This window comes from Cryptosporangium aurantiacum (genome assembly GCF_900143005.1).
Lineage (GTDB): Bacteria > Actinomycetota > Actinomycetes > Mycobacteriales > Cryptosporangiaceae > Cryptosporangium > Cryptosporangium aurantiacum.
In genome coordinates this window covers 1-112000 of sequence record NZ_FRCS01000019.1, presented here as the reverse complement: position 1 = coordinate 112000, position 112000 = coordinate 1, and the positions used below count along the sequence as shown (strand labels likewise).

Sequence of the window (112000 nt, the reverse complement as noted above, 5' to 3'; positions counted from 1 at the left end):
AGCCTGGACCAACCGCTCCGGCGTCGAATACGTCTGGTTCAACAACGTCGAGACCCGGCCCGGCCAGGGCTACCCGCGGACGTACGAGGACCAGGACAAGTGGAAGGGCGGCTGGGAAATCGGCCGGAACGGCCGCCTGCGGCTGCGGACCGGCAGCAGGCTCAAGCGTTTGCTGACGATCTTCTCCAATCCGGTGCAGCCCTCGATCAACGACTACTACGAGCCGTGGACGTACGACTACGACACGCTGCTCGACGCGCCGCTGCAGGAGCACACGCCGGTCGCGCAGCCCCGATCGCTGCTCACCGACCAGCCGATGAAGATCGAGTGGAGCGCGAACTGGGACGACAACCTCGGCGGTGCGCCGGAGCTCACCCAGGACGACCCGGTGCTGCGGCGGCTCTCCGACGAGGTCAAGAAGCAGTTCGAGCAGACGTCGATGTTCTACCTGCCGCGCATCTGCGAGCACTGCATCAACCCGTCCTGCGCGGCGTCCTGCCCGTCCGGGGCGATCTACAAGCGGGCCGAGGACGGGATCGTCCTGGTCGACCAGGACCGCTGCCGCGGCTGGCGCGCGTGCGTGACCGGCTGCCCGTACAAGAAGGTGTACTTCAACCACCGCACCGGCAAGGCCGAGAAGTGCACGTTCTGCTTCCCGCGTGTTGAGGTCGGTATCCCGACGGTCTGCTCGGAGACCTGCGTCGGGCGGCTCCGTTACATCGGCATCGTGCTCTACGACGCCGACCGCGTGCTGGAGGCAGCGTCCACACCCGACCCGAAGGACCTGTACGAGGCCCAGCGCTCGCTGCTCCTCGACCCGCACGACCCGCGGGTGGTCGACGCGGCCGCGAAGGCGGGCATTCCGAGGGACTGGATCGACGCCGCGCAGCGGTCGCCGATCTACGCGCTGATCAACGGCTACGAGGTCGCGCTGCCGCTGCACCCGGAGTACCGGACGATGCCGATGGTCTGGTACATCCCGCCGCTCTCGCCGGTCGTCGACGCGCTGACCCAGACCGGTCACGACGGGGAGAACGCCGGCAACCTCTTCGGTGCGATCGAGGCACTGCGTATCCCGGTGGAGTACCTCGCGGAGCTGTTCACCGCCGGTGACGCCGATCGGGTGACCGGCGTCCTGCGCAAGCTCGGGGCGATGCGCTCCTACATGCGGGACCTCAACCTCGGGCGGCCGCCGCAGGAGTCGATCGCGGCCGCGGTCGGGATGACCGGGGACCAGGTACGGGACATGCATCGGCTGCTGGCCGTCGCCAAGTACGACGAGCGCTACGTGATCCCGACCGCTCACGCCGAACAGGGACCTTCGCAGGAGGAGCTGGACACCGGGTGCTCGCTGGACTACGACGGCGGGCCCGGCATGGGTGGCTGGGGACCGTTCGGTGAGACGTCCGGCGGCGTCACGCCGATCGCGGTGGAGAACTTCCACATGCTCGCGCGGCGCCAGGGAAGCGACACGGCCCGGGTGAACTTGCTGAATTGGGACGGCAAGGGACAGCCCGAAGGGTTGTTCCCGCCGAAGCCGGAGTCCGAGTCGTGAAGCGCCGGACCGCGTTCTCGCCGGTGCAGGTCGCCACCGTCCGGCAGGTCGCCTCGCTGCTGCTGGACTACCCGGACGAGCAACTGGTCGCCCGCGTTCCGCTGCTGCGCGCGGCCCTCGACTCGCTGCCCGCGCGGCTGGCCGACCCGCTGCGGCGGGTCGTCGACCATGTGGAGGCCGGCCCGCTGGTGGTGCTGCAGACCGCCTACGTCGAGACGTTCGACCTGCGCCGCCGCTGCTGCCTGTACCTCACGTACTACCGGTACGGCGACACCCGCAAGCGCGGGATGGCCCTGCTGCGGTTCAAGCACCTCTACTCGCGCGCCGGGCTGGTCCTCGACCACGGCGAGCTGCCCGATCACCTCTGCGTCGTGCTGGAGTTCGCCGCCACCGGTGACGCCCACCGCGCCGAGATTCTGCTGCAGGAGCACCGCGCCGGGCTGGAGCTGATCCGGCTGTCGCTGGAGGAACGCGGTTCGCCCTACGCCGACGTGCTGCGCGCGGTCTGCGCCACGCTGCCGCCGGTGCGGGCCGACGACCGGGAGGCCGCCCTCGCGCTGGCCCGGTCCGGCCCCCCGACCGAAGAGGTCGGCCTGGATCCCTACGGCACGACGCCGTTCGCGCCGCCCGAGTACATCCCGGGAGTCCCCGTATGAACATCCTGCTGTGGGTGATCGTCCCGTACATCGCGTTCGCGGTTTTTGTCGTGGGCCACTACTGGCGTTACCGCTACGACAAGTTCGGCTGGACCACCCGCTCCACCCAGCTGTACGAGCGTCGGTTGCTGCGCTGGGGGAGCCCGCTGTTCCACTTCGGAATCCTCGCGGCGCTCGGTGGCCACGTCATCGGGCTCGGCATCCCGTCGTCCTGGACCGACGCGGTCGGGATCAGCGAGCACGCGTACCACATCATCGCGGTCGCCACCGGCGCGGTCGCGGGGTTCTGCACGCTGGCCGGGCTGGCGATCCTGATCTACCGCAGGCGCACGGTCGGGCCGGTCTTCTCCGCCACCACCCGCAACGACAAGCTGATGTACGTCGTGCTCACGGCCACGATCCTGTTCGGCCTGAGCAACACCGTGCTGGGCAACGTGATCGGGCAGTCCTCGGACTACCGGGAGAGCGTCTCGCCCTGGTTCCGCAGCCTCTTCTACTTCCGGCCGGACGCCGACCTGATGGCCGACGCCGGGATCGGCTACCAGCTGCACGCGCTGTCGGCGTGCCTGCTGTTCGCGATCTGGCCGTTCACCCGGCTCGTCCACGTCTTCAGCGCCCCGATCGGGTACTTCACGCGGCCCTACATCGTCTACCGGAGCCGGACGCCGCAGCTCGGCACCCGCGCCAGCGCACGTGGCTGGGAGCGGGTCGGCCAGACCCGCCGCTGAACTCGCGGTAAGGAGAACCCTGATGTCTTCGCACACCGAGTCGACGGTGCCCCGGCAAGCCTGGGTGATGCTGGCCGTCGCCACCGTCGGCTTCCTGGTCAACTTCTGGGCGTGGGCCCTGATCAGCCCGCTCGGCACCTACTTCGCCGGTCACCTCGAGCTGACCGCGATGCAGAAGTCGCTGCTCGTCGCCGTGCCGGTCGTCGTCGGCTCGCTGGGGCGCATCCCGGTCGGCGCGCTCACCGACCGGTTCGGTGCCCGGACGATGTTCCCGCTGATCTCCGCGCTGACGATCATCCCGGTGCTGTTCGTCGGCTACGTGGCCACCGACTCGCTGACGCTGATGCTCATCGGCGGCACCGCCCTCGGGCTCGGCGGCACCACGTTCGCGGTCGGCGTCCCGCTGGTGAACGCCTGGTTCCCGCCGGCCAAGCGCGGCACCGCGCTCGGCATCTTCGGGATCGGCATGGGCGGCACCGCGATCTCGGCGTTCACCACCGTGGCGCTCAAGGACAACGTCGGCCTGACGTTCCCGTTCACGCTCGTCGCGATCGCGCTGGCGATCTACGCGGTCGTCGGCTACCTCGTGCTCCGCGACGCCCCCGGCAGACAGGTCCCGCAGGGCAGCGCGGTCAAGCGCGCCTGGAACACGTTCAAGCTCCCGGTGACCCTGCAGCTGTCGTTCCTCTACGCGGTGGGCTTCGGTGGTTTCGTCGCGTTCAGCGTCTACCTGCCGACCTACCTCAAGGACGCCTACGGCCTGACGCCCGGCGACGCGGCCGTCCGTACCGCGGGGTTCGTCGTGCTCGCGGTCGCGATGCGCCCGGTCGGCGGCTGGCTCTCCGACCGGCTGCACCCGGTCCGCGTGCTGGTCGCCTGTTTCCTCGTCGTCGCGGTGTTCGCCGGCATCTCGGCCCTCGAACGGCCGCTCGCCGCGGTCGGCACGATCGCGTTCCTCGCGATGGCCGCGGCGCTGGGTGCCTCCTCCGGGGCGGTGTTCGCGCTCGTGGCCCTGGTCGCGCCGCCCGGCACGGTCGGATCGGTCACCGGCATCGTCGGCGCGGCCGGCGGCCTCGGTGGGTTCGCGCCGCCGCTGGTCATGGGTGCCATCTACGGCTGGGTCGGCAACTACAAGCCGGGCCTGGCTCTGCTGGCGATCACCGCGCTGGTGGCCGCCGTCTACACACAATTCGCGATGCGCACGGTCGCCACCCCCGCGCGCAGCCACTAGGAAGAGGTAGAGCGCGTGCAGAAGTTATCGCTGGTCGCCGCTGCGCGTCAGCAATTGGAAGCCGCTGCCCGCGAGCCCCATGGCCGCAGCGCACACACCGTGTACGGCGGGCACGAACACGTCCTTCGGCAGACGGTCATCGCGCTGCGCGCCGGTGAGTCTCTCTCCGAGCACGAGAACCCGGGCGAGGCCACGGTTCACGTCCTGCACGGCCGGGTGCGGCTCGTCGCGGGCGACGACTCCTGGGACGGCAGCACGGGCGACCTGCTGATCGTGCCGCCGACGCGGCATGCGCTGCACGCCGTCGAGGACGCCGCCGTGCTGCTCACCGTGGCGAAAATTCCGGGATAGCTAGCGTGTGGCGTCCAAAACCGGTTTGAGGTCGACGATCGGCGTGCCGTCGACGGCCTCGAGGTCAGCCACCCGCACCCGGAGCCCGTCGATCGTGAGCACCCGAACCCGATGCAGACCGATCGGGTTGGGCCGGTCGGAAGACCGGGTGCTGAACACGCCGGTCAGCGGGGTCCGCGGGTCGTCGCGGGGATGGACGGCCACCACGGATCGGTCGCCGAGGTGCAGCCAGGTCAGGACGAAAACGTCGTCGCCGACCGCGAGGTCCCGAAGGCCGTCGGCCACGGCGGGGTCGAACACCAGCCACGCCTCGGGACTGCCTTGCACGCCCTGCTTGGGTGCCTTCTCACGATCGACCAGGGGTGACTCGACGACACCGATCGGACGAAGCTGGTAGGTCATGCGTCCTCCCTCGTGCGGGGCGCTACCGCCCAGGACGGCCGCCACGTCGTCTCGGGGAGCGGCGGCAGGCTTCCGAAGTGGTCGATGATCGCCCGGAGTCCGGGGTGTGGATTCTCCCTGGGGAGGATCAGCGAGAGCGGGTAAGCGAGCGTCGGGTTCACGATCGGGATGCGGCGCAGGTCGTAGCTCGCCGGCCAGAGATACCGGTCGCGCGAGCCGACGAGCGTCGCCACGTCGGTGGAGTCCGCGAGGACGTCGAGAAGGACCTCGTTGCCGAAGTTCGGGCCCGTGGCGTCGACGCGAAGGTCGAACGCCGCGGCGAGCTGCTCGTAGAAGTCCGCCCATTCGCTTCCCGGCGCGATCCCCGGCACCCAGATCCGGTGCCCGCGCAGCTGGGACGGTGTCAGCGTGCGCGCGGCGGCGAGTGGGTGCGCCGGACCGACGAGGAGTTCCGTCGGCGAGTCGAACGCGTGGATCATCCGCACGTCGCGCGGCAGCGTGGCCGGGTCGGTGACCGAGCGGAACGAGGCGTCGATCTCGCCTGACCGGACGGCGGCAACCGCGACGCCCGGATCGTTGACCTTGAGCGTCACCACGTCGAGGTCGGTCTGTGGGTGTGACCGCCAGTAGTCGTGCAGGACGACGGCCTGCGCCGATCGCAGGCCGAGGACGTCGATCCGGAGGGCCCGCGAGCCCGGCTTGATCGCGGTGATCGCCCGATCGACACCGGTGACGATGTTCCGCGCGTGCGGGAGGAACGCTTGGCCGTCGAGGGTCAGCTCGACCCCGCGAGGGGTGCGGGTGAACAGCCGGACGTCGAGCTCACGCTCGAGGGCGGCGATCCGCTTCGACACGGCCTGCTGTGTGACGCCGAGCTCGTCGGCCGCGTGGCGTAGCTGGCCGAGCTCGGCCGCGCGGACGAACGACCGCACCGCCTCGGTGTCCATCGATCTCTACCGCCCATGATCGGCGAGCCGGCTGACGTGGCGATTCTGCACGTCGGTGAGCGTGCGGAGGAACCGAATGGCGAGCTGGAGTTCGTCGACGGTGAACTGCTCGGCCATCACGCGACTGCCCTCGTCGACCAGCGGTGCGAAGAGCGCATAACACCGTTCGGCGCCCTGGCTGGTGATCGTGACGACGAGCTTGCGGCCGTCGTCCGGATGTGGGTTGCGGGTCAGGAACCCGAGGCGTTCGAGCCGGTCGAGCATCGCGGTCACGCTCCCGGTGGTGAGGCCGAGCCGGTCTCCGAGCGACCGGGGGGTGACGCCGCCGGAGTCCAGAAGCAACTCCAGGCAGCGCAGGTCGGTCCGGTTCACCCGGAGGATCCGGGCGGTTTCCCGATCGGTGTCGTCGTTGGCCGCTTGATAGCTCTGCACGATGCGCCCGAGTTCGCTCAACGTGTCCTGCATCGTGCTCGCCATCTGGCTCCCTTCCGGTTGCCCGGAGACTACTTGATTTTCAAGGGAGTCTGTGCCTACGCTCAGATAGCTTGATTTTCAAGCTATCCCGGAGGAGAGGGGATCACTGTGCGAGTCATGGTCATCGGCGGTGGCACCGGCGGGATGTGCCTGGCACACGGGCTGAAGAAGGCCGGCGTGCACGTGACGGTGTACGAGCGGTACGGATCGCGCCGCGACGGCCTCTACGGCTACCGCGTCGGCATCGACGCGATCGGCAGCCAGGCGCTGCACGACTGCCTGCCACCGACGCTGTTCGACACGTTCGTGGCGACCTGCGCGCGGGCGCCGTCGTACTTCAACGTGCTGACCGAAGGGATGAAACACACCGCGTCCATCCCGTTACCCACCGACCGGTTCGCCGTCCAGGCCGAACGCTCGGTCTCCCGGTCGACGCTCCGCCAGGTGCTGTTCACCGACATGGACGACGTGGTGCGGTACGGCAGCGAGTTCACCCGGTACGAGACAAACCCCGACGGCACCGTGACCGCGTTCTTCTCCGACGGCAGCCAGGCGACCGGCGACGTCCTCGTGGCCGCCGACGGCACCCGATCCGCGGTCCGGCGGCAGTACCTCCCGCACGCGACCGTGACCGACACCGGGATCACCGCGATCGCCACCAAGACGCCGTTGACCGCGGAAACGCGGGCATTGTTGAGCCCCGAGGTGCTCAATGGACTGTCGCTGATCTTCGGACGGCGCGGGATGGTCGGGATGCTGCACGTGATGGAGTTCCCCTGGGACGCCGAGGGACGGCCGAAGGACCCCGCCGACGCCGCGCTCCTGGACGCCTGGTCCGGGCTGCAGTTCGACAGCTCCCGCGACTACGTCAACCTCTCCGTGTGGAGCGTCCACGACCGATTCCCCGAGCGGATCGCCGACCGGCGTGGCCACGACCTGATCGGCGCTGCGCTCGACGCGACGACCGACTGGCATCCGAGCCTTCGCCGCCTTTTCACGCTCTCTGACCCCGACGCGGCGTTCGCGCTCCGGATCGCCACGTCGGCGCCGGTCCCCGCGTGGACGCCGACGACCGTCACGCTGCTCGGTGACGCCATCCACACGATGACCCCCGGCCAGGGCGTCGGCGCGAACACCGCACTGTGGGACGCCGCGGTCCTCTGCCGCGAACTCACGGCGGCCTCCGAGGGCCGCAAGGACGTCGTGGCGGCGATCGGGGACTACGAGCTGGCGATGCTGCCCAACGGCACCGCCCGGGTCGCGGCCTCCCTCGACAACAACGGCACCTCCGCCGGCGATCCGCTCTACAAGTCCGGGGTCGTCGGACGGCTGGCTCTCGCCGGCGCCCGAACTTACTTCGCGCTCACCGGCAAGGTCCCGGCGCTCCGGCGGAAGTTCCTCGCCGGCCTCCGGACCGTTCGGGCACCCGACGCCGCCTGAGCGCAGGCGGTCAGAGCAGGTCGGTCGGACGAGGCCGCATGCCGAGCTCGATCCGTCCGACGAGTTCGGCGGTGCGGTCCAAGTCCGCGATCGCGCCGTCGAACCGACCGGCGAGGGCCGCCGCCACGGCACCGACGGCGCCGGCGCTCAGCAGAACTACCGGGAACGGATCCGCGCGCACCGAGGGGTCAGTTCAGCGGGAGCGGGTAGGCGTGGATCGCCTGCACGGTCGTCGCGATCAACACGTTGTCCTCCACCAGCAGGTGGACGCTGACCGCGAGCCCTTCCTGGGTGCGCAACGGTTTGCCGTCGCGCAGCTGCCAGGCGCGGACGACCGAGTTCTCATTGCTGCTCTCGGTCACGAACACCGCGTCGTCCGACGCGACCGGTTCCCGCCCGAAGTACCCGCGCGCTTCGGGGGCGGACCAGAGCTCCTTACCGGAGTCGCGATCGAGAACCACAAAACCGAAGCCGCCGCCCGCGCAGACCGCGTCCCGCCCGACGGCGATCATGGTCTGGTCGGAGCGCTCCAGCATCGCGACGACGCTCCCCGCCGACGTGTACGACCACCGCACCTCTCCGGTCCGGGCATCGATCGCGCGGACCTCTGCCGGGTCTGATGCCCGCCGCTTGGCCTTCAGATAAATGACGCCGTCGACGAGCCTCGGGGGCGCGTCGATGCGGTGGGCCTCGAGCCGCCAGACCACCTCGCCGGTATCCGCTCGGCAGGTGATCAGCTCTTCGCTGGTGGACGGGTCGTCGACGCCGTAGCCGTCCGTGCTGGTGGGGGAGCGAAGGACGTGCAGGAGGCCGTCACTCCCGGGCTTCAGCCACGTGACGAGTTGCGGCTCTCCGCCCGGATCGGCCCGGCGAGCCTTCCTGGGCCTCCACTGTCGATCGACGCTCCAGAGGACCGCCCCGCCCTCGTCGATCGCGGTCAGCATGTGCGTCCTGGAATCCAGCGCGCTGTGCTCGTACACCGCGTAGAGGCGTTCGTCGGATGCCTCGAGCCGGACGATCCCGTTGAAGTTGTCCGTCCCGCTGACCCGAGCCGGAATTCGCCAGGCTTCGCGTGCGTCGTCGATGTTACGGCCGGAAATGAGGCCGGACTGGTCGCCGACCCCGAGCAGGTCGGTACCGGGAATGGGTTTTGCCACCGGAAGAACCGCGAGTGAGTGCTGCCACGCCACGCGGCCGGTCTCGCGGTCGAGGGCGAGGAGCTTGCCGGTCGTGGTGTCGGCGACCGGGCCGGTGGCGCCCCCGACGATCAGCCGATTGCCGGCCGGAACCGGGCCGGCGAGAGCCGGGTGCAGGTTCGTCGCGTATTTCCACCGCAGGGCGCCGGTGCGGAGATCGAGCGCGTACGCGACGCCCTGCGGGTCGTAGCAGTACAGCGTGCCGTCCTTGTGGACCGGCGGCGTGAACTGGTCGTGGCCGATGCTGGCGCGCCAGGCACGCGCGCGGATCGATTCCAGAGTTCCCGACTCGGAGGCGTCGTCCCGGAGCGCGGCCCAGGCAACGCCCCCGGCGGCGGTCACCGCTCCGACACCGGCGAGGGCCAGCAGCGCCGATCGGCGAGAGATCTCGGTCACGGTCGCGAGTATGGGCCACGGGCGCCAGCCGGGGAGCCGGACTCAGTCGATGTCCACCGGCGGCAGCGGGGGCATCCGGCGCAGCAGGATGTGGGGCCGGTAGAAGCCGCGGTTGTCGACGCAGGCTACCGTCCGCGGACCACCCCGAGCGGGGCGTCTAACGTGTGGAGACGTGAACCCGACCTGTCCCACGTGCGACGCGCCGAGTGTGCCGTTGCTGTTCGGTATGCCTGACCTGGAGACCTTCGAGGCTGCTGAGGCCGGGCAGGTGGCGCTCGGCGGCTGCGTTCTGCCCGAAGGGCCCGAGCCGACGCCCAACCGCGCGTGCGCCCAGGGGCACCGCTGGAGTGAATCACAGTTCTAGCCGGCGGCTTCCTCGCGGAGAGGCGGTCCCACTCGACGGTGCCGTTCGTCTCCGGAATCGCTGGTCAGGGGAGTGGACCCGCTTGGGGTAGCTGGGGCTGCCCTGGATGGGTCCGCTATCCCGGGACCGCGGGTGTCGTAGGGGGCGGGGTGGCTTCGTAGTGGTGATGAGAGACCGGCGCAGGGCCGGCTCACCGTCGCTTCGGAGGCCGCAATGACCACCACGCACGCCACCCTCCCGGCCGTCTCCCCGACCCGCTCCATGGTCGTCGCCGGGATCGCGGCCACGGCCGCGGCGAGCATCGCCACCACCGCCGTCGCGGCGGCCGGCCGCGCCGCCGGAATCAGCCTCGACATCGCCGGTGCGCCGATCCCGCTGCTCGGGTTCACCCAGCTGACGGCGATCTTCTCGCTGGTCGGGGTGGTGCTGGCCGTCGCGCTCGGCCGCTTCGCCCGGCACCCGCGCCGCACGTTCGTCCGCGCCACCGTGGCGCTGACCGTGCTCTCGCTGGTCCCGGACGTCCTCGTGGACGCCGCTCCCAGCACCAAGATTCTGCTGATGGTCACCCACGTGGTTGCCGCCGCGATCGTCATCCCCGCCATCGCGCGACGGATGTCCGCCTGAACCCCAAGATGGCGACGGGCCCGGAGCAAACGCTCCGGGCCCGCTGTGTGCTTCAAGCGCTCCGCCGAGATACCGACCCCTAGCATGGAGCCTCTTCGCCAGCGCCCACGCCCGAGGGAGAGAGCTTCGTGTCTGTGCGGTCTTCGGCGTCGATGGAGTTGGTGACGCTGGCCGGTGGCCTGCTGGTCGCGACCGGCGTGGCCGCGTCCGTCCGCGACACCAACGCGGTGATGCCGGCCGCGGCCGTTGTCGCGCTCGCAGTCGCGGCGGCGGTGTCGTTCCTCGGCGCGCGACAGAACCGGCCCTTCCGACACGTCGGCGACGTGCTGGCCGGGCCCGCCGCGGCTGTGCTGGTCGTCGGGAGCGGAGTCGGGCTGGGCGTCAGCGGCTGGATCTGTCTCAGCGTCTGGGTGATCGCCGCCGCCGCTGCCGTCCTGCGTGGCCGGCTCACGGCGTACGGAGCCACTGAGCGCCCGCTTCGCTCGACGGCGTGGCACTACGCGCTGGTGGTGGGCTGGCCGGCGACCGCGATCGTGTTCTTCGCCGCTTCCTCCGCGTTCGGTTGGGGAGCCTGGACGGTGGCCGGTGGCTGGGAACTGATCAGCGGCATCGCTCCCTACTGGATCGGCACTCGTCGCTGGATGACGGGGGTGCGCCGGGTCGGACAGGCGCTGGTCGGGGTGGGCGCCGCGGTGGTGGTGCTCGGCGTGATCGGCCTGTGGGTCAACCCCTGGACCGCCGCGGGTTGGCTCGCGATCAGCGTCGCCGCGATGACCGCCCAGACCGTCCGGACCGCGCGGCCGCTGTCGCTGCCACCGGGCCCGCAGCTCGTCGAGTCGACGGCGCTGCAGCCGGCCGGCGGGCCCCCGCCGGGGCCCTGGCCACCGGTGGATGCGCCGCCGGTGACCGGCCCGCCGGTGAGTCCACCCCGCGCGAAACGCGAGACCGAAGCGTGGCAGGTCGGTGACCGGATCGCCGATCTCTACGAGGTTCGGGACGTGCACGGTCAGGGCGCGATGGGTCTGGTGTACCGCGTGCGGCACCTGGCGTGGGACGTCGACCTGGCCGTGAAGAGCCCTCGGCCGGAGTTGTTCGCCACCGAGGTGGACCGGGAGCGCTTCGTCCGGGAGGCACAGACGTGGGTGTCCCTCGGCCTGCACCCGAACGTGTGCGCCTGCCACTACGTCCGTTCCTTCGACGGTGTACCGCGCGTGTTCGCCGAGTACGTCGGCGGTGGCAGCCTGCGGGACCGGATCGACGACCGCCGCCTGTATCAGGGTGAGCCCGACGTCGTGCTCGCGCGCGTTCTGGACCTGGCCATCCAGATCGCCTGGGGCTTGGCGCACGCGCACGGCCACGCGGTGGTGCACCAGGACGTCAAGCCGGCGAACATCCTCCTCACCGACGGCGGCACGGCCAAGGTGACCGACTTCGGGCTGGCACGGGCGGCCGGGACGGGTGGCGCGACCGCGCCGGCGCTCCGGGACGGCAGCATCCTCGTCACGGTCGGAGGGCTCACGCCCGCCTACGCGTCGCCGGAACAGGCGGCGCGCGCCCCGGTGGGCCGACGCAGCGACATCTGGAGTTTCGCGGTCACGGTGCTGGAGATGTTCACCGGCGAGCTCACCTGGATGGCGGGACCGGCGGCCGGGGCGGCACTGGCCGCGTACCGCGAACCGGAGTCGGCCGCTGACTTGGCCGTACCGATGCCGTCGTCGGTGGCGGACGTGCTCGCCTCCTGCCTGACCGACGACCCCGCCGGGCGACCGGCGACGCTGGACGACGTCGCGGCCCGGCTCGTTGATGCCTACGAAAGCGAGACCGGTTCCCGCTACGGACGACCCCGGCCCGCCGCTGCCCAGCTCCGGGCCGACGAGTTGACCAACCACGCGCTCTCGTTGCTCGACCTGGGACGAGAAGACGACGCACAGCGCGTGTTCGCCGAGGCACTACGGACCGATCCCCGGCACCTGGAGGCGGTGTTCAACGTCGGGCTGCTGCGATGGAGGACCGGGCTCATCCGGGACGACGAGCTGATCGCCGAGCTCGAGGCGGTCGGCGCGGGCAACACCGACAACTGGCGGGGAGTGCACCTGCTCGGACAGATCCACCTCGAACGCGGCGACCCGGACGCGGCCCGACCGCTGCTGGAACGGGCCGCAGAGCTGGCGCCCGACGAATCACAAGTGCGCGCCGACGTCGAACGCGCGCGGGACGATCGCCACGCGATCAGCCGCGTGCTCTGCACCCTCCCCGGCCACGACGGCCGGCCGGTGCGACCGACACACGTCAGCGGCGACCGGCGGGTGGTGCTCTCCAGCGCGCTCCGTAGCCGTGGCATCAACGGCGGCCGCGCGAGTGACGTCGTGGGGGTCTGGGACGGAGAGACCGGCCAACGCCTGCGTGACCTCGATCATCGCGGTTATCCGCAGTCCGTCGGTTTGACCTCTGTGTGCTCGAGCCCAGACGGACGCCTCGCGCTGACCGGTTCCGGCGTCGGCGTCGTCCACGTCTGGGACACCGCTACCGGCGAACGTCGTGACCTGACCGCCGCTAGGGCAGGACATGGGACACCGGGACGGGGCGGCCTCGTAGACGTCTGCCTGGCCGACAACGGCCGGTTCGCGTTGTCCCGCGACGAGTCGAACCAGCTGAAGCTCTGGGACCTACCGGGCGACCGCTGTGTGGAGGTCCGGGAAGCGACCTGTCTGGTCGGCAACGGGCGGGTGGCGGTCGCCGCTGAACCCGGCGGCGCGGTGCTGGTGTGGGACCTGAACACCGGCCGCCTGGTCTACCTCCTCACCGACGCGGCGCGGTCCTCCACGACGGGCGGTGTGGTCGGACTGAGTCAGGACGGGCGCTTCGCGCTCTCGACAGACCGCAGCTACCGCAGCTACCGCGGTGGGCCGGACGATCAGAACGTCCGCGTGTGGGATCTGGCCACCGGCCGTTGCGTCGCCGTCATAGCCGTGGGTCCTACCCCGATCACCGCGCTCGCCCTCGACCGCGACGCCCGGATCGCGCTGACCGGGAACGACCGCGGCGCGGTGGACGTGTGGGAGGTCAGCACCGGTCGGCAGCTGCGGACCCTGCAGGGTCACAGCGGGAAGGTGACGTCGATCCGCTTCAGCGCCGACGGGGCGCTGGTCGTGACCAACGACTACACGCCTCTGGTCACGAACCGTTCCGACGTGCGGGTCTGGGAGGTGGCGACCGGGCGCTGCCGGTACACGTTCGAGGACGCCATCTGCACGCCGTCGGGCCGGAGCGACGCGCTCACCGGTGATCGGCGCGGGCAGCTGCGCGAGTGGACCGCCCCGCGCGAGCCGTACGTCTGTCCGTTGCAGCTCTGCCGCCCGGCCGAGCACACCGAGTTGGCCCGCCGTTCCGTCCAGTTGGAGAGCCTGATCCAGGACGCGGAGCGAGCCATGACCGAGCAGCGGTTGGTCACCGCGAAGACGCTGCTCGACCAGGCGCGCCGGATTCCGAGCGTGGAGCGTTCGTCCGCGGTGCTCGCCTCGTGGCGACGACTGGCGGAACGGTCTCGACACGTCGGCATTCGCGCGATGTGGCCGGAGCGGACGATGACCGGGATTCGGCCCGCGGGCCGCGCGCTGTGCCTGAGCGCCGACGGCACGAAGGTCCTCGTGGACGATGGTGCCCAGACGCTGTCGCTGTGGGACGTGTCGGCCGACCGCGCCGTGGCGACACTCGACGGACGTGTCTTCGTCCTCCAGGCCGTCTCGATGAGCCCGGACGCACGGATCGCGCTTTCGAGCGGCAGCCTCCAGGTGGACAACACTTACGGTGGGCGGTCCGCGTTCCCGGACGACGACTACGCCCTGCGAGTGTGGGACCTCACGACGGGCCGGTGCCGGCACGTCCTGCGCGGCCACACGTCAGTGGTGGGCTCGACAGCCGTCAGCGCGGACGGCCGGCTGGGTCTGTCGGCGGAGCAGTACCGGGCGACGCTGTCGGGGGAGCAGTACCGGCATCCCACGATCCGGGTCTGGGACCTCCACTCCGGCCACTGCCTCCGGGTGATCGAGACGCAGAGCGCTCAGATCCTCGCCGTCGCGTTCAGCCCGGACGGCCGGTTCGCTGTGTCGGCGGAGGAGGAAGCGGAGGGTTCGCCGTGGGAACGGCCCGGATTTCTGCGGGTGTGGGACCTCGCCACCGGCCGGTGCCTCCACGTTCTGCGCGGCCATGAGCGCTACGTATCCTGTCTCCAGTTCAGCGCCGACGCTCGAACGATCGTCTCGGGGGGAGCGTTCGACGGGACGCTGCGAGTCTGGGACACCGCCACCGGCGTGTGCCTGCGCTCGATCTCCGTCGGCGAGGACAGTCGCGGAACAGCCGGTGCCCCACCGGACAGGGACGTGCGCTCGCTGGCCCTCACCCCCGACGGGCGGTACGCGTTGATCGCGGGACCGACGGCGGCGTTCCAGGTGTGGGACCTGACGAACGGCCAGTGCCTGCACACCGTCGACTTACCCGGGACCCATGTCCGTGGGGTCGGTTGGAGCGGCGACGGCCGATATGCCCTCGCCGGGACCTCCGCGGGCCTACGGAGGTGGGAAGTCGACTGGGAACTGGCGGTGCGGGAGCCGGCCGATTGGGACGAGGGCGCCCGGCCTTTCCTGAGCGTCTTCGTGACCCGGCAGACGCCGCTCGTCGACGGAGAGTTGCGCCGGCACGGACGCCCCTCCTGGACCGAGGACGACTTCCAGCGCCTGCTGCGGGATCTGCGATACGCCGGCTACGGCTGGTTGAGTCCGGACGGGGTGCGGGCCGAACTCGAGCGAATGACGGGTGTCTCGTCGTCCGAGGCGACCTCGGGGACCGGATCGTCGCACACTGTTTAGATGCGGGTCCTCCAGGCGTTCGCGTGGGTAGTCGTCTACCTCGTCGTCGCGCCGATCACCCCGCTCTTACTGGCAGCGTGCGTCGTATCGGGTCGCCCACCCAAATCCAGAGTCGGCGTTCAGTTCTCTCGGCGGCAGGGCTTATTGCTCCTGGCGGGTTTCTACTGCTGGTTCATCGCTCCGTTTCTTCTCGGCGTCGCTGCGGTCACCGTTGTGGCTACTGCCGTCGTCCCTTGGTTCCGGTCGCTCTCGCCGCCCGGCTTGGCCGGAGTGGCCTGCGTCGTCGCCGTGATCGTGGTTTTTATCGGTTGGGCGATCCACTATCCCGATCAGCGTCGGAGAATGTTCCGATGAGCCGGGGTGCGGTCACCACTCGAACGTGTTCCACTCCTCGGCCGGGATAGGGCACTCGCTGGTGTCCCAGCAGCGATCAGCCCAGGCCTCCGACACCAACACCGGCCGGCTCAAGACGACGTCTCCGGCGCGCTGCACCCGCAACACCACCCCGAGCCGCGGCGCACACGGATGGGCGAGTTGTGAGTAGCGCAGCTCGTGTCCGCGCGCCTCGGCGGACGCTAGCAGTGTGGCGCTGGTTACGCCGCTTACGGAGTGCACTCATAACGGAGTACGCTCAGTTTTATGGAGATCGGGCGGCGTGAGCGCAACAAGCAGGAGAAACTCGCGCGCATCCGACGAGCGGCCGGCGAGCTGTTCGCCGAGCGGGGCCACGAGGCGGTCACCACCCAGGAGATCGCCGACCGGGCGGACGTCGGAGCCGGGACGCTCTTCCGGTACGCGTCCACCAAAGCCGAGCTGCTGCTGATGGTTTACAACGACCGGTTCCGCGCCGCGCTGGCGGAGGGAAAGCGGGCGGCCACCGGTTCGACGCCGCGCGACCGGGTACTCGCCCTACTCGCGCCGATCGTCCGGTCGAACCACGAACAGCTCGCCAACGGGCGCGTCTACCAGCGCGAGCTGATGTTCGGTGACGCGACCGAGCGGTACCGCGCCGAGGGCCTGGCCCTCGTCGCCGACCTCCAGAACGCGATCGCCGCGGCGATCGACCGGCCCGGAGAGAGCGAAGAACGTGCTCGGGTCGTGTTCGCGATCTTCCATCTCGCGGTCGCCACGGCCGCCCTCGACGACCTTCCGGTCGACGAGACCCTCGACGACATCGCGGCGCAGCTCGCGGTCGTCACCTCGTGAACAGGAACACTGCCATGACCACCATCAACCGCGTCACCGTGCTCGGAACCGGCGTCCTCGGTTCGCAGATCGCCTTCCAGACCGCGTACTTCGGCCTCGAGGTGACCGCCTACGACATCTCCGACGAGGTGCTCGAGAGCGCGAAGGCCCGCTTCACCGGGCTGGCGGGCCGGTACGCGCGCGAGATGACCGGCGGTGACGCCGACGCGGCGCTGGCCCGAATCACGTACACGTCCGACCTGGCCGCCGCGGTCGCCGACGCCGACCTGGTGATCGAGGCAGCCCCCGAGCGGCTCGAACTGAAGCGGGACCTCTACACGCAGCTGGGTGCGGTGGCGCCGGAACGGACGATCTTCGCCACGAACTCGTCCACGCTGTTGCCGAGCGCTCTGGCCGGCTTCACCGGGCGCCCGGACAAGTTTCTCGCGCTGCACTTCGCGAACGAGATCTGGCTGCACAACACCGCCGAGGTGATGGGGACGCCGCAGACCGACCCCGCGGTGTTCCGCACGGTCGCCGACTTCGCCACGAAGATCGGGATGGAGCCGATCGAGATCAAGAAGGAGAAGGCCGGGTACGTGCTCAACTCGCTGCTCGTCCCGCTGCTGGACGCCGCCGGTGACCTGTTGGTCGACGGCATCGCGGAGCCGGAGATGATCGACAAGACCTGGCGGATCGGTACCGGTGCGCCGGCCGGCCCGTTCCAGATCTTCGACGTCGTGGGGCTGACCACCGCCTACAACATCGCGGCGGCGTCCGACGACCCGAAGCGTCAGGCGTTCGCGGCGCACCTCAAGGAGAACTTCCTCGACAAGGGCAAGCTCGGCGTCGCCACCGGCGAGGGCTTCTACAAGTACTCCTGAGCCGAGTACCCCGGAGCCTCAGGCGTCGCCGTAGACCGGGACGCGCGCACCGCTGATCGGCGTGGCGTCGTCGCTGAGCAGGAACGCGATCACCTTCGCGACCGCCTCGGTGCGCACCGCCTTCGCGGCCAGCTCCGGCGACATCCAGCTACGGTTGGCGGGCGTGTCCAGCACCGACGGCAGCACCGCGTTGACCCGAATGCCCGCCGGCCGCAGCTCGTCCGCCAGCAGCTCGGTGATCCGCACGACCGCCGCCTTGCTCGCCGCGTGCCCGACCGGTGCCTTGCCGGTGACCGCGGTCTTCGACCCGACGGTCACGATCGACGAGCCGCGCGGCATCCGGGCCGCGGCCTGCTGTGCGCTCCAGAGCAGCGTCGAGACGTTGCCCTCCCAGAGCCCGGTGAACGTGTGCTCGTCCAGGTCGGCGAGGCTGCCGGGCACGAACCCACCGGCGAGCGCGACCAGCCCGGACGGCGTCCCGAGATCGTCGACCTGCTTCCAGGCGTCGAGTACCGACGCCCGGTCGGCCAGGTCCACGCCGATCACACGGACGCCGTCCCGGGCGCCGACCTCGTCCAGCGGATCGCCGGCCCGGTCCATCGCCACGACCGTCCCGCCGCGTCCGGCCAGCTCGGCGAGCACCGCCCTTCCCAGCGCCCCGGCCGCTCCGGTGACGACGGCAATCCCGGTCATTTTGTCCTCCCCCAGACGTTGCTGTCCGAAGTGAGCCTACCGACGTGGTGGATGCCGACGATCGCCCCGTACGCTTCACTCCGCGTTCACCGGGGCGGCTGATGCTCGTGTCGGGAACGACGCGAACGAAGGAGACGACATGACGGCCGCCACTACCCGCAACCTGCCGCTGCCCGGCACGTACAACGTCCGGGACGCAGGCGGGTACGCCACCGCCGACGGCGGAACGGTGCGGTGGGGGCTGCTGATCCGCGCGGACGGCCTGGCCGGTCTGGACGACGCCGGCCGCGCGCGGCTCGTCGAGCTCGGCGTCCGGACCGTGATCGACCTGCGGGAGAACGCCGAGGTCGAGGTCGCACCGGATGCCCTCGGCGACACGCCGATCCGCTACCGGCACCTGCCCGCGTTCGCCGGCCTGGCCGCGGAGCGGGCACCCCGCAGCCTCGAAGAGGCGTACGACCTGATGGTGGACAACTGCGGCGACGCGCTCGCCGGGATCGTCGCCGCGCTCGCGGAGCCGGACGCGCTACCGGCGGTCGTCCACTGCACGGCGGGCAAGGACCGCACCGGGACGGTCATCGCGCTGGTGCACGCGCTGCTCGGCGTCTCGGCGGCCGACATCGAAGCGGACTACGCGGCCACCGCCGAGAACCTGTCGACCGGGTTCGCCGAGAAGATCCGGGCCACGATGCCGCACGGCGAGCACACCGACGCGATGCTCGCGGAGATGCTCGCGTGCCCGCCGGAGCTGATCCGGCACGCGCTCGACCGCATCGGCGACCCGGAGACGTACCTGCGGTCCCATGGCCTGCCCGCCGAGGCGATCACCGCGCTCCGGGCGGCCCTGGTCGAGGGTCGGCTCAGCGCGTAGGCTCCCGCACCCCCACGGGAGACCACGCTCACACCGGGGACATCGCGGCAACGCGCCGCGTTGTCCCCGGTGTCGTCTGTCGGGGGAATGGAGAAGATTCAGGCATGGCCGAGTGGCTACTGGTCTTGCTGGGTGTCGTGCTGGTGGCGGCGTGCGGTGTGTTCGTCGCCGCCGAGTTCGCGTTCGTGACCGTGGACCGCGGTGCGGTGGAGCGGGCCGGCGCCACCGGCGTGAACGCCGCACTCCGGACGCTCTCGACCCAGCTGTCCGGGGCCCAGGTCGGCATCACGATCACGAACCTCGCGGTCGGGTTCCTCGCCGAGCCGTCGATCGCGACGCTGCTCGAGGGACCGCTGGGCGCCGCCGGTCTCGGTGACGCCGCGGTCACCGGCGTGGCGGTCGCGGTCGCGCTGATCCTCTCGACGCTGGTCACGATGCTGTTCGGCGAGCTGGTGCCGAAGAACATCGCGATCGCCCGGCCGCTGGGGACGGCGATCGCGGTGGCGCCGCTGCAGCGTGGGTTCACCCGGGCGATGCTGCCGCTGATCCGGCTGCTCAACGGCATCGCGAACGCGATCCTGCGCCGGTTCGGCATCGAGCCGCAGGAGGAGCTGTCGTCGGCGCGGGCACCGGAGGAGCTGGCGTCGCTGGTCCGTCGGTCCGCCCAGCTCGGGACGCTGCCCGGCGAGACCGCTCAGCTGCTCGGCCGCACGCTCGGCCTGGGACGGCTGACCGCCGCGGACGTGATGACGCCGCGGAGCCGCCTGACCGTGGTCGGGGCGGACCAGCCGGTCCGCGCGGTGCTGACCGCGACCGGACGGACCGGGCACTCCCGGTTCCCGGTGGTGGGGGAGGACATCGACGACATCGTCGGGGTGGTCCACGCCAAGCACGCGGTGGCGGTGGCGCGGGATCAGCGGTCGACGGTGCCGGTGCGGGCCGCGATGCGGGCGCCGGTGTTCATCCCGACGACGGTGCCCGCCGACGACCTGCTGCCCCAGCTGCGCCGCGAAGGACTGCAAGTCGCGATCGTCGTCGACGAGTTCGGCGGTACCGAGGGCATCGTCACGCTCGAGGACCTGATCGAGGAGATCGTCGGCGAGGTGGCCGACGAGCACGACCGGTCGCAGCCGGCCGGGCTGCGACGTCGCCCGGACGGGAGCTGGCTGCTCTCCGGGCTGCTGCGGCCGGACGAGATCCGCGAGCGGACCGGGCTGCCGGTGCCGGACGGGCCGGAGTACGACACGCTCGGCGGGTACGTGACCGTACGGCTCGGTCGCCTGCCCCGGCTGGGCGACGCGGTGGAGGTCGACGGCGACGACGAGACGGGCTTCCGGATCGAGGTGGACCGGCTGGACGGTCGCCGCGTCGACCGCTTGCTGGTGTCCCCGACCGAGCCGCCAGGATCGCCGGCCGCGGCCGCGCCCGCGCCGGACGGCGACCGGACGGACGGCGCCGGGGCGGACGGCGCCGGGGCGGACGGCGCGGCCGGCCCGGACGACGCCCCGAGCGCCGGCGGGACGCCCTCCGACGAAGAGCGGGAAACGCGATGAGCGACTGGGCCGGGGTCGCGATCACTGTCGCCCTGCTGCTGGCGAACGCGTTCTTCGTCGCGGCGGAGTTCGCGCTGATCTCCGCACGCCGCACCACGATCGAGCCGCGCGCCACCGCCGGGTCCCGCACCGCCCGCATCACGCTCCGGGCGATGGAGAACGTCTCGCTGATGATGGCCGGTGCGCAGCTCGGCATCACGGTCTGCTCGCTGGCGCTCGGTGCGGTCGGCGAGCCGGCGATTGCCCACCTGATCGAGCGTCCGTTCTCCGCCCTCGGCATGCCCGACGACCTGCTGCACCCGGTGGCGTTCGCGATCGCGCTGTTCCTCGTCGTCAGCCTGCACGTGGTCATCGGCGAGATGGTGCCGAAGAACATCGCGCTGGCCGGCCCGGACCGGGCCGCGCTGCTGCTCGCCCCACCGCTGGTCGCGGTCGTGATCGCGCTCAAGCCGGTGATCGTCGGGCTCAACGCGATCGCCAACGCGGTGCTGCGGCTGCTGCGTGTCGTGCCGAAGGACGAGATCACCAGCGCGTTCACCCGGGACGAGGTCGCCGACCTGATCACCGAGTCCCGGAAGGCCGGGTTGCTGGAGCCGGCCGAGCACACGCTGCTGACCCGCGCCCTGACGCTGGACGAACGCACGGTGGGGCGGGTCGCGCTGCCGCTGACGTCGCTGGTCACCGTCGAGCGCACGGCGACGCTCGAACAGGTCGAGGACCTCGCCGCGCGCACCGGCTACTCGCGGTTCCCGGTCGTCGACGGGCACGGCGCGCCGATCGGCTACCTGCACCTCAAGGACGTCGTCATCGACACGGTGACCGACGGTGTCCCGTACACCGCGACGATCCCGGACGACATCGTCCGGCCACTGCCCACCGTGCGCCCGGACGCGACGCTCCGGGAGGGCATCGCCGCGATGCGGCACAGCGGGGCACACCTGGCGAAGCTGCCCGACGGCGACGCGCTGGTAGCGCTCGAGGACATGCTCGAGGAGCTGGTAGGAGAAATCCACGACAGCGCCCACGCGTAGCGTGCTACCCAACCGTCCCGTGGAGGAGCCCGTGTCTGTTCTGTCTGCTTTAGTGGCCGCGTTGGGATCCGCCGACGTCGAGGTCGTCGACCTCACCGCTCCGCTCAGCCCGTCGACGCCGGTGCTGCAGTTGCCGCCGCCGTTCGCGAACACGATCCCGCTCAGCCTGGAGACCGTGAGCGCGTTCGACGACGCGGGCCCGGCCTGGCGGTGGAACAACATCCACACCGGCGAGCACACCGGCACCCACCTGGACGCGCCCGCGCACTGGATCACCGGCCGCGACGGCGAGACCGTCGACGTGATCCCGCCGTCGAAGCTGGTCGCACCGGTCGTCGTCATCGACGTCCGCGCGCAGGTCGCCGCGAACCCCGACTTCCTGCTCGAACCCGAGCACGTGACGGCGTGGGAGGCCCACCACGGCCGAGTGCCGGACGGCGCCTGGCTGCTGCTGCAGACCGGCTGGAGCGCCCGCCAGGACGACGCCGCTGCGTTCCTCAACGCCGACCAGAACGGCCCGCACACCCCTGGCCCGTCGGCGGAGGCGGCCCGGTGGCTGGCGTCCGAGCGCACGATCGCCGGGTTCGGCGTCGAGACCGTCGGCATCGACGCCGGTGCCGCGGGCGGGTTCGAGCCGCCGTTCCCCGCCCACCACTACCTGCTCGAGGCCGGCAGCTACGGCCTGACCCAGCTGCGCAACCTGGAGCGGCTGCCCGCCACCGGCGCGGTGCTGGTCGTCAGCCCGCTGCCGATCGTCGGCGGCACCGGCAGCCCGAGCCGGGTGTTCGCGCTGGTCGAGAAGTGAGCACCGTTGCCGAGGTCGTCGGGACGCTGGTGGCCCGCCTCGGCGCCGGGCACGCGTTCGGCGTCGTCGGCAGCGGCAACTTCCACGTCACCAACGCCCTGACAAACGCCGGGGTCGAGTTCGTCGCGACCCGCCACGAGGGTGGCGCCGCGACGATGGCCGACGCCTACGCGCGTACGTCCGGCCGCGTCGGCGTCCTCACGCTGCACCAGGGCTGCGGCCTGACCAACGCGATGACCGGCATCACCGAGGCGGCGAAGTCCCGCACGCCGCTGCTGGTGCTCACCGCGGACACCGCGGCGTCGGCGGTTCGCTCGAACTTCCGCATCGACCAGAACGCGCTGGCCGCGAGCGTCGGCGCGGTGCCGGAGCGGGTGTACGGCGCGGACACCGTCGTCGAGGACGTCGTCCGGGCCTGGCGCACTGCCCGCGATGGCCGGCGGACCGTCGTCCTCAACCTGCCGTTGGACGTGCAGGGGCACGAAGCAGAACCCGGCGACGTACCGGACGTGGCAGCCCCGGTCCCCGTGCGGCCGGGGGGCGCGGCCGTCGAGGCGCTGACCGCGGCGCTCGACGCCGCGCAGCGGCCGGTGTTCCTCGGCGGCCGGGGCGCCCGCGGCCACGGCCCGGTTCTGCGGGAACTCGCCGCGCGGACCGGTGCGCTGCTCGCCACGTCCGCGGTGGCCAACGGCCTGTTCGCGGGTGACCCGTTCGACCTCGGGATCTCCGGCGGGTTCTCCACTCCGGTCACTGCCGAGCTGATCCGCGGTGCCGACCTGCTGGTCGGCTGGGGTTGTTCACTCACGATGTGGACGCTGCGCCACGGCCGGTTGATCGGTGAGGGCACCCGCCTGATCCAGATCGACGACGAGGCGGACGCCCTGGGAGCGAACCGCCGCATCGACCTGGGCGTGCACGGGGACGTGGGGGAGACGGCCGCCGCTGTCCTGGCCGCCGTCGACGCGCGGACCGGGTACCGCAGGCCCGAGGTGGCCGCGCGCCTGGCCGCAGGTCCCGGCTGGGGCACGTTCGACCTGTCCACCGCCGACCGGATCGACCCGCGCGAGCTCTCGCTGGAGCTGGACCGGCTGCTCCCGGCGGAGCGCACGGTGGCGGTGGACTCCGGCAACTTCATGGGCTACCCGGCCGCATTCTGGAACGTGCCGGACGAGGCGGGTTTCTGCTTCACCCAGGCGTTCCAGTCGATCGGGCTGGGGCTGGCCACCGCGGTCGGCGCCGCGCTGGCCCGCCCGGACCGGCTCACCGTGCTCGGCACCGGCGACGGTGGCCTGCTGATGGCCGCCGCCGAGCTGGACACCGTGGCCCGGCTCGGCTTGCCGCTGCTGATCGTGGTGTACGACGACGCCGCGTACGGCGCCGAGATCCACCACTTCGGCGCCGAGGCGGACCTCTCGGCGGTGACGTTTCCGGACACCGACATCGCGGCGATCGCCCGCGGGTACGGGTTGCAGGCGGCCACCGTGCGCACGGTCGGTGACCTGGACGTGGTGCGCTCCTGGGATCGGCGTACGGCGCTGCTGCTCGACGCGAAGATCGCGAACGACGGCGGTTCCTGGTGGCTGGCCGAGGCGTTCCGCGGCCACTAGTTCGGGAGATCGGGGCCGGGCGTGATCCCGAACAGGAATCGCGCCAGTTCCTCGGTGGAGAGCCCGAGCGAGTCCGCCGCGGACACCGCGATCGACCGGCCCTCGCCGAGCGACACGCTCAAGACCTGGCGCTTCGGATAACCCGACCGGTAGCTCTGCACGGTTCGTCCGTCGACGGTCAGCGCGGTATGGATGTCGGTGTTCGCGCCGACGCTCTGCGCGGCGGTGTCCCCGCCTCCGGCCACGACGACGATCGGAGCCCGCGGCAGATCCCACTGCATGCCTCCGTACGGCCGGTTGGTGGAGGCGGCGGGTGAGGCGGGATCGACCAGCTGCACCCCGGCGGCATCGGAGGAGTGCTCGAGGCTGCCGAACGTGAGGCCCGCCGGCAACGCGGGGAAGCGCAACAGGTCCTCCACCGGCGTCGGGCGGTCGACGAGTCCGCCGGCGATCGTGCGGAGGTCGGCCTCGGTCACCGCGGGGTCGGCGCTGCTGTCATCCCCCCGGTACGCCTCGATGCGGACCCACTGTCCGGGACGGCGCGCGAACGTCAGCTCGGAGTACGCGCCCCAGTAGCTCTGGTGCTCGGCGTCCGGCCAGTCCGGTCGGTGCGGGACGACCGAGAGCGTGGCCGGAGTCCCGGCGAGGTCGATCGTCCGGGTGGTCGCGTACTGCCTCCAGGATCCCTGGTTGGTTCGCTCCGTCAGCTCGACGGTGCTCACCTGCACCTCCACCGTCGCCGGGGGGCTGACCCTGGTGGTGGTGAGCGTCCAGCTGCGGACGGAGTCCAGCGTCACGGTGGGACGAGAGGAGAACCCGTCCGGGAGTCGGCCGAGGCTGACCGGCGAGGCCGGTGCGGTGAGGCCCTTCGGCGAGGGCGAAGCGGTGGCGCTCGGGGAGGCGCTCGGGCGCTCGGTGGGGACCAGGCGGTCGTCGTCGCGCTCCACCGACCAGGCCACGGAGGCCGCGATCAGCATCACGAGGGCGACGGCGAGGCTCGCGACGGCCCGCCTCCGAGTGCGGTGGCGCCGTACCGTGCGGTGGACACCGTCGAGCAGCCCGGGCGCCTCGGGGACATCGTGGGCTCGCTCCGCCAGCATCGTCCGCATCAGGGCGTCGATCTCGTTCATCGGGCCTCCCCTCGCACGGGCGTGATCGTGGCGCGCAGCCGGGCCAGACCCCGGCTGGCGTGGCTGCGTACGGTCGTCACCGAGCACCCGACCAGGCGGCTGATCTCGGCGTCGTCCAGGTCCTCGTAGAACCGCAGCACGAGGACCGCGCGCTGCTGGCGCGGTAACTCCTCCAGCGCGTGCCAGAGCGAGTCACGCTGCGCGAACTCCTCGGCGTGGTCGCTGCCCGGTGCGAACGCCTCGGGCGCCGCCGCCACCGGCGTCTCGGTCGACGACCGGCGCCGCCGCCAGGACAGGTACTGCCGCAGGATCGCCTTCTGCACGTACGCGGTGGGACGCTCGGCGTCGGCGATCCTCGACCACCGCCCGTGCACCTTCGCCAGCGCTTCCTGGAGGACGTCCTCGGCGAGGTGGTAGTCGCCGGTCAGCAAGTACGCGAACCGCAGCAGCGCGGTGCCGCGCGCAGCGACGTACTCGTCGAACCCCGTGGTCGACACTCAGGCCCCTCTCGTCCGCCGTCCCCATGTAGACGCGGCGGGAGCGGGTTTCGTGGAGGAGCCTAGAGCTGCAAATTCGGGACGAACGCGCGGATCAGGTCGGCGAGCTGCACCGGGCAGTCGCTCTGCACCGCGTGTCCGGCGCCCGCCACCACCTCGACCCGCAGGGCCGGCAGCCGCCGCCGCGCCTCGGCGACGTCCGCCTCGGACACGAACCCGGACTCCGCGCCGCGCACCAGCATCGTCGGCATCGTCAGCGACGCCAGGTCCTCCCAGAGCACCGCGCTCGCGTCGGTGAGATCGCCGACGAAGCGGTCGTAGCGCCACGTCCACCGGCCATCGGCCAGCTGCTTCGTGTTGTGGACGACGCCCCGCCGGACCGCCGTGGCCGGACGCCGTGGCGACGCGGCCACCGCGGCGTCCACCACCTCGTCGAGCGTCGCAAAGGTCCGCGGACCGCGGGTCAGCGCCACCGCGCCCCGCTGCCGGTCGGTCATCCGGGTGAACGCCTCCGGCGAGCCGGGCGTCGCGTCCACGATCACCGCGCGCCGCACCAGGTCGGGGCGGGCCGCCGCCAGCCGGACCGTGGTGAGCCCGCCGAGCGACATCCCCACCACCGCCCTCGCATCGGGCGCCAGCCGCTCGGCCACCACCGCGACCGCGACCGCGTTCCGCGCCGGTCCGTAGTCCCGGTCGTCGCGCCACGACGAGTGCCCGTGGCCGGGTAGGTCGATCGCGATCGCCGGGCGGCCGAGGTGCAGCGCGACCAGGTCCCAGGTGTGCGCGTTCTGGCCACCGCCGTGCAGGAAGATCAGCTCCGGCGGGCCCGTGCCCCAGCGCAGCACGCTGACCTCGCGGCCGGGGGAGACCTCCACCGCGGTGCGGGTGACCCGCGGGATGCGGTCGTGCGGTAAGCCGAGCTCGTCCGCGACCTCGGTCAGGAACCCGAATTCGTCCACCGTTCGAGCGTAGGCGTCTCGCGCACTCGGGGCGGGCGCTTGCCGCTTCGGGCTGTGGACCTGGGAGTATGCCCTCATGACCAGCGCCGGAACGGTGCCGCGCTCGTGAGCGCGGCCGAGCGGGCCGTCACCACCCGCGCGCTGCGCCTGCTCGGTGCGTTCGACACCGACCACCCGCGGCTCCGCCTGTCCGCGATGGCCCGGCGCAGCGGATTACCGCTGAGCACCGCTCACCGGCTGGTCGCCGAGCTCGAACAGTGGGGCGCGGTCGACCGCGAGCCGGACGGCGCCTACGTCGTCGGGCGGCGGATCTGGCAGCTCGCGCTGCTCGCCCCGATCCACGGTGAGCTGCGGGAGATCGCGATGCCGTTCCTCGAGGACGTCCACCGCGCCACCGGCGAGAACGTGCACCTGGCGATCCGGGACGGAACGCACTCGCTGTACATCGAGCGGATCTGGAGCAGCGCGTCGGTGCCGCTGGAGAGCCGGGTCGGGCGTCGGCTGCCGCTGCACGCGACCGCGGCGGGCAAGGCGTTGCTCGCGGCGGCGCCCGCGGCCGTGGTCGACGCCGTCCTCGGCGCGCCGGAGCGGCTGACGCCACGGACGCTCACCGATCCGGCGGCGATCCGCCGTGACCTGGCCGACGTCCGGGCCCGCGGGTACGCGTTCAGCTCCGGGGAGGCGACGCCGGGCACCTGGTCGGTCGCGGTCGGCGTCCCCGGGCCGGTGCGGACGACGCTGGCGTCGCTCGCCGTGGTCGCAGGCGGTCCGGGCGAACCGACCTCGGATCAGGTCACCGCCTCGGCGGCGACCGTGCGGCAGCTCGCCGCCGTGCTGATGGTCGCCGCCGCCGCACTCGGCCGCGAACTGCAGCGCACCCACCGCTAACGGCGGACGCGGTAGCGGAGGTGGGTGGCCTCCGGTGTGTCGATGACCCGCACGACGTCGAGTTCGAGTCGTGACGGCAACACCTCGAACAGCCGCCGGCCGCCGCCGAAGAGCACCGGGATCTGGTGGATCTGCAACTCGTCCAGGACACCGGCCGCCAGCGCCCGCTGCGCGGTGTAGGCGCCGTGCACGAGGACGTCCTTGTCGCCGGCGGCGTCCTTCGCCCGTGCCATCGCGTCGGCGATCCCGTCGGTCACATAGCTCACCAGCGGGTACCTCGAGACCGACGGGTCCGCCGGCCGGTGGCTCACCACGAGAATGGGCACGCCGCCGTGGTCGCCGTTCCAGTGGCCGGACTGCTCGGCTGTGCGCCGGCCGGACAGGACCGCACCGACCGCGTTCATCTCGTCGATCACCGCGCCGGCCGGACCGGGCGGCCGGGCGAACTCCCCGGCCAGGGTGTAGCTCCACGCATGCAGCCGCATGAAGCCGTCACCGCCAGGATTGGCCGGTTCGTCGTTCGGACCGGCGATGTACCCGTCGAGCGACATCGACATGAACAGCACGGACGTGGCCATGGGCCAACTCCTCTCCTCACTGGCGTGGCACGGGCGCCGCGCCTGCTGTCCTCACCACGAAGGAGCGCAGCCGGGTACGACATCGACCGAGAAATCGGCTTGGTGGCCCGGTGAGCATGGATCCATGGAGCTGTCCGCGCCGATCCGGGCGTACTACGAGCAGGGCGGCGAGCTGAACCGGCTCGACCTCGCCAACGGCAGACTGGAATTCCTCCGTACCCGCGACGTCCTGCGGCGCGTCCTGCCGCAGGCACCGGCGCGCATACTCGACGTCGGCGGCGCCACCGGCGCGCACGCACGCTGGCTCACCGCCGACGGCTACCACGTCCGTGTGGTGGATCCGGTCCCGTTGCACGTGGCTCACGCCGCGACGATTCCCGGCGTGGACGCCGTCCGCGGCGACGCGCGGCGGCTGGACGAGCCCGACGCCACGTACCAGGCCACGCTCCTGCTCGGCCCGCTGTACCACCTGACCGACCGTGCGGATCGGCTGGCGGCGCTCCGCGAGGCCGTCCGGGTCACCGCACCCGGCGGTGTCGTGGCCGCCGCGACGATCTCCCGGCACGTGGGACTCTTCGACGCGCTGCGCCGGGGCCGCTACCTGCAGCCCGAAATCCGCGCGTTCATCGACGAGGAAGTCGCAACCGGCGTGTACGACCCGCAAGGCCGGGACCTCTTCACGCTCGCCTACTTTCACCACGCCGACGAGATCACTGCGGAGTTCGCCGAGGCCGGGCTGGCCGGCGCCACCCGTTACGCGCTGGAGAGCGCGGCCTGGCTGTTCGCGGACGCCGACGGGTGGCTGGACGACGACGAGCGCACCGCGCACCTGCTGGCGGCGCTGCGCACCGTCGAGCGGGACGAGTCAATGCTCGGGATCAGCTCACACGTGCTGACCGTGGCAACCGTCGGTTAGCTCAGGCCTGGACGATCGCGAACTCGACGACGGCGAGCTCCTGGCGTTCGTCCCCCTCGAGGCGCAGCACGGTCAGGCGGTGCAGTCCCCATTCGACGAACGTGATGTCGGTCAGCTCGATGACTCGGGGCTCGTGGATCGGCGTGCCCGGAATCTGGTGAATCGTGTTCGCGGTGAATGGGTGGTCGACGTGGCCCAGCGCCTTCGTCGGCCCCTCGATCTCGATGCGGATCAGCGGGGTCCGGTCGACCTCGTCGGGCTCCACACCGAATACGGCGGCGAACGTCACGTTGTGCGTAGCAGGCAGCCCGGGAAGCTTGGCCCACTCCCAGCCCGCCCCCTCCACGTACAACAGCCCGGCTTCCACGTGGGCTGAATGCGCGACCATCGCCGCCACTGCTCGCATCGATCGTGTCCCCTCGACCCAGTTCCCATGCCTGCGTGCGCTATCCAGGGGTCGCGGCACTGAGCGCAACGCAGCGAGGCCCCCTTGCTGCGGCACTCCGTACCGGTGGAGGTGGGGCGCGTGACCTCCTCGGCGAAGCCCGCATTTACCATCGCGGCTCCGACCGGCATGAATCGACCGCAGGGGGAATACGATACCGGTCCCTGTTCGACGCAGGCAGCGTCCCCTCCCGCGGCCGGTCGCCGTCTACCGGCGGGTCATCCGGCAGGGCGCCGAAGACCTCAACCAGCGCCAGCCGGCCACCCGTTCCGCCGGGGCGCCCGCATGCACTTCAGTCGCCTTGCTCCGTCGCCTCTGAGCCGATAGACGGATTGCTCCACGCTTATCGGCGCGCGGCCTCGGCGGCGATCGTTCGGCGTAGATAGGTTTCGAGCTTGTCGCCCCAAGCGTCCTGATCTGCTGCGTCCTCGTACCGGTCAGTCAGCTCGATGAGCCTCGCCGCGTCCGGCGGATCGGCAGAGGTCTGAATCGCCTCGGACAGGGCTTCCGCCATCCGCGTCGCGCCGATCTCCCACAGCGCCTCGAGGGCCTGTTCGGCGTGCCGACCGTGCGAGTTGGTGAAATAGGCGACCAAGGAGCCTTGGGCGATTTCGAAGTCCAGCCAGTCCAGAAGAAACAGCACCCGCAGTGGCGGTGGGAGCGCGGCGAGCAGTTCGGTCTGTTGCTCTATGGACAGCTCCGAGGTCAAGACCTGCAGTTCCGTCAACAGGACCTTTTGCTGGGTAGCGGACGGCATCTCGCTGAGCCGTCGCCAGTCCACCGTCACCGACCGATCATGCCATCGCGTCGATCGAGGCGATCCGCTGCGGCTGGGTACGGTGGGCGGGTGGATCCGTTCGGGCTGGTCGGGGCGTGGACGCTGGCCCGCAGGGTCGTCGACCGAACGGCCGACTCCTACGGTTCGGTGACCGGCGAGCTGGTCGTCACCGCCGACGGGGACGGCGTCCGGCTCGCCGAGAGCGGCGTCCTGCACTGGCAGGGCGGGCGGTACCCGGTCACCAGGGTGTCGCTGCTGCGGCCGCTCAACGGCGAGTGGTGGATGTTCTTCGACGACGGACGGCCGTTCCACCCGTGGCGCCCGGGTTCGCCGGTGGTGCACCCGTGCGGCGCGGACACCTACCGGGGACTGGTGGCGCTCGACCGCGACGGCACCCGCCTGCGGACGCTCTGGGATGTCCACGGTCCGGCGAAGGACCAGCGTCTGATCACCCGCTTCACCCGCCACTAAACCGGCGCGCCGCACCGCGTCGATGATCCTGAGCAGGCAAGATGCCGGGAGACTCGGACGGTGAAGGTGGTCGACGATGACAACTCGTGACGTCGCGGTCGTGCGGGCCGAGACGCGCCCAGCGACGCCGGCGCCCGAGCGCGGGTACGCGGTCGGGGTCACGCTCGGCGGCCAGCTCCCCTCCGACGTCGCGGGGTACGCCCGGGCCGCGGTGCGCGCCGCGATCGGTCACCGGCGAGACCCGATCCTGCGGGCCGACCTGCGGATCGTGCGGTACGCCGACCCGGCGCTGCCTCGCCCCGTGGCGTCCTACGCGACCGTCAACGTGAACGGCACGCGGGTTCGCGTCCACACGACTGCGAGAACCCCGTACGAGGGGTTGGACGAGCTCCGGCAGGAGCTCACCGCGGCGTTCGAGCGCCTCGACCGAAACCGCCGCGAGGACGCGCACCGCCGACCGCCGACCGCGGGCCTGCCGGCCGCACCGCGGATCCGGGTGCCGGGCGTGGTGTCCGGCGGCTGCACGATCGACGAGGCGATCGCCGTGCTCGACCTGCTGGACCGCAACTTCGAGCTGTTCCGGGACGTCGGAACCGGCGAGGACACGCTGCTCCACCGAGCCGGGCCGACCGGCTACCGGCTCGTACAGGCACGGCGGCAACCGCTGGGTGCCCGCCCGTCGACCCCGGTGTCGATCGCCGGGGACCCCGCGCTGCGGCTGAGCGTCGAGGTGGCCGCCGTGCGGCTGGCGCGCAGCGAGCAGCCGTTCGTGTTCTTCACCGACGTGGCGACCGGCCGCGGCACCGTGCTGTACGTCCGACGGGACGGGGACTACGGCGTCGTGACGCTGGCCTAACGCTCGGCCCGCTCGGCGGTTTCCCGGGGATCGTCGAAGCGGCGGACCTCTCCGCGTTCGGTCTGCGTGTGGTGCTGCTGGGTGTAGAACCGCACCTCGTGGCCGTCGGGGTCGTGCAGCAGCGGGAGGATCCAGCCGAGGCCGGCCCGGTGCACCCCGGCGTGGTCCTCGCCGAGCGCGGTCAGCCGCTCACCGAGTTGCTCGATCGTCTCGCGGTCGGGCACACCGATCGCGAAGTAGTCGAAGCCGGCCGCCGCGGCCGCCCGTTCCGGGTCGAGTCGTAGCGCGAGGCTCGGCCCGCCGTTCGGATGGCTGAGCCCGACGCCCATCAGCGTGCCCTGCTCGACGAACTCGGTCTGCAGCTCGTAACCGAGGCGGCTCTCGTACCAGGCACGTGATCGGGCCAGATCGGACACCGGGAGTTTCAGGTGGTGAACACCCGCCAGGGCCGGTGCCTCGTCGTGTGCCATCGGTGATCCCCCCTCGTCGGCGGCCCCCATGATCGCGCGCTGTGCGTCCGGCGCGATACCCCCGGCCCAGGGGCTAGCGAGGGCCGGTTCGGGCCGGGAACATGACGTGATGGAAGCCGATCGTCACCGCGCGCATCGACGCGGACGGTGGGGTGCGATCGCGGCTCTTACGGTGGCTGCGGGCGGCTTCGTCCTGATCGTGATGTCGATCGTCGTGGTGGGACACGACAAGTCGCTCAGCATCGGCGACTGGACGTCGGCGCTCTCGGTCGTCCTGGCCTACGCGGTGGCGGCGACGCCGCTGGCGTCGCGCGCGGTCAAGTCCGTCCGCACGCCGACCGCCGCGACCGAGGTGCTCCCGCTCCTGCGGCGCCTGGTGCGCACACAGTGGTCTGCCGAGGCAGCGGCCCGGCAACTCCGGCAGCCGAGGCCGGTGCGGCTGCGGTGGCAGCCGACGGCCCGGCCGGTTCAAGGGGGGCCGGCGGCGTCGGAGTACGAAGGTCACCTGGTTCAGGATCTGGACGATCACCGGCCGGCGGCAGCCGCGCTCACCGAGGCGTTCGACCGGAGCCCGGGGCGCCCGCTGGTGATCCTCGGCGAACCGGGGGCGGGCAAGACCAGCCTGGTCGTCCTGTTCGTCCTCGCCGCCGTCGAATCACAGCCGTCGGACGGCTACGTGCCGGTCGTGCTGTCCGCGTCGGCCTGGAACCCCGCCCGGCCCGCGCTCACGTGGGCCGCCCACCGCATCGGGTTCGAGTACCCCCAACTCGACCGTGCGGGCGAGGAGCTGACCGACGCGCTCGCCGAGCGGCGGGTGATTCCGGTGATCGACGGCTTGGACGAGATGCCGGCGGCGTGGCGGGCGGAGGCGCTGAAGCGGCTGGACGAGGCGGTCGGCGTCGGTGCGTGGTTCGTGCTGACGTGCCGGAGCGCGGAGTTCGAACAGGTCGTCGGGGAGGCCGGAGCGCTGTCCCGTGCCGCGGTCGTGGAGATCGAGCCGATCGCCGTCGAGGACGCGGCCATCTATCTGACCGAACGCGAGACCACGAGCAGCCGGCGCTGGGAACCGGTGCTGGACGCGATGCGGGCAGCGCCCGACGGGCCGCTGGCCGAGGCGCTCTCGACGCCGCTGATGATCGGCCTGGCGCGGCGGGTCTACCAGCGGTCGTCCAGCAGGCCCGAAGAACTCACCGAGTTCGATTCCGCGACGGCGATCCAGACGCACCTGCTCACGCAGTTCCTTCCCGCGCTCTATCCGGACGCTCACGAGCGGGCCGACGTCGAACGCTGGCTCGCGTTCCTGGCCCACCACTCCCGTGACCGCCTCCGGGACCCCGACCTCGAGTGGTGGTGGCTGGCCCGCGCGTTGCCCCGGCCGTTACTCACCGCCGCGGTGGCGCTGACCGTGCTTCCGCCGACCGCGCTCGGTCTCGGCCTTCTCGTGTACTTCCCGATTACTTCGTACGACACGACCCGATCCCTCCTGATCGACGCCGTCCTCGGTCTGTCCGCGACGGCGTTGACCACCGCAGTGGTGCTCGGCCGGCGCGCGGCGGCGACGGCCCACGCACCGGTGGCGGCGCCCCGTCGGCGGTTCGTTCCCGCCGTCCTCACCGGGTTCCTGCGCGACTGCGGCACTGCCGCACTCTCGCTCGCCGCCGTCCTGCTGGTCGTCGCGATCGTCCTGCTCGGGCTGCTGGTCGCCGCCCCGTCCGCCGCGGGCTACCTGCTCGCCTGGCCCTCGCGCGTCTGGGACGGCGGTGACGGCGCGGACGTGATGGCCGGCTGGGTCGTCGGATTCTCCGCGGTCCTGCTGCTGATGAACGTGCTGAGCGCAGCGCGGCGCTCGGTGGTGCGCTCCCGGGGGCCACGGCTGCGGGATCTGGCTCCCAGCCTCGCTGTCGGTCTCTCGGTCGGGCTGATGCTGGGGGCCGCCGTCCTGGCCGTGTCCCTACTCTTCGGCGATTACGAGTTCAACGCCCTGATGATCGTTGAACTCATACTGGTCGGCACCGTGGTCGGGCTCCCGGTCGGCCTGGCCCGATGGTTGACGTCCGCCCCGGACGAGGGGGATGCCACGGCCTCGCCGGAGCAACTCGTGCGGACGGAGCGGCGGTGGCTGCTGGTCGCGGCGCTGGTCGTCGCCGCCTACCTCGGACTCACTGTCTGGCTCCTCTCCGGGGACCGGCCGACCGCGGCCGGAATCGCGTTGAGCGCGGCGACGCTCGTCGTGTTCGGCTCGGGCTCGCCCTGGCCGCCGTACCTGGTGGCGCGGCTCTGGCTGGCCGCCTCCGGGCGCTTGCCGTGGCGCCTGATGCGTTTCCTCCGCCAGGCCTACGCGGCCGGGGTGCTCCGGTCGGCGGGCTCGGCGTATCAGTTCCGCCACGACCTGCTGCGGAACTACCTCGCCGACGCCTGGACGCCACGGAAGTCGGCCAGGTCCGGGCCGCCCTGACGCCGGAGTTCGGCCGCGATCGTCTCCGGCGCCGTGTAGTACCCCACGAGGTACCCGCGGCAGGACAGCCGCAGCCGGGGGACGCCGTCGAGCACCACCGGCTCGATCGCCCACTCACCGCAACAGGAGCACACCACGCTTCCAACCTGCGCGGTTACGGTTGCAGGCCACTCGTCCGCAGGGTGGAATTCAGGTGCGACGCTGGACCGCATGTCCCCACGACCGGCGACCCTCCGCCTCGCCACCCTCAACGTCTGCGGACTGCCGCCGGTGCTCTCCCGCCTCCCACCGCTCGAGGACCGCGCCGCCGAGATCGGCAAGCGGATCGAGGCGTCGAACCTCGACGTGTTCAACCTGCAGGAAGTCTGGGGCGGCCGGTCGCTGGCGACGCTCCGCAACCACCTGCCGTCGTTCCCGTTCGTGGCCTGGCAGCGGGCGGTGCACGGCGGGCCGGCGGGCGGCCTCGTCACGTTCTCCCGGCACCCGCTCGGCGAACCGCGTTTCCGTTCGTTCGGCGGCACCGCGCCGCGCACCAGCAGCATCGCGTTCCGGGCCCAGCGCGCGATCAACGCCAGGCGGCAGGGCATGCTCAGCGTCCCGATCACCGGGTGGGGCGTGGTCGTCGGCAACGTGCACCTGACCGCGAACAAGGACGGCGACTGGTCGCCCGGCAACCGGTACTTCGTGTTCCACCGCGACCAGCTCGTCGTCCTGCACGAATTCATGGGCGGCGCCCGCACGCCGGAGACCGAGCTGACGGTCGTCAGCGGTGACTTCAACATCGCGTCCGACTCGGCGCTCTACACGCTGATCACCGACGACGGGGCCTGGCGCGATCCGTTCGCCGGGCGCGACATCGCGACCTACCACCCGGCCTTCCTCCCCGCGGGCGCGACCGGTCACCGGATCGACTACGTCCTGCTCTCCGGCGACGAGACCCGGTTTCCGGTGCTGGACTCCGAGACGCTGTTCGCCGAGCAGTTGACGACGGCCGCCGGCACGAAGATTTGGGCCACCGACCACGTCGGCCTCACCGTGCGGATCGCGCTGTCACAAACCGGCGAGGTGTCCGGTCCTAGCTAGTGAACAACACCCTCGGGAAGGACACACCATGAAGATCGTCGTCATCGGCGGCACCGGACTGATCGGCTCGAAGCTGGTGGCCATCCTGACCGCCCAGGGACACGAGGCCGTTCCGGCCTCCCCGAACAGCGGGGTCAACACGTTGACCGGCGAAGGGCTGGCCGAGGTGCTAACCGGCGCCGACGTCGTGGTCGACGTCTCCAACTCGCCCTCGTTCGACGACGCCGCGGTCCTGGAGTTCTTCCAGACCTCCACCCGCAACCTGCTGGACGCCGAGGGCACGGCCGGTGTGGGGCACCACGTCGCGCTCTCGGTCGTCGGCACGCAGCGGATGTCGGCCAGCGGCTACATGCGGGCCAAGATCGCGCAGGAGGAGCTGATCAGCGAGTCGGCGATCCCGTTCTCGATCGTCCACGCCACGCAGTTCTTCGAGTTCATCGGGCGGATCGCGGACTCCGGGACACGCGCGGACGGCGTCCACCTGCCGCCGGTGTCGTTCCAGCCGATCGCCGCGGCGGACGTGTCCGCCGCCCTGGCGGAGGTGGCCGTCGGCACGCCGGTGAAGGGGATCGTCGAGGTGGGCGGTCCGGAGAAGTTCCGGCTGGACGAGCTGGTCCGGACCGTGCTGGCGCAGCGCTCGGACCCGCGGACGGTCGTTACCGACGAGGCGGCCGAGTACTTCGGGTCGCCGGTCGAGGACGACACGCTGGTTCCGGGCGAGGGCGCGGTGCTCGGCACGGTGACGCTCGCCGAGTGGACCGCGCAGCAGCCCGCGCGCTGACGCTCGCCGAACGCGGATCGGTCCTGCTCTCACAGGCTCGATCCGCGTTCGTCGGCCGCTCCGCGCCGCTCGTCAGGGCACCAGGCGTGAGCGGCGGGAACGGGACGCGAGCCAGCTGTAGAGCAGCAGACCGCCGTTGGTCTCGAAACCGGCCGAGCCCGGCTGGAGCGACGTGTCCGCGGCGCGGCTCCACCCCCGCGGGTGCCCGTCGACGTCCTCGTCGAGATAGTCGGCGAACACCGCGGACAGGGTCTGAGCGACCTCCACGTAGACGTCGTGCCCGGCGACCCACGCCCCGAGGACGCGCGCGATCGCACCAACGGCCGCCGAATCGAACCGCGCACCCCCGGTACCGGCCGCCGCACCGCCGAGCAGCATCGTCAGGTGGGCGGCTTCCCAGGACTCCTCGGCGCCGGCGACCAGCGTCCGCCGTGCGGTGTCGGAGTCGGCGCGTGCGGTGGCCTGCCGCTGGACCTGTTCCAACGCGATCAGCAACGAAACGGCGGCCCTGTCCCCGGCGTCCCGGAACGCTCTCAACAACGCGCGCCGGTCCGCGTCGGGAACCGGGACCACCGGCCGGATCGGGCCGCGGGTCGTCGTGAGCTCGGCGTAGCTGACCGCGACGGGTAATCCGCGGGTGAACCCGAAATCGGGCGCGTACCCACCGGTGGTGCCGGTGGCCAGCCGCCATCCCTGGTTCTGCGCGTCGACGACCCGGTAGGGCTGTTTCTGCTGGTCCATCGGTGTGGTCAGGTCACTCCTCCCCGTACTCGGGTGCGATTATCGGACGAGCGCACCCGCTGTTCCGGAGTATGAGAGAACACTCAGCTTCGCTCGGTACGCTCGAGGCGACGGAGGTGACCCGTGGCTGAGCTCCTCGCTGATCTGTTCGTCTCGGTCGACGGGTTCGCCGCGGGCGAGGACGTCGGCCCGTTCTTCGGCTACCACGGCCCCGACCTCGAAGCCTGGATCACCACCGAATCCGAACGCGCCCACACGCTCCTGATGGGACGGGTCACCTTCGAGTTGATGGCCGGCATGTCCGCCGCGGCCACCGACCCCGCGAGCCTGCGGATGACCGCCCTGCCCAAGGTCGTGGTCTCCGGTCGGCTCCGCGAACCGCTCGACTGGGCGAACTCCCGGGTCCTGAGCGGCGACCTCGCCGAGGGGATCGCGGCGCTCAAGCGGGACTCCACCGGCCCGGTGCGGACGATCGGCAGCCTCACGCTGGTGCGGAGCCTGCTCACGCTCGGGCTGGTCGACCAGCTACGCCTGATGGTCTTCCCGCTCACGCTCGGCACGGACGGCCGCGAGCCCGCCTACCTCCGCTACCCGCGCGCCGGGATGCGGCTGGCCGGGACGACAGTGCTCGACGACCGGCTCGTCCTGCTCACGTACCGCCCGTAGGGGCTACTCCCGGGGCCGGCCGGCGAGCATGATGGCCGGATGGCGGGGAGCCCCGAGGCGGCGACCGAACGCGCGCGCTGGACGCCGCGCGTCCGCCTCGCCCTGGTCGTGACAGCGGTCGCCGTCACCGCCGTCGCGATCGCCGTGCTCTCCGCGCGCGAACCGTGGGCCACCGCGGTCGTCGGCGTTCTGATCGGCGCCGCCGCCGTCGTGGTCCGGCGGGATGCGCGCCTCGCGGCGCGCTGGATGGTGGTCGTTCTGCCGGCCATGGTGGTGGCGCTGGCGGTGGTCTGGCTCGCGCTACTACTGGTTCCGGACGATTGGGACGCGACGCCGAACGCGGGATTCGTCGCGGCAGCCTCGACACTGCTGCTGGTGGGAGCAGTCACACCGCTCGTCACGCTCGTGGTGGACGAGGGCAGGCAGCGGGGGAGGCCCGCGACGATCGGCGCGGTGCTGCTCGCCGGAGGGTGGGTGGCGGCGTGGGGGATCGCGCTGGACACGCTGGTCGAGCGGCGGTGGTCGTCGGACGGCGTCGCGCTGGACGCCGTCGTCGCGGTGCTCGTTGTGGGCGCCGCTGCGGGGTTGGCGGTGGGCAGCGGTGCGGTGGTGGCGATCGGACGGTGGTGGGGTCTGGTGGCGGCCACGGCCGGCGTGCTGTGGGTCGGGTGGCGGTCGCTGCAGGAGCCCGGCGGGGTCGACGACGTGACGGTGCTGGTGGCCGGGGGGTCGCTAGCCGGGGGAGCGGTCGCCCTCGCCGCGTCGCTGGTGCCCCGGTTCCGAGAGAGCACGTCCGCGGTGCCGGTTTCCGGCGGGGCGCCGCCTTCCGGCGGGGCGCCGCCGTCCGCGGCGCCACCGTCCGGGGCCGCGGCTTCCGGCGGGGCGGCGGCCGGCGCGTCGGCGGCGGGGATGCGTCGTTCGGCGCGGGGGGCTCGGCTGGCGCTCGCCGGGGTCGTTGTGATGTTGACCGTCATCACCGCCGCGCTCGGCACGATGTTCGCCGACGAGCGCGGCGACCCGGCGTCCGGCATCGGCCCCGACCGCCGGGTCGCGGTCAGCTACGCGGGCACCGCGTCGTTACGGCAGGGCATCTGGCGGATCGAGGACCGGATCACCCTGCACCCCGCCCTCGCCGACGATCGGGAACTCCGCGCCGGGCTCGATACGACGCTCACTGCGGCGCTGGCCGCGATCAGGGACCCCGGGCCCGAAGCCCGCGCGACCTCCACCGTCGACGACGACCTGCGCGTGATCGTCACTATCCTGCGGGTCGCGGCGACCACGGTCGCGGCGGAGCTCGGCGTCGACGTCCGGGCGGTCGACTGCCTCGCGCGCGGCTGCCCCGACCTTGAGCTGCGCACCGGCGGGCTCCGGTGGCAGTACCTGCGGGCCGGACTGGCCGACGACGACTGGAGCGAGGAGCCCGCCGCCGACGGCGCGGTCACGTTCGTCCGGGAGCGGTCCGCGCTCGCGGCCAGCCCGACCCTCCGCCCCGCGACGACGTCGATCGAGGTACCGGAGGTGACGGTCCGCGACTCGATCCGGCTGGTGCCGGACGAGGGCTCCACGTTCACGCTGATCGCGCCGCGCAAAATGGTCGTCGCCACCTACCCGGCGCCGACCGGCGTCGTCGACCGCCTGGCCGACGACGAGGAGGAGACCACGATCGCCGTCACCGGCCCGACCGAGCTGCGGTCGGTGCTGCTGCCGTGGATCCTGCAGAGCGGCGTCGGCCACTCCGCCTACCGGCTGGGGCAGGGGCAGGTGCTGCCGCTGCTGCTCGGGGCGCTCGTCGTCGCGTTCCTCGTGCTGGTGCGCGACCGGCTCCTGCAGGCGGCCGGCGACCGCCTCTTCCGCCGGCCCACCCCCAAGCGCCCCGACGCCGCCCGTCCGGATGACCGGCGCCCCGACGCCGAGCGGCCGGGCGCCGAGGGCCCCGACGCCGAGCGGCCGGGCGCCGCCCGGCGTCCGGATGGCCGTGCCGCGGACGAGCAGCGGCCTGGGGACCGGCGCACCGACGCACGTCGCGGCGAGTGACCGGCGGCGCGGGCTGATAGCGTGCGGCCGATGGCGACGCAGGCTGAGCCCGACGGCACCGCCCGACCCGTGCCGGGCATCCCGGCCCGGCGGTTGTGGGCACCGGAGATCGACTTCGGAGCGATCCGCACCGAACTCGGCACCCCACCGGACTTCAGCGCGGAAGCACTCGCCGAAGCCGCCGCCCCACCGGCCGACCACCCGCGGATCGACCTCACCGACGTCCCGTTCGTCACCGTCGACCCGCCAGGGTCACGCGACCTCGACCAGGCCTTGCACCTGGTTCCCGACGGCGACGGTTTCCTGCTGCGGTACGCGATCGCCGACGTCGCCGCGTTCGTGCGCCCGGGCAGCGCGCTCGACCGGGAGTCCACCGCGCGCGGCGTCACGCTGTACCTGCCCGACGGCCGGATCCCGCTGCACCCGCCGGTGCTCAGCGAGGGCGCGGCCAGCCTGCTTCCCGGTCAGGTCAGCCCCGCCGTGGTCTGGACCATCCGTACCGACGCCGACGCTACGCCGCGTGACGTCCGAATCGAACGGGCCACCGTGCGCAGCACGGCACAGCTGTCCTACCCGGAGGTAGAGGCTGGCGCGCGCCCGGAAGCGCTGACCGCGTTGGCGGCGTTCGGCGCGGTCCGGGCCGAACGGGTGCTGGCCCGCGGCGGCATCGAGCTCGACGTCCCCGAACAGGACATCGAACGCACCGACGACGGCGGCTGGAAGCTGGTGCTGCGGGCGCAGGCCGCGGCCGAGCGGCACAACGCGCAGGTGTCGCTGCTGACCGGTGAGTGCGCGGCCGCACTGATGCTCGACGCCGGGATCGGACTGCTGCGAACGCTGCCACCCGCCGCGCCGGAGGACGTCGAGCGGCTGCGGACGATCGCCCCGAGCCTGGGCGTCGACTGGCCCGCGGACGCGACACCGGGCAGGGTAGTGGCGAGCGTCGATCCGGCTGACCCTCGCGGCGCGGCGTTCCTCGACCTGGCCGCCGCACTCCTGCGCGGCTCCGGCTACACACCATTCACCGACGGAGCGCCCGAGCAGGCTTTCCACGCCGGCGTCGGCGCGCCGTACGCGCACGTCACCGCGCCGCTGCGCCGGTTGGCCGACCGGTACGCGACCGAGATCTGCCTCGCGATACACGCCGGAACTCCGGTGCCCGAGTGGGTCCACGCGGCGCTGCCGGGCCTGCCCGCGGTGATGGCCGCCGCGACCCGCCGCGCGAACGAGTTCGAACGGGCCGTCGTCGACCTCACCGAGGCGGTGCTACTCGCCGACCGGGTCGGCGAGCAGTTCGACGCCGCGGTGGTCGACGTCGCGGGCGAGGGAAAGAGCGGCACCGTCGCCCTGGACGATCCGCCGGTGTGGGCGCGCTGTGCGGGACCGGGGTTGCGGGCCGGTGAGCGTCTGCGTGTGCGTCTGCTCGATGCCGACCCGACCACCCGCCGCGTCCGGTTCGCCCGCGCCTGAGCCCGGCTATTTCGGTTCCCAGGGAGCGGTGATGAGCCGTAGGACGGTCTCGAGGACGAGCGCCACGGAGCTGGCGACGGCCGCGACCGCCGACACCGCCGACGTATCGGGGGTGACGACGCTCTGCATCGCGACGACGAACAACAACACAATGACGATGACGACGGCCGCAGGAATCTCATTTCTCCGCGGCGAGAGATCAGTGCACATCGTTCCGCTTTCTGCTGGACCGGTATCAGGGATGTCGGAGCCCGGCAGAAAGCCGGTGCAGCGCTCCGGGAGAGAACTCCGATTCAAGAGTCGGCATCGAATCGGAAAATCGCAAGAAGTAGCGATTCAGTGAACGTGAATGAACGCGTGAGAAGCCGCTCATAGAGCAGCCCCCCGGCTGCAACGGAGGGCTGCCTCCCTGACCGGTCCAGCAGTAAGACCACGAATCAGGGCCCTTGGCGATGTACGCCTGAGAGGATTAGACCACCGAATCGGCGACGTGTCGACTTGCGCCGTCGCAATTTCGGCACCGCTCTCCGATGGATTGTGGAACGGTCGTAGAGGAACTCCGATCCCACCCCGTTCTTCCGCCTCGGCGGTCCCAGTGGTGTCAGTACTCCAGGCGTTCGCGAACGGCAGCAGCCTCGGCTGGTTCAGCCGCCGATCTGAAGCGCGAAAGTCGCCCGCCGAGCGGACTCTTGGTGATGTCGCGCATCCTGTAGGTCACTGGATCCCGGTAATCTGAGACACGGAGCAACCTGCGACGTCGCTGTTTTGGCCGGCCCCGGCGACGCTACCGCCTAGGGAGGGGAATGGGCCCATGGACCCGATCATCCGTCGGCGCCAGGTGGGGGAGAAGCTGCGCCGATTACGCGAAGCCGCCGGAAAGTCCCAGGCCGATGTCATGGCCGCAATGGAGTGGTCGAAGTCGAAGGTCAATCGAATCGAAACGGGATCGGTGGGGGTGGGGAAGAGTGATCTCGTCGCGCTTCTCAGGTTTTACGCGGTCGCCGACGCAGACGAAATCGAAGCCCTCGTGACCGATAGTCGGGCCGCCCGTCGGCATTCGGGATGGGGGGAGTACCGCCACCTGGTATCGCCGGAATTCTATGCGTTCGTGGCGTACGAAGAATCCGCGCTAGCTATTCGCAGCTTCCAGCCGTTGGCCGTTCCCGGTCTGCTGCAGACCGATGATTACGCGGCCGCGGTCACCGGTTGGCGAGCACGGCACGATCGAGTCACCGTGGACGCGTTGGTGAAATTGCGGATGCGGCGACAGGAACTGTTGGAACGGTCGGACGGGCCGGCGTTCTTCTTCCTGCTGAGCGAAGCCGCGATCAGTTATCACATCGGCGAGAACGGCGTCATGCGGGGGCAGCTCAAGCGCCTGATGACGCACGCCCAAGAGCCGAACGTCACGCTGCGGATCGTCCCGTTCAGTGCCGGTCTGCACCCCCGTTGGCGCGACCCGTACGTCGTGCTGGAGGTCGGCGACCGGGGCAGCCGGACGCTCGAGGACCTGGTGTTGTATATCGAGGATCCCCGGGGTGAGCTCGTCATTTCCGAACGCGCGGCGGCGAACACGACCCTGCGGCCGAGCGTCTGGCTGGACGACCATCGTGACCTCGAGGAGCGGGCGGGCGATCTCGACGCGACGATGGCAACCTTGGAGGCCGCGCTCGCCCGGCTGCCCCGGTCGTAGACAGGCAACCGCCGCCGATCAGTTCAGCGGCGTACCCATGCGCAAGCCGCCGACGAAGCGCAGAAAGGCGGTGAACTGCGGGTGGGTCATCGTGAGGTGCGAGCCCGCCTTGCTGTCGCGCAACATGACCACGCCGTCCCTAGCGGAAATCTCGATGCAGTCGCCATCAACGCAATACGAGCTGCGAAGCCAGCGAGGGCTGTTCACAACGTCGATGTCGCTGTACGGCTGCTGAGTGGTCTGCGCGCGCAACGGTTGAAGCTCTTCCTCTTCGGGGGCATGGAATCCGCCGACCAATAACTACGGGAGGGCCTGGGACAGGGATCCGGCGCCTCGCGCGATGTAGTCGGATCGTGACGCTTTGTGGCCGTGGTCCTTCCTCGGCGGCGGTGCCCGATGGTGGGCTTACGGAGTCCGCTGCCCGGCGCGTCGGTTCCGCTCCGTGACCATTAAAGAGCACAGAGCGGATTGCAGGTGGGGCGGGTGCGCAGGTAGCGTCGCCCCCTTGCCGACTTAGAACGGGGTACGGTCCAGCCAGGCGCTCCAGACCGACTCGTCGCCGAACACCTCGACCCCGGTCTCCGCGACCGCGCGTCGGCGGCTCAGCGCCAGCAGCAGGTCGCGCGCCGGCCCGCGGAGTGCGGTGGTGGCCTTCGCGTGTACCGGTTCGACGAGCAACCCGTCCGGCGTGCCGCGCAGCGTCCACTCGGCGTCGGTGTCGGTCGCGTGCAGGTGCAGGCTCGCGCCGGATTCCAGCGGCTGGGCGCCCCCGGCCTCGATCAGCCCGATCCACTCGCCGACGCCGTCCACGGCCAGCTCCGGCGCGATCTCGTAGTCGACGCCCAGCGCGATCGCAGCGTCGGCACGGTGGACGGTCGACTCGTGCAGTCGCCGCCGGATCCACCAGGCGGCGGGGCGCGGGCCGACGAACGTCCACACCGGGGCATCGTGGCCGGTGGCGACTACCGCGTCGAGCAGCACCCCGCCGCTGTCCGCGACCCACTCGAGCGCCCCGTCCGGGTCGGCCGGTGGCTTGCCACCCTCGACGCTGCGCGGGTCCAGCGGAGCGTCCCGCTGCTCCCGGACGATCTGCGCGGCCCACCGGTGCCCGCGGCCCAGGTGGCGGAGCAGTTGCTGGAGCGTCCAGCCCGGGCAGGTCGGCACCGGCGTGGCCAGGTCAGCGCCCCGGAGGTGCTCGGCGAACCGTCGGTCTTCCGCGAGCAACGCGGCCGGGTAGTCGATGGCGGGCATCTTCGCTGGTTCTGCCATGCGGGCCACTGTACGACTGACCGATCCAGTAGGCGCCCGATACCAACCGGAGGTACCCGGATCGTGCGCCGGTCACAGGATTGATCCCGAATCGTTGACGCATCGCGGAGGCGCGCCGGACTCTCGATTTGCCCCTCGGCGACCCGAATCGCGCGATCGTGTCGACGTGGCGGCCTCATCGAAGAGGGGAACCGCCATGGTCCGTGTCCTCCGTCGGCTCGCGCTGCTCGTCGGCGCGACGATCCTGTTGTCAACCACCGTGGGCGTCTCGCCCGCCGCAGCCGCTCCCGACCAGTACGTCGCGCTCGGCGATTCGTACTCGGCGGGCAACGGCGCCGGCAGCACCAATTTGAGCCTCGTGTGCGGCCGCAACAGCTACGCCTACCCCTACCTGGTCGCGGCGCAGCGTCCGAATACGACGTTGACGTTCGCCGCCTGCCAGGGTGCGGTCACCACCGACGTCACGAACTCCCAACTCGGTTCGCTCAGCGCGTCGACACGCTGGGTGACGATCACGATCGGCGGCAACGACATCGGGTTCGCCAACCTGGTGATCTCGTGCACGCTGACGAACTGCGCGTCGACGATCGCGTCGTCGAACGCGCAGATCGCCAACCAGCTACCGGGCAAGCTCGACGCCACGTATGCGGCGATCCGCTCCCGGGCACCGAACGCGACCGTCGTCGTGCTCGGTTATCCGAAACCGTTCGCGAACCGCACGTGCGCGGCGGCGCCGGGCGCGACGCTGGCTGAGCAGTCCGCGCTCAACGCGCTCGTGGACAACCTCGACGGCGTGATCCGCGATCGGGCGGCGGCGGCCGGGTTCCGGTACGCCGACCCCAACCCGTACTGGGTGGGGCACGACGTCTGCTCCTCCACCCGCTACACGAACGGCTGGGTGACGATCCCGCCGGGCGACAGTTACCACCCGAGCCGCGCCGGCTACGCGAGTGGCTACACGCCGCTCGTCCGATCGGTCATCGGCTGAGTGAGATCCATCGGGTCGCCGGGCTCGCCCAGCGACCCGATGGCGTCATTCTGCTCGATGAGGCGGCCATCCCGGAGGGGGTGGCCCGCGTCGCTCACCCCCGCCGAATGAGGACGCCGCGTCGCCCCTGCCGCAGGCTCGACCTGGGAGTCGCCAGGCGGGAGGGCTGGGCGATGCGACGATGGCAACGCGCGGTCGTGCTGTCCCTGCTTCTCGTGGCAGGGATCGTGCCGCGGCCGGCGCCGGCCGCCGCGTTCGGCACGATCGACAGCGGTGGTCAGCACCGTGAGCACGAACGCCTCACGCGTGCGGCCCTCGCCTGTACGAATGGTGAGTCGGCGTGCTTCGAGCCGGCGACGATGAACTACTTGGCCGGTCATGACCGCGAGTTCGGCGCTGTCGGGGCGCCCGACAGCGACGAGATGACCGACCCCGCGGCGCATTGCGACAACGCCGACTACCTCGGCGGCAGTTATCCGCGTACCCGCGAGGTGGCCGTCGCCGCGTTGACGGACTGCGTCGAGCACCTGCGCGCGCGTTTCCGGGAAGGACTGGACAGCGCGGAGGATCTCCTTGACGACCAGGGCGAAGTGATCCCGGATGAGGTGACGGTCAGCCCGGAGTGCAGCCCGAGAGAACGCACGGAAAGCCGCGCCAAGTGCACGACGCTCGAGGCGTTCGGGCGGGTGCTGCACGGGGTGCAGGACTTCTACGCGCACAGCAACTGGACCGACCAGGCCGACGCTGCCCGGCCCCACGGCGACGACAACCCGCCTGGACTGCACAGGCCCGGACCGAGCCCGCTGCTCGACCTGCTCGGCGAGACGGCGGTGAGGCCACCCGCGAACTTCACTACGGGCTGCTACGTGGTGCAGGACCGGGTGCCCGGCGCCGGCGCGTGCCAGTCGCGGGTCACCCATGCCGCGCTCAACAAGGATCGCGGTCTGATCGACCCGGTCGACGGCCGGGCCACCGAGCCGGGGACGTCACGCGGCCAAGTGCGGAACAACTTCGCGGCCGCGGTGGCCGGGGCGATCGCCGAGAGCCGCCGCCAGTGGCGCGACTTCCGGAGCGGTCTGACCGCGCGGTACGGGGTCGACCAGGGTGCGCGCATGATCTGCGCGCTCACCGACGACGATCCGGTGCGCGACTGCGATGAACCGTCCCGAACCTGGGCCGTCGTCCTCATCGTGCTCGCCACCGGCGCAGTGTTCGCCGTGGGCATCGTGCTGACGCGTCGTCGGCGCGAGGCCGTGGCGCGGGACCCTGACGGCGGCCGATAGTCTCCACCGCGATCGATCCGTCGCGAATGGAGTCCTCCAGATGGCCTCGAGCGCAGAAGAGCGCATCGCCGCAGCCGAAGCGGAGGGCCGCACCTGGCTCGACCTGTCGAACCTCGGTCTGCGCGAGCTCCCGGACAGCCTCTTCGGCCTCACCGAGCTCACCGAGCTGGAGCTGTGCGACAACCAGCTGTCGGCGCTGCCCGAGAACATCGGTGCGCTCACCCGGCTGCGGACGCTGGACCTGGATGACAACCGGCTGGCCACCCTGCCCTCCAGCTTCGGCGACCTCGCGGCACTCGAAACGCTCCATCTGGCCCGTAATCAGCTGACGTCACTGCCCGACCGATTCGGTGATCTGACCTCGCTGACCGCTCTGGGCCTCAACGGCAATCTGCTGACCGCCGTGCCGGAGACGATTGGCCGCCTCACCGGTCTCACCGCGCTCTACCTGAGCGACAACCGGCTCACCGCACTGCCCGAGACCGTCGGCGAGCTGACCGCACTGACCGAGTTCGGCCTGGCCGAGAACCGCCTCGAGGCGCTTCCGGAACGGATCGGCGACCTGACCGCACTCCAGGAGCTCTACGCCGGTCAGAACCTGCTCGGCGCATTGCCCGACACGATGGCGGGGCTGATCGCCCTGAAGAGACTCACGCTTCCGGAAAACCGGTTCACGTCGGTGCCCCCGGTGCTGGCGAAGCTGCCCGCTCTCCAGTCACTCGGGCTGGACGGCAACCCCCTGGCCGACCTCACCGGGCTCGCGGCACTGAGCGGCCTCACGCACCTCTACCTGCCCAGCTGCGGGCTCACCGAGCTGCCTGCGGAGATCGGCAACCTGAGCCGCCTGACCGTCCTCGGACTCGCCCACAACGAACTCAGCACGCTGCCCGACGCGATCGGCTCGCTGGACGCGCTGACGGAGCTGTATCTCCAAGGAAACCGACTGACCGCCTTACCCGACACGATCGGGAACCTCCGCGCGCTCCGGATGCTCAACGCCCACCGCAACCGGCTGACCGCGCTGCCCGACAGCCTCGCGGAGATTCCCGGCTTGACCACGCTGTACATCGGCGAGAACGCCTTCACCAACCCGCCGCGGAGGAGGGACCTTCCGACGTCGGTGACTGAGTTCAACGTCGAAGGCACCGATATCATCCGAATTCACACGGCGTATCACATCGATGACGACGAGTGACTCGCGCTCGGCGGCTGGGCCCGGAACGCGTGCAGCGCGAGCGTGAGATCCACCAGGTCGCTGGGCTTGCTCAGCGACCTGCCGGTCAGCTCCTGCAGCCGGCGTAGCCGGTAGAGGACGGTGTTCCGGTGGCAGTAGAGCGCCCGCGACGCCGCCACCGCCGACCCGTCGCAGCCCAACCAGGCCTCCAACGTGTCCAGCAGCGCCTCCCGGTAGCGGACCGGCAGCACCAGCACCGCTCCCAGCACCTCGTGCACGAGGTCCTCGGCCAGCTCCGGCTGGGCCAGCACCAGCGCCTGCGGGAGCCTGCGGTCGAACCGGGCGATCTCCGGACCGTCGGCCCGGCAGCTGCGCACGGCCAGCTCCGCGTAGCGGTGACTCTTCGGAACCTCGGCCAGGCCCTCGACCGGGAGGCCGATGCCGACGTGGTGCAGCGTCAGCGGGCGCAGTACCTCTTCGAGCTCGTCCGGACCGGCGCGGCCGAGCAGGACCAGCACGCGGTCGGCGTCCCGGCCCCGGCGCCAGCAGAATCGCATGCCGCGGTGGCCGGTGCGGCCGTGCCCGGCGACCAGCGAACGCTGCGCGCCCGGACGCTGCACCGCGACCACGTACGGTCCGGCCGCCGGTAGGTCGAGCAGGTCGGCGGCGGTCTCCAGCTCGGCGGCGTCGGGCGGGCGGGCGCTCAGTAGCGCGTCGATCGCCGCGGCGACGCGCAGCTGGCCGCGGGGGAGCAGACGACGCTCGGCCTGCCGGTACGCGGCCGCAGCGGCGGTGGACTCCTGGTCGATCCCGCGCAGGACGGCCCCGGCCTGGTGGACGAGCGTGCTCGCCCCGGCCGGGCCGGCGGCTTGCAGCAGGTTCTCCCAGAGCAGCCGGCCGGCCAGCCGGTAGAGGCGCAGCAGCGAGTCCAGCGGAAGGCCGCGGGCGGCCCAGAGCGTGCCGGTCTCGGCGGCTAACCGCAGGTCGGCCCGGTCGCCGTCGGGATGTTCGAGGATCGCGATCGCGGCCCGGAGGCCGTCGGTACACAGCCGGCAGAGGGCCTTGCGGACCTCGTCGGCCAGGACGAGTTCCTCGCGGACGGCGAACTCGCCGACCAGGCGGTCGGTGAGTTCGGGCAGCCGGGCGCGGAGCGACCGCGCTGCGACGGTGACCACCGTCCGGTCGGGGGCTTCGGCGGCGACCACTACCGATCACCTCCTACCGACCCGCGAACCAACCGACACGGCATGTGCGAATCGGAAGCCGGGCTACCAAATGTAACTCTCCCGACACTCCCTGGCAATGTAGACGGTTGGCTGCTATCGCGGCCCGGTGGTCACCGGCGGCCACTGGCCCCGGCTCTGGAAGTACTGATCGGCTTCGGGCTGTTCCCGGAACTCCAGCAGCCCGCCGACCTTCTCCGCGAACACCTCCTGGACCTCCGCGGGGGAGGCGAAGAAGAACTCCCGACGCTCGTTGACCAGGTTCAGCCGCCGGTGCGCGAACGCCTTGTGCAGCTCGTTCTCCAGCGAGACCGCGTCGTCGGAGAAGAAGAGGATGTGCACGTCGAACGGGAACGGCACCGACGCGTCGCCGAGTTCCCGGACGCGGTCGTAGGGCTCGACGCGGCGGGTCATCCCGATCTTGACCACCGAGGGACCGAAAGCGCCGACGTTCGAGATGACGTAGACGTAGCCAGCCCGGATATTGGCGGCGCGGTAGTCGTTCTGCTCGATCGCCGCGTCGATCTGGGTGAGCCGTTCGGCGAGGTTCGCGGCGGCCTCCGTGTCACCCTTGGCCTGCAGCGCCGCGAGCGCGGACCGGTAGTGCTGCCGCTCCTTCTCCAGCCGCTCGCGTTCCGCTGCCAGCTCCTGCTCGACGCGCTTCTGCTCGCGCAGCGCTTCGCGTTCCTCCCGGGCGCGCTCGCGCTCCTCCTGGACCTTCATCTGGTGGTCCGCGGTGAGTTCGAGCTCCTCGATCCGCAGAGCGTGATACTCGGGGTTGATCCGCATCTCCATGATGACGCCGAGCTTCTCGATGGCGTCGACGGCCGTCGTCAAGCGGCGCACGGCGGTGGTGACGTTGCCCGAGCGGAGCGACCGGACGCAGTTCTCCGCTTCGGCGTTGTAGGCGCGCAGCATCAGCCGGGACAGGTCCTTGACCATCTTGCGGCCTTTGGCGAGGCTGCCGTCGAACGTGAACAGGTCGGCCGCGAGCACCGCGTCGCCCTGCTTGACGAACTCCTTGACGCGGTCGTTGAGGTCGCGCAGCCGCGCCTTGTAGGCCGGGGCGTCCTCCAGCGGATGGTGGTAGCGGTAGATGCCGACTTCCTGGAGGACCAACTGGTCGTCCAGCTCGACGGCGCCCCCGCCCGCGCGGGCCGTGGCGAGCTGCTGGTCGAGCTCCGTGATCCTGGCCAGCAGCGCCGCCCGGTCGTCCGCCGGGCTGTCCGGAGCCGCGTGCCGCCCTCCGGTCGTTTCCGCCGGCCGGGCGGCCGGCTCGGGCCGCGGGTCCAGCCGCCACTCCGGCTCCGGCCGCCGCTCCGCCTGCGGCTCCGGCCGCCACTCCGGCCGTCGCTCGGGCTGGTCGACGCGGGGACGAGGCACCGGAGCGGTGCCGCTGGGCGGCGGTGCGGTGGGTGCCTCGGGAACCCAGAGCTGCCACCCGGGCGGCGGCGTCGGCCAGGACGGATCGGGCTGCCACCCGTTCGGCGGAGTCCAGCCCGGCGGGGGCGTCGGCCAACCGGGCGGGGGATTAAAACGCATCTCAGCGGCTCCGGCTGCGGACGCCCCGGCCGCTGTCGGCGGGGGACAGGTCGAACGGGTTGCGGGACACCGCCGCGCCGAGATGCTCGAGCGTTGCGGCCGGGACGACGTTGGCGAGGTCGAACGTCGAGAACGTCGAACGGTCGGCTCCGACGACCACCAGCGGCACGGAGACGGTCCGGCCGGTCGCCGGGTCGTTGCTCGCGGTGGTCACCCGCAGCGCGATCGACCGGATTCGGCCGGCGCGGTCGGCCTCGAACACCTCGTGCAGCGAGCGGATCGCGACCTGCCAGACCGCGGACGCGTACCGCTCCTTCTGCTCGCGCACCGGCAGCGCGGTCGGCGCGACCTCGTCGCGCGCCTTGACGTAGCGGTACTCCTTCGCCGTCGGCATGCTGTCCGGAGAAGGCACCTCGACGGTCAGCGTCAGCTCGCGGCTCTCCAGGTCGAACTGGTGCTCGTGGCTGATCGGGAAGCAGTCCGGATACACGGAGTTCGAGAGCACGATCCGCACGTACTCGTCGATCGCGGCCTCGACGTCGAACGCCAGGTCGTTGATCAGCCGGTCGAGGTCCGCGTTGTGATCGGACGCTTCCAGTTCGCGCCGCCGGCAGTCGGTCTCGTACCGCCGCCGGAGGTCACCCAGCGCCGCCAGGCGCTGCTGCTCGGCCCGCTGGTACGCGGCGTACCGTCCCTGGTACTCGGCGTGAGCCTGTTCGGCCTGCTGGCGCACCTCGAAACACGCGCGCTCGTACTGCGCCCTGGCCTGCGCCAGCGCCTCCTCGTACCGGCGGCGCCCGCCCAGCACGCCCGGCGGTTTGGGCTCCCACCACTCGGGCTGCGGCGGGTAGACGGGCGGCGGCGGGGGCGCCAGCGGAGTGGCGAGGTCACCAGGCTCGAACGGCGGATGGTCCACCCGGGTGATGCGCAAGCGCTCCAGGTCGACGTAGTCGTCGACGTCGAGCGTCGCTGCGAGCAACGAGTCGATCTGGGCGTACGTGTCGGCCAGTTCGGCGTTCTTGGCCGCGACGACGGCGTTGACCGCCTCCGCGTACAGCCGCGCGGACTCCCGCTCGGCCTCCCGGCGGGCCGCCGCGTCGGCGCGGACGGCCGCGGCACGAGCACGCTCCGCCGCCCGCTGCGCCCGTTCGGCCTCGCGGAACGCGGCCACCTGCTGCCGGGCGAGCGCCCGCGCCTGCTGCTGGCGGCGCCGTTCGGCTAACTGCGCCTGATGGTTGAGCTCAGCAAAAAAGCCACGACGTCGTGCCACGATCTGCCCCCATTTCCCCCCGCCGACCCCAGTAGTGGTCGGTTCCTGAGCAGCAACAACCGCTCAGGTCCCCGGAAGCACATTAACCTCACCCCCCGACGATTTCGCCTGGTGGGGCGGTACGGCCGATCCGGACGCTAGGCTGCCGCGCGTGAGCGCCGTGACACCGCCGGTCCGTACGTCCACCGGCTCCGAGTTCCTCCTGGGCCTCAAGCTGCTCGGACGCGGCTTCGGCATGTACGCGAAGTACCCGGGGCAGCTCCTGCTCGGCCTGATCCCGGCCGTCATCGCGTTCCTGATCCTGCTGGCGGCGTTCGTCGTGCTGGTCGTGTTCCTCGGTGACCTCGGCGCATGGACCACGAACTGGTTCGCCGAGGAGTGGTCGACCGACGCGCGGAACGCGGCCCGGCTCCTCGCCCAGGCCGCGATCGCGGTCGGCGCGATCTGGCTCGCGGTCGTCACCTACACGTCGCTGACGCTGATCATCGGCGACCCGTTCTACGAGAAGATCTCGGAGCAGATCGAGCACCGCCTCGGCGCGAGTAACTACCCTGACCTGCCCTGGTACCGCACGCTGCCGCGCAACGCCATGGACTCGGTCCGGGTGATCGGCACCCAGCTCGTGCTGTCGATCCCGGTGCTGCTGCTCGGCTTCGTGCCGTTCGCCGGCCAGCTGCTCGCACCGATCGTCGGGCTGCTCATCGGCGGCTGGCTGCTGAGCGTCGACCTCACCGGCATCCCGTTCAACCGGCGCGGCACGTTCCTGCGGGAACGCCGGAAGGTGCTCCGGCAGCACCGGGCGCTGGCGCTCGGGTTCGGTATCCCGGTCGCGGCGCTCTCGCTGGTTCCGTTCGCGAACATCCTGGTGATCCCCGCCGCGATCGCCGGCGGCACGCTGCTCACCCGCTACGTCCACGGGGAGCGGATCTAGCGGCGGCTCCGTAACGCGAGGGCGCCGCCGAGCGCGATCACCAGACCGCCGGCGACCATCAGGTACGCGCCGGCCGCCGGGCGGACGATCAGCAGGTCCGTGCAGGCGAACGCGTCGGTGCACGACTGGATGTCCCGGTTGCCGTTCCGCAGGTCGAAGACGTACCAGAGCCAGAGCCCCGCGACGACCAGACCCGGCACCGCAGCGGCCACCACGAGCCACGGCCGCGACCGGACCGACCCCAGCACCGCGAGCGCCACGGCCACGACCGCCGCGAGGACCAGCAGCCCGCCCTCCACGCCGTCCGGCCGGTCGGACTGCTGACCCGACAGGAAGTCGACGGAGCGTGACCGGGGCAGGAAGAGGGCGGCGACGAGCAGCAGTGCACCGACGCACACCACGTACATCGCCACTGCGAGTGAGCGCACAAGCACTCCTTTCGGCGGGCCCCGCCGGTCGAGAGCGTACGCGTCTACCGCAGGACGTCCAGTAGCGACCGGCGAGCGCCTACATCGGCCAGTTCGCTCTCGACGTCCCGGCCCAGCACGTCGCCGATCCGGTCGACCACGTTCGGCAGCACCGCGACCGTCCGGGCGTCGTCTGAATCAGCGTCGATTGCGTTCGGCATCCGGCACCAGTTCCACCAGACGTCGTCCGCGTGCACCGAGCGCGGGTCGGCGATGTCGGCCAGCGCGCGCCGCAGGCGCGGCAGCTCGCCCCGCCGCAGCCGAAGTACCGCGAGCCGGTCGTCGGGCGTACCGAACAGCCGGTAGAGGTCCAGCGTCGTGACCGGCCCGGCGGGTAGCGCCGCCACCGTGCCGTCCACCGCACCCTGCGTGGTGTGCTGGCTGGCCAGGACCAGCCCGGCGTCCGCGCCGGTGGCCGCGCGGAACCCGGCGGCGATCAGGTCGGGCAGGTAGTGCGGTGCTCCGGTGCGAGACAGCCAGGTGTGTCGGCTCTCGCCGACAACGTCGTCGTCGGCGGCGTCGAGTGTCTCGACGGCCGGGTTGCGGTCCGGCCGGACGGCCGGCACCGGGTGCACCCCGCGGAGAACAACCTTCCGGGGGACGTCCGGCACGTCGACGACCAGCACGGTGGACGCGAAGATCGGCGCGTGTCCGGCGGGCGTGCCGGACAGCGTGCCGGTCCAGCCGCCCGGCGTATGGCCACCCAGGATCAGATCGACGTCCGAGGCCCAGGGCGCCGTCGTCCGGGCGAGCCGGGTGGTCCTGGCGCTGGTCGACGCGGTGCCGGAAGGCCACCAGTCGGCGCCGTCGTGCAGCAGGACGACGACGCGCTCGGCGCCCTCGGCCCGCAGCCGCGCGGCATGATCCCGGACGCGGGCTGCCCGGTCGGTCACCGGTGGTGGTGCCGGGGCGAAGCGGTGGGTCGCCGGGTGGGTCAGGCCGACGACGCCGAGCGGCCCGGCGTCCGTATGAATCAGGGCCGCGCCGGGCAGGCCGACGTCAACGTCCGCGCAGAGCAACGGAAATCCCAGGAGGCCCGCGGCCGACCGCAGGGCCTCGACCCCGTCGTCGAACTCGTGGTTGCCGGCCGCGGCCGCGGACAGCGGCAGCGCACCGAGTTCGGCCCACGGCCGACGGCCCAGCAGGGCCTGCACCGGCCCGACCGCGAGGTCGCCCGCGTCCAGCCAGACGGTCGGCAGCCGGGCACGTTCGGCGGCCAGCAGCGCCGCGACGCCGTCGCAGGTGCCTGCCGGACCCACGCTGGTCGGGACCGGGACGAACGCGGCGCCGAGGTCGGTGGTGGCCAGGATCCGGAGTTTCGTGCCGGGGACGGGTTCCGGAAGAACCATGCTTGACCTTGCCCTTCGGGGAAGCCGCAGCGTGGGGCGTGCCGGTCACCGTGGCCGGTGCGAGGAGGATGCCACCGTGCGGCTGATCACAATCGGAGCCTTCGCCCGGGCCGCCGGGCTGACGCCCAAGGCGCTGCGCCACTACGACGAGTGCGGGCTGCTGACGCCCGCCGCGGTCGATCCGGAGTCGGGTTACCGGTACTACGACCCGGCGCAGCTGGAGACCGCGCGGCTGATCGCCGAGCTGCGTCGGGTGGGCGTGCCGCTGGCGACGATCCGGACGATCTGCGCGTTGGACGCCCCGGCTGCGGCCGAGGCGATCGCCGAGTACTGGCAGCGGGTCACGGTCGAGAACGCGGCCCGGGCCCGGGTGGCAGCCCTGCTCGTCGAGCACCTCTCGGGAAGGGCAACCATGTCTGTGACCTTCAACTACGCGACGGCTGCTGACGCCGGAGCGCGCGACACCACTGAGGACGCCGTCCACGCGGGCGATCGGCTGCTGGCCGTGGCCGACGGGGTCCGCGGGCCCGGCGGGGCGGCGGCAAGCGCCGCCGCGATCGACGCTGTCACCACGCTCGAGCTGACCGACGCACCGGCGGCTGAACTGCTGACGATGCTGGCCGGTGCGGTGGCCGAGGCGGATCGGGCGGTCCGGGCAGCGGCCACCGGTGACGCCCGGCCGGCGACGACGCTGACCGCGCTGCTGCGGTCGGGGACACAGCTGGCGCTGCTGCACATCGGCGATACCCGGGCTTACCTGGTGCGTGGCGGCGAGCTGTTCCGCCTGACGGCCGACCACACGTGGGTGCAGTCGCAGGTGGACCGGGGCGCGCTGAGCCCGGCGGAGGCGGGTGCGCATCCGGACCGGGCGCTGCTCGTGCGGGCGCTGGGGGCCGGTGAGCCTCCGGTCGAGGCGGACCTGGCGCTGCGGACGGCGGTGCCGGGTGACCGGTACCTGCTGTGCTCGGACGGCTTGTGGGCGGTCGTCGCGCAGGCGGAAATCACGGCCGTGCTGACCGCCGGGGACGATCCGGCGCGGGCCGTGGAGCGGCTGGTCGGGCTCGTTCGCGCGGCCGGTGCGCCGGACAACGTCGTCTGCGTCGTGGCGGACGTGGTCGACGCCGGGTAGAGCGCGTGGATGACGTTCGGGAGAAGTCTCCCGAACGTCATCCGCCCGGCGGTAGTGCCCGCCGTCAGACGCCCACCGACACCGGTTCGGGTGTCGGTGGTGTGCCGGCGCGGTCGCGCAGACCGAACGCCATGACGACCACGGCGAGCAGCGCGGCGGCCACCGGCAGCACCAGCCCGGCGCGGATCCCGTCCAGCGTCGTCCCGACCCCACCGGCGGCCACCGTGACCGCGGTCGCCCCCGAGATCCCGAGCGCCGTACCGAACTGGATCGCGGTGTAGAGCAGCCCACCGGCCAGCCCGTGCTCGCGCTCGTCGAGTTCCGCGGTCGCTGCCATCGTGAGCGGCCCGTAGACCAGCGCGAACGCGAGCCCGAGCAGCACGAAGCTCGGCAGCATCGCCGCGTAGGTCCAGTCCGGCGCCACCGGCAGGAAGAGCAGATATGACAGCCCGGCCGTGCCGAGGCCCACGAACAGCACGCGGGCGTTGCCGAACCGGCCGACCAGCCACGGGGTCAGCGTCGGCGCGAGCACCGTGTCGAGGCCGACCACCAGCATCGCCAGCCCGGTCTGCAGCGGGCTCCAGCCGCGGATTTCCTGCAGGTACAGCGTGACGAGGAACTGGAACCCGGCGAACGCGCCGAGGAACAGCAGCGCGGCGACGTTGGTGCGCGCCAGCGCCGCCGACCGGAGGACCGCGAGCCGCACCAGCGGGTCGATCGCGCGCCGTTCGATGGCGACGAAGAGCGCGAGGAGCACCAGCCCGGCGGCGGCCACGCTCAGCGTCGTCGGCAGGCCGTCGGCGCCGTGCTCGAGCCGGACGACGGCGTAGGCGAGCAGCAGCATCGCACCAGTGATCGTCAGTGCCCCCGCGATGTCGAAGGATCCGGTGCGGGCGGTTCGCTCCTCGGTGTCCCGCAGCAGCACGAGTGCCGCCACCAGGATGACCGCGGCCATGATCACCGGCGCGAAGAACACCCAGCGCCAGCCGGCCGACGCCAGCACCCCACCGGCGACCAATCCGAGGGAGTACCCGCCCGCGCCCGTCCCGGCGTAGAACCCCAGCGCCTTGGTGCGCTGCGGACCCTCCGGGAACAAGCCGGTGATCAGCGCCAACCCGGCCGGTGCGAGGAAGGCGGCGGCGACGCCGGTGAGGAAGCGCGCCACCAGCAGCATCCAGCCCTCGGTGGCGAGGCCGCCCAGGCCGGAGAACACCAGGAAGACCACCATCCACCCGAGGAACATCCGGCGCCGGCCCAGGAGGTCGGCGGCGCGCCCGCCGAGCAGCATGAACCCGCCGTACCCGAGGACGTAGGCGCTCACCAGGCCGCTGAGTGCCCCGGTCGACAGGCCCAGGTCGTCGCGGATGGATGGCAACGCGACGTTGAGCATCGCGACGTCGATGCCCTCCAGAAAGATCGCGCCGCACAGGACGGACAACACACCCCACGACCGGCCGTTGATCCGGTCGCTCGATGTAGCCACAGTCGACTCCTTCACGGTTCTCAACCGTTAGTCGGTTCCTTCTTGTAACCGACCGAATCGTGAGGCAGCCTCGGTAGGCATGGAAGACGGAACTTCGCAGTCCCCTGGTTACTGCGCGATTACCGACGACAACGTCGCTCAATGGGATCCGCGGGAGGGCTGCGAGGTCCGGCAGATCCTCGACCGGATCGCCGACAAGTGGTCGCTGCTCGTCATCGCGCTGCTGGATCAGCGCACGTTGCGCTTCACCGAACTGCGGCGGGAGATCGACGGGATCAGCCAGCGCATGCTCGCCCGGACGTTGCGTCATCTCGAGCGCGACGGGCTGGTCAGCCGGAGCGTGTACCCGAGCGTGCCGCCCCGCGTCGACTACGCGCTGACGCCGCTCGGCACGACGCTGCACGCGACGATCCAGGCGCTGGTGACCTGGACCGAAGCGCACCAGACGGAGATCGCGACCGCTCGCGCGGCCTACGACGTGCGGGCGGACGCCGAGCGACGGGACGCCGCACTACAGGCCGCCGAGCGGGACGCGATCGCCCACGACGTCCTCATCGGCGGGCGTTAGGCCGCGAGTACCGGGAGGGTGGTGAAGCCCTTCAGGCTCAGGCTCTCCCGGCGCCGGGCGGGACCGGCCGGCGCCAGCTTCGGGAACCGGCGAAGTAGTGCGGGCAGCGCGATCTGGGCCTCCAGGCGGGCCAGCGGAGCGCCCAGGCAGTAGTGGATGCCGCCACCGAACGACAGCGGCGCGTTGTCCGCGCGGTCCAGCTGCAGCTGATCCGGCTGCGCGAACCGCGCCGGGTCGTGGTTGCCCGCCCCGAGGTAGGCCACGACCCGCTCACCCGGCGCGACGGTCACCCCGGCGAGCTCGATCGGCTCGGCCACGATCCGGGGGCTGAGCTGGACCGGGCTGTCGAACCGCAGCAGCTCCTCGACGCCCGAGCGGGCCAGGTCCGGGCGCTCGGCGAGGAGCCGGGCCTGGTCCGGGTGCTCCAGGAGCGCGGCGAGACCGTTGGCGAGGAGGTTCGTGGTCGTCTCGAACCCGGCCGCGAACAGCAGGGCGGCGTTGGCCACCACCTCGTCGTCGGTGAGCCGGTCGTCGGCGGCCTGGGCCTGGACCAGCGCGCTGAGCAGGTCGTCGGCCGGGTGGCGCCGGCGCTCGTCGAGGAGGTCGGCGAGGTAGTCGCGGATCGTGGCGGCGGCCGGGTCGGCGCGGCTCAGGACCTCTGGCGTGAGGACCTCGAGGATCTGCGTCCAGTCGCGCACCAGCAACTGGAACCGGGGCCGGTCGGCGGCCGGTACGCCGAGCAGCTCGCCGATGACGTTCACCGGCAGCGGGAAGGCGAACGACGCGACGAAGTCGTGCTCGCCGTCGAGGTCGGCGAGCAACTCGTCGACCATGCGCTCGATCGCCGGACGCAGGGCCTCCACCCGTCGTGGCGTGAACGCGGAGCTGACCAGCCGGCGCAGCCGGGTGTGGTCCGGCGGGTCGAGCATCAGCATGCTGGTGAACAGCTGCCGCAGCGCCGGATGGTCACGCCAGGTAGCGACGCCGACGAACGCGAGCAGGTCCGGCGGCAGCTTTCGGAACCGTGCGTCGCGCAGCACGGTGCCGCAGTCGGCGTAGGTGGTCACCACCAGCGCGCCGTCGGGCGCCCGCACGATCGGGGAGATCTCCCGGAGCCGTGCGTACCGAGAGTAGGGATCCTCCCGGCCCGCCGTCGTGGTCAGTTCGTTCAGCAGTTGGTGCGCTTCGAGACTCTGCACGATCTCCGGCATCCGACCAGTGTCCGGGAGAATCAGCCGAACGTGAACACGTAGGCCCCGGCGCCGGGACGATCGAACGTGATCTCCAGCGTCCGGTCGCGCACCGCGTCGTGTTCCCGGACGAGCTGGTAGAGGCGGCCGTCCCGGAGCACGCCGTGACCTTCCTCGTCCACATCGTCGCCGTGCGCCGCACCGGGCGCCGCACCGTCGAGCAGCACGCGGAACCCGATCGGCTCGGGCGTCTCACCGCAGAGCACGAGGTGCGCGTCGCGGGCGTGGAACCGGTAGGCGAGGGTGCCGCCCGATTCGTGCAGGACGGCGCTCTCCGGCCCGATCGTCCACTCGCCGGAGAGCGCCCAGTGGTTGAGCGGCAGGTGCTCGGGCAGCGTGTACGTGCGGCGCCGGGCGAACGCCGGACCGCCGGGTGACGCGAAGTGCTCGCCGCGGGTGTAGCCGAGGTAGGTCTCGGGTGTCCGCAGGTGGTTCCAGTCGGCTTCCGCCTCGACGCCTCGGCCCTCGACGTGGACGTGGTCGCGCGTGACGCCGAGCAGCCGCTGGAGCACCCGTTCCGATTGCGCGTAGCGTCCCTCGCCGAAGTGGTGGTCGCGGAGCACACCGTCGGTGTCGGCGACGTAGAGGGCCGGCCAGTAGTGGTTGTCGAACGCGCGCCAGACCCCGTAGTCGCTGTCGACCGCGACCGGGTAGTCGATCGCCCGCTCCGCGATCGCCAGGCGGATCCGATCGACGTCGTGCTCGAACGAGAACTCCGGCGTGTGGACGCCGACGACGACCAGCCCGTCGTCGCGGTAGGCCTGCGCCCAGGCGCGGACGTACGGCTCCTGCCGGAGCCAGTTGATGCACGTCAGCGTCCAGAAGTTCACCAGGACGACGTGGCCGCGCAGCCCGTCGGGGTCGAGCGGTTCGGAGTTGAGCCACGCGGTGGCGCCGCTGAACGAGGGCAGGTGCTGACGGTCGGCCATGGTGACTCATGCTCGGGCCAAACCCGCACCGGGGCAATCGCCACCGACCGGTCACCGCGAGTGTTCGCAACGGAACGGTGTGGCCGTTCCCCGGCCGATCGAACTCCGCGGCGATCCGGGCGAATCTAGTGGCACACGGGGAACGGCCCCGGACGACAAAGCCTCAGGAGGCTGGACGACATGAGCGGCTACGACTACGACTACGACTGTGGTTACAAGCGCGACTACGACTACGACGACTGCTACAAGCCGCGTCGCCGTCGGCGTCACCACAAGAAGCGCGACTACTGCTGGGACTACGGTTACTGAGTCGTAGGGCAATAGATAACGGGGCCCGGAGTGCACACCGCACTCCGGGCCCCGTCGCGTGCTTGACGCCTGCCCGGTGCCGACCGGCCGCTCCGGATGAAACGCGGATCGGTCCAGCCCTGGCTGGACCGATCCGCGTTCGACACGGGCCGGAAGCGCGGCAGCGGGCGAGTTCGGGCACCCCGGGGCGCCGGTGCGGGCCACAATGGACCACCACGGGTGTCGGTGGTTCCGGAGGTCGGAGTGGCGTGGAGTCGAGCCGTTGTGGTTGTGGTGCTGCTGCTCGCAGCCGGAGCGTGCGGCGGGTCCGACCCGGAGCCCGACGCGAAGCCCCCGACGACGCCGCGGATCGCGCTGGCCGACGGGGCGGCGGTCTCGGTGCGCGCCGCCGACGGGAAGGTCACCCGGGTCGCGGCACTCCCGGCCGGCTGGCGCGCGGAGGCGCTGCAGTGGTCCGGTGACGGATCGGAGCTGACCTGGGTGGCCGGCAAGCCCGACCTCAGCGAGAGCCGGATCTACCGGGCGGCGGTCACCGGCAACCCCGTCCGGCACTGGGAATGCACGGTGTTCTGCGGCTCGCAGGCGTTCCTCGGTGCCGACCTGGTCGGCGAGGGCTCGCTCGGCGGTCCGGATACCTATCCGCGCGCGGGCGGCGAACCGCAAGCATTCGAGTCGGATGGCTTACCGGCGGGGTTCGACCTGTCCGGCGGGCCGACCTATCTGGGTCTGCTCGCCGGGGCGCCGAAGGGTGACGCGATCTACTTCGTCGCCGCCCGTTCGATCGATTCACCCAAGACCGTCTATCGGGTCGGCAGCGACCGCAAGGCGACGGTGGCGTTCGAGGAGAAGTCGACGAGCGTGCCGATCAACGGCACCGTGAGCCCGGACGGCGCCCAGCTGGCGTACACGCTCGACAAGGCCGGCACGACCTGCCCGGCGACCGACAGCGTCGTCGTGGTCAATCTGCGGTCGCGGGGGACCGTGACGTTGACGCCGCCGCCCTCGACCGCGGCGCTGTTCGTCGCCGGGCTGTGGTTCGACGCGGAGGGGAAGCTGTTCGTCGCGTACGTCCCCGGGCCGATCCCGTGCCGGCCGGAGCTCGCCGAGCAGCCGGAGACCCCGACGCACTCGACCGCGGCGACCGTGTACGAGCGCGGCGGGAACGCGTGGAAGGAAACCGACCGCAAGGCTCAGGACGGTGCCGACCTCGGCGATCGGCGCGTGCTCGAGCTGACCGGACCGCTCACGGTCGCGCCCGGCGGGATCCGGCGCTCATCCGGTGCGACGTTGCAGGTGGTCGAGGACGGGAAGGCCGAGGTCATCGGCCGGGACGTGAACACGTTCGCGGTGGCCCCGAAGTAACCCCGGGCGGCGGTGCCGCCACGGAACCACGGAAGGGGCGGCGCCGCCGAGCCCGCGGGGTCAGGCGCCCTGGGCGCGCAGCCAGGCGGTGGCGCGGCGCGCCGAGGCGCGGGACAGCCACGCGTCCTGGACCACCTCCGCCAGTTCCTCGTAGGTCAGCTCACCGAGCCTGGCGGCCCGCACCAGGACCGACGGGTGCCCGTCGAAGTGCGGTGTGGTGAAGAACGGCGTCGTCTCATCCTGGACCAGCGCGTGCTTGTCGCCCTCGGACTCCACCCAGAACATGATCACGTCCGGGTACCGCTCGCCCGTCGCAGGGTCGACGGCGTCGGGTCGGCGCGTGCGGAAGAAGACGAACGACTTGCCGCCGACCTGGTAGACGGGGTTACCCGAGCTGCCGGGTACGACCGTGACGTGCGGCATGGCCAGCGCCAGCTCATGCACGTCCTCGACCCGGGCGGGCCGGCTCCGATCATCGCCCACGGCCCCACCGTAACCCCGCGCCTCGGGGTCGGTTGCTGGCAGGATCGCGGGATGGCGTCCGTTGACGACCCGGCACTGGTCTCCTATGTGGCCGACCACTCGTCCGCCGTCGCGCTGGCGGTGTACGACGCGAGTGACCCGGCCGCCGCGCGCACCGCGCTACAGAGCGCGGCGGAGGAGATCAGCCGGATCCCGCACCCCGACGAGCCGGACTGGTCGCTGCCGAACTGGTGCGCGGTCCTCGACGAGGACGGCGTCTCCGTCCTGCGTATCGACATGAAGGACGAGATCCGCTACTCCGCGCTGATCGTCCGGATCGTGCAGGACCACCTGGCGCGCGCCGGTGTCGACGGGCGGCTCGAACCCAGGCGGCGACCGGCCGAGCCCTTCGAGAACGACCCGAACGCCCAGCTGTTCGTCGGCACCGAGCCGCTGATCGAACTCGACCACCGCGGCCTGCCGCCCGGCTTCCCCGACGGGTTCCCGGTGCCGCCCGACGCCACGCTGGTCCGCGCCGAACGGACGCCCGGTGGCGACGCCGAGCACGCGACGTGGCGCCGGTCCGAGCCGTTCACCGGCTACCTCGCGCAGCTCCGCGCCTACGGTTGTACGTTCGGCGAGGTCCCGCGGCTCGCCACGGTGAACAGCGGCCCGGGCGAGATCGCGCGGTACACGCTGTGGCGGGACGGCGCCGGGGGCCGCGTCCGGCTCTACCACTCCGGACTGCAGGCCTGGTACGTGAGCGTCGTCTGGCAGCCGGAGGCCCGACCGCCGACTACTCCGGTCGAGCCGGACGAGACACCCGACCGCCGCCCGGTGCCGAGCGGACGTGAGGCCGCGCGTGAGCTGGCCGAATTCCTGGTACCGGAACCGCTCGTCCCCGGATACGAGGCGGTCATCGCGCTGGCCACCGCGGCCCACACCCTCAGCGGGCTGCTCCATGCCGGGCCCGGCCGCCGCGGCGCCCGGGGTGATCTGACGACGCTCGCGGACCGGTTCGCGCCGGTGCTCGGCCGGCTCACGCCGGAGCAGCTGACGCTCCTGCGCCACGTCTGCCTGACGATGATCTCGAACCTCTTGGCCTCGGGGCGGCGGGGCCGTCCGTCCGGGCTGACCCTGGTGCCCGACGACGACGGCTATCTGTACGCCGCGGACGTCCGCGAGCACGCGGAGAACACGATCGACGCCGCGCTGCTGCTGTGCTTCGAGACCGGCCTGGTGGTGGTCCGCGGCGCGCCGATGGTCGCCGAGGCGGTCTCGGGCATCCGTGACGCCCCGGTGCCGCCGCCGGTGGAGCAGTACGCCTGGCTGTTCGACGGCCTCGACGCGCCGCAACTCACCGCGGCCCGCGACGCCTGCTGGGACCTATTCGAGTAGGCCCGCGCGGTGGGCGGCGTCGACGGCTGCCGCCCGGTCGCGGACGCCGAGCTTGTCGAACAGGTGCAGCAGGTGCGTCTTCACGGTCGTCTCCGAGATGAAGAGCGTCCGGGCCGCCTCGCGGTTCGTCGCGCCACCGGCGACCAGCCGCAGCACCTCCAGCTCCCGTTTGCTGAGCGTCGGCGCCGCGACGGCGGGTGCGGCGGCACGGGTCATCAACCGGCTCGCGACCGCGGGGGACAGCACGGCCTCACCGCGGTGCGCGCTGCGCACCGCCCGGACGAGCTCCTCACCCGGCGCGTCCTTCAGCAGGTATCCGGTGGCGCCCGCGGCCACCGCGTCCAGCAGGTCGGCGTCCGCGTCGAACGTCGTCAGCACCAGGACCCGCGCGGCGACGCCGCGGCGGCGCAGTTCCCGGATGGCCTCGACCCCGCCCGTGCCGGGCATCCGCAGGTCCATCACGACGACGTCGGGGGACTCGGCGACCGCACGCGCCACGGCCTGATCACCGTCCGAGGCTTCGCCGACCACCGTGATGTCCTCGATCGTGTCGAACATCGCGCGAAGGCCGTCGCGCACCACCGGGTGGTCGTCGACGAGCAGCAGCCGGATCACGCGGCCACCACTGCCGGGCACGGCACGGTGGCCACCAGCGCGGTGCCCTCGCCCGGCGCGCTCTCCACGACCAGCGAACCCTCGACTCGGGCCAGCCGGTCGCGCATCGCTTCCAGCCCCACGCCGGTGCCGTCCGTCCGGGCACCGACGACCTCCGGCCGGAAGCCCACGCCGTCGTCCCGGACGTCCACGATCACGGCGTCCTCGAAGTAGGTGAGCGTCACGCCGACGCGGGAGGCCCCGGCATGTTTACCCACGTTGGTCAGCGCTTCCTGGACCACCCGCAGCAGGACCACCTCGTGGTCGGTGGGCAGTGGACGCACCGCACCGGTCACGTCCACGTCCACCGGAAGCCCGGCGCGGCCCGCGACGTCGGCGATCGCGTCCGGCAGCGTCGAACCCTCCAGCTGGCCGGGGCGCAGCGCGCCCAGCGAGCGGCGGGCCTCGGCGAGGCCCTCGCGGGCGAGTTCGGCGACCTGGTCGACGTGCGGACGCTCACCGCCGGTCAGTTCGCCGCTGCGGTCGGCGGCCTCCAGCTGGCGGATGATCCCGGTGAGGGCCTGGGCGAGCGTGTCGTGGATCTCGCCGGCCAGCCGGGCCCGCTCGTCCAGCACACCGGCCTCGCGGGCCTGGATGATCAGCTGCGACTGCAGCCCGCGGTTCTCGGTCAGCGCTTCCTCCAGGCGGCGGTTGGCGACGGTCAGCTCCTCGAGCATCCGCTCCCGCTCCAGCTCCTTCTCGCTCGCTTTCAGCGCGGCGACGGTGATCAGCCGCACGAGCAGGAAGCCGCCGGCGCCCAGCACCAGCCAGACCACGAACAGCACGGGCGTCGTCGGATAACCACCGATGTAGCTGGCGGCCGCGATCAGCGCGAACGCTCCGATGCTCGGATACATCAGGCGCTTCGGAACGAACTCCGGCGTCTCGATGTAGCCGTACCACGTGTAGATGCCGAACCACGGGTTCAGCCCGACGAGGATCGCCGTGAGGACGACGCGAACCGAGAGGTACACGATCGGGTTGCCGCGCAGCCGCCCGTAGGGGTGGGCGACCAGGGCCCAGACGGCGGCGACCGCGGCGACGGCGAGGGTCAGCGCGAGCCGCCGCGGGCTGGAGCCGGTGAGCTCGGTGTCGACGATCGAGACCAGGGAGGCGGCGGCCAGCAGCACCAGCGGCATCCACCGGAGCCCCTGCCTGCTCATCGGGTTCGTCCACGATTCGTTCACTGCCGCCTCCATCCCCGGTCGATCCCATTCTGAACGCCTGCTCACTCCCAGCGGAACGTGCGTACCGCCAGTCCCACGAACACAACGGCGTAGGCGGCCAGTACGACGAGCGGCGTAACCGGCGGGAAGTGACCGTCGATGCTCGCGGTCAGCGCCTGACCGGCGGCGCCGAGCGGCGTGTACTCGGAGATCGTCCGCAGCAGGTCGGGCATCTGCTGCTGCGGCAGCCACAGGCCGGCGAAGAACATCAGCGGGAAGAACAGGATGCTGGTGATCGCGTTCGCGATCTTCGCCGACGGCGCCAGCGCCGCGACCAGCGCCGCGAGGCCGAGGAGCGCCGCGGCCGCCAGCAGGTAGGTGACCAGCCAGCCCAGGACGTTGCCGGGGAACCCGTCGTCGAACGTCGCCGTGGCGACGATCAGCAACCCGACCATCGTGGCCAGCGCGCAGGCGAGGTGGATGCCGATCTGGGTGGCCAGCAGCCGCCACGGTCGCATCGGCGTCACCGACAGGCGGCGCAGGATCCCGCGCTCCCGATAGCTGCCGAGCACCTGCGGCAGGCTCATCGTCGCCAGCAGCGCGAGCGCGATCAGCGCGATGATGCCCAGGTACACCTGCGCGTAGCTCAGGCCGCCCAGCACGTCGGTGGGCCTGCTGGTCCCGGGCACCACCGCGAGCACGGTGAACGCGACGATCGGCAGCCCGGTGGTCCAGAGCAGCAGTAGCGGCTCGCGGAGGAAGAGGCGGATCTCGGTGCGGAACAGCGTCCGCAGGGGGTGTGCTGCGAGGGTGGTCACGCGTCGCTCCCGGTGGTCAGCATGGCGTCGTCGAGGGTGGCCTGGTGGACCCGCAGGTCGCGGGCGGTCAGCCCGGCGCGGGCGATGTGGGCGGTGACGGCGAGGATGACGTCGCCGGTGCCGGTGACCACGAGCGTGGTGCCCTGCACGGCGACGCTGTGGACGTCGGGCAGCGCGCGCAGCGCGTCGGCTGCGGCGTCGGCGTCACCGTCGAGGCGGAACCGGATCTCCTGCCGTCCCGCGGTCCGGTCGGCGATCAAGCCGGCCGGTGTATCGACCGTGACGATCCGGCCGGCCTCGATCAGCGCGAGCCGGTCGGCGAGGTACTCGGCCTCCTCCATGAAGTGCGTGACGAGCACGACCGTGACGCCGGAGTCGCGCAGGCCGGAGATCAGCCCCCAGGTCTCCCGCCGCGCCTTCGGGTCCAGCCCGGTGGTCAGCTCGTCGAGTACGGCCACCCGCGGACGCCCGACCAGCGCCAGCGCGATCGCGAGCCGCTGCTTCTGGCCGCCGGAGAGCGCGGCGAACGGCCGCTTGCGCGCCTCGGCGAGGTGCAGACGCTCGAGCAGCTCGTCGCCGTCGACCGGGTCGCGGTAGAACGACGAGAACAGCTCGATCGCCTCGCCGACCCGCATCTTGTCCGGCAGCTGGGAGTCCTGCAGCTGCACGCCGACCAGGTGGGAGAGCCGGTCGCCGTCGCGGTCGGGGTCCAGGCCCAGCACGCTGATCTCACCGCCGTCCCGGTGGCGGACACCGGTCAGCATCTCGACCGTGGTGGTCTTTCCCGCGCCGTTGGGGCCGAGTACGGCGAAGATCTCGCCCTCCTCGACGTCGAGGTCGATCCCGTCGACGACGGTGCGACCGGAGTAGCTCTTCCGTAGTCCGCGTGCAGTGATGGCTGGCATGCCTCTAGCCTCGGCCGGTCGCGGCGTCGCGGGCAGGCACCAGGTGGCCGCCCGCCGATGGATCCCGGGGTCCTCCATCCGGAGGACCCTTAAGATTTGTGACCGTGACCGACGCCTGGGCCCGGATCGAGGACTGGATGGCGGCGCACGCCCCGGCCAGCGCCGCGGTGCTGGCGCCCCCAGCGGATCCGGACGCGATCGCCGCCGCCGAAGCCGCGTTGGGCCTGGCCTTCCCGAATGAGCTGACACAGTCGCTACGCAGGCACGACGGGCTCACCGAATGGGCGAACGTGCTGCCCGAGGCGCGTCCGCTGGCGGTCGCCGGGATCGTCGAGAGCTACCGCGAGCGGATGGACGTCGCCCCGGACGTCGACGGGTTCACCCCCGCCGGGCCGGAGAACGAACCGTGGTGGCACCCGCGCTGGTTACCGTTCGGCGACGCCGAAGGTGATCTGCAGGTCTTCGACCTCCGCCGGGAACCGGCGCGGCTGGGCTGGGCGCCGCACGACAACCCGGGCACGTTCGCCGACGCCTGGCCGTCGCTGACCGCCTACCTCACCGCGGTCGCGGACGCCCTCGACGCCGGAGGCACGGTCGGCGCGTGGTCACCGTTCCTGCGGCCCGACGGGACACTGTGGTGGGACCTCACCGGCGCCACCACGCTCAACGACGAACCTCTCGAACCGGCCCCACCGAAGTAGCCCCACGGGGCCCGCGGGAACGGCACGATAAGTCCCGTGGAGCTGACCGGCCCGATTCCCGGCCGCACCGGACTGATCTCGACGTTCTTCGACCTCGCCGCCGTGGGCTACCGCGCCGACGAGTACTTCCTGTCCGGTGAGGCCACCGCCTACGAACACACCGGACCGGCCACCGACGACGGCGACTGGCCGGTCCGCGAGAGCACCCGCGCGCCGTTCCGCACGCGACTGGTCGTCTACCGGCCGGTCGACGCCGCGGTGTTCAGCGGCACGGTCATGGTGGAGTGGCTCAACGTCTCGTCCGGAGCGGACGTCGCCGCCGAGTGGCTGACCACCCACCGCCACCTGATCCGGGCCGGGCACGCGTGGGTCGGCGTCTCGGCGCAGCGCGGCGGCATCGACGGGCAGGGCTCGGCGCGGGTGTCGGCCGACGGCCCGAACGGGTGGGCGCCGGGCCTGCCGCCGCTCGTCCAGAGTGATCCCGAGCGGTACGGCGCGCTCGACCACCCGGGCGACGCCTACGCGTTCGACATCTTCACCCAGGCCGGCCGGGCGGTCCGCCGCTGCGGGCTCGATCCGCAGCGGTTACTCGCGGTCGGCGCGTCGCAGTCGGCGGCGTACCTGGTCACGTACGTCAACGCGATCACCCGGTCGGCGCAGGTCTACGACGGGTTCCTGATCCACGGGCGTCCGGGCAATCCGGCGGGTCTCGACGGCTGGGACGCCGGGACCCGCGCCGGTGCGGTCCGGATCCGCGCGGACGTGCCGGTGCCCGTGCTGATCCTGCAGACCGAGACCGACGTCGTCGGCCTGCTGCAGGCGATCGGTTCCCGGCAGCCGGACGACGACCGCGTGCGGCTCTGGGAGCTGGCCGGCGCCGCGCACGCCGACACGTACACGATCGCGGCGGCGTTCGGAGACTCCGGCGCGCTCACGGCCGAGGAGCTGGCTGGCTCGCTGACGCCGTCCGCCGACCCGTTCGGCGTCCGGTTCGCGGCGCCGGTCAACGGCGGCCCGCAGCAGCACTACGTCGGGCAGGCGGCGGTGGCGGCGCTCGACCGCTGGGTGCGCGGCGGCGAGCCGCCGGCGCGCGCCCCCCGGCTGGCCACCAGCGACCCGGGCCCGCTGGACCTGGACGAGGACGGCATCGCCCGCGGTGGCGTCCGGACGCCCTGGGTGGACGTTCCGGTCGCGGTCCTGTCCGGGCTCGGGCAGGAGGAGAGCGGCGGCGGCGCCATGCTGTTCGGCTCGACCCGGTTCTTCGACGCCGACCGGCTCGCCGAGCGCTACCCGGGCGGCCGGCCGGAGTACCTGACCCGGTTCGCGGCCGCGGCCCGCGCCGCCGTGGACGCGGGCTTCCTGCTCGCCGAGGACCTCGAGGAGATCACCGCGCTCAGCGCAGCAGCGTCCGGATCTCCTTGGCCAGCAGCACCGACGCGTCGATCTCCACCTTCCGGATAGAGACGCTCTCGACGTTGAACCCGAACGGGATCCCCAGGTTCCGGCAGAAGTCGATCAGCTCGCGGGCGTTGGCCAGGCACTGCCGGTAGGACTCGGTCAGCGGGTCCGGGGTCCGCTGCAGCGAGTTCACCAGCCAGCGGGGGACGTCGACCCCGAGCCACTGCAGGAACGCCAGCGTCTTCGGCGACCCGCAGACCGACAGCGTGAACACCACCGGGCGCGGTGCCACGCCCCGCTCGTCGCAGGCGTAGAAGTAGTCCGAGACCAGGCTCTTCGTCGCGTCGACGTTGTAGACGACCTGGGAGATGAAGAACGAACAGCCGCGCTCCTGCTTGGTCAGCATCCGCAGGTGCTCGTCACCGCGCGCCGAGTACCGCTCGGGAATCGTGACCGCGCCGAGCGGCAGGTCCGGCCGCAACTGCTCGCGCAGCTCCTGGGCCCGGGTGAGGCGCGTCTGCACCGGCTTCACCGACGACGAGGAGCCGACGAACACGGTCAGCACCCGATCGGCGTCGACCGTGCGGAGCCAGCCGGTCAGCTCGGCCTCCGGGTATTTGCCGACGCAGCGGTAGACGACGACCGGCCGCTCCCACGCGGACAGGTACTCGGCGTGGAACACCGCGGGGTCCATCGTCGGCAAGTAGGGGAACGGCCGCTGCTCGGGGTTGCGGTCGCTCTCGTCGTCGATGTCGTAGAGCACCAGGCCGTCGAGGTCGAGCCCGTCCAGCCGGCCCAGCGTGACGTCGGCGATCCGCGCCGCCTCGTCCGGCGAGACGCTTCGCCGCGGAGGCGTGAGCCCCAGTAGCAGGATCTCGCCACTCCCATCGGCTATCCCCATGGCTGCACGCTACCCGTGAGGGGTAACACCGGACCCATGCGCCTACGCGTCCTGACGATCAACGTCCAACACGACGCCGGTGACCCGCGCCGGACCGCGCGGATCAACGCCGAACTGCGCCGGCTGGCGCCGGACCTCGTGGTGTTCCAAGAGGTCTGCTACCCCGGTGAGCGGGATCAGCTCGCCGAACTGGTCGACGGCGTCGGGCTGCGCACCACGCACCAGGAGGCCGTCCTCGACCAGCTGCCACCGGACGCCGACGTGTACGGCGGCAGCGCGATCGCGACCCGCTGGCCGCATCGTGTGCTGGAGGTCGTCGAGGGCCGCACGGCGGACGGCCTGTACTGGTACACGCTCGCCGCGTCCGTCGGACTTCCCGGCCTCGGTCCGGTGCTGCTGCTTCATCCGACGACGTTCTGGAAGCCGGACGCCGAGGCGTATCGGGAGCGTCAGGTGCGGGAGGTGGCCGACCTCGACGCCCGCCACCGCACCGCGCTGCCGACGATCGTCGCCGGGGACTTCAACGCGGAGCCGGAGAGCCCGAGTATCCGCTACCTCGCCGGGCGGTACCAGGATGCGTGGGCGGTCGCGGGTGACGGACCCGGACACACCTGGACGGTCGACAACCCGCTGGGCGCCGCCGAGATCGAGCGGCTGATCGGGCAGCCCGGCATCCGGCAGCGGATCGACTACGTGTTCGTCGCGAACGCGCGGATCGAGGGTGTCCAGCTGGTCGGCGACCGCCCGGTGGACGGCGTCTGGCTCAGCGACCACTACGGCGTGCTGGCCGACCTCGATGTGACTACCGGCTCGTAGGGTCGTGCACCGGACGGCCCGCCGGGCCGCTGTCGGCGCCGGTCCCGGTGTCCTCCGGCAGCTCGACGGCCTTGCCCTCCCAGGTCAGCGCCTTCCAGCCGTCGGTGGGGGAGCCCTCCAGGACGACGATGCCGGTGTTGCTCAGCGCGTTCTCGGCCGCCCAGTCGACCTCGACGTTGTCCGCGCGCGCCGCGACCCACGCCCGGATCGCCGCACCGTGGCTGACCATTGCCACCGTGCCGGCGTCGGTGCCAGCCGCCTCGGCCACCACCGCGTCGAACCGGCCCATCGTCTCGTGTCCGTCCTCACCGCCGGGCATCCGGACGTCGAGCTCGCCCTTCGACCAGCCGAACACCGTCGTCAGATAGATCCGCACCGACTCGTTGTCGCCGAGCATCTCCAGGTCACCGGCCGCGACCTCGCGGATGCCGTCGCGGACCACCGGCTCCAGGCCGCGCGCTGCCGCCAGCGGGGCCGCGGTCAGGTGCGTGCGCACGAGCGTGGAGACGTACAGCGCCTCGATGTCCTCGTCCGCCAGCGCGGCAGGCAGCGCCGCGGCCTGCTCGTGGCCCAGCTCGGTCAGGCCGGGTCCGGGGACGGCGGTGTCGAGCAGGTGGGCGACGTTCGACGGAGTCTGGCCGTGGCGGATCAGGATCAGGCGCATGCCGGGGTCAACTCCGCGTGGTGAGGGGGCGTACCTCTCGATTCTCTCAAACCGCGCGCGGAGTGCTGCTCAGGTGCAGCTCGGAGCAGAAACCTTCAGCCGGGCGCCCGGCCGGCCGATCGGAACGGACAACTGTCGAGTGGCCGGTCACCGGTCGGTACACGAGGTCGAGGCGCGCATGACGACAGCGGGGGACACGGAAACCGGGGGCAAGCTCTCGGGCGTCGGGGTGGGGCAGAAGATCCTGCTGGCGGTGGCGGTCGTCGCCGTCGTCGCGCTGGTCACCGGAGGGTTGGCCTGGCAGCGGCTCGGTTCGCTGGACGACCGGATCCAGAACGTCAAGAACGAGAACATCGCCCGGCTCAACGCGCTGGTCGGCATCGAGGCCGGCCTCGCGTCGATGTACCGCGGGATCCTCAACATCTACGTGGTGCCGACCGCGACCGACAGCGAACAGATGGTCAAGGCCGGGCAGGAGGCGGTCACCACCGCGTTCGCGGAGTTCCAGTCCCACCCCAGCAGCTCGTCCGAGTGGAAGACGCAGGTCGCGGCGTTCGACGAGGCGTTCACCACGTACGTCGCGCTGGCGAACTTCCTGCTGTTCCAGGACCCGGTCCCGTCCGGCGTGTCGGTGCCGGCCGAGGGGACGGCCCGGACCACCGAGTTCGCGCGCGTCGAGAAGGCGTTCACGACGACGATCTCCACGTTGACCGAACTCGACGCCACCGAGGCGACCGACTCCGCCGACGACGCGCACTCCGCGGCGGTGAGTGCCCGGACGCTGATCGTCCTCGTGCTGATCGTGGGTCTGATCGCCGCGGCGGTGCTGGCGACGCTGGTCGGGCGGGGCATCGCCCGGCGGTTGACCCACGTCAAGGACGTGCTGGACCGGGTCGCCGACGGTGACCTGACCCAGCACGCGCGGGTCGACTCCGGCGACGAGGTCGGGCGGATGGCGCAGTCGGTGAACCGGGCGATCGAGTCGATCCGGCAGACCGTGGCGGCGCTGGCGAGCTCCGCGCGGACGCTGTCCGACTCCTCCCTGCAGCTCACCGCCTCGGCCGAGGCCATCTCCGGAACGGCCCAGGACACCTCCGCGCAGACGAGCGTGCTGGCGTCGGCGTCGGAGGACGTGTCGCGGAGCGTGCAGACGGTGGCCGCGGGTACCGAGGAGATGGGTTCGGCGATCCGGGAGATCTCGCAGTCGGCGAACGACGCGGCCGGCGTGGCGTCGCGGGCGGTGGACGCTGCCGCGCAGACCAACGCGACGGTGGCGAAGCTGGGTGAGTCGTCGGTCGAGATCGGCAACGTCGTCAAGGTCATCACGTCGATCGCGGAGCAGACCAACCTGCTGGCGCTCAACGCCACGATCGAGGCCGCGCGCGCCGGTGAGGCCGGTAAGGGCTTCGCGGTCGTCGCCAACGAGGTGAAAGACCTCGCGCAGGAGACCGCGAAGGCGACCGAGGACATCTCCAAACGCGTCGAGGCGATCCAGGCCGACACGGAGAGTGCCGTGGCCGCGATCGAGCAGATCTCGACGATCATCGCGCAGATCAACGACTATCAGATGACGATCGCCTCGGCCGTCGAGGAGCAGACCGCGACGACCAACGAGATGACGCGATCGATCACCGAGGCGTCGACCGGCTCGACCAGCATCGCCGACAACATCGCCAGCGTCGCGGCGGCGGCACAGACCACCACGGCCACCGTCGGCGAGACCCAGCGCTCGGCCGAGGAGCTGGCGCGCATGTCGTCGGACCTCCAAGCGCTGGTCAGCCGATTCCGGGTCTGAGGGAGGCGGGAAGCATGGAACGTCCGTCGGAGGAGTCGCTGGAGACCCAGCGCGCGGCCCTCACCGAGGCCTGCGTGGTCGCCGACGCCGAGGACGGCGTCGCGCAGGCCCGGTGCGCGGCGATCCTCGACGAGTTCGCCACCACCGTGCGGCGGCTCGCCGTACGCGCCGCCGACCTCGCCGCGGTGACCCGTGCCGGTGGGAGCCGCGCGGACGTGTCGGCGGCGACGTCGGCCGTGGACGACGCCAGGGCCGACGTCATGCGGGCGCAGTTGCGGGTCGTCGACGAGTGGACCGAGATCACCCGCGCCCGGCTCGACCGGGCACAGGAACTCTCCCAACAGGTGAGCCGGGTCTGCGCGTCCACGTCGGCGTTGACGACGCCGGACTCGACCGCTTGACCTGGAGTGCGCTCCAGGGGTTTGACTCGTCGCCATGGAGTACCGATACCTAGGACGGTCCGGAACCACCGTCAGTGAACTCTGCCTGGGCGCGATGACGTTCGGCCGCGAGGCCGACGAGCCCGACAGCCGCCGCATGCTCGATGCCTACGCCGACGCCGGAGGCAACTTCATCGACACCGCCGACGTCTACGGCGGCGGCGCCTCCGAGGAGATCACCGGCCGCTGGCTGAAGGGCCGGGACCGCGATCAATGGGTGATCGCCACCAAGGTGCGCTTCCCGACCGGCCCCGGCGTCAACGACGTGGGGCTCGGGCGCAAGCACCTCATCGCGTCGATCGACGCCAGCCTGCGCCGCCTGCAGACCGACTACGTCGACCTCTACCAGATCCACGGCTGGGACCGGGCCACGCCGCTGGAGGAGACACTCTCGACACTCGACGCGCTGGTCACCGCCGGCAAGGTCCGCTACCTCGGCGCGAGCAACGTCACCGGCTGGCAGCTGCAGAAGGCCCTCGACCTCAGCCGCGCGCTCGGTTACGAGCGGTTCCTCACGCTGCAGCCGCAGTACAACCTGCTGGCGCGCGCCACCGAGTGGGAGCTGGTGCCGGTCTGCCTGGAAGAGGGCGTCGGCATGGTGCCCTGGGCGCCGCTGCGCGGCGGATGGCTCTCCGGCCGCTACACCCGGGAGCTGACCGGGCCGCCCGCCGGCTCGCGGGTCGAGACCGCGGAGAAGGAGGGCTGGAGCGAGACCTGGGACGTGTACGCGAACGAGCACACCTGGGGCATCGTCGACGCGCTGCAGGAGGTGGCCGCCGCGCGCGGGAAAACCATCGCCCAGGTCGCGATCCGCTGGGTCGTGCAGCAGCCGGGCGTCACCGCGCCGATCATCGGGGCCTCCCGGTTCGACCAGCTCGAGGCGAACCTCGGGGCGGTCGGCTGGAACCTGACCGACTCCGAGCTCGACCGGCTGGCGACGGTCAGCGCGGTCCACGGGCAGTACCCGTACGACGGGACGATGCGGGACATCATCACCGATCGCTGAGCGGACTTTCTTTCGCGCCCCCGCCCACGCGGGGGCGCGATTGATTACAGTGTTACACGTGTCAGAGATCCCCACGCTGTACGACTGGGCGGGCGGCCGTCCCGCGTTCGAGCGCCTGATCAACGCCTTCTACAACCGGGTGGAGGGCGACGAACTCCTGTCTCCGCTGTTCCCCGGCGGGGTGTCCGATGAGCACCGAACCCACGTCACCGCCTGGTGGAGCGAGGTGTTCGGCGGGCCTGCCGACTACACCGATCACCACGGCGGCTACCACCACATGGTGAACAAGCACGTCAACCTCGGCATCACGAACGAGCAGCGCTTCCGCTTCGCGTCGCTGATGAGCCTGGCGGCCGACGACGCCGGCCTTCCGGCCGACCCGGAGTTCCGCGCCGCGTTCGTCGGCTACGTCGAATGGGGGACGCGCATCGCGCTGGCGAACGCGGCCCCGGGCGCCGAGATCGTGCAGCAGGCCCCGGTGCCGCGCTGGGGCTGGGGCGTCGCGCCGCCCTACCTCCCCGGTACCTAGCTCAGAGCCAGCCGCGGCGGCGCAGCAGCAGCCAGAGGCCGGTCGAGAGGACGACGATCACCGTCGTGCTGACGATCCAGCCGGCGTGGTGCTCGAACCCGGGGTACGGGACGTTCTGGCCGTAGTACCCGGTCACCGCGGTCGGCACCGCGATGATCGCGGCCCACGCGGCCAGCTTCTTCGTCACCTCGTTGAGCTGCTGACCCTGGAAGTTCTGTTCGCTCTCCAGGATGCTCGCGATCCGGTCGCGGGCGTTCTCCACGGTCTCGGCGGCCCGGAGCACGTGGTCGTGGACGTCCTCGAAGTACGGCGTCAGGAGGTCGTGCGCGAGGTGGTGCTCGCCGGCGTTGCGCAGGATCCGCTCGACGACCTCCCGCATCGGCGCGACCACCCGGCGCAGCTGCAGGACGACCCGGCGCAGCTCGAACGCCCGGCGCCGCACGTCGACGCCCGGCTCGCGGCGCGCCGCGAACAGCTGGTCCTCGAGATCGTCGAGCGTGTCGTCCAGCTGCTCGGAAACGTCGTACTGGCCGTCGACCACGGCGTCCAACAAGCCGTGCACGAGGAACCCGACGCCGCCGGAGGCGAGCTCCGGGCTGGCGTCCCACCGGGCCTGTAGCGCGTCGATGTCGAACGCGGCCTTGCGCACGGTGATCAACGCTCGCGGGGTGATGAACGCGCTGACCTCGCTGGTGGTCAGCTCCGCGCCGTCGACGTCGAACGCGACCGCGTGCATGTTCGCGAACAGGTGGGTGGGGTAACGATCGAGCTTGGGACGCTGCTCCTGCTGGACGGCGTCCTCGACCGCGAGCGGGTGCAGGCCGAACTCCTGGACGACGATGCCGAGGTCGGCCTCGTCCGGTTCGTGCAGGTCCAGCCAGACGACACCGTCCGGCGTGGACGCCAGCCGGTCGCTGATCTCCTCGGCCGGGAAACCCTCGGCGATCACGCGGCCGTCCTGATAGAGGCGGGTGCGCGTCGGGCACTGCGGCGGGACCGCGCTGCTGACGCTGTGGTCGGGCGCGCCGGGCGTCTGCGGATCGCCCTCGGCGGGCCGGGGTGCGGGAACGGGAGCGTCGGTCACAATCATCCAGCTTTCCACCCGGACACGGCGCGGAACCGTCAGGGAGTGCTACGGAGTGACGGTGCCCAGTGCACACCGGTGCAGCGCCTGCCCGACGTCGTCGGTATGCACGAACGGGCCGGCCCCTTCGCGCCGACGAACCGCGGGCCGGCCACCGCGCACGGGCGCACCACGAACGCCAGGTGGACGACGACGTCGGCGCCGTCGAAGGCGGTGCGCAGGGCGTCGGGGTCACGGACGTCGCCCCGGAGTTGCTCGACCGCACCGTCGGCGCGCGGCGGGTGGCGCGCGAGGCCGACCACGCGGCCGATCCGGTCGTCCGCGGTCAGCAGCGGGAGGAGACCCGAGGCCAGCGTGCCGTCGAGCCGGTGACGGCGACCGCGAGCGTTCGTTGCGTGGTTATCGTCGGTACCTCCTCCGGCGCGGGTTCCCGGGGGCGGTCGGGCGAAACCGGCAGGCAGCGTAGGGTCGCGGGGTGACGAGCGATCCGGGACCTTCTGGCGGCGGGCCGGCAACCGTCCGCCGAGCTGACACCGGCGGGGTCACCGTCCGGCGGGCCTCGGCCGCGGACGCCGCCGACCTCTGCGCGCTGAGCCTGCGCGCGATCCGGCAGTCCGCCGCCACGCACTACGACGCCGCCCAGCTCGAGGCCTGGGCGGGCGCACGCTCGATTCCGCAACACCGCACGCTGATCGACCACACGCTCACGCTCGTCGCCGAGCACGACGGCGCGGTCGCGGGCTTCGCGAGCGTCGCGCTCGAACCCTGGACGAAGCTGGAACGCGGCGAAGTCGACCAGCTGTTCGTCGACCCCGCCCACGGCGGACGCGGCGTGGCCCGCGCCCTGCTCACCGCCGTCGACGAGGCGGCCGCCGGGCACGGCCTCGACGCGCTGGTCACCCACGCGTCGTGGCGGGCGGCACCGGTGTTCGAACGGCACGGGTACACGCGCGAGGAGGTCGAGACCGTGCACCTCGACGGCCAGGTCCTGACCCGCGTCCGCATGCGCCGCCGGCGGCCTTCAGTCGGATAAGTTGCCGTCCAGGAAGTGCTCGGCGAGGTCCGGGCGGCTCATCAGGCACGGCAGCGTCGTCAGCCGCCGGAACAGGGCCTCCGCGCCGAACGGCAGTGCCTCGGCCGCTTTCCGGCGGGCGTCGGCCACCCCGTCGAACCGGCCGATCCGGCGAGCCTCGTCGAACACCTCGTGGAACTGTTCGGCCCGCCGGACCACTTCCAGGGTCATCGCGTAATCCATCTCTGCTCCTCGCCCGGTCGTTCGGCACGCCGTATCCGGCAGACGGCGTGTCTCCTCCGCAGACACAGAGCGGGCCACGTATCCGCTGATACGTGGCCCGCTGAATTCGCTGTGAGTGAGTGCGTCGCCCGAGGCGGGTCAGCGCAAGCCGGCGAACAGGTCGGTCTCCGGCGTCGGAGCGTTCGTGGTGTCCCGCACCCGGACGAACGTCTCGGTGCCCATGATCTGGCCGAACCGCTCCCGGCCCAGGTCGAGTAAGAACGCGCCGTCACTCTGGCTGGCATGCGCGGCCAGCGCGTCGTACTTCTGGTCGGTCACCGCGCTGACGTCGATCCACGCCGAGATCTGCTCGTCCGGCACGCCCTGCGGCGCATCGGCCGTCTCCGACTCGTCCCACTCGACGCCGAGCTCCCGCATCTGCTCGACGATGTTCGCCATCCACGACCGGGGCGTCGCGCCCCAGTACACCTTCGGGACGTCGCCGACCAGGTCGACCGCGGCCATCGTCACGCGGTGCGTCTGGAGGTGGTCGGGGTGCGGGTAGCCGCCGTTCTCGTCGTAGGTGACGATCACGTCGGGCCGGTACTGCGTGATCAGCGCCGCCAGGCGCGCGGCGGCCTCGGCGACCGGCGTCGACCAGAACGAACCGGGAGCGTCGTTGGTTGGCCAGCCCGGCATCCCGGAGTCGCGGTAGCCGAGCATCTCGGAGTGGGTGACCTTGAGCGCGGCGCAACTCGCCGCCAGTTCGGTGCGCCGGACCGCGGCGACGGCGTCCGGATCGTGGCCGGGCTCACCCGGCTTGACGCCGCCCGGCCCGTCCCCGCAGCTGCCGTCCGTGCAGGTGACGACGATCGTGGTGACTCCCTCGGCCGCGTACCGGGCGAGGATCCCGCCCGTGCCGGTGGCTTCGTCGTCCGGGTGGGCGTGCACAGCCATCAGCGTCAGGCTCATGCCGTCAGCCTAGTGGCGCGTAAATCTTCACTCCGGTGATCGCCCGTCGATAGGGAACTGCGTCATCTCATCGGTGGGGGTCGGGTGTCCGGGCTACTGCGCAAGCTCCGTATCGGCACGCGGTTGTCGGTGGCGTTCGTCGTCGTCGTAGTGATCCTGAGCACCGCGGTCGTCGGTGCCGTGCTCGGCATCAACGCCCAGCAGTCGTCCGCGTCGCGCGCCCGGACGCTGGAGAACGTCGTGCGGGTCTCGGAATCGATCAAGTTCTACGACGCCGACGTCAGCGGATGGCAGGTCGCCTACGCCTGGGACACCCGCCGGATCGGACCCGCGCAGGCCGTCGCCGCGTCGTCCGGGAACCGGGCCGGGTTCCTGGCCGCCCGGGAGAAGCTGGAGGCGGTGCTGGACTCGATGCCGACCGGCGACCTGACGTCGGCCGAGCGGGAGCTGTTCGACGGGATCCGCGCGGCCTGGGTCGAGTACTTCGAGCAGGATGACAAGGCCGTCGCCGCGTACGCGGCCGGTTCGCTGGCGGCCGGCGACGCGATCGTGCTGGGGCCGGGATACGAGATCTACTTCCAGCTGGTCGAGGACGTCGACAAGATGGTGTCGTCGCTGAACAGCCGGTTGGAGAGCGAGCAGGCCGACGCGAACTCGGCCGCCAGGGCCGTGAAGACCGCGGTGCTGACCGCGCTCGTCGTCGCGATCATCCTCGCTGCGCTACTGGCCTTCGTCGTCACCCGGAGCATCACCCGGCCGCTCGACCGCACCGTCGAGACGCTGCGCCGCGTGGCCGCCGGAGACCTCACCGCGACGCCGGAGCCGAACGGAGCCGACGAGGTCACCACCGCCGACCGCGCGCTCGCCGAGGCGGTCGACAACACCCGGGCCGCGGTCACCGCGCTCAGCCACGGCGCGGCCACGCTGACCGGCCTCGCGGGTGGATTGTCGACGACCGCGCAGACGCTCACCGCCAGCAACCACGAAACCGCTGCTCAGGCCGGTCGCGTCTCGAGCGCCGCCGAGCACGTCTCGACGAACGTCCAAACGGTTGCGGCGGGAAGCGAGGAGATGGGTCAGTCGATCCAGGAGATCGCCCACAACGCCGCGGAAGCGGCGAGGGTCGCCGCGCACGCCGTCACGACCGCCGAGTCGACGACGTCGATCGTCTCCCGGCTCGGCGACTCCTCGACCGAGATCGCGTCGGTCGTGCGGGCGATCACGTCGATCGCGGAACAGACGAACCTGCTGGCGTTGAACGCGACGATCGAGGCCGCGCGCGCCGGCGAGTCGGGCAAGGGGTTCGCGGTGGTCGCGAACGAGGTCAAGGAACTGTCCCAGGAGACCGCCAAGGCGACCGAGGACATCGTCGGCCAGGTCGACGCGATCCAGGGGGACACGAACGCCGCGGTGGTCGCGATCGCTGAGATCTCGGACATCATCGGTCAGATCAGCGCGTTCCAGAACACGATCGCCGCCGCTGTCGAGGAGCAGACCGCGACCACCGCCGAGATGGCCCGCAACGTCTCCGGGGCCGCCGAGGGGTCCGGCGAGATCGCCGCGAACGTGTCCGGGGTGGCGCAGGCGAGCGAGCGGACGGCGGCGGAGCTGGCCGAGGTGACGGCAGCGGCGTCGTCGCTGGATGCCGCGGCGCGAGAACTGCGGTCGGTCGTCGAGAAGTTCCGCGTCTAGGCCGCGAGAACCAGCGCGGCGAGTGCGCCGGCCATCCACGCCTCGTACTCCTCGTTCGTCCATCCGCGCTCGGTGAGCAGCATCCAGACGGCCGGTGAGTTCAGCGTCCACACCAGGTCGCGGGCGCGGTCCCGGTCCAGGCCGGGTCGCAGCCAGCCGCGTTCGTCCCAGGCGGTGGTGGCCATCGTCGTCCCGGTGAGGCGCTCGGCGTCGACCGTCGTCATGAACGCGTCCAGGTCGGGATCACTCCCGCGCGCCGACGACACCACCCGCATGAGGTCACCGGCGCGGCTGACCAGCCAGGCCGAGAGCGCCGCGTACGCGCGCGCGGCCTCCGCCGGGCCCGCGGCGTTCCGGACCGCCAGCGCCTGCGGCCGGGCGGCGATCGGCACCGGCTCCTCGTCGCCGGCCATCGCGACGTCGTAGACGTCCTTCAGCAGGCGCGCCTTGTTACCGAAGCGCTTGTAGACGGTCTCCTGGGACACCCCGGCCGCCTCGGCGACCGCCCGGATCGTCGTGCCCGCGTAGCCGCTCTCGAGGAACGAGTCCCGGGCCGCGGCCAGGATCGCGGAGCGGGTGCGGTGGGCAGCGGCGGCGCGGCCGCGGTTGTCGTAGGGCATGGGGCTCCGGGGAATTCGCCTGTCGGATTTTCGATACAGCGTACTGTCCCAGATTTCGGTACAGTCCGGTGTATTGAATAGGAGGCAACGATGACTTCTGCTGCCACGGCCGACGCCGTAAGCCGGTCGATCGGATTGATGGCCGACGGCACGCTCGACGACCTGCGTGCGGTGATCCATCCGGAGGCGCGCAACCGCGAGGCCGCCCAGGAGCCGCCGGACTGCCGGGGGAGCGGTCCGGAAGCGTTCTGGGCCACCGCGCAGTGGCTGCGCTCGGCGTTCGACGACCTGGCGTTCACCGTCGACACCGTGCTCGTGGACGGTGACCTCGCCGCCACCCACGGCACGATGTCCGGCCGCCACACCGGCGACTTCGTGATCTGGACGCCGGACGGACGGGTCGAGCGCGCGTTCGCCCCGACCGGGCGGCGCTTCGAGGTGCACCACGCGCACTTCGTCCGGATGCGGGACGGGTTGATCGTCGAACACTGGGCGGTCCGCGACGATCAGTCGCAGGCGTTGCAACTCGGCTGGATCCCGCCGTCGCCGGGGTATCTGCTGCGCTGCGCGCGGGCGACCCGGCGGGCGCGGCGGGCCGCGGCGGCGTAGCCGGGCCGCTGTGGCGGCGTCGCTCGCAGGTAGTCTGTCGGCAGTCGGAGGGAGTCGCGTGTCCGTCGAGCCGTTGCCGAACCTGGATCGCACCACCCTGCGAGAGCGGGCCCTCCAAGCCTTGCGATCGGCGATCACGTCAGGTGCGTACCGGCCCGGGGATCACCTGGGCGAGGTGGAGCTCGCCGGCCGTCTCGGAGTGAGCCGCGGGACGGTCCGTGAGGCTCTGCGGCATCTCCAGCAAGAAGGATTGGTGACTGTCAGCCACCGATCCATGCTCCGGGTCAACTCGTTGTCCGAGGACGAGATCCGCGGACTGTTCCGCGTCCGGGCCGCGTTGGAGGGTCTCGCGGTGCGCGAGATCATCGCGCTGCCGGATCGCGCGTCGGCGGTGGCTGCTCTCCGCGTCTCGCTCCGCGCGATCGAGGCGGCCGGCGACTTCTCGGCCCAGGTCGAGGCTGACCTCGGCTTTCATGTTCGGCTGTGTGAACTCACCGGCAATACGATGCTCGTCGAGTCGTGGCGGCATCTCGAGGGCCGGATCCGGGTGACGATCATGAACCGCGATCCGGAAGATGCGCCGGCCATGATGACTCCGGAACGGCATGCGCTCATCGTGGGCGCGATCGAGCGGGGCGATGTGGACGCGGCGATTGCTGTGGTCGAGGACCACATGACCGGCGCTGCCGAGCACTTCACGGCCCCCGAACGCTGACCCGGCGAGCCTCCGCTCTCCGCCGGCGCCGCTGACCGTTCAGCTCGACCCGTCGAGCGGGCCGCCTATTGACAGACCGTGGAAAGGGGTTCATCGTGGCGAGACATTGTTGACTGTTAACAGTCGGCAGAGCACCGCCATCGTGACCGCCCCGACAACGATCAGCGGAGATCACCATGTCCGGACTGGAAACCCCCCGTGCCGCGGTGCACGGCACGCCCGCGCGACGCAGAGTCGCGATCGGTTCCTCGGTCGGCGCGACGATCGAGACGTATGACTTCATCGGCTTCGGCACCGCCGCGGCCCTCTACTTCAACGAGGTCTTCTTCCCCTCGTCCGACCCGTTGTCCGGCACGCTGCTGTCGTTCGCGACTCTCGGGATCGGGTTCGCCGTCCGGCCGCTCGGCGGCATCGTCGGCGGCTACCTGGGCGACCGGATCGGCCGCAAGCCGGTGCTCGTCGGCTCGCTCCTGCTGATGGGAGTCGCCACCGTCCTGATCGGACTTCTCCCCACCTACCAGATGATCGGCATCTGGGCTGCGGTGCTGCTGGTCGCCGTCCGGGTCGTCCAGGGCCTGGCGTTCGGCGCCGAATGGGGCGGCGCGATCCTGATGACGTTCGAACACGCGCCGTGGCGCAAACGCGGCCTCTACACCGGCATCACCCAGGCCGGGTTCCCGCTGGGGCTGCTGCTGGCCAACACCGCGTTCCTGGTCAGCGTCCCCCTCGGTGATCAGTGGGCGTGGCGGGTTCCGTTCCTGCTCAGCGCCGTCCTGATCGTCGTCGGCATCATCATCCGGCTGAAGGTCGAAGAGTCGCCGGAGTTCGAGGAGCTCAAGGCCGAGGGCGACGTCTCGCACAATCCGCTGCTCGAGGTGCTGCGCACCGGGTGGCGCGACATCCTCCGCGCGTTCTGCCTGCGGATCACCGAGACCGCCGGCTACGCGATCTCGGTGACGTTCGTCCTGTCGTACCTATCCAGTGAGGACCTCGCCGATCGATCGCTGACGCTGTTCTCGCTGATGCTCGCCGCCGGGATCGGCATTTTCGCGACGACGGCGTGGGGTGCGCTGACCGACCGGGTCGGGCGTCGTCCGGTGTACCTGTTCGGGACCGCGATCACCGTCGCATGGGGCGTGCCGTTGTTCCTGATGCTCAACACCGGTGCGGCGTTCGCGATCGTACTGGCCTTCGTCATCAGCTACGCGATCTGCCAGAACTGCCTGGCCGGCGTGCAGGGAGCCTGGTTCTCCGAGCTGTTCGCCGCCCGCACCCGCACGACCGGCGCGTCGCTGGCCTACCAGCTCTCGGCCGTCGTTTCCGGATTCACGCCGTTGATCGCCACCGCGTTGTTCGCCGGAGTCGGCTGGATCGGCCCGGCGCTGCTGTTCACCGGGTACGGGCTGCTCGGCCTGTTCGCCGCCGTGCTGACGCCGGAAACCTGGGGCGCGGCCAAGCGCGCCGAGATCGCGGCGCTGGAGCGGGCAGCGGCCGCGCCGGACGTCGTGCGGCCGAACTCTGTGACCAGCGCATGAGCCTTGCCGACCCTGGAGAAACCGCCATGACGACAACGACCATCGAGACGAAGGCGACTCGGATCGCCCAGGCCGCGACCCGCATTCGCCGCAGCGCCTTGCTGATGGGGGAGGTGCAGGGCCAGGGCTACATCGGCCAGGCCCTCGGCGTGGCTGACGTCCTCGCGGTTTTCTACACCCGCGGTGACGGCGAGTTGCGGCTGCGGCCGGACGACCCGCACTGGGACGGCCGCGACCGGTTCCTGCTCTCGATCGGGCACTACGCGATCGCGCTGTACGCCGCGCTCGCCGAGGCGGGCACGATCCCGCCCGAGGAGTTGGAGACCTACGGTGCGGACGAGTCCCGGTTGCCCATGTCCGGCATGGCCTCCTACACACCCGGCATGGAGATCTCCGGTGGCTCACTCGGCCACGGGCTCGGCGTCGCCTGCGGAATGGGCCTGGGCTTGCGGCACCGCGGGAACCCCGCGCGGGTTTTCAACCTGCTCTCCGACGGAGAGCTCGACGAGGGTTCGACCTGGGAGGCCGCGATGGCCTGCGCGCACCACGGCCTGTCCAACGTGACCGCGATCGTCGATGTCAACGGCTTGCAGGCCGACGGCCCGACGACAGGCGTGCTGCGCACCGAACCGGTGACCGCCAAGTGGGAGGCGTTCGGCTGGCACGCGGTCCGGGTCGATGGCAACGACGTGCCAGCGCTGCTCGCCGGGTTGGACGAGATCCGCGCCCACCCCGACGCGCCGTCGGTGCTGATCTGCGACACCCGCATCGGCCATGGCGTGCCGTTCCTGGAGACCCGGGAGAAGGCGCATTTCATGCCGGTCGCCGAACACGAATGGGACGCCGCCCGCCACGCCCTGGAAGGAGACCGCTCGTGAGCGCACCGGTCAAGCGGCTGACCACGTCGGCGATGATCGCCTCGTTCGCCGACGCGGACCAGCGCACGAACTCCGCCCCGTTCGGGCACGCGCTCGCCCGGCTCGCCGACGAGCGTCCGGAGATCGTCGGGCTCTCGGCTGACCTGGCCAAGTACACCGACATGCACGTCTTCCGCGACGCCCACCCCAACCGGTTCTTCCAGATGGGCATGGCCGAGCAGGCCATGCTCGGAGCAGCCGCCGGGCTCGCCGAAGTCGGGCTGGTGCCGTTCGCGTCCACGTACTCGGTGTTCGCCACCCGCCGGGCCTACGACTTCCTCTGCTTGGACATCGCCGAGCCGTACCTCAACGTCAACGTCGTCGGCGCGCTACCCGGCCTGACCACCGGATACGGCCCCAGCCACCAGGCCACCGAGGACCTGGCGATCCTGCGCGCCTGCCCGAACCTGACGATCGTCGACCCCTGCGACTCGGTCGACATCGAGCAGGCGGTCCCAGCGCTCGCCGACCACCCGGGGCCCACGTACCTGCGCCTGCTGCGCGGCAAGGTGCCCACCGTCCTCGACGAGTACGACTACCGCTTCGAACTCGGCCGCGCCGCTTCGCTGCGCGACGGCAACGACGTCGTCTTCATCTCCACCGGGCTGATGACGATGCGCGCCCTGCAGGCCGCGGAGCGTCTGCAGAAAGACCATGTGGACGCCGCGGTGCTGCACGTTCCGACGATCAAACCGCTGGACACCGCCGCGATCCTGAACGCCGTCCGGGGCGATCGGCTCGTAGTGACCTGCGAGAACCACACCCGGATCGGCGGCCTGTCCGAAGCCGTCGCGGCCGCCGTCGCCTACGCCGGCATCGCCACCCGGATCGTGCCCGCCGCACTGCCCGACGAGTTCCTCGCCGCCGGTGCGCTCCCCACCCTGCACGACCGCTACGGCCTGTCCACCGACGCGCTCTGCGCTCGGGTCAAGAAGGAGCTGCAATGACCGTCAGCGACCGCACCGCCGTCGTCACCGGCGCCGCCTCGCGCCGGGGCATCGGCCGGGCCACCGCCCAGGCCCTCGCGTCGGCCGGCTGGAACGTCGCGATCCTCGATCTCGACGAGGCTGCCGCGAAAGCCACCGCCGACGAGATCGCCGCCGAGAGCGGCGTACAGACCTTCGGGCTCGCCTGTGACGTCACCGACGAGGACGCGGTCGCCGCGGCGGTCGACGCACTTGCCGCCGGCGCGCCACCGGTCGGGGCGCTGATCAACAACGCGGGTGTCACCTCGCCGACCCGGTTTCTGGAGGTCGAGGGCGCGGAGTGGGATCGCATCTTCGCGGTCAACGTCCGAGGCGCTTACAACATCACCAGGCGCCTCGCGCCCGGGATGGCCGAGCGGGGCTACGGCCGCATCGTCTTCCTGTCGTCGGTGTCCGCCGAACGCGGCGGGGGAGTGTTCGGGGGTGTCGCCTACTCCGCGGCCAAGGCGGCTCAGCTCGGCTTCGCACGCGCTCTGGCCCGCGAACTCGGGCCGAGCGGTGTGACGGTGAACTGCGTGGCACCCGGTCTGATCGATACCGACATCACCGGCGGGGCCCTGGAGGGCGACCGCAAGGACGCGCTGATCGCCGGCATCCCGGTCGGGCGCAACGGCCGGGTCGCCGACGTCGCGGACCTGATCACCTACCTCTGCCGCGAGGAATCCGGCTACATCACGGGAGCCACGTACGACGTCAACGGCGGCTCGCACATCCATTAGCAGGACCTCAGCGGCCGAGCCGGGCCAGGGCGTCGAGGGTCTCCAGGTCCTCGAACGCCACGAGCTGGACAGGACCATCGCCGCCGATCGCGCACCCGCTCGGCACCGCGCAAGATGCCTCGCCGAGTCGGTAGCTGACCTTACTCAGCGTCCAGTGCCTCGATCAGGTCGAGGTCTCGGACGCAGAAGCCGTGGTGCTCGAACGTCTCGTTGAGCACCGTGCCGAGGCACTGCCGCACCGAGCGGCCCCGGGCGTACGGCGGCCAGACGTCGTCGTCGGGCACCGGCGCTCGCGCCGCGAGCTGCGCAGTGGTGACCTCGTCGAGCCAGGCCTCGAGCTCGGCGGCCTGCGCGTTCCGCACGCTCACGATCTCGTCGAGAGCGGGCTCGAGCGAGAGGTCAAGCCCGTGCGCTCCACGGTAGGGCTCGACGGTCGTCCCGATGCCCATCGGCGTGAACAGCTCCGTCGAGCCCAGACAGCAGCGGCGGAACCACGAGTCGTGGACGAAGACGAGGTGGCGCATCGTCTGCACGGCCGACCACTCGCCGTTCACGCTGCGGCGCTCGATGCCGGGCGTACGGCGGATTCGCTCGATCGTGGCGGCCCAGCCGGCATGGAGCTGACGCGATGCCTCGCGCAGATCGGCAGGGTCCTCGGAGCGGATCAGCGCCCGCACCGGGTGACGCCGGTCGAGCTCCGCCTCGACGTATTCGGTGACCTCGACACCGTTGACCACCAGGTTGGTGATGAGCCCGTCGATCACGGCATCCTGCATGACGACGCCGATCAGGCGTGCCCCGGTCAAATCGCACTCGCGGAACTCCGCACCGTGCAGATCCTCGTCGACGTACCGCTTCATGCTCCGCATATTAGGTCCGAGGACCGACAAGACTGGCTCCCCGGCTTGACCGACGATCTGCTCGACGGACTCAGGGACGCCGCCCGCGACAGCGGCTTGGGGCGTCTCGGTATCTCGAAGCGCGGCATTTTCGGCGTCCGGCGAGACCGCGTCCTCGATGTCGATGACGGTCAGTGGACGCCCGACCGTTGGGGTGGCCGGGCGCTGACGGGAAGTCAGTTCGGGCGGAGGTCGCGCACCACGATGTCCAGTAGAGGTGCCTGGATGCCGGGCGGTCGGTACGCGCCGATGAACCGGCGGTGTCCCGCTGCGGGGTCTCGACCTGGACCTCACCACGATCACCGGCCCTCCGGCCGACGTCTGGACCGCCCTGCTCCGGATCTCCACCCTGTGCGCGGGACTCAGCCTGCTCGTGCCGTTCGCCGTGGTGGTACGCCGCTACCCGCGCGCGACCGGCACCGACCGTGTCCGGATGCGCTGGCTGCTGTGGGCCGCCGTCGTCGACGTCCTCGTCATGCTTTCGTTGTTGGTGTTTCCGCAGGGCTGGACCGACGTCGCGCTGCCGGTCGCGGTCGGCCTGACCGGCGCGGCGGTGGCGGGCATCGCCCGTCCGGGGCTGCTCGACATCGACCGTCTGCTCGGCGGGACGCTGCTCTACGGTGGCTTGGCGATCGCCGTCGTGCTCGTCGACCTCGCCGTCGTCGGAGGCACCACCGCCCTACTCGGCAGGCGTGACGTGGTGCTGCTCGCGCTCACCGTCGTCCTGGTCTTCTACGCTCCGTTGCGGGACCGGCTCTGGCGGGTGATCCGCCGGTTCGCGCTCGGACGCCGCGACGATCCGTACGGTGTCGTCGCAGGGCTCGCCGAGCAGCTCGAGCGCTCCGACGAACCCTAGGAGCAACTGCTCACGGTGGTCCGCACCGTCGCCGAGGCGTTCCGCTCCCCGTACGTCGCGGTCGAGGTCGACCGGTCCGGCGGCGAACGCCTGGTGGCTTCGCACGGCCGTCGGCCGGCGTCCACCCCGGCGTTGCCGATCACGTTCCGGGGCGAGGAGGTCGGGCGGCTGGTGCTGCCGAGCGGCGGCCCGCGGGCCGCATTGTCGCCCCGCGACGAAAAACTGCTGGGGGACGTCGTGCGGCAAGCCGCCGCAGCCTCTCGCGCCGGCTACCTCGCGGCCGAGCTGCAGCGCAGCCGCGAACGGCTGGTCACCGCACGCGAGGAGGAGCGACGCCGGCTACGCCGGGACCTGCACGACGGGCTCGGGCCGAGCCTGGGTGCCGTCGCGCTGCGTATCGACGCCGCCCGGAACCTGGCATCGTCCGCACCGGAAAAAGCGGACGAACTGCTCCGTCAGGCGCGCGACGACGTGACCACCGCCGTCGCCGACGTCCGCCGTCTCGTGCACGACCTGCGGCCGCCCGCGCTGGACGACGTCGGCCTGCTCGGCGCCGTCCGCCAGCAAGCCGAGCGGCTGCGCGGACCGGGACTCACCATCGAGGTCGACGCCGGGTCGACCCTCGAGGGCCTGCCCGCCGCGGTCGAAGTGGCCGCGTACCGGGTCGCGTCCGAGGCGCTCACCAACGTCGTCCGGCACGCTAAGGCGTCCTCGTGCCACGTATCTTTGGCGGTCGACGCGGACGCCTTGGTCGTCGAAATCACCGATAACGGGATCGGAATCCCGGCGGCGACGCCGACCGGGGTCGGGCTAGTTTCGCTGCGTGAGCGCGCCGCGGAGCTCGGCGGCCGGTGCGAGATCCTGTCCCCCGCGAGCGGCGGCACCATTGTTCGTGCCAGGCTGCCGCTCGCCGAGCTGGAGGTGGCCGGTGGCTGAGGAGCCGATCCGGATCGTGGTCGCCGACGATCACCCCGTCTTCCGCGACGGTCTAGCGGTCTTGCTCACCTCGGTGCCAGGCTTGGACGTCGTCGGCGTGGCCGCCACCGGCGTCGAAGCCGTCGAGCTCGCGCTGGAGTTGCAGCCGGACGTCGTCATCATGGACGTGCAGATGCCAACGCTCAACGGCATCGACGCCACCCGCCGGATCGCCGACTTCTTCGCTGCGGGCCCAGCGCCTACGGAGGCGTTTCCCGGGCTCACCGCGCGGGAGCGGGAGATCCTCGAGTTGGTCGCGGCCGGGCGGTCGAACCCGCAGATCGCGGCAGCGCTGTACCTGTCACCGAAGACCGTGCGGAACAACGTGTCGAACATCTTCGCCAAGTTGCACGTGACCGACCGGGCGGAGGCGATCGTGCGGGCACGGGAGGCGGGGCTCGGGCGGTCCTGAGCGCGGAGGTGGTCCCCGGGGTGGCCTGGGAAGAGCAGGTGGACGTGCTCCGGGGGAGGGGGATCCCCGACTTGGGAGTTCGTTCGGGCATTGGGTAAGGTTTCACCAGCGGTCGCCGAGAGGCGGTCCCGCGTCCGGGTGGCGGAATGGCAGACGCGCTAGCTTGAGGTGCTAGTGCCCGCAAGGGCGTGGGGGTTCAAGTCCCCCCTCGGACACAACCCATAAGCACATGGCCTTCGGGCCTGGCTGCGGCCGTGACGGTTCGCCGGCCCGGGTGGTAGGTCAAATCCAAGTTCAGGCTTCGGTAGACCTGTGCCCGGTCGGCCGGGTCGGCATCGATCAGGATTCGGCGGATACCGCCTAGAGCGCTGACCAGCGCTTCTATTTCTTCGGTCGTCATTCGCTGACGTCCCGTCAGTTCGCGGATCTTGGCCTCGGCCTGGACGCGTTCGGCCTGGACCTCGGCTGTCCATTGCTGGATGAGTATCGGATCGGTGCCGGCTTCCAGCGCGGCGCGGTACCGCTGGAGCCGCTGTCCGCAAGACTGGATGGTTTCCTTCGCGGCAGCGAGTGCACTGTCGTCCGTGCTGTCTTGTGCCTCGCTCATTGCGGTGAGCGTCTCGGTTAGCTTGGCCGGCGCGAACGCCTGGGTGAGCCACTCGTCGACCGGGCCTGCGAGGACGTCCTCCCGGAGGTAGACCGCCTTCGGGTGCTCAACGTGATTGGCGGCGGCGTAGTCGGCCGGGTAGCGGCACCGGTAGTGGTTGCGGCCGTTGTTGAAGTTGCCCTGCATCAGCCGGCCGCATAGCCCGCACCGAACTCGGCCGGAGAACAGGTAGTGCCGCTGCATGGTGCGGGTCTTCCGGACGTTCGGCCGGCGGGCTCCCGCGGCGGCGAGTGCCTGAACGCCCTCGAAGTCCTCGGGCGTGACGATCGCGGGATGCGTCGGCTTGGCGGACCAGATCCAGGTGTCCTTGTCGTTCCAGCGCATCTTGGTCTCGTGGCCGAGTGCGACGTCTTCGACGTCGATCAGTACCTCGTCCTTGCGCTGCTTGTTCCAGACCTCCCGACCCGTGTAGCGCGGGTTGAGCAGGATCGCGCGGACGGCGGACTTGCTCCACGCGACGCCCGTTCGGTGGCTGTTGCGCTTCCGGTCGTGGGCTGAGGGGCACGGAATGCCGTCTCGGGTGAGTCCCTGGGCGATCGCGAAGAAGCCCATACCGTCGAGGTACTCCGCGTAGATCCGAGCGACGATCGGCGCGGCGACCGGGTCGAGTTCGAGCACATGGAGCCGCTTGCCGTCCGCGGCCTTAGCGGGGTTGGGGTGCGGGCCGGCGTCACCGAGTCGGTAGCCGTACGGCGGGCGCCCACCGAGGTACCGGCCCTCGGTCGCTGCCTGCGCGGCCATCGTCGAGCGGACGCGAATCTTGATCCGGTTGCGCTCGCCCTTGCTCATGCCCCCGTAAATCTGCATGACGAGATCGTGAGCGTCTGAGCCCGGGTCGATTGCGCCACCGACCTCGGGCACCCATAGCTCGACGCCGTAGTGGACGAAGAGCGGGAACGTCAGGCCGAACTGGTTGCCGTAGAACGCGCGTTGCGGTTCGCCGATGACGACGGCCTCGAATCCGCGGTCCGGATCGCGGAGGGCGGTGAGCAGCGCGGCGGCCTGTGGGCGTCGAGACCACGGGAGCGACCGCGACATGCCGATGTCGAAGAACTCGGCCACGATCTCGCCACCGACCGGAGCGATCAGCGCCTCGGAGCGGGAGCGTTGCCAGAGTCGGGACGCTTCGGGGTCCTGCTGGTCTTCGGTCGAGACGCGGCCGGCGAATGCGAACCTCACGCGGACTCCTCGGGTCGGCTACGCCGTGCGGCGGCTGAGCGGATGAGGCGAAGGAGTGCTGCGGCGGCCCGGGGCGACAGCACCGGAGGCTGATCGGGCATCGTCACCCGGATCAGGTTCTCGGTTGACTCCTCGGCAGGGTAACGCGACGGGTCGAGGTGGCGCGTGTTCTTTGGCGTCGTGGGTCTCCCTTCACTCGGTGACGGTGGGTGCTCGTCCACGTGGACGTCCACGGAGCGCGCGTGTCCCTACGCGCGCAGGCGCGCGAGGCCGTGGACGTCCACGTGGTCGCGGACGGTTAGTGATGGACGGAGCGTGCGCGCCAGCGTCCGCGTGTGACTTGGTAGGCGCGGCCGGCGTTGGCGTGCTCATGGAGTCGGGCGTAGACCCAGGAGCGGCCAAGCCCGGTCACGGCCATCAGATCGGGCAGTCCGAGCCCGTCGGCCGGCGCGGTGAGTAACGCGCCCCAGAGAGCCTGTGCTGGGTCGCCCGAGGCCTCATCAACGATCTCGGCGTCGACGACTTCCGCGGTGCGCTCGCGCCCGTTGGGGTGGCTGCGGAGCGCCTGCGCCGAGTGCGCGTCGAGCGCCGGACGGATCGCCGTATGACGGGCAGCGGTTCGCGTCACTGCGGCGTCGTCGACGAGGTAAGCGCGCGCTCGGTGCGGGACGTCGAGGCCTGGTGCTGAGAGCAGGAACTTGCCTGCGGCGTCGAGCGCGTGAGCATTCCATCCGGCGGCGAGCATCCCTTGCCCGAGCACCAAGTCGACGTCCCGACGCTCCCGGACGCGGAGGCAGATACGAACGTCCATCTGCGAGCGGACAGCGCCGTTGCCCATTGCGTCCTGGGTCGGCCGCTGGGTCGCGGCGAGCAGCGTCACCGCGGGCGCTCGTCCTCGCCGGGCGAGCGAGTCGGCGTAGCGGAGCGCCTTGTCGTCGAGTTCGGCGTACTCGTCGACGACGATCACCAACGCTGGCCGATCTGCTGATGGTTCCCAGACGCGTGCTCCGCGCTGGGCGAGTTCGGCGGCCCGTGCGTCGAGGACGCGGACGGCATCGGCGAGCAGCTCGGCGGCATCCCGTGGAGTGGTGGCGAGCCGGTCAAGGCAGCGCGCCCACGGTTGTAGCTCCATGCCGCCCTTGAGGTCGATGCCCCAGAGCACGACGTCTCGACAGCCCGTGAGGATCGCGAGGACGACGTTCAGAACTCCGCTCTTGCCGGAGCCGGCCACACCACCGATGAGGCCATGCCGACGCAGCAGCGAGACGCGCACCGGGCCGGCGTCCTCGTAGATGCCGAGTTCGGCGGGCTCATTGATGCTGCGCGCCGTGCCCCCGGGCCAGGGCAGCGGCTCGGCATGCGGATCGCGGTTGAGAACGCGCAGCAGCACGTGATCGGCGCGGTGTGGGTCGGCCTCGATCCGGAGCGCACCCGGCCGAGTGCCGAGCCCGGATTCGAGCGCTGGTAGGCGGTTGAGCGCATCAGCAACGGTCTGCCCCTTGCGAAGCGCGATGCGGGCTCGCCACCCCCACGCATCGACAAGCGCTGACATCACCCGTGAACCGGCGAGCCCGACCTGTTCGCCGACCTCTGGCCACGCCTCCAGAGTCCGCTCGACCTGGACCCGAGCGCGGCGCCGTCGGTGCCACCACCACGGAACCCCGGCCACGACTGTGCCGATTCCGAGAACTTTGGGCAGCGGTCCGGCGCCCGGTCCGTAGACGGTCGCGAGTACCACCCAGGTACCGGTGGCGAATATGATGCCGGCCGCGTAGGCGCGCTCGATCAGTCGCGGCAGCCAACGCCGACCGAGCGAGGCGACGGATGCCGTACCGAGGACCGTGGCGACGATAAGGCCGGGCCACCAACCCGGGTGCCTCGTATGCAGGAAGAGCGCGACGAGTCCGGCCGTAGCGGCGAGTGCGAGGGGTGCGAGTTCGGATCGGTACCAGAAGAGGAGCCGTCCGGCGGCGGCGAGTCCGGCGCCTGGGTACGGCTCGCCGATGAGGACGACCGGTGCGGTCCGGGTGCCATATCGGCGGCGGAGTTGCCGACGAGCGCGGCGGTAGTCGCGGCGCCTCATCGTGCGTCCGAGTACGGGGGCAGGCTCGGGTTCGCCGAGAGTTCGTCGCGCAGGTAGTACAGCGGGTCCGGTTCGCCGTCCCGGTCCGCGGCCAACGTCGAGCGGGCGGCAGCAAGTAGGAAGGCATAGCGCAGGCGGGTCTCGGTCAGTGCGGCGCGGAGGCGCGTGTTCTCGTCGGGCTCAGGCGTCATCGTTCTCCTCTCGTTCGGGGACATGGACTGTCGGTACCGGGTCGGACTCGGTGGGTCCGGCGGGGAGTTCGGCGAGCTGGCGGCGGAGTTCGGTGGCTCGGCGTCCGCCGATGTGCAGCGCTGCGCGGAGCGCATCGCGGGTGATCGGCCGGCCGTCGTGCTCTACGCGGTACCGCCGGTCCGCGAGTTGAGCGGCAGCGAGCAGATCGTCGTTCGACCGGGGCCGCTCGGGAGTCCGGCGGACCGGCCAGCCGGGCTCGACGGGATTCGGTAGGGCGGACGGATCGGCTCCGTTCGAACCGTCGATGCGGGCCAGTTCGTCAGAGGCCGACTCGTTGGAGACCGGACCCGTACTCATGGGTTCGGATGGGGGCCGCGATCGGAGTGCATGCAGGTGGGAGGTAAGGCCGAGCACGGCGGCCGGGATGGCACCGACCACAACGACGACCGGCCAAGTGATCTCAAGGAGTCCGGTCTCGGCCGCGTGGTAGACGGCGTTGCCAGCGATGCTGACCGTGATCGCACCGAGTGCGTTCGCTCGGGCGAACCGGCGGGCTTCCGTCGAGCGCGTCGAGGCGGCAAGCCAGACCCGGGCGGACGTGGTGGCGTAGGCGTCAACCGTGAGTGGCAACAGCCAGGCCAACTCAGGCGCCCATCCTGAAGCGTCGGCCAGGCCGCGGAGTCCGGAGAAGCTCGCCACCGCGGCGGATGCGGCCGAGACGACCATGCCGCCCATCACCCACCAGTCCCGTCGCGTCGTACCCGACGCCTTCGGGTCCGTGCTCAGGACAGGAACCGGAGGACGGCGGCGACGGCTTCGCGGACGAACGGCGCGGCGGCCGAGGTCGCGAGGTAGAAGCCGAACAGGGTGCAGAGGATCGCGTGCCAGACGCGCAGGCCGGCGTAGCGGATGAGGAAGACGACGAGTGCGCCGAGGACGAGGACGGCGGAGAGAGTCAGAACCAACAGAAGGACCTCCTTTGCGAGTCGGGTGGGTCAGGCTTCGTCGGCGTCGAGCCGGCGGGGCTTTCGGCCGGCCCGACGGCGGAGCCAGCGGGTGCGGCCGAGGCACTTGCGGCATTGCTCACGGCACGGTTCGGCCGGGCGCCCGCAAGGGCAGAGCGGACGGATCGGGAGTCCTAATTCGAGGGAGTTCACGGCTGCTTCCTTTCGAAGGAGCTGCCGAGAGAAAGCGAACATGTCTACGCATGTGCAAGAACTCGATCTGCCAGGAGCAGCGCGCATTCTCTGCGCCTATTTCCTGGGGCTGATCGCGTCCGTTCCTCTCGGCTGGACGTGAACGAGAATCCGCCAAAGGAGGGGGACGACTTCACCACGTGACTAGACGTGTGCAAGACGTCTCGCTAGCGTGAGCGCGTCCAGCGACGTCTAGGGACGAGTTCCGGGGGCAATGGCAAACGAGCGGCTGCGGGCAGCACTGTTAGAGCAGGGACTGACCCCCGACAGCGTCGCTGCGGCGGCCGGCGTCGATCCGAAGACCGCGGAACGCTGGGTCACCCAAGCGCGCATCCCCTACCGGCGACACCGGTACCTCGTCGCGGCGCTGCTCAAGCTCGACGAGAACTACCTGTGGCCGGACGCCCTCACCCCCGAGCAGGCCGCGGACGCGTCGGAGAGCGAGATCGTCACGGTCTACCCGCATCGCTGGGCCGTGCCGCGTGACTCGTGGGGCAGGCTCTTCCGCACGGCCGAAAGCGAGATCAGCGTGCTGGTCTACGCAGGCACATTCCTCGCCGACGACAACGGCATGGTGCGACTGTTCGCCGATAAGGCCGACGCAGGCGTCCGAGTCCGCCTCCTGCTCGGCGACCCGGACAGCCCGCACGTCGCACAGCGCGGCGCCGATGAGGGCATCGACGACGGCATGTCAGCCCGAATCCGTACCGCGCTGGCGCTCTACCGGCCGCTACGCAGCCGCGACAACGTCGAGATCGGGTTGCACGACACGACGCTCTACAACTCGATCTACCGGGCCGACGACGAGCTCTACGTCAACACCCACATCTACGGCTCACCCGCCGGGAACGCGCCGGTGCTCCACCTGCGCAAGGTCGCAGGGGGCAGCATGGTCACCACGTACTTGGAGAGCTTCGAACGCGTCTGGGCCGAGTCCCGTCGCGTCGAGTAGCCGAGCAGAGAGGCGGCCCGCGTGGGCGCACGGATTGACTACTACGACGACCCGGACGCGCCGGCCGCGAACAGCGTGGTGCCCTCGGCGAACGTTGTGGTCACCAACGACGCGGGCGAAATCCTCATGATCCTCCGCACGGACAACGGCAACTGGGCCGTGCCGGGTGGCGGCATGGACCCCGGCGAATCACTGCCCGCGTGCGGCGTCCGCGAGACGAAGGAAGAGACCGGCGTCGACTGCGAGATCACCGGCCTCGTCGGCATCTACACGGACCCGAAGCACCTCATCCACTACACGAGCAATGACGAGGTGCGGCAGGAGTTCTCCGTCGTCTTTACCGCTCGCTATGTCGGAGGCGAGCCGACGACGAGCAGCGAGTCCCGCGAGGTGCACTGGGTCAAGCCGAGCGATGTCGACGGCCTGACGATGGACCGGTCAATGCGGCTGCGCATTGGTCACTACCTCGAACAACGTCCGACGCCGTACCTCGGCTAGCGGATGGCGGTCACCGACTGGATCCAAGCCGGCGCGGACGCGTTTGCAGCGCTCGGCACGGTGGGCGCGTTCGGCGTCGGGTTCGTGCTCTTCCGACGCGAACACCGACGCGAGGAAAGCCACGCCGAGGAAGACCGTCGAGCACAAGCCGCGAAGGTCAGCGCCTGGGTAGCCATCCAGCACGCGCGTGACGGCAAGCCCGAGTTGATGTTCCACGTGCACAACGCCAGCGAGATGCCGATCTACGAGACGGCGCTTCCGTTGCCTGCGCGACCGGACGAGGCGGCGGAGTCAGAGTTCGTCGGCTTAGTGCCGCCGGGCCAGACGATCAAGCGACCGGCGCCCGAGGAGTGGCTCAAGTCGTACTACTCGCCTGAACCTGTCCAGATCGAGTTTCTGGACAGCGCCGGATGGTTCTGGACTCGCGACGAGCAGGGATTCCTCTACCGCAACCCGGAGCGCATGCGCCCGGATGCACCGAGCCGGCCGGACGCCTAATCGGCTGTCGCGCGTGCCAACGCCGCTGTGGTTGCCTCCACCGCGGCGACGATGCTCGGAGTTGCCCGCCGGATGGAGCGGCTGACGATGTCTTCGTCGCCATAGCGACTGTGAATCTCAGCTAGGCGCTGTTCCACGTCGAGGCGCTCACCGGACGGGCCGGTGGTCATGTCGCAGTAGAGCAACGCATCGGAGAGGTGAGCCGGCGGCGGCGCGAACTCCGCTGTCAGCTCGGCGGCCAACCCGCGCTCTTCCGCCTCGATTACCGCACACGAGTGGTGCGCGACCAGCCGACAGAGCAACTCGTCCGCGTGCTCGACGTCCCGTAGATAGCGGGCGCCGTCGAGCGGATGGAAGCCCGAATGAGCCAACGATGGTGCGTAGCCGATGTCATGCAACCAGGCGGCCGACTCCAGCAGTGCGGTCTCTGGTCCCAACAGCGGCGCGAGAGTCTCGGCCTGAGCACCAACGGCCTGCGAATGCGCCCACCGACGGGGTAGCGGCTCGGCGAGTAGAGACTCCGCGAGCGCGCGTGCCCGGTCCACTTGCACATGTCGCACATGTGCAAGGTTAGGACCGGTCAGTCAGAACGGACGAACCACCCCTTGCCTTGGATCGGCTCGACCAGCCCTTCCTGCATGAGCTCCGACAGCGCGAGTCGCACGGTCGCGCGCGAGGCGCCATGGGCTGCGGCCAGCGATGCTTCCGACGGAAGGCGCCCGCCCGGTGCTACTTCGCCACGGCCGATGCTGGCCCTTAGCTCTGCCGCGATGAGCCGGTAGCCGGTGCTGGCGGATGTCTCCTCCGTCGTCGCCCCAGGATGCGGCACCACGCGACCGTGGCCAGGGACCGTCACTATCAAGCCCTCTCGCTCCAGCGCGGTCAGCGCCCGACGGACCGTGTTCCGGACGACGCCGAACTCTGCACTGAGCTTCGCTTCGGACGGGATCCGCAGCCCCGGGCCGTACGTGCCGTTCGTGATTCGCTGCTGAATGGCCGCTGCGATGTCGACGTAGACGCGCCATGCCGTGTGCGTGCCGGCCAACGTCGGTTCCCTTCTCGAACGTGAATAGTCAGGTCCCCCTGCGGGATTCGAGTTTGGGCGATAGCCCCGGACGCTCCTACTACGGGCAGGGACTTCTAGGGACGTCTTGTGCTACCTTGCGCCTGACTCCTCACTCTCAGTGGAGGAACCGTGAACCATGCGCTCCGGCAGGCGTTAGCCAACAAGCGCCTTCAAGACGTCGACGTCGCTACCGCGCTTTGCGTCGATCCCAAGACCGTCCAACGGTGGTGCCACGGCCGGCGGCCCCGACAGCGGCATCGGTGGGCATTAGCCGACCTGCTGGAGGTCGCAGAGAACGCCCTATGGCCCGAGGCCGGGGGCGACCGGGCAGACGGCGTGGTAACGGTCTATCCGCACCGCGGAGCCGTACCCCGAGATGTCTGGCTCGGCCTGTTCGTCTCGGCCCGCGAGAGCATCGATGTACTCGTCTACAGCGGACTGTTCCTCGTCGAGGACGGCGGACTCCTCCGGGTACTCGCCGAACGCGCGGAGTCCGGGGTTCGCGTACGAATGGCTTTCGGTGACCCGGAGAGTTCGGACGTTGAAGCGCGCGGCGCCGAGGAAGGCATCGGCGCTGCGCTCGGCGCGAAGGTACGCAGCGCGTTCGTGCTGGCGCGACCGTTGCTGGAGATGCCGGGCGTAGAGGCCCGGGTGCACGACACGGTGCTCTACAACTCGCTGTACCGCGGCGACGACGACGTACTCGTCAACGCGCACATCTACGGCTTGGGCGCATCGCGCGCGCCGGTACTCCATGTCAGGCGTGCAGGACCGGACTCGATGGCGAGCACGTACCTGGCGAGCTTCGAACGCATCTGGGCCAGCTCGACACCCACGACCTGAACGATCGGCCGATCCGTTATGGACCGCCTGGGACGTGGCGGACGTCCCGGCCAGCGTCCCCGCGGGAGGTTCATTCGTCACCGGCCTCGGTATCGACTGCACGCACCGAACGATGTGCGGCCGGACTATCCGAAGGCGGTGCCAGATGTCAGCCGAGTCACGCCCCGACAATGCAGGGGCTACCGAGTTCGAGCCCTACACGCTCATGACGCTGAACGGGGACACCGTCAGCGTCGGACGAGTCGTGACGCTCGCACAGCGCCAGGCCGCCGGTCGGATCCTGGAGAAGCGCGTGCCTCACCTAACGCCAGTGCAGAGGATCGCGGTCGTGGACGCCATGGCGTACTGGATGGGCGAAACTGGCGACGACGAGTTGGTCATGGCGCTGGCGGAGGCTGTCTGCCCGAATGATCGGGCGGCCGCGATGCTGGCCGGCGCCTTCAGTTGAGCTGGCACAACTTAAGGGACCGCACCGGAATTTGCTCCGTTCGATCGGAATCAAAATGCACTATACGGCATACATGATGGCTAGCGTCCGCCAAGCGGCTGCTCGACTTCAGCGGGCCAATCTCCCCGACTACTCGCGTGACGACCAGCCAGATCTCCTGCAGTCTTCACATACATCTCCGTAACGTGAGCCGTTGCGATCACCCCCGCGACGTGCCGTGCAGGGCCGCGGCCAAGTCCGTGCGCTTGTCGGCGACCGCCAGCGCCAAGGTCGGACGTGTGCACGCACGCGATCGTGAGCTGCTCAGGACCGCCCTGGAGAGCAGCGAGCCGACGCAGAGGGCGGTGCGGCCGCGATGATCCATCCTCCGTCGGACGCGCGACTGTAGTGTGCCAAAGTTCGCATAGCGCAGGCACAGGGGAGCGACGTGTTCGAGAAGGGCCAGCGAGTCCGGGTTCGTTCGGTTGGCGTGCCCGAATTTGCTACGATCCGCTACGTCTTGCCAGCCGACGAGCCGGGCGCAGTTGACCTCATCGTCGTGGACGATGAAGGCCACCGTCATGAGATAAACCTTTCACCGGGCGATGACCACACGGTCCGCATCCTCGCTAGCGATGGGAGGGCCGACTCGGCGAGGGTTCTCGCTGGGATGTGGACACTATGGATGGGTGCCGCAGCGGCGAATGCCGAGACGAGTGCGATAGCGTCTACGCCTCTGAAGCCCTACGCCCACCAAACAACAGCCGTGTACGGTGCAATGCTTCCCCAGCCTCAACTGCGCTTCCTCTTGGCAGATGAACCGGGGACCGGCAAGACAATTATGGCGGGACTCTACATTCGAGAGATGCAGCGTCTTGGGCTGGTCCGTCGCGCACTCATTGTATGCCCGGCAAATCTGGCGACCAAGTGGGTAGACGATTTTGCGCGCTTGCTCAATGGTGGGCTTCGCCAGCTTACTTCTGCAACGATCCGCGAAGACGCGCTGAACAGCGCCGATCTGTGGGTAGTTAGCCTCGAACTTGCGGCCGTGAATCCAGCGGTCCTGGAAGCAATTCGCCCAGATAAAGCCGGATGGGATCTCGTCGTCTTCGACGAAGCGCACCGCCTCACGCCGACTGCAACCGCATACCACCAGGTCGGTAGGCTGCTCGCTAAAAACACCCCGCGTGCACTACTAATGACCGCCACGCCACACCGCGGGAAAGAGTGGTTGTTTCGCCACTTGCTCCACCTAGTTGACCCACAGATCTATCCCGACCCTGGTAGTGACCCGAACGTCGACTTGAGCGCCCTGCGTCCTGGACCAATACACTTCTTGCGCCGAATGAAGGAAGATCTAGTTGATTACGATGGAAGGACGCGCCTCTTCAAAGGACGAACCGCCTCAAATCAAAGCATTCCTCTGTCGCAAGTCGAATACAGTTACTATCAGTCCGCACTGGATATGGTTGACCAATTCTTCGCGCCGACTGCTCAACCCCTCGCACGGATGGTTTACGGTAAGCGAGCGGCATCTAGCCTATTTGCGCTAGCGGAGACACTACGCCGGCGAAGCGCCCTGATGGGGCAGATGAGCGAGGCGGAGGCTGCCCTCAACGCGGATCAAGATTATCTGGGCGATGAGAGCGAGGCCGATGAGGCGCGGGTCGTTCACTCCGGCTCGACCTCCGCTCGAGCAGAGCGCAGTGCAATCAAAGTTCTTATCGAAAATATTGAACAGTCGATGGCCTCCGCCGAGTGGCGTGCTTCCAAATGGAAGCGCACAATAGACGATTGTCTTCGACCGCACGGAATCACTCCGGGAAGTGCGGAGCAAGCCGTGATTTTTACCGAATACGCCGATACGGCGACCTGGATCGTTGATAGACTGACGTCTGAGCATTTCACTGCGCGGGTATATTCCGGCCGTCAGAGCAAAGCAGAGCGCGATGAGATCCGCAGCGCGTTTATGCGAGAAGAGTTCCAGATTATCGTTACCACCGATGCTGGGAACGAGGGAATCGACCTTCAGGCCGCCCATGTGTTGATCAACTACGATATCCCATGGTCCCTTGTGCGGCTTGAGCAGCGGATGGGAAGAATTCATAGAGTCGGCCAGAACCGCGACGTCCATCTGTACAACCTTGTCGCGGTGGACACCCGCGAAGGCGATACCCTAATCCGTCTCCTCGACAACTTTATGACTGCTGCGAATGAGTTGCGCGGCCAGATGTTCGACAGCCTCTCAGCAGTGGCAGAGATAACAGGGGTTGAATACGAAAAGTGGTTGTCAGACCTTTACGGGAATGACGATAGAAAGAAACAAGCAGCGATAAACGCAGCAACAGCGATTCAAGCTCAGGAACTGGCTAGGGCCGCTCGGAAGGTTCGGGACACCGAACGTAAGCTTGCAAGCCAGGTAGACGCAGTAGCCGCGTTGACTCTATTGCAGAGGGATCTCTTCGCTCGCATTAATCCAGCAATTGTGGAAGCGTACTTGGACCGCCTCTCTACGGCTGGCATTATGCAAGTTGAACTTACGACCGCAGGCGCAGGCTTCCGGCGATTGACTCTGAACTCCGGCGAGCTACCCTCCGGCCTCGGCGGTGGCACGGGAGTTCACATTGCAACTAGTGGTGATGCGATCCGTACAGCTGCGGGCGTGATAGATATAGCCGACACGATTACCCTCGGCCCCGGAGAACCCGGCTTCACCGATCTAATCGGAATGGTCGCTCAGTCTGTTACCGAGGACATGTATCAATCGGGCGGCGTTGACGACCCAACGAGCCTAACACCTTACGACCTCTATGCTTATGAAGCTACGCTCTCTGAGAACGAAGGTAAGCGCGCAAGCACATGGGCCGTGCTTATCAAGGTTGACGACAGCGGGAATGCTCGCGCCATTCGTTGGGAGACGCTTGCAAACCTTGTCCCATCCATTCGGACTGGCACGCCTGTTCATCCGGCACGATTTGAGAGTTCCAAATCGGAAGCTGAAAGAATGGCGAGCCAGACAATCGGCGAGCACCGACGTGTTCGAACGGACTGGTTCTCTCAGGCACGAAAGGACCTGGCGAATCTACCGCTCAGTCTCACTGAAGGGATAGCCGATCGCAGTACGCGCCTCGCACTCCGCCGACAACTACAGCTGCAAACAACGGCGCGTATCCTTCAGCTCGAGCGTCTGACAGAAGTGGACCTTACCGAGCCCAAGCTTGTGGGCCGGATTCGCGTGCACGCCGCGGCGGACTCAGGTATCGCTGACGACCTGAACTCTGAGCTGATTTCCATGAAGCATGTCCAATATATGCTCCAGTCCGACGGATGGACGGTCGAAGATGTTCATCTTGAGGGACGCGGGTATGACTTGGACGCCCGCCGGAACAGTCAAACGCGGCACATCGAGGTGAAGGGCGTCCTCGGAAACGCTGCAAGCGACGGCATCCGAATGACTGGCAACGAGGTTCTAATCGCAACCCAGCAACGTAATGAGTACTGGCTGTATGTCGTGGACAAATGCGCTGACGGCCATGGACGAATGTTTGGGGCATATCAGGACCCCGCGCTCCTATTCGCCGCAGAGATGACTGGCGACGCGATTTTCCGAGTTCCAGGAACTAGTCTCAAGAATGCTCCGGGGAGCAACGTATGACCCGCCTGATTGAACGATGGTTTCCTTGCAGTGAGGTTTCGCGGGCGGCCGCAACCGGTTGGGGGCACGGAAAGGTCGAAAAGACGCTCTTTCCGTGGTTCGCTGCTCGGCCGCCGGCGCAGGCAAAGGCCGCGGTCATCTGCTCACTTCTTCCATGGCCGGACGATATCGACGAGCAGAAGCGCATTCAGGCTCTTGTTACGGAAGCAATGCAGGGCCGATATGCCGCTAGGTTCGAACTGCAAAAGCTTATACGTGAGACAAACCCCGACGGCGCCGAGGTTTTGGACCCGTTTAGCGGGCGAGGCATGATTCCGTTGGAGGCAGCAAGATTGGGGCTACGGTCGCTGGCAGTCGACTATAGCCCTATCGCCGTACTGGCGAGTTTGGCACTAACCGACTATCCATTTCGCTCTTGGGATAGCGAACCAGAGCTTCCGTTTGAGTCCGGTCAGCATGCGCTGCTGGATGCGCGGCCCCGCCTCGTGCGAGATGTAGAGATCACTCTTCAGGAAGTATCTAGGCAATACTCCGCGTCCATGCAGGAGTTTTATCCGGAAGCGGCCGGCCTCCATCCCTGGGCCTACTTGTGGGCGGTAACGTTGCCGTGTCAAGATTGTGGGCGACGGTTTCCGCTCGTTGCATCATACGAGCTGCGCAAACCGAGCGTAAAGAAGGGCCGTAGGGGCGAACCAGATTTTAAAGACCCAGGTCAGTCATTCTTTGTCAAGCCAGATCACAAACACGGATCGTTCGAGGTCGTCGTCCACGACGGTCCCCCGCGCGAGCAACCGACTCTGGCGAACCTGACCAAGTCCGACGGAACCAAAATTGCCGGAAAGTCGGCGAAGTGTATTTTCTGCTCGCATCCTCATCCGGTGAGCCTCCATCGCCGACTAACTGACGAGGGTTTTGGCAGGGACGCACTCCTAATCGTCTCCGATCTAGATAGCCGCGTTGGAAAATCATATCGCGCCGCGTCTCCTGCCGAGCTTACCGCTGCAGTGGCGGCAGGTCGCGCGCTGCAAGAGGAACCGGAGTTCGCCCCAGGCATTCCAGCTGTGCCAGATGAAAGAATCGCCCCGGGAAATAACAACATTATCGGTCCCTCTATTTATGGTGTAAAAAGTTTTGGCCAGTATATGAACGCTAGGCAGACACTGGCGTTTGTAAGGCTGGCGCGGATTATCGGCGCCGTGGGGGCCGATCTAGAAACAGCCGGGCTTAGCAGAGAATATGTGAAAGCGCTAGCCACGTATTGCGTCGCTGTTCTGGTTCGCAAAGTACGACGTTCGGGGCGAGCGTGCACGCTTGACGTCAAAGTTCAAGCCGCACACGATATCTATTCGAACCAAGGTTCAATCGGGTACTCTTATGATTTCCTTGAGGTGGGTATCGGATCTGGTCAAGGAACTTGGGACTCAATCGCTGCCAGCGAGGTGTCAACGCTTCGAAACCTCATGGATGGCTTGCCCAAAGGGACGCCAACTGACGTCACCAGGGGAAGTGCAACGGCGCTTTCACTGCGCTCTTCGAGTATCGCGGCGGTAGTTGCCGATCCTCCCTACGATGAAATGCTTGCGTACGCGGACTCGTCGGATGTGATGTACGTATGGGCCAAGCGAGCGCTGCATTCGCTCATGCCAGAGATTGCGATCAGTGTCGACCCGCATGGAGCGCAGGAGAAGCAGGACGAAATTATTGTCAAGCGCGTGCGCGGTGAAGCGCCAGGCGAGCATAGGACGCGTGAGCACTACGACAGAAGGATAGTAGAGTCCTTTACGGAGATGGCGCGGGTTGTTCGGCCGGTTGGGCTTGTGACGATAGTCTTCGGCTCTGGCGATATTGAAGTCTGGCGCCGCCTTCTCGAAGGATTTCAGAAGGCGGGCCTCATTATGACTGCATCTTGGCCGGCTAATACAGAGTCTGGCAGTCATCAAGGTAAGGCCAATATACAAACCACTTTGACCATGTCATGTCGGCCTGCGCCGTCAGGCCGCCTCCCAGGTAGAAAAGGTTCGGTCGAAGCCGAAATTGTGGCCGAAATCAAGCGCCGCTACCTTGATTGGGAGCGATGGGGGCTAGCACCGGCGGATATGTTGATGGCTGCGGCTGGACCTGCCATGGAGGTGGTAGGACGCTATTCAAACGTTCTCGATGCAAAGGGTGAGTCCGTCGAGATTCATAAGTTTCTTCCATTGGCTCGGGCCGCAGTCCAGTCTGCAATGGCTGTAGAAGTCGATCACTATCCGTTGGAGACTTTTGACTCGCGGACGCGATTTGCGCTTTGGTGGATTCGGCTCTACGGTCGACAGGTTCAAGCCAAGTCGGAGCTGAGATGGCAAACTCTTGCGTCTTCGCTCGAAATTGCGGATGTTCGGGATCTAGTGAACGACGTCGATGGCGGAATTCGATTCACTTCCGCACGTGCGTTCAAGGGTCGGGTTGGAAGTGAGTCCGCAGTAATCGATGTGGTTCTGGCATTGGCCGCTGCGTCGGATCAAGGACTCGGGGCTATGGGCGAGGTCATTTCGTCATCTGGGCGTCCGGCCGACGACGTATATCTATGGGCAGCCATTCAGTTCTTGGCTGACCGTCTCCCCGATAACGACCCTGATGCAATTGCGTTCACTCGGATCCTGCGCAGTCGAGGGGGCATCGCGACTGCGGCAGAGACCGCGGCATCGGCTGCCGAGGCTCGTTTCCTGCGTGGCGAGGGCGGTGGTGACGGGCAACTTACTCTTCTGTAGGATCAACCAAGGTGGTCGGTGCCGATTGCTCTGCGAGCTAGCCTGTGAGGGGATGAAATGGCAGCGAAGGTAACACCTTGGTGGAAGGTGCTTAAAATTCGCTCCGAGATCGTCACCGCTGCGGGTCAGATTGACGATGTTCAGATGTCGCTTTTCCAGGCCGTCCATGCATCTGGCGTCAGTCGACCCCTGTATGCGGATGCCGGCTATTATGGCGAGATTACGCACCCTACCGAGCGATTGATAGACCTCCTGTCGGAAATCGCTATCCGTATCGGTGGAGGTGAGGGCTATTTGAAAGCTCGCGCCGTAACTCGCCTCGACCAGGGAATGGGCGGCGGGAAGTCACACGCTTGCATCGGCGCTTATCACCTCGGGGCCAACCCCCGAGCGCTAATGGAGACCGAGCTCGGCCGCGGCATCTCATCTCGGGCCAAGCAGCGTCTTGGCCACGATCTCGATGCTGACCTTGGTCGCCCGCATGTCGTAGTCCTGCCTTGCGACAATATGACTCCAGGCGCAGGCGTTAAGGAGCTTGATGGGCCCGCGACTAGTCTCTACGAGCGGTTCCTTTGGCGGTTGTTTAGCCGGGACTATTCGCTGTATGAACGGTACGCACCGTACTGGAGCGATAAGAATAAGATCGCCGAAGCCATAAAGGCAATCAATCGGCCGGTCCTGATCATTATCGATGAGATCATGGACTACGTCGGAAACGGACTGGAGGGGGTTTCCAGGCCGGATCTCGCGGCGCAAGATATGGCCTTCCTCCGGGCTCTGCTGGACGTAATCAATGATGTACCGCGCGTCGCACTTCTTGTTGTGATGATTGCGTCGGAGCGAGACAAGACTGCCCTCGCAAAAGAGGCGCGAGATCGTCGAGATGATCTCAATAGTCTACTTGAGAGGAATGGTCTTCCGGCCACGGTGACCGAAGTTGGAGATTTCGCGGATATTCTTCGGCGGCGGCTATTTGAAGCCGAGCCAGCGGCCGAGGTGCTGTCGGCTACTGCCAGTGAGTACCGTCCAATCTTCAAAGAAAAGGCATGGGCGAAGAACGTCTGGGATGCGACCGGCAATAGCTGGCAGCAGGATTGGGAAAAGCAGGTCGCAGAGTGCTATCCGTTCCACCCCATGCTTATGAGCATTGCGAAGGAGGAGTGGAGCAAGGTAACGGGGTTCCAACGTGTCCGCTCCACCATTAGGATCTTTGCAGCAACTGTTTTTGCGCAGCAGCAACGAGGTAGGGTTGGCGAATGGGTCCCGTCGTTGTTGGGTCCGGGAGATCTTCCGCTTTCTGATAGTGCTGTGCGGGAGGCATTGCTAGGTAGTGGGCTTGTGGAAGATGAACGCACTATCGCGAACTACCGTAGCCTTGCGGAGATTGAAGTCGTTAATCACGATGGTACCTCTGGTACCGCACGTAAGCAGGACATGGATCGAGAGCAGCAATGGAAGACAAGTAACCCGCGAGCTGCCGAACGTGCCGCGACTTTTATCTTCCTTGCGAGTATCGTCGGTACGTTGCGACCGGGCCGTGGACGCGGAGCAAGCGCACCAGAAGTTAAAGCGGCCATGAGCGTTCCGGATGTCACCTACAGCTTGACGGACGCAGACACAGTCCTGGAAGAGCTTGTAGACCCGACGCGTGGCATGAGTGCTGTGGAAGTCATACCTGGCCAAGGAAACAATAAGCCGGCCCGCTATTACCTGTCCACTCGCCTTACTCATCGAATGCTGGTTAATAGCATTCGGCGAACTATTACCGACGTTGAGCGGGACGAGGTGATAGCGGAGTTTGTGCAGCGTCTGGTTGCCAGTGGTCCTTTTCGCGACGTTGTCTTTGTTAAGGCTGATCTTCTTCGGAACGCCACTGACGTGCTGACGACCGCGGGTATCGACAGGGCCTATACCTGTAGGCTGGTCGTACTGGATCCGTCGCAATACAGCCTCCGTAATGGGATGGAGGAGCCGACATTGACGGCTATCAATGTCTCAATGGGGCTCGGGAGGGGTGCTCGGGACCTTCCGGTGCAGTGGGCAAGTAGTGCGGTCTATGCGGTTGCGAACACGCAGCGACGCAGTCTCGCACGAGGTGTCGCGGTCGAGTATTTGGCACGCCAGAGGGCGCTGGCTGCGCCGGAAGTTCAAAGCGATGACGATCTCAAAGCTACTGGAACGAAGGAGCTCGCGGCAGCAAAACAGCAGTTGGAGAAGGCTCTCAAGCGTGCCTTTCAGCATGTTATCTATCTGGCTCAGCCGAGCCCCGACGGCGAGCGTTATATTGACGAAGTAACGTTTGACGAGGACAATTACACCGCTCTTGATGGAACGTTGGTGTGGAAAAGCCTCGCGGAGCGAGATAAGGTCTTTGACAAAGGTCAGTTTGGCTCGAAGGCGCTGATTTTCAATTTGCGCGATCAAGACTACGGGAAGACCCTCGCAGACATTCGTTCCGCTTTCTACAGTGCGCCCAGATTGCCCTTGTTGTACGGTGGTGATCGCGACTTGCAGCAGGCGATCTACGACGCTGTTGTTGAGGGGAAGCTTGACGTTGTATATGGGACGGGAAGCACTGCTGCCGTAACCGCACCGGGACAAGTTAATCTGACCAGCACAGGTCTTAGGCTCGCCCGACCTCGGCCGGACCTTTGTGAAGTGTGCGGTCTTTCGGCGCACGACGGTGAATGTGTTTCTCCTGCCGTGGATAGCGGGGGTGCAGGTGCGTCGACGGTCAAAGATGGGTCATCCGATCGAATTGCAAGGGTTGACGACTCTGCGTTCACTCCGCGCGATGAGAGCTCTGGTGCAGACGAGAAGCAGGTGACTTTCTCGTTCACAAGCTCCATTCTCGGCGATACGCACAGCGCCGACTCGTACGCAAGTCTGTTCAAACTTCTGTATCTAGCCCTTGATGAGCAGCAGATTAGCTATCTTCAAGGAACTCTGAAGTTGGTCCTACCTGCAGATGCGGCAGCGAGGATACAAGAACGCCTTACGGAGCTAGGTATCGTTGTCGGCATAAAGAGTCTATGAAGTGTCGGCGGTCGTGGTGGAAGACCCAGCAGGCGGCTCCGATGGGGGGACCCTTCGCAAGGTTCTGTTGCGGCTGGACATCGTTGCTGGTGCCGCAGAGGTTCGGCGGGTCCCGGCGTGGCGTTGCCTCGCCGAGCCGGAGCAGGTCGTGGTGAGTTGACCGTCAACGGGAGCCGCGCCTGACGCGCTCCTCGCTCGGCTTCGGGATTCGCCGAATCAGACCAGTGCGAGTTCGGCGGTCAGCGCAAATAGCGGTGTGCTCATAGTTCGGCTCGGTCTCGGACACAGAAACCCCCCACAAGCGATGTTTTCGCTGGTGGGGGTCTCGTCGTTTTCGGCTGGAAACTCGTGGTCTCCGACGTTCGGTCGATTACCAGATGCTGACGCCAGCGGTGAGGACGACGTCGTCCTGGCCGCATTCGATCGCCTGGCCGGTGTCGCGCAGAAGCTGAGCCGCTGTCTCCGGGCCGTCGAGCACGTCGGCGGACCCGGCGGTTCCACGGAGTCGTGCGGCGGCGCGGTCGATGATGTGGTCTTCACGCCAGTACACGTTCTTCGGATGGCCGGCTGGTTTGCGTCGGGCACTGGTGTGGCCGTGCCGGCAGCGGTAGCCGGGCCGGCCGTGGGACCAATGCGCTTCGAGACGGCGGCCGCAGATGGCGCAGATCAGCAGACCGATCAAGGCGTATCGCCGGGCCGGAACAGGCGTGCCGGGGGTCGCGTCGATCGCTTGGGCGGCGACGAAGTCGGATTCGCTGACCAGACCGGGGTGTGCAATCGTCTCGCTGACGATCCAGTCATAACCGGGATTCCAGCGCCGCGTGCCTGGCCTGGACCCGGCCGGCGGGACGTTATCGACACGGGCCTGGCGGTTCCACACCTGGCGGCCGGTATAACGCGGATTGCCGAGCACGCTGGCGACGGTCTGCACCGTCCACGGCCCACCGACCCGGTTGCGGTTGCGTCCGGGATCGGCGCCGGACGGACTCTTGATACCAGCGTCGTTGAGGTGACGGGCGATGCTGGCCAGGCTGCAGCCGGAGAGTCGCTGCGCGAAGATCCATCTCACGTTCAGGGCGGGCGCCGGATCGGGATCCAGGCGGTGTAGCCGGCGTCCCCATTGGGCGTGGACCGCGTTGGGATGCGGACCGGCGTCCACGAGCCGGTAGCCGTAGGGCGGGCGGCCGCCGAGATATCGGCCTTGGTCGATGGTCTGGCATCGCATCGCGGCCAAGACACGGAACCGGGAGCGCTGCACTTCACGCGTTGACTGCGTCCCGAGCAGCAACATGACGGCCACGTGTGTCGGATCGCAGGGGTGTACCGGTCCGTCGAACTCGGGGAGCCATAGCTCGACGTCGTGATCGGTGAGGTACGGAAGTAGCTGTTGGAGCTGGCGGCCGGAGAACGCTCGTTCGTATTCACCAACCACGATTGCATCGAATCTCGCGCTGGCTGACCCAATGGCAGCGAGCAGCGCAGACGCCTCGGGGCGCTGCTCCCATCTGACGCGGCGCGAGCAGCCGAGATCAACGTACTCAGCGATGATCCGCTCGGATCCGGCGATCAGCGCTGTGGCGGCCTCGCGTTGCCAGGCGACCGACGAGGAAGGGTCCTGAAAGCCGACGGTCGAGGTCCGCGCGTAGAACGCAAATCGCCGGCCCTGCGCGGGAGCGGTAGCGGTAGCGAGATCGAGGCGGAACCGCGGTCGTCGCCTGGCCATCCAGGTGGTGAACGGATCAGCAGGGATGGGCTTCAACGTGGTCATCGTGACGTCCTCGATCGGCGGGCGCCCTTGACCGCAGTTGACCATGCAGCGGCGTCCGGCGCCGGTCGGCATGGTGGGTCATGTTCCGGGCCTATCGCCGCAGGCATTCTGACTATGCTGGTGTGTATGAGTGAGGCGGCCCGGCCGGGCTGGGTGCAGGACCCGGAGCTACCGTCTGCGGTCGATGATCTGCGCGGCCCCCTGGACGGCGAGGTCCACCTGCCGCTGCGGGTGTATTGGACCGGCCCGGATCCGGAGGCGGTCACCTGGGATCTCGGCCGGGAAAGCCGCCGGGCACGGCTGTACGAAATCGTGCTGCGCGAAGGCACCCTCGACGACATCCGGTCACTGATCAACGGTCGGGAACTCGTACGGCTCTGGGACCGGCTCTGGCTACCGGTCCACCTCCGGCGCGCCTGGCAACCGCTGATCGACGCCGCGGGCTTCGCCTGAAGATGGCGCTCGACCCGCTCCAGGAGCAGATCACCCAGACCGCGCTATCGCTGCCGCAGGCGCACACCCTGGCGCTCGCCGGTGGCGGCGCGATGATCGCCCACGGCCTCGTCGACCGCGCGACGCACGACGTCGACCTGTTCACTGAGATCGATCCCGACGAGGCCGTCCAAGTCGCCGAGGCATTGCGAGGCGCACTCACCGCCGCCGGCCTGAAAATCACCCAAGCGGCGCGACCGCCGCACGCCAATCGCTTCATCGCGCACGACCCGCGGACCGGGTAGGCCTGCGAAGTCGAGATCTTCCCCGACGGCGGGCGCCTCCGCCCTACCGTCGACCTTGAACTCGGCGCAGTACTCCATCTCGACGACCTCGCCGCCGACAAAAGTCCTCGCGCTGTGGGGCCGGGCGGAAGTCCGTGACTACATCGACGTAGTCGCGCTCCTGGACCGATTCACGAAGGAACAACTCCTCCGGCTCGCCGCGGAGAAGGACGCCGGCTTCACTCGCGCGACGTTCCGGGACGCGCTGGGAGCCGTCCGCCGATTCGATCCCGAGGACTGGACAGCCACGGGTGTCGATGCGGGCGCGATCCACCACACCCAGCAGACAGTTGCTCAATGGATCGAGGAACTGGACGGCTGATCCGTCCCGCTCAGTGAAGCGCGATTTCGCTGGTCAGTATCAGCGACGGTGTGCTCATGGTTGGGCTCGGTCCTCGGACACCAGTCCTGGTGGAGATCCACCATTGGACACGGTTTACAGCACGCTTGCAGAAGCGAACCAGTAGCCCGAGTGACCGGTGGATTCGCCGGTCACTCATTCGGTGTTTCCGGGGTTGAGGGGGTTGCCGGTGGGCGGTCAGGATGGCCGCCGTGAATCGGTCGAAACCGCCTGTCGGGTTCGAGGAACAGCTGATCGGCGCGTTGATCCCCGCTGCGCGACTCGTTCCGTCGGCGCCGCTCCTGGTGCTCGCTCCGCTGGCCTTGCCGGGTGTCTCGTGGAGTGACTTCGTGCCGACCGAGCACCGGCCACTTCTCCATCAGCACCACTGTGCCGCTCAAGCCATCTCCCAAGTCCGTGGCCACACCAGGACAAATACCTCCCGTGGATCGAATTGCCGACGGATCGCGTGGATCAGATCAGCGCGGACGGACTCAATCGGGAGTCGAAGCGCGGACCACTCATCCTGCGACGGCGCAGTCGCGTTGACGGTTCGGGTCACGCGCCAGATCTTCGTCGAGTGCGTACGCACCATCGACGACTTCCGGCGTGCAGAGGAACGAGACCTCCGTCAATGCATAGTTCCAAAGTGCCCGTTTCGCGCAATGCCGCCTTATCTGTTCGTCATCACCCCTTGATCGAGTGCGCTCAAGCCAAGCGTCCACAGCGCCCGTACACCGGCGTCGCGACCCCAGCCACAAGCGGCGAGGTCAGCGACGCGGGCACAGAGACACGGGCTAATCGCGGCTACTTATTCAATGGGCGGTAGGACGGTGCCCGGCGGGGTAGCGTCCAGGCGCCCGGTCCGTCGCTCCCACTGCGGCTGCCCACGCGGGTC

General features: G+C 69.9%; 112 protein-coding genes, 1 tRNA gene and 1 pseudogene (1 of these 114 cut by a window edge). 67 read left to right on the top strand and 47 right to left on the bottom strand.

The genetic code is table 11. The features are described 5' to 3' along the window. The 5 genes in view from narH to BUB75_RS37805 are tightly spaced (at most 22 nt apart) and all read left to right on the top strand, a layout consistent with a single transcriptional unit that may run on beyond the window. Positions 1 to 1555, top strand: partial view of a nitrate reductase subunit beta gene (gene narH, locus BUB75_RS37825; RefSeq protein ID WP_073264487.1) — the 3' portion only. It extends 83 nt beyond the left edge of the window; only the last 1555 of its 1638 coding nucleotides appear in the window; its start codon lies off the left edge, out of view; it ends in the stop codon at positions 1553 to 1555. Then, on the top strand, positions 1552 to 2211 hold the full coding sequence (narJ, locus tag BUB75_RS37820) for a nitrate reductase molybdenum cofactor assembly chaperone (protein ID WP_218618009.1): 660 nt from the start codon (positions 1552 to 1554) through the stop codon (positions 2209 to 2211). Before narH ends, narJ begins: the two co-directional genes overlap by 4 nt. Beyond that, positions 2208 to 2939 carry a respiratory nitrate reductase subunit gamma gene (gene narI / locus BUB75_RS37815; RefSeq protein WP_073264486.1) on the top strand — a complete coding sequence of 244 codons (732 nt, stop codon included), beginning with the start codon at positions 2208 to 2210 and terminating at the stop codon, positions 2937 to 2939. The genes narJ and narI overlap by 4 nt, the downstream gene beginning before the upstream one ends. Positions 2940 to 2961: 22 nt before the next feature. After that, a complete protein-coding gene (locus BUB75_RS37810) occupies positions 2962 to 4170 on the top strand; it encodes an MFS transporter (protein ID WP_073264485.1) in 1209 nt (402 codons plus the stop codon). Between the two features lie 15 nt (positions 4171 to 4185). Then, a complete protein-coding gene (locus BUB75_RS37805) occupies positions 4186 to 4521 on the top strand; it encodes a cupin domain-containing protein (RefSeq protein WP_073264484.1) in 336 nt (111 codons plus the stop codon). Here the strand turns inward: BUB75_RS37805 and tsaA are convergent, their stop codons facing one another. Genes tsaA through BUB75_RS37790 form a run of 3 tightly spaced genes read right to left on the bottom strand, consistent with a single transcriptional unit; the run spans position 4522 to position 6347 of the window. Then, a complete protein-coding gene (tsaA, locus tag BUB75_RS37800) occupies positions 4522 to 4923 on the bottom strand; it encodes a tRNA (N6-threonylcarbamoyladenosine(37)-N6)-methyltransferase TrmO (protein ID WP_073264483.1) in 402 nt (133 codons plus the stop codon). It abuts the gene before it with no gap. Further along, a complete protein-coding gene (locus BUB75_RS37795; RefSeq protein ID WP_073264481.1) occupies positions 4920 to 5870 on the bottom strand; it encodes a LysR family transcriptional regulator in 951 nt (316 codons plus the stop codon). The genes tsaA and BUB75_RS37795 overlap by 4 nt, the downstream gene beginning before the upstream one ends. Before the next feature lie 6 nt (positions 5871 to 5876). After that, a complete protein-coding gene (locus tag BUB75_RS37790; protein WP_073264479.1) occupies positions 5877 to 6347 on the bottom strand; it encodes a MarR family winged helix-turn-helix transcriptional regulator in 471 nt (156 codons plus the stop codon). A 114-nt stretch (positions 6348 to 6461) separates the two neighbouring features. Here BUB75_RS37790 and BUB75_RS37785 point away from each other — a divergent pair, with 114 nt between their 5' ends. Continuing rightward, entirely contained in the window at positions 6462 to 7784 is a 1323-nt protein-coding gene (locus BUB75_RS37785) for an FAD-dependent oxidoreductase (protein WP_073264477.1), read from the top strand. 10 nt (positions 7785 to 7794) lie between these two features. Here BUB75_RS37785 and BUB75_RS46765 read toward each other — a convergent pair whose 3' ends face one another. Next, positions 7795 to 7965 carry a hypothetical protein gene (locus BUB75_RS46765; RefSeq protein ID WP_178380091.1) on the bottom strand — a complete coding sequence of 57 codons (171 nt, stop codon included), beginning with the start codon at positions 7963 to 7965 and terminating at the stop codon, positions 7795 to 7797. A gap of 7 nt (positions 7966 to 7972) precedes the next feature. Then, positions 7973 to 9376, bottom strand: coding sequence for an outer membrane protein assembly factor BamB family protein (locus tag BUB75_RS37780; protein ID WP_073264475.1), 1404 nt, complete (start codon positions 9374 to 9376; stop codon positions 7973 to 7975). A 577-nt stretch (positions 9377 to 9953) separates the two neighbouring features. Between BUB75_RS37780 and BUB75_RS37775 the strand changes: the two genes are divergently transcribed. The 5 genes and pseudogenes from BUB75_RS37775 to BUB75_RS37750 form a co-directional block, all read left to right on the top strand. Continuing rightward, positions 9954 to 10364 (top strand): DUF6069 family protein, encoded by a 411-nt coding sequence (locus BUB75_RS37775; protein WP_073264473.1) that lies wholly within the window; start codon positions 9954 to 9956, stop codon positions 10362 to 10364. A gap of 128 nt (positions 10365 to 10492) precedes the next feature. Continuing rightward, positions 10493 to 15229: a protein kinase domain-containing protein gene (locus BUB75_RS37770; protein WP_143175670.1), complete on the top strand. Its 4737-nt coding sequence runs from the start codon at positions 10493 to 10495 to the stop codon at positions 15227 to 15229. Continuing rightward, on the top strand, positions 15230 to 15583 hold the full coding sequence (locus tag BUB75_RS37765) for a hypothetical protein (protein ID WP_073264469.1): 354 nt from the start codon (positions 15230 to 15232) through the stop codon (positions 15581 to 15583). A 285-nt stretch (positions 15584 to 15868) separates the two neighbouring features. Beyond that, complete coding sequence (locus BUB75_RS37755; protein ID WP_073264467.1) at positions 15869 to 16435, top strand: TetR/AcrR family transcriptional regulator; 567 nt, start codon at positions 15869 to 15871, stop codon at positions 16433 to 16435. Beyond that, positions 16360 to 17298, top strand: a pseudogene (locus tag BUB75_RS37750) (3-hydroxyacyl-CoA dehydrogenase); the annotation flags it as partial. The gene BUB75_RS37755 and the pseudogene BUB75_RS37750, both read left to right, overlap by 76 nt. Positions 17299 to 17316: 18 nt before the next feature. Here BUB75_RS37750 and BUB75_RS37745 read toward each other — a convergent pair. Further along, the gene (locus BUB75_RS37745) at positions 17317 to 17991 is read right to left on the bottom strand and encodes an SDR family NAD(P)-dependent oxidoreductase (RefSeq protein ID WP_073264464.1); all 675 of its coding nucleotides are present in this window, start codon (positions 17989 to 17991) and stop codon (positions 17317 to 17319) included. Between the two features lie 139 nt (positions 17992 to 18130). Here BUB75_RS37745 and BUB75_RS37740 point away from each other — a divergent pair, with 139 nt between their 5' ends. From BUB75_RS37740 to BUB75_RS37720, 5 genes are all read left to right on the top strand, one after another. Then, entirely contained in the window at positions 18131 to 18862 is a 732-nt protein-coding gene (locus BUB75_RS37740; protein ID WP_073264462.1) for a tyrosine-protein phosphatase, read from the top strand. Between the two features lie 104 nt (positions 18863 to 18966). Further along, complete coding sequence (locus BUB75_RS37735; RefSeq protein ID WP_073264460.1) at positions 18967 to 20415, top strand: hemolysin family protein; 1449 nt, start codon at positions 18967 to 18969, stop codon at positions 20413 to 20415. Next, positions 20412 to 21446, top strand: a complete 1035-nt coding sequence (locus tag BUB75_RS37730; protein ID WP_073264458.1) for a hemolysin family protein — start codon at positions 20412 to 20414, stop codon at positions 21444 to 21446. Before BUB75_RS37735 ends, BUB75_RS37730 begins: the two co-directional genes overlap by 4 nt. 31 nt (positions 21447 to 21477) lie before the next feature. Continuing rightward, on the top strand, positions 21478 to 22251 hold the full coding sequence (locus tag BUB75_RS37725) for a cyclase family protein (protein WP_073264551.1): 774 nt from the start codon (positions 21478 to 21480) through the stop codon (positions 22249 to 22251). Next, positions 22248 to 23858: a thiamine pyrophosphate-binding protein gene (locus BUB75_RS37720; RefSeq protein ID WP_073264457.1), complete on the top strand. Its 1611-nt coding sequence runs from the start codon at positions 22248 to 22250 to the stop codon at positions 23856 to 23858. Before BUB75_RS37725 ends, BUB75_RS37720 begins: the two co-directional genes overlap by 4 nt. Here the strand turns inward: BUB75_RS37720 and BUB75_RS37715 are convergent. The 3 genes from BUB75_RS37715 to BUB75_RS37705 form a co-directional block, all read right to left on the bottom strand. Then, positions 23855 to 24988: a hypothetical protein gene (locus BUB75_RS37715; protein WP_073264455.1), complete on the bottom strand. Its 1134-nt coding sequence runs from the start codon at positions 24986 to 24988 to the stop codon at positions 23855 to 23857. The two genes, BUB75_RS37720 and BUB75_RS37715, sit on opposite strands and share 4 nt — an antisense overlap. Next, positions 24985 to 25485, bottom strand: coding sequence for a SigE family RNA polymerase sigma factor (locus BUB75_RS37710; RefSeq protein ID WP_073264453.1), 501 nt, complete (start codon positions 25483 to 25485; stop codon positions 24985 to 24987). The genes BUB75_RS37715 and BUB75_RS37710 overlap by 4 nt, the downstream gene beginning before the upstream one ends. Before the next feature lie 62 nt (positions 25486 to 25547). Next, entirely contained in the window at positions 25548 to 26444 is an 897-nt protein-coding gene (locus BUB75_RS37705) for an alpha/beta fold hydrolase (RefSeq protein ID WP_073264451.1), read from the bottom strand. 105 nt (positions 26445 to 26549) lie between these two features. Between BUB75_RS37705 and BUB75_RS37700 the strand changes: the two genes are divergently transcribed. Beyond that, positions 26550 to 27332 (top strand): IclR family transcriptional regulator, encoded by a 783-nt coding sequence (locus BUB75_RS37700; protein ID WP_073264450.1) that lies wholly within the window; start codon positions 26550 to 26552, stop codon positions 27330 to 27332. Here the strand turns inward: BUB75_RS37700 and BUB75_RS37695 are convergent. Further along, positions 27329 to 27910 (bottom strand): dihydrofolate reductase family protein, encoded by a 582-nt coding sequence (locus BUB75_RS37695; RefSeq protein WP_073264448.1) that lies wholly within the window; start codon positions 27908 to 27910, stop codon positions 27329 to 27331. The two genes, BUB75_RS37700 and BUB75_RS37695, sit on opposite strands and share 4 nt — an antisense overlap. A gap of 124 nt (positions 27911 to 28034) precedes the next feature. Between BUB75_RS37695 and BUB75_RS37690 the strand changes: the two genes are divergently transcribed. Continuing rightward, the gene (locus tag BUB75_RS37690) at positions 28035 to 28826 is read left to right on the top strand and encodes a class I SAM-dependent methyltransferase (RefSeq protein ID WP_073264446.1); all 792 of its coding nucleotides are present in this window, start codon (positions 28035 to 28037) and stop codon (positions 28824 to 28826) included. 1 nt (position 28827) lies between these two features. On the opposite strand, the gene BUB75_RS37685 is transcribed toward BUB75_RS37690, so the two are convergent. Next, the gene (locus tag BUB75_RS37685) at positions 28828 to 29232 is read right to left on the bottom strand and encodes a hypothetical protein (protein WP_143175669.1); all 405 of its coding nucleotides are present in this window, start codon (positions 29230 to 29232) and stop codon (positions 28828 to 28830) included. A 382-nt stretch (positions 29233 to 29614) separates the two neighbouring features. Beyond that, positions 29615 to 30058: a DMP19 family protein gene (locus BUB75_RS37680; protein ID WP_073264442.1), complete on the bottom strand. Its 444-nt coding sequence runs from the start codon at positions 30056 to 30058 to the stop codon at positions 29615 to 29617. A 60-nt stretch (positions 30059 to 30118) separates the two neighbouring features. Between BUB75_RS37680 and BUB75_RS37675 the strand changes: the two genes are divergently transcribed. Together BUB75_RS37675 and BUB75_RS37670 are read left to right on the top strand one after the other, a co-directional pair. Further along, positions 30119 to 30520, top strand: a complete 402-nt coding sequence (locus BUB75_RS37675; protein WP_073264440.1) for a DUF6314 family protein — start codon at positions 30119 to 30121, stop codon at positions 30518 to 30520. Between the two features lie 76 nt (positions 30521 to 30596). Next, on the top strand, positions 30597 to 31376 hold the full coding sequence (locus tag BUB75_RS37670) for a sigma 54 modulation/S30EA ribosomal C-terminal domain-containing protein (RefSeq protein WP_084742200.1): 780 nt from the start codon (positions 30597 to 30599) through the stop codon (positions 31374 to 31376). Here the strand turns inward: BUB75_RS37670 and BUB75_RS37665 are convergent. Further along, positions 31373 to 31846: a VOC family protein gene (locus tag BUB75_RS37665; RefSeq protein WP_073264436.1), complete on the bottom strand. Its 474-nt coding sequence runs from the start codon at positions 31844 to 31846 to the stop codon at positions 31373 to 31375. The two genes, BUB75_RS37670 and BUB75_RS37665, sit on opposite strands and share 4 nt — an antisense overlap. Positions 31847 to 31955: 109 nt before the next feature. Between BUB75_RS37665 and BUB75_RS37660 the strand changes: the two genes are divergently transcribed. After that, complete coding sequence (locus tag BUB75_RS37660) at positions 31956 to 34301, top strand: NACHT domain-containing protein (RefSeq protein ID WP_178380090.1); 2346 nt, start codon at positions 31956 to 31958, stop codon at positions 34299 to 34301. On the opposite strand, the gene BUB75_RS37655 is transcribed toward BUB75_RS37660, so the two are convergent. Further along, a complete protein-coding gene (locus BUB75_RS37655) occupies positions 34247 to 34438 on the bottom strand; it encodes a hypothetical protein (protein WP_143175668.1) in 192 nt (63 codons plus the stop codon). The two genes, BUB75_RS37660 and BUB75_RS37655, sit on opposite strands and share 55 nt — an antisense overlap. A gap of 73 nt (positions 34439 to 34511) precedes the next feature. Between BUB75_RS37655 and BUB75_RS37650 the strand changes: the two genes are divergently transcribed. Beyond that, positions 34512 to 35384, top strand: a complete 873-nt coding sequence (locus tag BUB75_RS37650) for an endonuclease/exonuclease/phosphatase family protein (protein ID WP_073264431.1) — start codon at positions 34512 to 34514, stop codon at positions 35382 to 35384. 28 nt (positions 35385 to 35412) lie between these two features. Continuing rightward, on the top strand, positions 35413 to 36165 hold the full coding sequence (locus tag BUB75_RS37645) for an SDR family oxidoreductase (RefSeq protein ID WP_073264429.1): 753 nt from the start codon (positions 35413 to 35415) through the stop codon (positions 36163 to 36165). A 72-nt stretch (positions 36166 to 36237) separates the two neighbouring features. Here the strand turns inward: BUB75_RS37645 and BUB75_RS37640 are convergent, their stop codons facing one another. Then, positions 36238 to 36906: a hypothetical protein gene (locus tag BUB75_RS37640; RefSeq protein WP_073264427.1), complete on the bottom strand. Its 669-nt coding sequence runs from the start codon at positions 36904 to 36906 to the stop codon at positions 36238 to 36240. A 123-nt stretch (positions 36907 to 37029) separates the two neighbouring features. Between BUB75_RS37640 and BUB75_RS37635 the strand changes: the two genes are divergently transcribed. The 3 genes from BUB75_RS37635 to BUB75_RS37625 are packed head-to-tail and all read left to right on the top strand — an operon-like array spanning position 37030 to position 41079. Beyond that, a complete protein-coding gene (locus tag BUB75_RS37635) occupies positions 37030 to 37572 on the top strand; it encodes a dihydrofolate reductase family protein (protein ID WP_073264425.1) in 543 nt (180 codons plus the stop codon). Between the two features lie 39 nt (positions 37573 to 37611). Further along, on the top strand, positions 37612 to 39609 hold the full coding sequence (locus tag BUB75_RS37630) for a hypothetical protein (RefSeq protein WP_073264423.1): 1998 nt from the start codon (positions 37612 to 37614) through the stop codon (positions 39607 to 39609). A 30-nt stretch (positions 39610 to 39639) separates the two neighbouring features. After that, positions 39640 to 41079, top strand: coding sequence for an RNB domain-containing ribonuclease (locus BUB75_RS37625; RefSeq protein WP_084742198.1), 1440 nt, complete (start codon positions 39640 to 39642; stop codon positions 41077 to 41079). 6 nt (positions 41080 to 41085) lie between these two features. On the opposite strand, the gene BUB75_RS46760 is transcribed toward BUB75_RS37625, so the two are convergent. Continuing rightward, positions 41086 to 41226, bottom strand: coding sequence for a hypothetical protein (locus tag BUB75_RS46760; RefSeq protein ID WP_178380089.1), 141 nt, complete (start codon positions 41224 to 41226; stop codon positions 41086 to 41088). A 664-nt stretch (positions 41227 to 41890) separates the two neighbouring features. Between BUB75_RS46760 and BUB75_RS37620 the strand changes: the two genes are divergently transcribed. After that, positions 41891 to 42772, top strand: coding sequence for a helix-turn-helix domain-containing protein (locus tag BUB75_RS37620; protein ID WP_073264421.1), 882 nt, complete (start codon positions 41891 to 41893; stop codon positions 42770 to 42772). A gap of 18 nt (positions 42773 to 42790) precedes the next feature. Here BUB75_RS37620 and BUB75_RS37615 read toward each other — a convergent pair whose 3' ends face one another. Both BUB75_RS37615 and BUB75_RS37610 read right to left on the bottom strand, forming a co-directional pair. Beyond that, a complete protein-coding gene (locus tag BUB75_RS37615) occupies positions 42791 to 43024 on the bottom strand; it encodes a DUF397 domain-containing protein (RefSeq protein WP_073264420.1) in 234 nt (77 codons plus the stop codon). Positions 43025 to 43285: 261 nt separating this feature from the next. Beyond that, positions 43286 to 44014 carry a maleylpyruvate isomerase N-terminal domain-containing protein gene (locus BUB75_RS37610; protein ID WP_073264547.1) on the bottom strand — a complete coding sequence of 243 codons (729 nt, stop codon included), beginning with the start codon at positions 44012 to 44014 and terminating at the stop codon, positions 43286 to 43288. A gap of 223 nt (positions 44015 to 44237) precedes the next feature. Here BUB75_RS37610 and BUB75_RS37605 point away from each other — a divergent pair, with 223 nt between their 5' ends. From BUB75_RS37605 to BUB75_RS37595, 3 genes are all read left to right on the top strand, one after another. Beyond that, the gene (locus tag BUB75_RS37605) at positions 44238 to 45029 is read left to right on the top strand and encodes an SGNH/GDSL hydrolase family protein (protein ID WP_073264418.1); all 792 of its coding nucleotides are present in this window, start codon (positions 44238 to 44240) and stop codon (positions 45027 to 45029) included. A 173-nt stretch (positions 45030 to 45202) separates the two neighbouring features. Further along, complete coding sequence (locus BUB75_RS37600) at positions 45203 to 46312, top strand: CinY protein (protein ID WP_073264416.1); 1110 nt, start codon at positions 45203 to 45205, stop codon at positions 46310 to 46312. Positions 46313 to 46352: 40 nt separating this feature from the next. Then, positions 46353 to 47507 (top strand): leucine-rich repeat domain-containing protein, encoded by a 1155-nt coding sequence (locus tag BUB75_RS37595; protein WP_073264414.1) that lies wholly within the window; start codon positions 46353 to 46355, stop codon positions 47505 to 47507. Here BUB75_RS37595 and BUB75_RS37590 read toward each other — a convergent pair. From BUB75_RS37590 to BUB75_RS37580, 3 genes are all read right to left on the bottom strand, one after another. Further along, positions 47486 to 48691 carry a PucR family transcriptional regulator gene (locus BUB75_RS37590; RefSeq protein ID WP_073264412.1) on the bottom strand — a complete coding sequence of 402 codons (1206 nt, stop codon included), beginning with the start codon at positions 48689 to 48691 and terminating at the stop codon, positions 47486 to 47488. The two genes, BUB75_RS37595 and BUB75_RS37590, sit on opposite strands and share 22 nt — an antisense overlap. 114 nt (positions 48692 to 48805) lie before the next feature. Beyond that, positions 48806 to 50251, bottom strand: a complete 1446-nt coding sequence (locus tag BUB75_RS37585) for an SNIPE associated domain-containing protein (protein ID WP_073264410.1) — start codon at positions 50249 to 50251, stop codon at positions 48806 to 48808. Between the two features lies 1 nt (position 50252). Next, on the bottom strand, positions 50253 to 51521 hold the full coding sequence (locus tag BUB75_RS37580) for a hypothetical protein (protein WP_073264408.1): 1269 nt from the start codon (positions 51519 to 51521) through the stop codon (positions 50253 to 50255). Positions 51522 to 51672: 151 nt separating this feature from the next. On the opposite strand from BUB75_RS37580, the gene BUB75_RS37575 reads away from it, so the two are divergent. Next, positions 51673 to 52452, top strand: coding sequence for an EI24 domain-containing protein (locus BUB75_RS37575; protein ID WP_084742196.1), 780 nt, complete (start codon positions 51673 to 51675; stop codon positions 52450 to 52452). Here BUB75_RS37575 and BUB75_RS46755 read toward each other — a convergent pair. Beyond that, positions 52449 to 52880 (bottom strand): hypothetical protein, encoded by a 432-nt coding sequence (locus BUB75_RS46755; protein ID WP_178380088.1) that lies wholly within the window; start codon positions 52878 to 52880, stop codon positions 52449 to 52451. The two genes, BUB75_RS37575 and BUB75_RS46755, sit on opposite strands and share 4 nt — an antisense overlap. A gap of 44 nt (positions 52881 to 52924) precedes the next feature. Beyond that, the gene (locus BUB75_RS37565; protein ID WP_073264404.1) at positions 52925 to 54268 is read right to left on the bottom strand and encodes a metallophosphoesterase; all 1344 of its coding nucleotides are present in this window, start codon (positions 54266 to 54268) and stop codon (positions 52925 to 52927) included. A 76-nt stretch (positions 54269 to 54344) separates the two neighbouring features. Between BUB75_RS37565 and BUB75_RS37560 the strand changes: the two genes are divergently transcribed. Next, positions 54345 to 55397, top strand: coding sequence for a MerR family transcriptional regulator (locus BUB75_RS37560; protein WP_073264403.1), 1053 nt, complete (start codon positions 54345 to 54347; stop codon positions 55395 to 55397). 64 nt (positions 55398 to 55461) lie between these two features. Here the strand turns inward: BUB75_RS37560 and BUB75_RS37555 are convergent, their stop codons facing one another. Beyond that, complete coding sequence (locus BUB75_RS37555; protein WP_218618006.1) at positions 55462 to 56880, bottom strand: MFS transporter; 1419 nt, start codon at positions 56878 to 56880, stop codon at positions 55462 to 55464. Positions 56881 to 56959: 79 nt separating this feature from the next. On the opposite strand from BUB75_RS37555, the gene BUB75_RS37550 reads away from it, so the two are divergent. Further along, positions 56960 to 57448 (top strand): winged helix-turn-helix transcriptional regulator, encoded by a 489-nt coding sequence (locus tag BUB75_RS37550; protein WP_073264401.1) that lies wholly within the window; start codon positions 56960 to 56962, stop codon positions 57446 to 57448. On the opposite strand, the gene BUB75_RS37545 is transcribed toward BUB75_RS37550, so the two are convergent. Further along, entirely contained in the window at positions 57445 to 58659 is a 1215-nt protein-coding gene (locus BUB75_RS37545; RefSeq protein ID WP_073264399.1) for a cytochrome P450, read from the bottom strand. The two genes, BUB75_RS37550 and BUB75_RS37545, sit on opposite strands and share 4 nt — an antisense overlap. A 20-nt stretch (positions 58660 to 58679) precedes the next feature. Next, entirely contained in the window at positions 58680 to 59627 is a 948-nt protein-coding gene (locus tag BUB75_RS37540; RefSeq protein WP_073264397.1) for a redoxin domain-containing protein, read from the bottom strand. A 180-nt stretch (positions 59628 to 59807) separates the two neighbouring features. Between BUB75_RS37540 and BUB75_RS48305 the strand changes: the two genes are divergently transcribed. Both BUB75_RS48305 and BUB75_RS37535 read left to right on the top strand, forming a co-directional pair. After that, a complete protein-coding gene (locus tag BUB75_RS48305) occupies positions 59808 to 59936 on the top strand; it encodes a hypothetical protein (protein ID WP_281248433.1) in 129 nt (42 codons plus the stop codon). Between the two features lie 264 nt (positions 59937 to 60200). Then, positions 60201 to 61298 carry a hypothetical protein gene (locus tag BUB75_RS37535; protein WP_143175667.1) on the top strand — a complete coding sequence of 366 codons (1098 nt, stop codon included), beginning with the start codon at positions 60201 to 60203 and terminating at the stop codon, positions 61296 to 61298. 60 nt (positions 61299 to 61358) lie between these two features. Here the strand turns inward: BUB75_RS37535 and BUB75_RS37530 are convergent, their stop codons facing one another. After that, a complete protein-coding gene (locus BUB75_RS37530; protein WP_073264541.1) occupies positions 61359 to 61721 on the bottom strand; it encodes an MmcQ/YjbR family DNA-binding protein in 363 nt (120 codons plus the stop codon). A 111-nt stretch (positions 61722 to 61832) separates the two neighbouring features. On the opposite strand from BUB75_RS37530, the gene BUB75_RS37525 reads away from it, so the two are divergent. Continuing rightward, the gene (locus BUB75_RS37525; protein WP_073264393.1) at positions 61833 to 63158 is read left to right on the top strand and encodes a hypothetical protein; all 1326 of its coding nucleotides are present in this window, start codon (positions 61833 to 61835) and stop codon (positions 63156 to 63158) included. On the opposite strand, the gene BUB75_RS37520 is transcribed toward BUB75_RS37525, so the two are convergent. From BUB75_RS37520 to BUB75_RS37505, 4 genes are read right to left on the bottom strand one after another with little or no spacing between them, the layout of a single operon-like run. After that, positions 63147 to 63773 carry a response regulator gene (locus BUB75_RS37520; protein WP_073264537.1) on the bottom strand — a complete coding sequence of 209 codons (627 nt, stop codon included), beginning with the start codon at positions 63771 to 63773 and terminating at the stop codon, positions 63147 to 63149. The two genes, BUB75_RS37525 and BUB75_RS37520, sit on opposite strands and share 12 nt — an antisense overlap. Continuing rightward, positions 63770 to 64999, bottom strand: a complete 1230-nt coding sequence (locus BUB75_RS37515) for a sensor histidine kinase (protein ID WP_178380086.1) — start codon at positions 64997 to 64999, stop codon at positions 63770 to 63772. The genes BUB75_RS37520 and BUB75_RS37515 overlap by 4 nt, the downstream gene beginning before the upstream one ends. Positions 65000 to 65040: 41 nt before the next feature. Beyond that, positions 65041 to 65796: an ABC transporter permease gene (locus BUB75_RS37510; protein WP_073264391.1), complete on the bottom strand. Its 756-nt coding sequence runs from the start codon at positions 65794 to 65796 to the stop codon at positions 65041 to 65043. Beyond that, positions 65793 to 66701 carry an ABC transporter ATP-binding protein gene (locus BUB75_RS37505; RefSeq protein ID WP_073264389.1) on the bottom strand — a complete coding sequence of 303 codons (909 nt, stop codon included), beginning with the start codon at positions 66699 to 66701 and terminating at the stop codon, positions 65793 to 65795. Before BUB75_RS37505 ends, BUB75_RS37510 begins: the two co-directional genes overlap by 4 nt. A gap of 104 nt (positions 66702 to 66805) precedes the next feature. On the opposite strand from BUB75_RS37505, the gene BUB75_RS37500 reads away from it, so the two are divergent. Both BUB75_RS37500 and BUB75_RS37495 read left to right on the top strand, forming a co-directional pair. After that, positions 66806 to 67402, top strand: coding sequence for an SMI1/KNR4 family protein (locus tag BUB75_RS37500; protein WP_073264535.1), 597 nt, complete (start codon positions 66806 to 66808; stop codon positions 67400 to 67402). A gap of 36 nt (positions 67403 to 67438) precedes the next feature. Continuing rightward, positions 67439 to 68863, top strand: a complete 1425-nt coding sequence (locus BUB75_RS37495) for an alpha/beta hydrolase domain-containing protein (RefSeq protein WP_218618004.1) — start codon at positions 67439 to 67441, stop codon at positions 68861 to 68863. Here the strand turns inward: BUB75_RS37495 and BUB75_RS37490 are convergent. Next, positions 68796 to 69701 carry a 5,10-methylenetetrahydrofolate reductase gene (locus BUB75_RS37490; protein WP_073264385.1) on the bottom strand — a complete coding sequence of 302 codons (906 nt, stop codon included), beginning with the start codon at positions 69699 to 69701 and terminating at the stop codon, positions 68796 to 68798. The two genes, BUB75_RS37495 and BUB75_RS37490, sit on opposite strands and share 68 nt — an antisense overlap. 36 nt (positions 69702 to 69737) lie before the next feature. Here BUB75_RS37490 and BUB75_RS37485 point away from each other — a divergent pair, with 36 nt between their 5' ends. Next, the gene (locus BUB75_RS37485) at positions 69738 to 70517 is read left to right on the top strand and encodes an endonuclease/exonuclease/phosphatase family protein (protein ID WP_073264383.1); all 780 of its coding nucleotides are present in this window, start codon (positions 69738 to 69740) and stop codon (positions 70515 to 70517) included. Here the strand turns inward: BUB75_RS37485 and BUB75_RS37480 are convergent. Next, positions 70504 to 71181, bottom strand: a complete 678-nt coding sequence (locus BUB75_RS37480; RefSeq protein ID WP_073264381.1) for a histidine phosphatase family protein — start codon at positions 71179 to 71181, stop codon at positions 70504 to 70506. The two genes, BUB75_RS37485 and BUB75_RS37480, sit on opposite strands and share 14 nt — an antisense overlap. A gap of 178 nt (positions 71182 to 71359) precedes the next feature. On the opposite strand from BUB75_RS37480, the gene BUB75_RS37475 reads away from it, so the two are divergent. Genes BUB75_RS37475 through BUB75_RS37460 form a run of 4 tightly spaced genes read left to right on the top strand, consistent with a single transcriptional unit; the run spans position 71360 to position 74951 of the window. Beyond that, on the top strand, positions 71360 to 72976 hold the full coding sequence (locus BUB75_RS37475) for a methyl-accepting chemotaxis protein (protein ID WP_073264533.1): 1617 nt from the start codon (positions 71360 to 71362) through the stop codon (positions 72974 to 72976). Positions 72977 to 72990: 14 nt separating this feature from the next. Next, positions 72991 to 73377 (top strand): hypothetical protein, encoded by a 387-nt coding sequence (locus BUB75_RS37470; protein ID WP_073264379.1) that lies wholly within the window; start codon positions 72991 to 72993, stop codon positions 73375 to 73377. Between the two features lie 34 nt (positions 73378 to 73411). Further along, a complete protein-coding gene (locus BUB75_RS37465; protein ID WP_073264377.1) occupies positions 73412 to 74422 on the top strand; it encodes an aldo/keto reductase in 1011 nt (336 codons plus the stop codon). A 58-nt stretch (positions 74423 to 74480) separates the two neighbouring features. After that, on the top strand, positions 74481 to 74951 hold the full coding sequence (locus BUB75_RS37460) for a group II truncated hemoglobin (protein ID WP_073264375.1): 471 nt from the start codon (positions 74481 to 74483) through the stop codon (positions 74949 to 74951). A 1-nt stretch (position 74952) separates the two neighbouring features. Here the strand turns inward: BUB75_RS37460 and BUB75_RS37455 are convergent, their stop codons facing one another. Continuing rightward, the gene (locus BUB75_RS37455) at positions 74953 to 76041 is read right to left on the bottom strand and encodes a magnesium transporter CorA family protein (protein ID WP_084742193.1); all 1089 of its coding nucleotides are present in this window, start codon (positions 76039 to 76041) and stop codon (positions 74953 to 74955) included. A gap of 176 nt (positions 76042 to 76217) precedes the next feature. Here BUB75_RS37455 and BUB75_RS37450 point away from each other — a divergent pair, with 176 nt between their 5' ends. Next, the gene (locus BUB75_RS37450; protein ID WP_073264373.1) at positions 76218 to 76514 is read left to right on the top strand and encodes a hypothetical protein; all 297 of its coding nucleotides are present in this window, start codon (positions 76218 to 76220) and stop codon (positions 76512 to 76514) included. Then, positions 76511 to 77068, top strand: a complete 558-nt coding sequence (locus tag BUB75_RS37445; RefSeq protein ID WP_084742192.1) for a GNAT family N-acetyltransferase — start codon at positions 76511 to 76513, stop codon at positions 77066 to 77068. The genes BUB75_RS37450 and BUB75_RS37445 overlap by 4 nt, the downstream gene beginning before the upstream one ends. On the opposite strand, the gene BUB75_RS37440 is transcribed toward BUB75_RS37445, so the two are convergent. Next, entirely contained in the window at positions 77057 to 77278 is a 222-nt protein-coding gene (locus BUB75_RS37440) for a PX domain-containing protein (protein WP_143175666.1), read from the bottom strand. The genes BUB75_RS37445 and BUB75_RS37440 overlap by 12 nt on opposite strands. 150 nt (positions 77279 to 77428) lie before the next feature. Further along, a complete protein-coding gene (locus tag BUB75_RS37435; RefSeq protein WP_073264369.1) occupies positions 77429 to 78241 on the bottom strand; it encodes a PIG-L family deacetylase in 813 nt (270 codons plus the stop codon). A gap of 84 nt (positions 78242 to 78325) precedes the next feature. On the opposite strand from BUB75_RS37435, the gene BUB75_RS37430 reads away from it, so the two are divergent. After that, complete coding sequence (locus tag BUB75_RS37430; RefSeq protein ID WP_073264367.1) at positions 78326 to 79933, top strand: methyl-accepting chemotaxis protein; 1608 nt, start codon at positions 78326 to 78328, stop codon at positions 79931 to 79933. Here BUB75_RS37430 and BUB75_RS37425 read toward each other — a convergent pair. Continuing rightward, entirely contained in the window at positions 79930 to 80553 is a 624-nt protein-coding gene (locus tag BUB75_RS37425; protein ID WP_073264365.1) for a TetR/AcrR family transcriptional regulator, read from the bottom strand. The genes BUB75_RS37430 and BUB75_RS37425 overlap by 4 nt on opposite strands. A 90-nt stretch (positions 80554 to 80643) precedes the next feature. Between BUB75_RS37425 and BUB75_RS37420 the strand changes: the two genes are divergently transcribed. The 6 genes from BUB75_RS37420 to BUB75_RS37395 all read left to right on the top strand — a co-directional run bounded on the left by BUB75_RS37420 (position 80644) and on the right by BUB75_RS37395 (position 86034). Then, positions 80644 to 81162 (top strand): ester cyclase, encoded by a 519-nt coding sequence (locus BUB75_RS37420; protein ID WP_073264363.1) that lies wholly within the window; start codon positions 80644 to 80646, stop codon positions 81160 to 81162. 58 nt (positions 81163 to 81220) lie between these two features. Next, on the top strand, positions 81221 to 81877 hold the full coding sequence (locus BUB75_RS37415; RefSeq protein ID WP_073264361.1) for a GntR family transcriptional regulator: 657 nt from the start codon (positions 81221 to 81223) through the stop codon (positions 81875 to 81877). 176 nt (positions 81878 to 82053) lie between these two features. Next, positions 82054 to 83412 carry an MFS transporter gene (locus BUB75_RS37410; RefSeq protein ID WP_073264359.1) on the top strand — a complete coding sequence of 453 codons (1359 nt, stop codon included), beginning with the start codon at positions 82054 to 82056 and terminating at the stop codon, positions 83410 to 83412. Between the two features lie 26 nt (positions 83413 to 83438). Further along, a complete protein-coding gene (locus BUB75_RS37405; RefSeq protein ID WP_073264357.1) occupies positions 83439 to 84290 on the top strand; it encodes a transketolase in 852 nt (283 codons plus the stop codon). Next, the gene (locus tag BUB75_RS37400) at positions 84248 to 85276 is read left to right on the top strand and encodes a transketolase C-terminal domain-containing protein (protein ID WP_073264355.1); all 1029 of its coding nucleotides are present in this window, start codon (positions 84248 to 84250) and stop codon (positions 85274 to 85276) included. Before BUB75_RS37405 ends, BUB75_RS37400 begins: the two co-directional genes overlap by 43 nt. Next, a complete protein-coding gene (locus tag BUB75_RS37395) occupies positions 85273 to 86034 on the top strand; it encodes an SDR family NAD(P)-dependent oxidoreductase (protein WP_073264353.1) in 762 nt (253 codons plus the stop codon). The genes BUB75_RS37400 and BUB75_RS37395 overlap by 4 nt, the downstream gene beginning before the upstream one ends. Positions 86035 to 86174: 140 nt before the next feature. Here BUB75_RS37395 and BUB75_RS37390 read toward each other — a convergent pair whose 3' ends face one another. Continuing rightward, positions 86175 to 86894 carry a DinB family protein gene (locus tag BUB75_RS37390; protein WP_073264529.1) on the bottom strand — a complete coding sequence of 240 codons (720 nt, stop codon included), beginning with the start codon at positions 86892 to 86894 and terminating at the stop codon, positions 86175 to 86177. A 412-nt stretch (positions 86895 to 87306) separates the two neighbouring features. Here BUB75_RS37390 and BUB75_RS37385 point away from each other — a divergent pair, with 412 nt between their 5' ends. The 4 genes from BUB75_RS37385 (at position 87307) to BUB75_RS37370 (ending at position 89391) form a co-directional block, all read left to right on the top strand. Further along, positions 87307 to 87789, top strand: coding sequence for a hypothetical protein (locus tag BUB75_RS37385; protein WP_073264351.1), 483 nt, complete (start codon positions 87307 to 87309; stop codon positions 87787 to 87789). Positions 87790 to 87804: 15 nt separating this feature from the next. Further along, on the top strand, positions 87805 to 88725 hold the full coding sequence (locus BUB75_RS37380; protein WP_073264349.1) for a sensor histidine kinase: 921 nt from the start codon (positions 87805 to 87807) through the stop codon (positions 88723 to 88725). Continuing rightward, positions 88718 to 89176, top strand: coding sequence for a response regulator transcription factor (locus BUB75_RS37375; protein WP_073264347.1), 459 nt, complete (start codon positions 88718 to 88720; stop codon positions 89174 to 89176). The genes BUB75_RS37380 and BUB75_RS37375 overlap by 8 nt, the downstream gene beginning before the upstream one ends. Positions 89177 to 89308: 132 nt before the next feature. Next, positions 89309 to 89391: transfer RNA gene (locus tag BUB75_RS37370), tRNA-Leu, on the top strand. On the opposite strand, the gene BUB75_RS37365 is transcribed toward BUB75_RS37370, so the two are convergent. From BUB75_RS37365 to BUB75_RS37345, 5 genes are all read right to left on the bottom strand, one after another. After that, positions 89373 to 91022: a recombinase family protein gene (locus tag BUB75_RS37365; protein WP_073264345.1), complete on the bottom strand. Its 1650-nt coding sequence runs from the start codon at positions 91020 to 91022 to the stop codon at positions 89373 to 89375. The genes BUB75_RS37370 and BUB75_RS37365 overlap by 19 nt on opposite strands. A 298-nt stretch (positions 91023 to 91320) precedes the next feature. Then, positions 91321 to 93105, bottom strand: a complete 1785-nt coding sequence (locus BUB75_RS37360) for an FtsK/SpoIIIE domain-containing protein (protein WP_073264343.1) — start codon at positions 93103 to 93105, stop codon at positions 91321 to 91323. Then, positions 93102 to 93296: a hypothetical protein gene (locus BUB75_RS37355; RefSeq protein WP_073264341.1), complete on the bottom strand. Its 195-nt coding sequence runs from the start codon at positions 93294 to 93296 to the stop codon at positions 93102 to 93104. Before BUB75_RS37355 ends, BUB75_RS37360 begins: the two co-directional genes overlap by 4 nt. Beyond that, complete coding sequence (locus BUB75_RS37350) at positions 93286 to 94032, bottom strand: DUF2637 domain-containing protein (protein ID WP_073264339.1); 747 nt, start codon at positions 94030 to 94032, stop codon at positions 93286 to 93288. Before BUB75_RS37350 ends, BUB75_RS37355 begins: the two co-directional genes overlap by 11 nt. A gap of 47 nt (positions 94033 to 94079) precedes the next feature. Beyond that, positions 94080 to 94262 carry a hypothetical protein gene (locus tag BUB75_RS37345; protein ID WP_073264337.1) on the bottom strand — a complete coding sequence of 61 codons (183 nt, stop codon included), beginning with the start codon at positions 94260 to 94262 and terminating at the stop codon, positions 94080 to 94082. Between the two features lie 445 nt (positions 94263 to 94707). Between BUB75_RS37345 and BUB75_RS37340 the strand changes: the two genes are divergently transcribed. The 3 genes from BUB75_RS37340 to BUB75_RS37330 are packed head-to-tail and all read left to right on the top strand — an operon-like array spanning position 94708 to position 96441. Continuing rightward, positions 94708 to 95445: a DUF5919 domain-containing protein gene (locus BUB75_RS37340; RefSeq protein ID WP_073264335.1), complete on the top strand. Its 738-nt coding sequence runs from the start codon at positions 94708 to 94710 to the stop codon at positions 95443 to 95445. Positions 95446 to 95466: 21 nt separating this feature from the next. Next, entirely contained in the window at positions 95467 to 95943 is a 477-nt protein-coding gene (locus BUB75_RS37335) for an NUDIX hydrolase (protein WP_073264333.1), read from the top strand. A 3-nt stretch (positions 95944 to 95946) separates the two neighbouring features. Beyond that, positions 95947 to 96441 (top strand): hypothetical protein, encoded by a 495-nt coding sequence (locus BUB75_RS37330; protein WP_073264331.1) that lies wholly within the window; start codon positions 95947 to 95949, stop codon positions 96439 to 96441. Here the strand turns inward: BUB75_RS37330 and BUB75_RS37325 are convergent. Together BUB75_RS37325 and BUB75_RS37320 are read right to left on the bottom strand one after the other, a co-directional pair. After that, positions 96438 to 96986: an HD domain-containing protein gene (locus BUB75_RS37325; protein ID WP_084742188.1), complete on the bottom strand. Its 549-nt coding sequence runs from the start codon at positions 96984 to 96986 to the stop codon at positions 96438 to 96440. The two genes, BUB75_RS37330 and BUB75_RS37325, sit on opposite strands and share 4 nt — an antisense overlap. Before the next feature lie 35 nt (positions 96987 to 97021). Next, positions 97022 to 97486 (bottom strand): GntR family transcriptional regulator, encoded by a 465-nt coding sequence (locus tag BUB75_RS37320; RefSeq protein WP_073264327.1) that lies wholly within the window; start codon positions 97484 to 97486, stop codon positions 97022 to 97024. A 150-nt stretch (positions 97487 to 97636) separates the two neighbouring features. On the opposite strand from BUB75_RS37320, the gene BUB75_RS37315 reads away from it, so the two are divergent. Continuing rightward, on the top strand, positions 97637 to 98350 hold the full coding sequence (locus BUB75_RS37315) for an XRE family transcriptional regulator (protein ID WP_073264325.1): 714 nt from the start codon (positions 97637 to 97639) through the stop codon (positions 98348 to 98350). Between the two features lie 145 nt (positions 98351 to 98495). Beyond that, entirely contained in the window at positions 98496 to 98798 is a 303-nt protein-coding gene (locus BUB75_RS37310) for a hypothetical protein (RefSeq protein ID WP_073264323.1), read from the top strand. Between the two features lie 199 nt (positions 98799 to 98997). On the opposite strand, the gene BUB75_RS47400 is transcribed toward BUB75_RS37310, so the two are convergent. Then, the gene (locus BUB75_RS47400) at positions 98998 to 99360 is read right to left on the bottom strand and encodes a hypothetical protein (RefSeq protein ID WP_218618002.1); all 363 of its coding nucleotides are present in this window, start codon (positions 99358 to 99360) and stop codon (positions 98998 to 99000) included. On the opposite strand from BUB75_RS47400, the gene BUB75_RS37305 reads away from it, so the two are divergent. Genes BUB75_RS37305 through BUB75_RS37295 form a run of 3 tightly spaced genes read left to right on the top strand, consistent with a single transcriptional unit; the run spans position 99268 to position 108218 of the window. After that, the gene (locus tag BUB75_RS37305) at positions 99268 to 102432 is read left to right on the top strand and encodes a helicase-related protein (protein WP_342761168.1); all 3165 of its coding nucleotides are present in this window, start codon (positions 99268 to 99270) and stop codon (positions 102430 to 102432) included. The genes BUB75_RS47400 and BUB75_RS37305 overlap by 93 nt on opposite strands. Further along, entirely contained in the window at positions 102429 to 105182 is a 2754-nt protein-coding gene (locus BUB75_RS37300; protein ID WP_073264527.1) for a DUF1156 domain-containing protein, read from the top strand. Before BUB75_RS37305 ends, BUB75_RS37300 begins: the two co-directional genes overlap by 4 nt. A gap of 57 nt (positions 105183 to 105239) precedes the next feature. Beyond that, a complete protein-coding gene (locus BUB75_RS37295; RefSeq protein WP_073264319.1) occupies positions 105240 to 108218 on the top strand; it encodes a DUF499 domain-containing protein in 2979 nt (992 codons plus the stop codon). Positions 108219 to 108588: 370 nt separating this feature from the next. Here BUB75_RS37295 and BUB75_RS37290 read toward each other — a convergent pair whose 3' ends face one another. Beyond that, positions 108589 to 109986 carry a recombinase family protein gene (locus tag BUB75_RS37290; protein ID WP_084742206.1) on the bottom strand — a complete coding sequence of 466 codons (1398 nt, stop codon included), beginning with the start codon at positions 109984 to 109986 and terminating at the stop codon, positions 108589 to 108591. A gap of 126 nt (positions 109987 to 110112) precedes the next feature. On the opposite strand from BUB75_RS37290, the gene BUB75_RS37285 reads away from it, so the two are divergent. From BUB75_RS37285 to BUB75_RS37275, 3 genes are read left to right on the top strand one after another with little or no spacing between them, the layout of a single operon-like run. Then, positions 110113 to 110439, top strand: coding sequence for a hypothetical protein (locus tag BUB75_RS37285; RefSeq protein WP_084742187.1), 327 nt, complete (start codon positions 110113 to 110115; stop codon positions 110437 to 110439). 2 nt (positions 110440 to 110441) lie between these two features. After that, positions 110442 to 110723: a nucleotidyl transferase AbiEii/AbiGii toxin family protein gene (locus tag BUB75_RS37280; protein WP_073264313.1), complete on the top strand. Its 282-nt coding sequence runs from the start codon at positions 110442 to 110444 to the stop codon at positions 110721 to 110723. Positions 110724 to 110778: 55 nt separating this feature from the next. Further along, positions 110779 to 111084, top strand: a complete 306-nt coding sequence (locus BUB75_RS37275) for a hypothetical protein (RefSeq protein ID WP_073264311.1) — start codon at positions 110779 to 110781, stop codon at positions 111082 to 111084. The last annotated feature ends 916 nt before the right edge of the window (positions 111085 to 112000 follow it).

What these genes read in the sequence shown, in the direction of transcription:
- narI (WP_073264486.1), top strand. Translation starts at nt 2,208, where the DNA reads ATGAACATCCTGCTGTGGGTGATCGTCCCGTACATCGCGTTCGCGGTT.
- BUB75_RS37810 (WP_073264485.1), top strand. Translation starts at nt 2,962, where the DNA reads ATGTCTTCGCACACCGAGTCGACGGTGCCCCGGCAAGCCTGGGTGATG.
- tsaA (WP_073264483.1), bottom strand. Translation starts at nt 4,923, where the DNA reads ATGACCTACCAGCTTCGTCCGATCGGTGTCGTCGAGTCACCCCTGGTC.
- BUB75_RS37795 (WP_073264481.1), bottom strand. Translation starts at nt 5,870, where the DNA reads ATGGACACCGAGGCGGTGCGGTCGTTCGTCCGCGCGGCCGAGCTCGGC.
- BUB75_RS37790 (WP_073264479.1), bottom strand. Translation starts at nt 6,347, where the DNA reads ATGGCGAGCACGATGCAGGACACGTTGAGCGAACTCGGGCGCATCGTG.
- BUB75_RS37785 (WP_073264477.1), top strand. Translation starts at nt 6,462, where the DNA reads ATGGTCATCGGCGGTGGCACCGGCGGGATGTGCCTGGCACACGGGCTG.
- BUB75_RS37775 (WP_073264473.1), top strand. Translation starts at nt 9,954, where the DNA reads ATGACCACCACGCACGCCACCCTCCCGGCCGTCTCCCCGACCCGCTCC.
- BUB75_RS37765 (WP_073264469.1), top strand. Translation starts at nt 15,230, where the DNA reads ATGCGGGTCCTCCAGGCGTTCGCGTGGGTAGTCGTCTACCTCGTCGTC.
- BUB75_RS37755 (WP_073264467.1), top strand. Translation starts at nt 15,869, where the DNA reads ATGGAGATCGGGCGGCGTGAGCGCAACAAGCAGGAGAAACTCGCGCGC.
- BUB75_RS37745 (WP_073264464.1), bottom strand. Translation starts at nt 17,991, where the DNA reads ATGACCGGGATTGCCGTCGTCACCGGAGCGGCCGGGGCGCTGGGAAGG.
- BUB75_RS37740 (WP_073264462.1), top strand. Translation starts at nt 18,131, where the DNA reads ATGACGGCCGCCACTACCCGCAACCTGCCGCTGCCCGGCACGTACAAC.
- BUB75_RS37735 (WP_073264460.1), top strand. Translation starts at nt 18,967, where the DNA reads ATGGCCGAGTGGCTACTGGTCTTGCTGGGTGTCGTGCTGGTGGCGGCG.
- BUB75_RS37730 (WP_073264458.1), top strand. Translation starts at nt 20,412, where the DNA reads ATGAGCGACTGGGCCGGGGTCGCGATCACTGTCGCCCTGCTGCTGGCG.
- BUB75_RS37715 (WP_073264455.1), bottom strand. Translation starts at nt 24,988, where the DNA reads ATGAACGAGATCGACGCCCTGATGCGGACGATGCTGGCGGAGCGAGCC.
- BUB75_RS37695 (WP_073264448.1), bottom strand. Translation starts at nt 27,910, where the DNA reads ATGGCCACGTCCGTGCTGTTCATGTCGATGTCGCTCGACGGGTACATC.
- BUB75_RS37690 (WP_073264446.1), top strand. Translation starts at nt 28,035, where the DNA reads ATGGAGCTGTCCGCGCCGATCCGGGCGTACTACGAGCAGGGCGGCGAG.
- BUB75_RS37685 (WP_143175669.1), bottom strand. Translation starts at nt 29,232, where the DNA reads ATGCGAGCAGTGGCGGCGATGGTCGCGCATTCAGCCCACGTGGAAGCC.
- BUB75_RS37670 (WP_084742200.1), top strand. Translation starts at nt 30,597, where the DNA reads ATGACAACTCGTGACGTCGCGGTCGTGCGGGCCGAGACGCGCCCAGCG.
- BUB75_RS37665 (WP_073264436.1), bottom strand. Translation starts at nt 31,846, where the DNA reads ATGGCACACGACGAGGCACCGGCCCTGGCGGGTGTTCACCACCTGAAA.
- BUB75_RS37660 (WP_178380090.1), top strand. Translation starts at nt 31,956, where the DNA reads ATGGAAGCCGATCGTCACCGCGCGCATCGACGCGGACGGTGGGGTGCG.
- BUB75_RS37650 (WP_073264431.1), top strand. Translation starts at nt 34,512, where the DNA reads ATGTCCCCACGACCGGCGACCCTCCGCCTCGCCACCCTCAACGTCTGC.
- BUB75_RS37645 (WP_073264429.1), top strand. Translation starts at nt 35,413, where the DNA reads ATGAAGATCGTCGTCATCGGCGGCACCGGACTGATCGGCTCGAAGCTG.
- BUB75_RS37640 (WP_073264427.1), bottom strand. Translation starts at nt 36,906, where the DNA reads ATGGACCAGCAGAAACAGCCCTACCGGGTCGTCGACGCGCAGAACCAG.
- BUB75_RS37630 (WP_073264423.1), top strand. Translation starts at nt 37,612, where the DNA reads ATGGCGGGGAGCCCCGAGGCGGCGACCGAACGCGCGCGCTGGACGCCG.
- BUB75_RS37625 (WP_084742198.1), top strand. Translation starts at nt 39,640, where the DNA reads ATGGCGACGCAGGCTGAGCCCGACGGCACCGCCCGACCCGTGCCGGGC.
- BUB75_RS37620 (WP_073264421.1), top strand. Translation starts at nt 41,891, where the DNA reads ATGGACCCGATCATCCGTCGGCGCCAGGTGGGGGAGAAGCTGCGCCGA.
- BUB75_RS37605 (WP_073264418.1), top strand. Translation starts at nt 44,238, where the DNA reads ATGGTCCGTGTCCTCCGTCGGCTCGCGCTGCTCGTCGGCGCGACGATC.
- BUB75_RS37600 (WP_073264416.1), top strand. Translation starts at nt 45,203, where the DNA reads ATGCGACGATGGCAACGCGCGGTCGTGCTGTCCCTGCTTCTCGTGGCA.
- BUB75_RS37595 (WP_073264414.1), top strand. Translation starts at nt 46,353, where the DNA reads ATGGCCTCGAGCGCAGAAGAGCGCATCGCCGCAGCCGAAGCGGAGGGC.
- BUB75_RS37585 (WP_073264410.1), bottom strand. Translation starts at nt 50,251, where the DNA reads ATGCGTTTTAATCCCCCGCCCGGTTGGCCGACGCCCCCGCCGGGCTGG.
- BUB75_RS37565 (WP_073264404.1), bottom strand. Translation starts at nt 54,268, where the DNA reads ATGGTTCTTCCGGAACCCGTCCCCGGCACGAAACTCCGGATCCTGGCC.
- BUB75_RS37550 (WP_073264401.1), top strand. Translation starts at nt 56,960, where the DNA reads ATGGAAGACGGAACTTCGCAGTCCCCTGGTTACTGCGCGATTACCGAC.
- BUB75_RS37545 (WP_073264399.1), bottom strand. Translation starts at nt 58,659, where the DNA reads ATGCCGGAGATCGTGCAGAGTCTCGAAGCGCACCAACTGCTGAACGAA.
- BUB75_RS37540 (WP_073264397.1), bottom strand. Translation starts at nt 59,627, where the DNA reads ATGGCCGACCGTCAGCACCTGCCCTCGTTCAGCGGCGCCACCGCGTGG.
- BUB75_RS48305 (WP_281248433.1), top strand. Translation starts at nt 59,808, where the DNA reads ATGAGCGGCTACGACTACGACTACGACTGTGGTTACAAGCGCGACTAC.
- BUB75_RS37530 (WP_073264541.1), bottom strand. Translation starts at nt 61,721, where the DNA reads ATGCCGCACGTCACGGTCGTACCCGGCAGCTCGGGTAACCCCGTCTAC.
- BUB75_RS37525 (WP_073264393.1), top strand. Translation starts at nt 61,833, where the DNA reads ATGGCGTCCGTTGACGACCCGGCACTGGTCTCCTATGTGGCCGACCAC.
- BUB75_RS37505 (WP_073264389.1), bottom strand. Translation starts at nt 66,701, where the DNA reads ATGCCAGCCATCACTGCACGCGGACTACGGAAGAGCTACTCCGGTCGC.
- BUB75_RS37490 (WP_073264385.1), bottom strand. Translation starts at nt 69,701, where the DNA reads ATGGGGATAGCCGATGGGAGTGGCGAGATCCTGCTACTGGGGCTCACG.
- BUB75_RS37485 (WP_073264383.1), top strand. Translation starts at nt 69,738, where the DNA reads ATGCGCCTACGCGTCCTGACGATCAACGTCCAACACGACGCCGGTGAC.
- BUB75_RS37480 (WP_073264381.1), bottom strand. Translation starts at nt 71,181, where the DNA reads ATGCGCCTGATCCTGATCCGCCACGGCCAGACTCCGTCGAACGTCGCC.
- BUB75_RS37475 (WP_073264533.1), top strand. Translation starts at nt 71,360, where the DNA reads ATGACGACAGCGGGGGACACGGAAACCGGGGGCAAGCTCTCGGGCGTC.
- BUB75_RS37470 (WP_073264379.1), top strand. Translation starts at nt 72,991, where the DNA reads ATGGAACGTCCGTCGGAGGAGTCGCTGGAGACCCAGCGCGCGGCCCTC.
- BUB75_RS37465 (WP_073264377.1), top strand. Translation starts at nt 73,412, where the DNA reads ATGGAGTACCGATACCTAGGACGGTCCGGAACCACCGTCAGTGAACTC.
- BUB75_RS37455 (WP_084742193.1), bottom strand. Translation starts at nt 76,041, where the DNA reads ATGATTGTGACCGACGCTCCCGTTCCCGCACCCCGGCCCGCCGAGGGC.
- BUB75_RS37440 (WP_143175666.1), bottom strand. Translation starts at nt 77,278, where the DNA reads ATGACCCTGGAAGTGGTCCGGCGGGCCGAACAGTTCCACGAGGTGTTC.
- BUB75_RS37435 (WP_073264369.1), bottom strand. Translation starts at nt 78,241, where the DNA reads ATGAGCCTGACGCTGATGGCTGTGCACGCCCACCCGGACGACGAAGCC.
- BUB75_RS37425 (WP_073264365.1), bottom strand. Translation starts at nt 80,553, where the DNA reads ATGCCCTACGACAACCGCGGCCGCGCCGCCGCTGCCCACCGCACCCGC.
- BUB75_RS37420 (WP_073264363.1), top strand. Translation starts at nt 80,644, where the DNA reads ATGACTTCTGCTGCCACGGCCGACGCCGTAAGCCGGTCGATCGGATTG.
- BUB75_RS37410 (WP_073264359.1), top strand. Translation starts at nt 82,054, where the DNA reads ATGTCCGGACTGGAAACCCCCCGTGCCGCGGTGCACGGCACGCCCGCG.
- BUB75_RS37405 (WP_073264357.1), top strand. Translation starts at nt 83,439, where the DNA reads ATGACGACAACGACCATCGAGACGAAGGCGACTCGGATCGCCCAGGCC.
- BUB75_RS37400 (WP_073264355.1), top strand. Translation starts at nt 84,248, where the DNA reads ATGGGACGCCGCCCGCCACGCCCTGGAAGGAGACCGCTCGTGAGCGCA.
- BUB75_RS37395 (WP_073264353.1), top strand. Translation starts at nt 85,273, where the DNA reads ATGACCGTCAGCGACCGCACCGCCGTCGTCACCGGCGCCGCCTCGCGC.
- BUB75_RS37390 (WP_073264529.1), bottom strand. Translation starts at nt 86,894, where the DNA reads ATGAAGCGGTACGTCGACGAGGATCTGCACGGTGCGGAGTTCCGCGAG.
- BUB75_RS37360 (WP_073264343.1), bottom strand. Translation starts at nt 93,105, where the DNA reads ATGAGGCGCCGCGACTACCGCCGCGCTCGTCGGCAACTCCGCCGCCGA.
- BUB75_RS37355 (WP_073264341.1), bottom strand. Translation starts at nt 93,296, where the DNA reads ATGACGCCTGAGCCCGACGAGAACACGCGCCTCCGCGCCGCACTGACC.
- BUB75_RS37350 (WP_073264339.1), bottom strand. Translation starts at nt 94,032, where the DNA reads ATGGGCGGCATGGTCGTCTCGGCCGCATCCGCCGCGGTGGCGAGCTTC.
- BUB75_RS37340 (WP_073264335.1), top strand. Translation starts at nt 94,708, where the DNA reads ATGGCAAACGAGCGGCTGCGGGCAGCACTGTTAGAGCAGGGACTGACC.
- BUB75_RS37330 (WP_073264331.1), top strand. Translation starts at nt 95,947, where the DNA reads ATGGCGGTCACCGACTGGATCCAAGCCGGCGCGGACGCGTTTGCAGCG.
- BUB75_RS37310 (WP_073264323.1), top strand. Translation starts at nt 98,496, where the DNA reads ATGTCAGCCGAGTCACGCCCCGACAATGCAGGGGCTACCGAGTTCGAG.
- BUB75_RS47400 (WP_218618002.1), bottom strand. Translation starts at nt 99,360, where the DNA reads ATGACGGTGGCCTTCATCGTCCACGACGATGAGGTCAACTGCGCCCGG.
- BUB75_RS37300 (WP_073264527.1), top strand. Translation starts at nt 102,429, where the DNA reads ATGACCCGCCTGATTGAACGATGGTTTCCTTGCAGTGAGGTTTCGCGG.
- BUB75_RS37295 (WP_073264319.1), top strand. Translation starts at nt 105,240, where the DNA reads ATGGCAGCGAAGGTAACACCTTGGTGGAAGGTGCTTAAAATTCGCTCC.
- BUB75_RS37290 (WP_084742206.1), bottom strand. Translation starts at nt 109,986, where the DNA reads ATGACCACGTTGAAGCCCATCCCTGCTGATCCGTTCACCACCTGGATG.
- BUB75_RS37285 (WP_084742187.1), top strand. Translation starts at nt 110,113, where the DNA reads ATGAGTGAGGCGGCCCGGCCGGGCTGGGTGCAGGACCCGGAGCTACCG.
- BUB75_RS37280 (WP_073264313.1), top strand. Translation starts at nt 110,442, where the DNA reads ATGGCGCTCGACCCGCTCCAGGAGCAGATCACCCAGACCGCGCTATCG.